Raw genomic sequence first — 112,075 nt, 5'->3', positions numbered from 1 at the left:
ATCATGCCGCTCGTCCTGGCCGGCCATCTGCGGCAGGTGCAGCAACAGCGGGTGCCGTTCGAACGCCCGCCAGGCAAGGTCGACGAGCCGCAGCACCTGGTCGAGCGCAGGCCCTTGGTCGAGGCCGAGGGCGTCGATCGCAGTCAGCGTCTCGGCGGTGAGCTCGTCGAGTACGGCGTTCAGGAGCGCATCCCGGGACGGGAAGTGCGCGTACACGGTCTGCCTGGTGACGTGGGCCGCCTCGGCGATCCGTTCGATCCCCGCATCGGGCTGGACGTCGAGCAGCGCGACCGCCGCGGCCAGGATCGCGGTCCGGCTGCGATCCGCGTCCGATCGGCGCCGACGTCGTACCGGCTTGTTCTCTGACACCTTGTCAAGGTTAGCGGAGCTGCTTATCTTTGACGGTATGTCAGATTTAAGCGCGCAAGAGTTCGTCGCGAACTTCTTTGAGTCGTTCACCCGGGAGGTCGTCGCGGGCGATGACGCCGGGGCGGTCGTGGACCGGTACTACACGCCCGACATCGAGCAGATCGCCGACGGCATCAGGCTCGACCGGCAGCGGCTGATCGACCACCTGCGGCCGGTCCGGAAGAACGTCGTCTCCTGCTCGTACGACGTCCACGAGGCGATCCGTACCGCGGACCGGGTGGCCGCGCGGTTCACGATCCACGCGGAGTTGCGGCGCGGGCGGTCGATCGCGACCGAGGTGTACCTGTTCGGTGAGCTGGCCCCGGACGGCCGGATGCGCCGTACGACGCAGGCGACGCGGGACGTGAGCACCCGATGACGAAGCTCCACGTGCTCGGCATGACCTGCTCGCACTGCGTCGGCTTCGTCACCGAGGAACTCGAGTCCGTCCCCGGCGTCGAGGCTGTCGTTGTCGATCTCCCAACCGGCACCGTCACCCTGACCACCACCCGCCAGATCCCCTCGTCGGAGCTCCGCACCGCAGTCGAGGCCGCCGGCTACGAGGTCGCCGATCTCAGCGGACAGTGAAGCCTGCTTTGCGGAAGGCGTCGGCGAGGGAGGTCTCGTCCATGGGGGTCTCGGGCTGGTTGCCTCGGTTGCCGGAGCCTCGGTTGCCGCCGCGGGCGCCGGAACCGCCGTTGCCGCGACTTTGGCCGTCGGAGCCGCCCTGTCCGCGACCTTGACCACCTGAGCCGCCTGGTCCACGGCCCTGGCCGCCGGGTCCACGCCCGCCTTGGCCGCCGCCCTGACCGCCGGGACCGCGTCCGCCTTGGCCGCCGCCTTGGCCGCGGGCGCCGCGTCCGCCTTGACCGGCTTCCTGGTTGCGGTTCTGGCCGCCGCGTCCACCTTGGCCGCCGGAGCCGACCTCGTCGTCGAGGCGCAGCGTCAGCGAGATCCGCTGCCGCGGGATGTCGACCTCCAGGACCTTGACCGTGACGATGTCCCCGACCTTGACGACCTCGCTCGGGTCTTTCACGAAGTTCTTCGACAGTGCCGACACGTGCGCGAGCCCGTCCTGGTGCACACCGATGTCGATGAACGCACCGAACGCGGCCACGTTCGTGACCTGACCCTCGAGCCGCATCCCCGGCTTCAGGTCGGCGATCTTGTCCACACCTTCGGCGAACACCGCGGTCTTGAACGCCGGTCGCGGGTCGCGGCCAGGCTTCTCCAGCTCGGCCAGGATGTCGGTCACGGTCGGCAGCCCGAACATGTCGTCGACGAAGTCCGCCGCCCGCAGCCGCTTCAGGTCCGCCGATCCGATCAGCGCCTTCACGTCGGATCCGGTCGCGTCCAGGATCCGCCGTACGACGGGATAGGACTCCGGGTGCACGCTCGATGCGTCGAGCGGGTCGTCGCCGTCAGGGATCCGGAGGAATCCGGCCGCCTGCTCGAACGCCTTCGGTCCGAGTCGCGCGACCTCGCGCAGCGCCGTACGGGACGCGAACGGGCCGTTGACGTCGCGGTGCTGCACGATGTTGTCGGCCAGACCAGGCGTGATGCCGGAGACCCGGGTGAGCAGCGGCGCGGACGCGGTGTTCAGGTCGACGCCGACCGCGTTCACACAGTCCTCCACGACCGCGTCGAGCGAGCGGGACAGCGAGTTCTCCGGGAGGTCGTGCTGGTACTGGCCGACGCCGATCGACTTCGGGTCGATCTTCACCAGCTCGGCGAGCGGGTCCTGCAGGCGGCGGGCGATCGAGACCGCGCCGCGCAGCGAGACGTCCATCCCGGGCAACTCCTGGGAGGCGAACGCCGACGCCGAGTAGACCGAGGCGCCGGCCTCGCTGACCACAGCCTTGGTGAGCTTCAGTTCCGGGTGCTTGGCGATCAGCTCCGCGGCCAGCTTGTCGGTCTCGCGCGACGCCGTACCGTTGCCGATGGCAATCAGCTCGACGTTGTGTGCGGCGGCCAGCTGGGCCAGCGTGGCGATCGACTTGTCCCACTGGTTCTGTGGCACGTGCGGGTAGATCACGCCGGTGTTGACGACCTTGCCGGTCGCATCCACGACGGCGACCTTCACGCCGGTACGGAAGCCCGGGTCGAGGCCCATGGTGGCGCGGGTGCCGGCCGGGGCGGCCAGCAACAGGTCGCGCAGGTTCGACGCGAACACCCGGATCGCCTCGTCCTCGGCGACCTGCCGCAGCCGCATCCGCAGGTCGATGCCGAGATGCACGAGGATCTTCGTCCGCCAGGCCCAGCGGACGGTCTCCACCAGCCACTTGTCGGCAGGGCGGCCCTGGTTCTCCACACCGACCTTGCGGGCGATCGTCGTCTCGTACTCCGTCGGACCGTCGACCTCGACGCCGGCGGGCAGCGGCTCGATGGAGACCGTGAGCACGTCCTCCTTCTCGCCGCGGAACAGCGCGAGGATCCGGTGCGACGGCATCTTCGTGAACGGCTCGTCGAAGTCGAAGTAGTCCGAGAACTTCGCGCCGTCGGTCTCCTTGCCCTCGCGGACCGCGGACGCCAGCCGGCCCTGCGTCCAGAGCCGCTCGCGGAGCTCACCGATCAGGTCGGCGTCCTCGGCGAACCGCTCGACGAGGATCGCCCGGGCGCCGTCCAGCGCGGCCTGCGGGTCCGGGACCTCGGCGTTCACGAACACGGCCGCGGCCGCGATCGGCTCGACGTCCGGGTCGGCCATCAGGCCGTCGGCGAGCGGCTCCAGGCCGTTCTCGCGGGCGATCATCGCCTTGGTCCGGCGCTTCGGCTTGAACGGGAGGTAGATGTCCTCCAGCCGGGACTTGGTGTCCGCGGCGAGGATCGAGGCCTTCAGCGCGTCGTCCAGTTTGCCCTGGCTCTCGATCGACTCGAGAACGGTCTGCCGGCGTTCCTCCAGCTCGCGGAGATACCGCAGGCGTTCCTCGAGGGTACGCAGCTGGGCATCGTCCAGCATGCCGGTGACCTCTTTGCGGTACCGCGCGATGAACGGGACCGTCGAGCCCTCGTCCAGCAGCGCCACCGCCGCCCGCACCTGATTCTCACCGACCTCCAGCTCCTCGGCGATCCGCTGCTCGATCGACTGCACCACCACTGTGTCCGTTCCCCTCTACGACCGACAACCGCCGAGCATTCTGCCCCGGCCAGGCCCCACATCCTTCCCCATCCCACCCCCCACCCCGAAACCCGTCCCATTCCCCCCCCCGCGTACAACCGTGCGATCATCCCCGCTGGGGAGGGGGACACATGGCGCAGTTCGACAGATTCATCGACCGCAGCTTCGCGGCACCGCCGACACTGGCGAGGATGTTCGGCGCGCTGGTCACGATCGCCTGGATCATCAAGGCGGCCGACAGCGGCCGCTTGGAGGACATCCTGATCGCCGTCTTCTTCGTTGTCATGCTGCTGCCTTCCGTCATCGGCCCAAAGCCGGGGCGCGCCTGGCTCGCGGTTCTGGAGCGGTATCCGATCCTCAACGCTGCCCTCACGTTCCTGCTCATGACCGGCATGCTGTTCGCGATGCTCGCCGAGTTCCTCGGTCTCGGCCGCCCGACCAGCATCCTCATCGCAACACCGGTGGGTCTGGTCCTCACCTTCATCGGCGCCCTCCGCCAACGAGCTCGCCTCCGGGCGGGCTGACACCGGACTGGACCTGTGGGTTCTCTGCTGGTATTAGAAGCGAGAACCGCTCGTCTCGTGCGTTCTCCGTTGTCATACGAGCAGAGAACCCTCAACGAGCGCGGATAACCCACCCAAGCCGCGCGGGAAGGTGTGCGGGAACGCGTTGGGGAGGATTTCCTGCCCGATCCGGGAAGTTTTCCTCCCCAACCCCAACCCCAACCCCAACCCCAACCTCGGCGTTGGCGCTCGCCCCCGGCCAGCCTGTCCACGTACTGCATCCCGTTCGGCGATCCACGACTCGACGATCTGAGGTCAGGCGGCTTCGAGTGCCAGTTCCGCCGGCTCGTCCGCGACCTGCTCCTTCGCGGGCCGCATCATGGTGACGGCGATCGCGACCGAGACGGCGACGATCACGGCGGCGATCCCGAAGGACAGGTGGTAGCCGTCGGTCAGAGCGTCCAGCGCGGGCTTCGCGCCGGCCACTGAGGCGGTACGCGTCGCGGACAGGGTTGCCAGGACGGCCAGGCCCAGTGCGGCCCCGACCTCGCCCATGGTGCCGATCAGCCCGGACGCCAGGCCCGCGTCCTCGGGCTTCACGTCCGACATCGACAGACCCATCAGCGCGGGGAAGCAGACGCCGCCACCCAGACCGAGCAGCGCCAGCACCGGCAGTACGTGGATGAAGTAGTTGCCACCCACAGGCGCCTGCGTGAACAGCGCCAGCCCGACGACGATCAGCGACAGTCCGGCGATCAGCGGGCGCCGCGGACCGAAGCGCATCACCAGCTTCTCGGAGTACTTCACCGACAGCAGCCCCATGACCAGCGTGGTCGGCAGGAACGCCAGCCCGATCTCGAGAGCGTCGTACCCGAGCACCCGCTGCAGGTAGAGCGACCCGAGGAAGAAGATGCCGAACATCCCGGAGCTGGACAGTGCCTGGATCAGGTTCGCACCGGTCAGTGTGCGGGAGCGGAAGATCCGCAGCGGGACCAGCGGGTTCGCAGCGGTCGCCTCACGGGCGACGAAGCCGGCCAGCAGCACCAGCGTCACCGCGGCCAGCACCAGCGTGCGCGGTGCGGTCCAGCCCAGCTCGGCGGCCGGCTTCACGATCGTGAACACGCCGACCATCAGCGCGCCGGTGATCAGGACGGCACCCGGTACGTCGGTTCCACGGCCGAGCCCGAGGCCCTTGTCCTTCTCGATGAGCTTCACGGCGAACGTGGTCGTCAGTACGCCGATGGGCAGGTTCACGAAGAAGATCCAGTGCCAGCTGATCGCCTGCGTCAGGACGCCACCGGCCAGCAGGCCGATCGACCCGCCGGCGGACGCGACGAACGCGTACATGCCGATCGCCTTCGCCTGCTCACGCGGCTCGGGGAACAGCGTGACGATCATGCCCAGGATCACGGCGGAGGTCAGTGCACCGCCGACGCCCTGGATGAAGCGTGCGATCACCAGTACCTCCTGCGAGCGGGCCAGCCCGCACAGCACGGAGGCGATGGTGAAGACGACCAGGCCGGCTGTGAAGACGTTCCGGCGTCCCAGGAGGTCGCCTAGTCGACCAGCCAGCAGCAGGAGGCCACCGAACGCGATCAGGTACGCGTTCACCACCCACGCGAGCGAGGAGTTGGTGAAGCCGAGGTCGTCCTGGATTGCCGGGAGCGCCACGTTCACCACGGTCACGTCGAGCACGATCATCAACATGCCCGCGCAGAGGGTGTAGAGGGCCAGCCAGCGCGAGCGGCCGCCCAGCGCGGCCGGCGTCGTCGCCAGGGTGTCGGTCGTCGCGTACATTCCGGTGCTCCTTGCAGTTCGTCGTAGTGGCCTTACACCTCTACGTCGAACTGGGAGCGCTCAGATTGACACGTCTTCAGAAGTTTTTTCGCGACGCGGGCGCGAGAGCCGGTACGCCGTGAGTGCCGGGACCAGACCGCTCCCTACAACGAGCAGTGTCGGCACCTGTGACGCCAGGGCGAACCAGGTGAGCAGTACGACGACACCGCCGGCCACGGGGAGCGGGCGGCGCAGCAGGAACAGGTTGGCGGACCGGAAGAGCGTCTTCATCGGGGCGGTCGGCGACGACTCGGGGAGGATCGCGAGCCCGCTCAAGTAGAGCCCGAGGATCATGCCGGTGAGCGGGATCAGGATCGCGAGCGCGAAGATCCGTACCGGTCCGGAGGCGTACGCCCAGAAGGAGATGCCGAACGCGAGCAGCAGCCCGCCCGTCCACAGGCCGAACCCGGGCAGCCAGTACTGCTTCATGGCCTGCCGGAACTCGGCGAAGAACCGGCGCAGCAACTTCGGCCGCTCCTGGCTGATCGCGTCCGGCAGTACGCGCTGCATCGCGAACGCGGCCGGGAAGAGCGTCAGGATGCCCAGGCTGATCACCAGGAACACCAGTTGCAGCATCAGCAGGTCACCGACCACGGCCAGCTTCGCCAGCACGGTGCTCGTCCGGTTCGCCTTCTGCACCGTGACCTCCTCGTTCCGTCGGGGCGGGTCCTGATCGTATGATCACGAACAATCACTGAGAGATCAGGGGGCCGCATGCTTGCACAGGAGCGCCACGAGCTGATCCTGCGCAGCCTGCGCCGGCACGGCCGGCTCCGGGTCGCGGACCTGGTCGCCGAGCTGGGCGTCTCCGCGATCACAGTACGCCGGGACCTGGCCGAACTGGACTCCGCAGGCCTGCTGCGCCGCGTGCACGGTGGCGCGATCGGCACCTCCACCGCCGACCGGTCGAGCCCCGGCAGCCGGCTCACGATCGGCATCGTGGTGCCCAGCGCCGCCTCGTACTACTCCGACGTGATCCGCGGCGCCGAGGCGGTGGCCGACCGGTACGGCGCCCGGCTGGTGCTCGGCACCTCCGGGTACGACGTGACGACCGAGCGGGAGCGCCTCGACAAGGTGCTCGGGATCGGGGTCGCCGGGCTGCTGCTCAGTACCGCGCTCGGCGACGGCGATGCGGAGCGGCTGGACTCGCGGCTCGACGACATCGACGTGCCGGTGGTGCTGATGGAGCGGGCGTTCGGCTTCCCGCACGTACGCCGCGAGCTCGACCACGTCCGGACCGATCATGCGTACGGTGCGATGCTCGCGCTGCGGCACTTCGTCGCGCTCGGGCACCGGCGGATCGCGATCAACCTGCAGGCCACGGTCACGGCGTACTGGCTGCGCCTCGGGATCGAGACCGCGGCGAAGGCGCTCGGCGTCGAGGTGTTCCTGTCGCCGGTCGACCTCCCGATGCGCGGCGACGACCCGGGCGCGGTCGCCCAGCTGGACGCGTTCCTGGCCGAATGCGAGTCGTTCGGCAGCCGCGCCGTCCTCGTGCACTCCGACGAACACGGCGCCAGCCTGGTCGAACGCGCGATGGAGCTCGGCCTGCGCGTACCCGAGGACCTGGCCGTGATCGCCTACAACGACGTCACCGCCTCACTGGCCGTCGTACCGCTCACCGCCATCGCCCCACCCCGCCGCGGCCTCGGCGAAACCGCCTGCGACCTCCTGCTCCGCAAACTCCAGTACCCCAACACCCCCACCCAGCACCTGAGCCTCCTCCCCACCCTCAACATCCGAACCTCCTGCGGCGCCGCCGAGGTGGAACAGCACGCCTCGACGCCCCGGGCTTGATCGAATGTGATCGTTCGAGCGCTGAGGTATTGACGAGGAAAGCCCTTTCCCATACTTTCGCTGCACTTGGGTGGGGTCGCGGACCCCGGCTGAAAATGTCAGCGAAGGAGTACCCCCTGTGAGACGTGGAGTGGGACTGACCCTGCTGGCCGCTGCGCTCAGCGTGGTCGTCAGCAGTTGTGGCAACGGGGTGATCGACAAGAGCACGGACGGCGTGCCCCCGGCCGAGGCGACCGGGACGTTGCGGGTACTGATCCCGTCGTTCCCGCCCAGTACCAAGGGGCGCGACGCGTTCCAGAAGGTCGTCGACGACTTCCACAAGACCTATCCGAAGATGAAGGTCGAGCCGGACTTCGCGACGTACAAGAACCTGAACGAGAAGCTGTCCACCTCGATCGCGGCCGGCATCCCGTACGACGTGATGGTCACCGGCGTCGGGTGGGTGCAGCCGTTCGCGTCGAAGAACATCTTCGAGGATCTCGGCAAGTACGGCGTGACGCCGGACGTGATCAAGGAGAAGTCGACGCCGGCGCTGATCCCGGCGGTGACGTACGACAAGAAGCTGTACGCGTACCCCCTGATCGCCGACGCCCGCGCGGTCGCGCTCCGCAAGAGCGCGTTCCGGGAGGCGGGCCTCGACCCGGACAAGCCGCCGCAGTCGCTGGCCGAGATCAAGGCCGCGGCCGAGAAGCTGACCAAGCGGGACAAGAACGGCAACATCACCCGGAGCGGTTTCGACCTCGCGTCGGCGACCGGGTTCCGGCAGTCGTTCGTGACCTTCCTGGCCGCGACCGGTACGCCGCTGTACGTCGGCGGCGAGCCGAACTTCGACAACAAGGCCGGCCTGGACACGCTGCTGTGGATCAAGTCGATGATCAACAACGTCCAGCCGTACGGGCAGACGAACGCGGCGGGACAGCCGCTCGTACTCACCGGCGAGGCCGCGATGGGCATCGTCAACGGCGGCGTGGACTGCTCCGCGGACGGCATCGGCCAGAAGAACTGTGACGACCTGAAGTTCTTCCGCTTCAACAGCGGCAAGGAGATCGAGTACGTCGGCGGCGACCTGGCGTCGATCGGGTCGCGCAGCCGGCACAAGGACGCGGCGTGGTCGTTCATCCAGACGCTCACCACGAACCCGAACCTGGACATGCTCGCCCAGCTGAACAAGAAGGTCCCCGCGTACAAAGACGCCAGCAACTCCCCGGCGGCGAAGTCGAACCCGCTGAGCAAGTTCGTCGCCGACGGCCTGGTGTACGCGGTCAACGAGAACGAAGTACCGGGCAACTGGCTCGAGATGCGCGGCAACTTCGACGTCCAGCTCACCCAGGCGGTCCTCGGACAGAAGGATCCCGCGAAGGTGCTCCACAACCTGGCAGGACAGTCCAGATGAGTACAACTCTTGAACGTCCCGCGGTGGCGACGCCCCGCAACACGCCCTCGTCCAAGGAAAGCCGCGCGCTGATCCGCAGTCAGGTCCGGGCCGGCTGGACGCTGCTCGCTCCGGCCCTGCTGCACTCCGGCATCTTCATCGTGATCCCGGTGATCGCGGTGCTGGTGCTGAGCCTGACCGACTACAGCTTCGGCGACAGCTTCAAATGGGTCGGATTCACCAACTACACCGACCTGTTCCGGGATCCGAACTTCCTGGCGTCGCTGTGGCACACGGTGCTGTACGCGATCGTGGTGATCCCGATCTCGATGGCGATCGCGCTCGCGGTGGCGATCGGCCTGAACCAGAAGATCCGCGGTCTCGGCTTCTTCCGGACGGCGTTCTACATCCCGACCGTGACCGCGACGGTCGCGGTGGCCACGATCTGGCTGTGGATCTACAACCCGGGCTCCGGCCTGGCGAACGGGTTCCTGAGCCTGTTCGGGTTCGCCCCGAACCGCTGGCTGGCCGACCCCGGGACCGCGCTGCCGTCGCTGATGGTGGTCGGGATCTGGCAGGGCCTCGGGACCAAGATCATCATCTACCTGGCCGCGCTGCAGGGCGTGTCCCGCGACCTGCTCGAGTCGGCCCAGCTGGACGGCGCGGGGCGCTGGCAGAAGTTCGCCAACGTCACCTGGCCGGCTATCGGCCCGGTGCAGTTCTTCGTCCTGATCACGTCGATCGTCGGTACGTTCCAGGTGTTCGACCTGGTGTACGTGATGACGCAGGGCGGCCCGGGTTCCTCGACCCGGGTGCTGGTGATGGACATCTACCAGAACGCTTTCCAGAACCTGAAACTCGGCTACGCGTCCGCGGAGACGGTGATCATGATGATCGTGATCGCGATCTTCATCGCCCTCGGACGCCTGCTCCAGAAGGCGGATACCAATGACTAGCGTTTCGTTGCCGACGGTCGGCGCCGCGAAGCCGTCGACGCTCCGGGCCGGGCGGATCGTGCTGTACGTCGTCCTCACGGTCGGCGCGCTGCTGATGATCGTGCCGTTCCTGTGGATGCTGCTGACCGCGTTCAAGAGCAATCTGGAGATCGCGAAGTTCAACTGGCTGCCGGCGGAGCTGCGCTGGCACAACTTCGTCGAGGCGATGCGGACCGCGCCGTTCCTGCGGTACTTCCGCAACAGCCTGTTCATCGCGGTCGGCGAGACGGCGTTCACGCTGGCGGTCTGTACGACGGCCGGGTACGCGCTGGCGAAGCTCCCGATCCGCGGCGGCAAGACGCTGCTGAACTACTTCATCGTGCTGCTGATGGTGCCGTTCCAGATCATCTTGGTGCCGCTGTTCCTGATCGTGAAGTCGATCCCGTTGTTCGGCGGGAACAACATCCTCGGCCAGGGCGGCATCGGCTGGCTGAACTCGTGGTGGGGCCTGATCATCCCGCTCGGCGCGGCGCCGCTGTTCACGTTCCTGGCGCGGCAGTTCTACGTGTCGCTGCCGGACCAGCTCGCGCAGGCCGCGCGGGTGGACGGGCTCGGCGAGTTCGGCATCTTCTGGCGGATCATGACCCCGCTGATCAAGCCGGCGCTGATCACGATCGCGGTCTTCCAGATCGAGGCTGCCTGGAACGGGTTCCTCTGGCCGCTGATGATCACCACGTCGGACGAGATGCGGCCGCTGCAGCTGGGGCTGGCGATCTTCTCCCAGAACCCGGCCGAGATCCAGTGGCCGTACCTGATGGCCGGAACGGCGCTGGCGACGCTGCCGATGATCGTGCTGTTCGTGTTCGCCCAGAAACGCTTCGTCGAAGGCATGGCGAACGTGGGAATCAAGGGCTAGATCCTCGAACAGGTGCTCACCCCGCCCCGGGTGAGCACCTGCGAGGCCCCCCTCCACACGCGGTGGTCCCGAAGAAACACCGGAGCATCCCCATGGCCCCCCACTGGGACGCTCACTCGTCATATCGGTCCGCTGTGCCGCTTGTTACAGCATTTGTGGGGATTTTTCGGTGGATTTCCCGCAGTACGACGTTTCGCACGCAATCGGCGACGTTCGGTAGGCAAATTAGTGCAGATGGCTGTGGACGACGTACCGGACGATCGGCTCGAGGTCTTTCGTACCGAGCAGCTCCAGCGCATTGGTGGCGCGGAGCACGGCGAGGCCGTGCAGATTGGTCCACAGCGCGGTGGCGCGGAGTTCGGCGTCGTCGGGCCCGAGTTGCCCGATCAGGCAGACGAAGGTCCGGAACAGCGGGAGTGAGGTCGCGCGGAGGTTGCCCCCGGCACCGGCGAGCAGGTCGTGCCGGAAGATCAGGTCGAACATGCCGGGGCGGTCGGCGGCGAACTCCAGGTAGTGCGTCGCGGCCTCGACCAGCTGGTCCTCGGGCGGTCCGTCGGTGCGCGGCTCGAGCCGCGCAGCCAGGTCCTGCAGGCCGGTCGCGGCGATCGCGGCCAGCAGCGCGTTGTGAGTACGGAAGTAGCGCCGCGGCGCCCCGTGTGAGACGCCGGCCCGGCGGGCGATCGCGCGCAGCGTGAGGTCGGCGAGGCCGTCCTCCTCGAGGAGTTCGACCCCGGCCTGGACCAAGCGCTCGGGCAGCGACACCGGAACTGACACCTGAACATTGTCTCCTGACCGGGTCGGTGGGTACTATCGCGGACGTGACTGCCGGGTCGGCCTTGGGCCATTCACGAGTTGGGTGCCCGGCTGCGTTCTGAGCGCCGCGCGGGCGCCGCCCGCTTCTCTGATGTCTGCACATTTCCTGTTCTGACACCAGAAAGAAGCGAATCCTGAACGATTTCACCGCACAACTGATCGACGAGTTCCGGGCGAACGGCGGCCGCGTCGGCGCACCGTTCGAGAACGCCCGGCTGTTGCTCCTGACAACCACCGGAGCGCGGACCGGGCAACCGCGGACCGCGATTCTCGGCTATTACCCGGACGGCGACCGGATCCTGATTGTCGGCTCGGCCGGCGGCAGTCCGAAGCACCCGGCCTGGTACCACAACCTGCTGGCCGATCCTGGGGTCAGCGTAGATCTCGGGGTGTACAGCTATCCGGCCAAGGCCGTTGTACTGCAAGGAGCGGAGCGCGACGAAGTGTTCGCGCGTCTGGTCGAGGCGGATCCGGGATGGGGCAAGTACCAAGCCGGCGTCACGCGGACGATCCCGGTCGTCGCGCTGATCGCGGGCGCGCCGCCCGGGGCAAGCCGAGGGTCCTTCGCCGAAGCGTGGAAGAGCATCCACGTGGCGTTCCGGCGGGAGCTGGCACTGATCCGGCACGAGGTGGCGACGTCCGGTACCGGTGGGCTGGGCGCCCAGCTGCGCATCAACTGCCTCACAGTCTGCCAAGGCCTGCACTATCACCACACGGGCGAGTCGACCATGCTCTTCCCGGGGCTGGAGGAGCAGCACCCGGAGTTGGCCGACGTGATCGCCGGTCTGCAGCAGGAGCACGATCAGATCGCCGTACTGATCGGCAGGCTGGAAAAGGCCGTCACTCTGGACCAGGTGGACGAGCTGATCGCCCAGCTCAACGCCCACCTGGACCGCGAGGAGGCAGAGCTCCTGCCTTATCTATAAGGGTCTTCGGGCCAGCAGTGCGTAGGAGTTGGGGAGTCTGCCGGACCAGGCGGCCGCGTTCGTGTCGTCCTGCGGCCGCCAGAACGGCTCGGCGTACTCCTCGAGCACCTTGAGGTGGAGGCCGGCGGCGGTGATCGCGGTGACGATCTCGCCGAGCGTCCACTGCCACTCCTGCGCGCCGTTGGCCGGGAACGTGTCGTTGATGTGTGACTCGGCGAAATAGCTGCGGTCCGGACGGATCCGCGGCTCGTCGGCGTCCCACGTCCACAACGGGACGGCCGGGTGAGCCTCGTACACGAACACGTGTCCACCCGGCCGCAGCACCCGCGCCACATCCTGCGCCCACGCGTCGATGTCCCGCATCCAGATCAGTGCGCCCTTGCCGGTGTACACGAGGTCCGCGCACGCATCTGCGAGCGGTACGCCGGGGACCTCTGCGACGACGTACCGGCAACTCACCTGGAGCTCGGTGGCGCGTCGCTGCGCAGCGGTCGCGGCCACCGAGCTGTAGTCGACCCCCACCACCCGCTGCGCGCCGGCCCGCACCAGGCTCACGTCATCCAACCCGTGCCCGCTCTGGAGATGCACCACCACCGGACGCTCGGCCAGCACCCGCGCCAGCAACTCATGTTCACGCTCGAACAACGAGTCACCCGACCGAGCCTGCTCCAGCAGGTCGTCGTACTCCCGAACATGCTTGGAGGAAGCCTGCTCCCAAGCCACCCGATTACCCGCCACCACCTCGTCCATGCTCCAAGTCAGCCCGATGCGGCGGCGCAGGGCAACCATATATTCACTCGTTGTGGAGAACTTGGGCGATCGTGGTGCGGGCGGCGGTGCGGGCGGGGAAGTACGCGCCGGCGGCGGCGATCGCGATACCGGCGAGGATCAGCAGCGCGAGCAGGCCGGCGGGATAAACGTGCAGCATGAAGTCGGGGAGGTCGATCTGGGCACCGTTCGCCATCGCCGGTACGACCAGGCGGTGGGCGATGATCCCGAGTGGGATGCCCAGCAGGCCGCCGATCGCGCCCAGTGCACTCATCGACGTCACGACCATCACGGTGACCTGGGTGGGAGTCATCCCGATCGACTTGAGCATGCCCAGGTCGCGGCGCCGCTCACGGGTGTTGAGTACGACCGTGTTGAACACGCCGAGCGCGGCAACGGTCCCCAGCATCAGCGTGAGCAGTACGACGGTTGCGAGTACGACTGCAACGAACGTACCGGCGTCCTGCCCCTCGCCCTCCTCCAGTCCGGAGTCCTTCGCCTGCACCGCCTGCACCACGCCGTTCAGGTTCGTTCCTGGCTTCACGTTGATCTCATAGAAGTTCGCCCGCAGGTCGGGCGCGACCTGCGCGAGCGTCGACCAGTTGGAGAGCACCTCGTCGCCCGAGTTGTACATCGCCTTGCCGACGATCTTGGCGCGCACGCTCTTGCCACGCGACTCCAGCGTGATCGTGTCGCCGAGGGCCCGACCGTGCTGCCGCAGGAAGCGCTCCGAGACGACCACCTGCCCCGGGCCGTCGAACCAGCGTCCTTCCAGCATGCGGAACCCGAGCTGCTCGAAGTCGCCGCGGTAGAACGACACTCTGACGTCCGACTGCGTTCCAGTCAGCCGCATCCCGAGTACCGTGCTCGCCGCGACGGACCTGACACCCGGTGCGGATCGCACTGCCGCTTCGTCCTCGGCATCGGTCAGTTTGGCCCCTGCCGGTGCCCCCGGTTCGTTGGGGTCCGCGCCGGTTGGCCCGGCGAAGATCGTCAGGTCCACAGCACCCACACGGCTCGCCGCGGTCTGGTAGGTCATCAGGGACTTCCCCAGACCCACCGCCAACGTCACGCTGGTGACGCCGAGTACTACAGCCGCCAGGGTCAACGCAGTACGACCAGGACGGGCGAACGGCATCCCCAAGCCCAGACTGATCGGCCGCGGCAGCCGGGTACCACTCAGCCACCGCTGCACCCGTAGCCCTCTACCAGCTCGCGGTGCGCTGCCAGCACTGATCGCTTGCGCTGCTGACAGACTCCGTGCCCGCAGCGCCGGCAGGAGCGCGGACAGGGCCACCAGAGCAGGTACGCCGAGCAGAGCGGCCACGTCCACCCAGACGGGTGCGTGCGTCCCGCCGGTGCCGTAGTTCTCAAAAGCCCGTGTGAGCAGGGATGTGGCGAGTACGTTGCCCAGGACAACGCCGATGGCGCATCCCACGACAGCAGGGATCGACACCATTCCGATGTACACAGTCATGACCTGTGTAGGTGTGAACCCCAGTGATTTCAGTACGCCGATGTGTTTGAACCCTGCGACGACAGCACCGCTCACGACGTTGGCCACGATCAGTACGGCGACGGCGAGCCCTAGCCATCCGAAGACCATCAGGAACGGTACGAAGGTGTTCGGTTGACCGGCAGCCTGTGCTCGCAGAGCCAGGTAGGACTGCGTACCCAGCAAGGCGGTGGCCGGTACGGCTGAGGTGACCGCCTGCTGTCCTGCCGTCACCTCAGCGTTGGTCGCGGCGTGGGTGAACCGGTAGAGCATCTGTGTCGCCGTCGGATGCAGTACGTTCATCTGCTCGGGGGTGATCCACGCGTCGGCCGACTGGCTCACGCTGTACGCGAACCCGACGATGGTGAACGTCTGGCCGCCCGCCGACAGGGGCCCGTTCAGCTTGGGCGCACCGCGACCGCCGGAGTCGGTCGGGTTCCGGTTGAGGACAATCTCGCCCGTCTTGGTTGCCCAGCGCCCCTGCCACACGTTGAGCCGGTCTACCGAGCCACCCGGATCAGCCCGGCCCACTGTCAGCAGTGAGTCCGCCATCTGGTTCGGGCTGAGCTCCAGCGCCGCCGTCGCGAACGGTCCGGCAACAGCGGCCGCACTCCGCGCCGCCTCCGTCAGCTGCGCGTCGCTGACCTTGCTGCGGTCGTACGACGCAGTCAGCTGCGCACCGCTCTGCTTCGCGTAGGCCTGGTCGAACGGGCCGCTCGACGCGGCCAGCAGGCCCAGGGCGACGACGATCATCGTCGTAGAGAGCAGGACGACCACCCCGATCACCAGGGTCTGCACACGCCGTCGCCGTACGGCTGCCCTTGCAACGGGCCAGACGGCGCTCACGACGTACGCTCCAGACTCCGCTCGCCGGCGATCTGCCCGTCGACGAAGTCGATGACCCTGCTGGCGCAGCGGGTTGCCAGCTGCTGGTCATGTGTCACCAGCAGCAATGTCTGGCCGATCTGGTTGAGGTCGAGCAGCAGGTCCATCACCTGTTCGCCGGCCCGGGTGTCGAGTGCGCCTGTCGGCTCGTCGGCGAGGAGTACAGCGGGCCGGTTCATCAGGGCACGGGCGACGGCGACACGTTGCCGTTCACCACCGCTCAGCTGTGCCGGGTACGTGTTGCGACGACCCGCGATGCCCAGCTCGTCGAACAGCTCGAGGGCACGCTTTCGTGCGTGCGCGGCCGACGTACCGGTGAGCTGCGCGGCCAGTGCGACGTTGTCGAGCGCGGACAGGTCGTCCAGCAGGTTGAAGAACTGGAAGATCATTCCGATCCGGCGCCGGCGGAACAGGGCGAGCCCCTTCTCGTCCAGCGTTCCCAGGTCGTCGCCGTGCACCACGACCGAGCCCGAGGTCGGCCGGTCCAGGCCGGCGACCATGCTGAGCAGCGTCGACTTGCCGCTGCCGGACGGTCCCATCACGGCGACCGCCTCACCGGCGTGGATCTCCAGCGACACTCCGTCGAGTGCTACCGATTCGCCGTACTCCTTGCGTACTGCGGTGAGCTGTACGACCGCGTTGTCCTCCGTCATGCTGCTCACGCTAGGGCTGCTTCTTGGGTGCTGGCGTCAGCCTGGCGGGGTAATGTGCGCGGACTGTCATCCTGGAGATGTACGGCCTGAACCTGGCGGGTGATGCGGTGTGTGGACCGCGTTTGGGACAGTGGATCTCGTGATGTGGTTGCTAGTCGCTGCGCTGGCCGTTGTGGCCGTGGTGCTGACGTTTGCCTACGTACGGGGGCGGCGTGCGCACACGCGGGCGCTGGAAGAGCGCGGGTGGTTGCTGGAGCGTGAACGCGAGACAGCCGCTCGCAACGCGGTGGACGCGGAGCGAGCTCGGATCGCGCACGACCTGCACGACATCGTGAGTCACAACGTCAGCGTGATGGTCATCCAGACCGGGGCGGCCCGGCAGGTGCTGGCAACGGACCCGTCCCAGGCTGAGGCGGCTCTACTCGCCGTCGAGGCTGCCGGCCGCGACACGATGGCTGAGCTGCGCCACCTGCTCGGCGTACTCGCACCGAAGGCCGACGGCGATCCGGACGAGGACCTGTCCCCGCAGCCGAGTCTGACACGGCTCAGCGAGCTCATCGACCGGATCGCGTTCGCCGGGCTGCCTGTCGACGTAAGGATCTCCGGGGACCCCTGCGCACTGCCGACGGGCGTGGACGTCACGGCGTACCGCATCATCCAGGAGGCACTGACCAACGCCTTGAAGCACGGCGACGGGGTGAAGGCCGAGGTGACGGTCCGCTACGCACCACACGCCCTGCGGGTGGAGGTGCTCAACTCGGGTCCCAGTGTGCTGACGGGTGGTCGTGCGCCGGCACCGGACGGAGACGGGCGCGGTCTGCTCGGCCTCAAACAGCGAGTGGGTGTGTACGGCGGCCAGCTCGACGCACGTCGCCGCCTTGGTGGGGGCTTCCGCGTCCGCGCCAAGCTCCCGCTGGGGCGTCCATGACTCGTGTGGTGATCGCGGACGACCAGGCTCTGGTACGTACCGGCTTCCGGATGATCCTCACCGCCCGCGGCATCGAGGTCGTCGGCGAGGCCGGGGACGGTGCCGAGGCAGTGGACGCCGTACGGCGCCTGCACCCGGACGTGGTTCTGATGGACATCCGGATGCCGACGATGGACGGGCTGGAAGCCACCCGCCGGATCCTCGCGACCCCGACCGAGTGCCGGGTGCTCATCCTCACGACGTTCGACCTGGACCGGTACGTGTACGCCGCGCTGGCGGCCGGCGCCAGCGGCTTCCTGTTGAAGGACGTCACCCCGGAGCACCTGGCCGCTGCCGTACGCCTGGTCACCACAGGCGACGCCCTCCTGGCGCCGTCCATCACCCGCCGTCTGGTGGAACGCTTCGCCACCCCCGCGGCCGCCCAGCCTGCGCTCCACCGCGACCTGTCCACGCTCACTCCACGCGAACTGGAAGTCCTCACTCTGATGGGCCAGGGCCTGTCCAACGCCGAGATCGCTGTTGCGCTCACTCTCAGCGAAGCCACCGTCAAGACCCACGCAGCCAGGATCTTCGCGAAGCTGTCCCTCCGAGACCGCTCTCAGGCCGTGGTCCTTGCGTACGAAACCGGGCTGATCACACCGGGGACGTAGACTCGACCATGAGGGAAAACGATCAGCTCAGGACCTGGGCCGCGGCCGTGATCGGCTGCGACGTCTTCGACATCCAGCCACTGCACGAGGACCAAGGCCCGTGGCGTGTGGCCGACCGGTACGTACTGCGCGCGCCGACTCCACGCATCGGCCCTCGGATGGTTGCGACCGGTGTCGCGGCGCTGCAGGTCGCCGCGGAGTATGAACTGCCTGCGCCGCGGCTCATCGACGCGGACCTCACCGGTGAACGTGCGGGCGTACCGGCCTCTCTGGAGACGCTGGTGCCAGGCACCACGTCCTGGCCTGTGGGAACTCCCGCCACACTCCGGGCCGCCGGCGCCGCGCTGACCCGTCTCCACGCTCTCTCCCTGCGCCCGGCCGAGCATCTGCCGTTCCGGCCGCGCCCCATCGCCGTCGACGACTTCGCCGCAGATCGACGGAGCGGCCTGATGCCAACCACGCCACTCCTGCAACAAGCCGACGACCTGGTCACCGCCCACGGCCTCCCATCCGACCCCGCCGTCTTCCTCCACGGAGACGTCTGGCCGGGCAACCTCCTGTGGTCTGCCAACCAGGTCACAGCCTTCATCGACTGGAAAACCGCCGGCGTAGGCGCCCCCGGAGTAGACCTGTCCGAACTCCGCAAACAAGCGGCCATCACCTTCGGCCTCCAAGCCCCCATCCACGTCCTAACCGGCTGGGAACAAGCGAGTGGCCTCACGGCCTCCCACGTCGCCTACTGGGACGCAGTAGCCGCCCTGAACACCCGCACCACACTCGACGACTGGGGCATCCCCAACGCCACCACCCGCCGCAACAACTTCCTAGAAGCCGCTCTCACCCACCTCTGACAACCCGGTAAGCAGTTGCGTTGACGGACAGGGCAGTGACAGCCTCACCGGAATGAGCGCCGCCGATTCAGCGATCGAGTTCCACGAGTACTCCGACGGCGACCTGCCCGAACCGTTGCGGCTCCAAGCCCTGTGCTTTCTGCGCATCCTCTGGCCCGAAGGATTCACCGGCGCCAACCGGTTCCGGGATCAGATCACCGACCCAGGTCTGCGACCCCACCACCTGCTCTACGCCGCGGGCACGCAACTCGTGAGCCATTTGGAAGTCATCACCACCACGGTGTCCGTCAACGAAATCGAGTACCGGGTGCAGAGTCCGACGTCCGTGCTGACGTACCCGGCGTTCCGCGGCGAGGGGTGGAGCGGCCGCCTCAACACCAAGGCAGCCAAACGGATCGACACCGGCGGGGCCGACATCGGCGTCCTCATGTGCGCGCCCGACTTGATCAAGTTCTACAGTCGAGCCGGTTGGACCCACGCGTCAGCTGCAACGGTCGTGGCGGGGCCGGATGGCGGTACGTGGACATCAGACGACGTCCTCCTCACCCGACCGACCAGCCCGAAGAGCAAACCCTTCCTCGAAGACCTCAGACACCATCCCATGCGAATCGCCGACGAGTGGTGAACCGACCTAGCGCCCCGACAAGCAACTATGCCGTCATGGCTCCGAGCCCCTTGGTACCCATCCGACGGTTCGGGGAGGATCTTCTACCCGATTCGGGACAGGATCTTCCCCGGATGCGAGGGCTGTTGAGACCCGGGCAGCCGCGTGCGTTCGGATGTTGAGCGTGTGACCGCACCGCTGTCGGGCCTTGGAAAGACGAGAACCGCGCTCTGACCTGCAGATGCGCGGTTCCGTTGTCTCCAGGAGACTGGCGGAGGATACGAGATTCGAACTCGTGAGGGGTTGCCCCCAACACGCTTTCCAAGCGTGCGCCCTAGGCCACTAGGCGAATCCTCCAAGCGGAGAGGATACCGGGCGGTGGTGGGGAATCTGAAATCGGGGCGGGGCACTACGGTCGGGTGGGTGGAGGACTTGGTGTTGCGGGCGATCGGGCCTGGGGACGTGGATGCGGTGCAGGAGCTGATCGAGTCGGATCCGGGGTACACGGAGCGGATCACCGGTTATCCGCCGGGGCCGTCGGATGCGCAGAGGCTGCTGATGATGCGGCCGGAGGGGCTCGCCGAGGAGGCGAAGGTTGTGCTGGGGGCGTTCGCCGCGGAGCAACTCGTCGCGGTCGTCGACCTGATCAGAGGGTTCCCGAACGAGGCGACCGCGTTCATCGGCCTGCTCGAGGTTCACGCGAGCTACCAGGGCAGCGGCTGCGGCAGGGTGACGTACGACCTCGTCCAGCGGTACGTCGAGAGCACGTGGCCCGAGGTCCGTACCATGCGCCTGGCCGTGGTGGATACGAATGCACAGGTCGCCACCACGTTCTGGCAGCGGCAGGGGTTCGAGGCGACCGGTGAGGTAGGCCCGTACCAGTACGACAAACTTGAGTCGACCGCCCGCCTCTACGAGAAGCAGCTACTCGAGCAGGGCCGGCGTTAACGCACGCCACTGTTCTATGGGCTGCGGTCCGGTCACCCCGGTGATGACGTTGACCGCGACGTGGTCGGCCCCGGCGTCCAGGTGCTCGGTCAGCTTCGACCTGATGTCGGCCGGACTGCCCCACGCGGCGAGTGAATCGACCATGTGGTCCGGCAGTTCGGACAGGTCGCGCTGACTGAACCCCTGTCGCTTCAGCGACGCCGCGTACCCAGGGATTGTCGGGAAGAAGCTGATTGTGTCCCTGGCGATCGCACGGGCCCGGTCTGCATCTGTCTCCAACACGGCGAGATGGCTGACGGCCAGGAGCTTGTCCGGGCCCAGGACCTTCCGTGCCTCGGCCGAGTACGCCGCCGTGGTCAGGAACGGGTACGCGCCCGCAGTACGTTCGCCTGCCAGCTTGAGCATCCGCGGGCCGAGTGCAGCAAGCAGCCGCCGCTCCACAGGTACGTCCAGCTCGTCCAGGTACGTGGCGAGCGTGGCAAGCGGCTTCGTCCCGTGCGCTCCACCCAGACCAGCGGTGAACCGTCCGGGTGCAGTCGCCTCCAGTTCGGCGTACGTCCTACCTACGTCGGCGGCGCTGTACTTGTCCACGGCCAGGATCCCGCTGACGAACTTGATCGTCTTCGTCGCGCCCAGCAGGTCGCTGATGGTCTGCAGCCCAGGGAGCGGCCCGCCGGACAGCCAGATCGCCGGCCACCCGAGCGCCTCTACCGCATGCGCCGCGGCAACCGACTCCGCGCTGCTGTCCAGCCCTGTCGTGATCCCGAACCGCCCGAATTGATGATCCGTCACCCAACAAGCTTGGACCCGGAGCGGCCGATCCGGCACCCTTGTTCGCTCAGAGCGGGATCACCACCCCGACCGGTGGGGGATTTCGGACGTGGTGATCCGATCCCGTACACTCGTGGCTGGTTCCCCGCGTGGCGGTATCTCGCCCAAACCCCCCAGGGCCGGAAGGCAGCAAGGGTAAGTGAGCTCTTCCGGGTGCGCGGGGAATCCTTATGTCCAGGAGGAGCCGGATTGAACCCCGAGAGCCGTTACCTGCAGGAACTGATCATCGCTGAGCTCGGCGTCCCCGCGACGTTCGACGCGGACGGCGAGATCGAGAACCGGGTCGAGTTCCTCGCTGACCGGCTCCGGCAGACCGGCGCCGCCGGCTACGTGCTCGCGATCAGCGGCGGGGTCGACTCCGCGGTCGGCGGGCGTCTGGGTCAGCTCGCGGTCGAGCGGATCCGGTCCGAGGGTGGTCAGGCGACGTTCGTCGCGATGCGGCTGCCGTACGGTGTCCAGGCCGACGAGGACGATGCGCAGCGCGCGCTGGCGTTCATCAAGCCCGACGAGACGCTCGACGTCAACGTGAAGCCGTCCACGGACGCGATGATCGATGAGGTCCGGCACGCCGGGCTGGGCGACCGTGAGGACTTCCACGCCGGCAACGTGAAGGCTCGTCAGCGGATGGTCGCGCAGTACCTGGTGGCCGGTGCCCGCGGTCTGCTCGTGATCGGGACGGACCACGCGGCCGAGGCGGTGATGGGTTTCTTCACCAAGTACGGCGACGGCGCCTGCGACCTGACGCCGCTGTCCGGCTTGAACAAGCGCCGCGTCCGCGCGGTGGGTGAGCGCCTCGGCGCGGCGCCGGAGATCACCGGGAAGGTGCCGACGGCGGACCTGGAGACGAACAACCCCGGCGTTCCGGACGAGGCCGTGCTCGGCGTGACCTACGACCAGATCGACGACTTCCTCGAAGGCCTCGAGATCGACGAGAAGGCTGCGGGCACGATCATCGCGACCCATCGCCGGACGACGCACAAGCGCGCCGTACCGCTCGCCTTCAGCTGAGGAAGTCCGACACCAGCCGGGTGAACAGGTCGGCCTGCTCCGCGTGCATGAAGTGTCCTACGCCGGCGGCGTAGTAATAGGTGCCATCCGGTACGTCGGAACGAAACAGCTCGATCTCCTCCGCACTGGTGACCGGGTCGTACTCGCCCTTGATCAGCAGGGCCGGCATCGCGAGCTCAGCGAGGTACTGCAGAACAGGCTCGGCAAAGCTGGCTGACTGGGTGATCTGGTCGGCGAACTGGCCGGACCGCCCGTGGTACTCCGCAGCGATCTCTGTGTCGCCCGGGAGCTGCAGGTCCCGGTTGTCCGGGCCCAGGTAGATCTCCATGCGGCGCTCGCCCAGCTGGCCGACTACCGCAACTCGTGCGTCCCACAGTTGCTTCGTCATCGGACCGGTGTGCGGCGGGAGCTCGACTCCTGGCAGCAGGGGGAGTGCGGCGCCGACCAGGGTGTCCGTAGCGAGGACCATGTCCCAGGCCGGATTCTCGAAGACGGCCTTGCTGATTGCGGCTGGGTGCGTAGTCGCGTACCGCAGAGCTATCCGTCCGCCGTACGAGTGGCCGAGGATCGCCCACTGTTCTATGCCGAGGTGCTCGCGCAGGGCCTCGTAGTCAGCGATCAGGTCCTGCTCACTGACCGGCCCGGTGAGCGGGGCGGACTGCTGGACGCCGCGCTGGTCCACGCCAATCACACGGAACCGTTCGGCGAGCCGGTCGCCCTGGAACGCCATGAAGTCGTACGAACCCGCACCCGGGCCGCCGTGGACGAAGAGCAGCGGCGGGGCGTCCGCGGCACCACGCTCGTCGACGTGCAGCTTGGTGTCGCGGATCTCCGTCAGCATGCAGGGATCGTAGCCGCCTAGGCGGTGTGGGCCAGCTGGACCTGGCGGACCCGGTTGGCGAGGCGGGCCAGGCGGATGGTCGCGATGTTCCGGTAGGCGGGGCGGAGGACCGTTGCGAGCGGGCCGGACTGCTCGAACGTGTGCGTGACGCGGCCGTCGGCGCTGAACGTCCAGGTGCCCACCTCGCGGAAGCCCGGGACGTGCCAGACGATCTCCACCCGGTCCTGCTCGACCACTGTGTACTGCAGCTCGCCGGAGAAGCCGGGGCGCACGCGGAGCGCGTACCGCGTGCCGGGGTTGGTCTCACGGGGACCGTCGATGGCGATGAACGCCTCGTTCCACTCGGGGAGGCCGAGGGCGTCGAGCAGCACCTGCCGGATCGCCGACTGCGGGGCGTGGATGGTCTCGGTGGCGTGTTCCATGACTAGTTCTCCTGGTGGGCGAGTGCGGGCCCCCGGCGCCGGGCCAGCGCGGCCCCGGTCGGAAAAGCGTCGGCGAGCGAACGGAGGGTGGTGATGGTCTCGTCGAGCGCCTGGCCGGCGAGACGGTCGTGCAGGGTGCGGTGCAACCGGTTCTCCGCGGTGACGATGCGGCGGTGCAGTGCGCGGCCCTCAGCGGTCAGGCTGAGCGTCAGGTAGCGCCGGTCGACCGTGTCGATGCCGCGCTTCACCAGCCCCTGCGCGACCAGTCGATCGACCAGCCGGCTCGGGCTGTTGCCGGTCTCGCAGACGAGCAATCCACCGAGAGCGTTCAGCGTCATCGGGCCGTGGTCGCGCAGGACGCGCAGAACCTCTGCCTGGGAAGGCGTGATGCCCAGCGGGCGCAGCTCGGCCGCGAGCAGCCGGTTGCCCTCGCGCTGGATCGCCAGCACGAGATAGCGAAACTCCTCGACGACCTTCATGGCAGACATATTACACGACACGCATGTCGTGTCATCTATCGGTCGTGGGTGTCGCCGCCGATCGGTCGGAAGTTGTTGCCTGCGGCTCCGGTTCCGGAAGAGTTCCGGAGAAAGTCCGGTCGAGGTCATGGTCAAGGTGACACCGCGGCTGGCACAGTGTCTGCATGAAGGGTCTGATGCAGAGTTACCCGCTGTCGCTGGACACGATCTTCCGCCGGGCCGAGCAGTTCTACCCGGACAAGACCGTCCACACCGGTGGTCCGGCGCCGACCACCTTGACCTACGGAGAGTGGGCCGACCGCTCCAGACGGCTGGGCGGTGTGCTCGACACGCTCGGCGTCAGCCCGGACGGCCGCGTCGCCACCTTCGCGTGGAACTCGGGCCGCCACCTCGAGCTGTACTTCGCGGCGCCCTGCACCGGCCGGGTGCTGCACACGCTCAACATCAGGCTCTTCCCGGACCAGATCGTCTACATCGCGAACCATGCCGAGGACGAGGTCGTGTTCGTCGACCGCTCACTGCTCGGGCTGTTCCTGCCGCTGCTCGAGCGGCTCTCGCAGATTCGGCACGTCGTCGTGATGGACGACCTGCCGGCGGGCGCTCCTGCAGCGGAGGTCCCGGACGACCCGCGGTTCCACGACTACGAGGAGCTGCTGGCTGCGGCGTCACCGGTCGAGTTCCACGTCGAGGACGAGAACCAGGCCGCCGCGATGTGTTATACGAGCGGCACGACGGGCAACCCGAAGGGCGTCGTCTACTCGCATCGCTCGACGTGGCTGCACTCGGTCGGTGTCCTCACCAACGCCGGGATCGGGCTGGCCGAGACCGACACCGTCATGCCGGTCGTGCCGATGTTCCATGCGAACGCGTGGGGTCTGGCGCACGCGGCGCCGATGGCCGGCGCCTCGCTGGTGTTCCCGGGGCCGGACATGACTCCTAAGGGCATCCTCAAGCTGCTCCAGGAGCAGGAGGTGACGCTCTCCGCCGGTGTACCGACGATCTGGCAGGGGCTGCTGCCGCTGCTCGACGGGGTCGAGTTGCCGAAGCTGCGACGCATCCCGTGCGGTGGTTCTGCCGTGCCGGAGGCGCTGTCGGAGGCCTTCCGGAAGAAGCTCGGCCGGCCGATCCTGCAGGCGTGGGGGATGACCGAGACGAGCCCGGTCGCGACCGCTTCCCACGTCCCGGCGCGGAGCAAGGATCTTCCGGAGGAGGAGCAGGCGCATCTGCGCGCGCGGGCCGGTCTGCCGTTGCCCGGCGTCGAGGTCCGGATCGTCGAGCCCGGTTCGATCACACCGCTGCCCTGGGACGACGAAGCCACCGGCGAGTTGCAGGTGCGCGGCCCGTGGATCGCCGCGGAGTACTACCGTCCGGACGACGGCGCCCAGCTGAACACCGAGGACGGCTGGATGAAGACGGGAGACGTCGCCGCCATCGATCGGTACGGATCGGTCCGGATCGTTGACCGGACCAAGGACCTGGTGAAGTCCGGCGGCGAGTGGATCAGCTCCGTCGAGCTGGAGAACCTGTTGATGGCCCATCCCGCGGTGAAGGAGGCCGCGGTCATCGGCGTCCCGCATCCGAAGTGGGACGAGCGGCCGCTCGCGTGCATCGTTCCGCAGGAGGGGTCGACCGTCACCGGCGAGGAGATCCTCGACTACCTGCGTCCACTCGTCGCGAAGTGGTGGCTCCCGGACGCGGTCGAGTTCATCGACGAGGTTCCGAAGACGTCGGTCGGCAAGTTCTCGAAGAAGGATCTGCGCACTCGCTTCGCCAACTACCACCTGCAGTGAGCGGAGGTCTCCTCAGTCGAAGTCGGTCCCGAAGTAGTTCTTCAGGTGGTGCAGGGTTGCGTCGACGAAGGAGGTGGGCCAGGCGCTGCCGGTGACGTCCGCGAGCGCGGTGCCGCGGGTGATGAACTGACGGCACAGGTACTGATTGGCCGCGATGACGTCGGCCGGATCGGTGCCGGCCGCGGGGATCGCCTCGAGCGTGGCGCGCTGTTCGTCGGAGAGCAGGGCGTTCAGGCGCTTGGCTCCGCTGGTCCGGCGTACGCCGCGCTCGGCGAGCATGAGCGCGACGAGCTGGTCGCGGAGGGCGCCGACGCCCTGGTTCGCGACGATCCGCTCGTCGCGTCCGAGGACCGTGACCAGATTCCCCAGGAAGTAGAAGAAGAGGTGCACGGCGCCGGCCGGCCAGTACGGATCGCCCGGCCGACCGCCCTTCCGCACGATGTCGCCGTCCGGGAACAACGTCCCGTCCCGGTCGAACAGCACCCGCGCCCCGTCGTACTGGAGCCGGTCGAACGCCGCCAGCGGATGAATGATCAGGTCCACGTGCAACCAGTCCGCCGTGATCCCGAGCCCACCGATCAGCCCGGGCAGCCGGTCGGCCCAAACGGTCGGACCGGTGAGCTCTCTCAGTACGTCGTCCCAGTGCTCCCGGTACCACTCGGTGCTGTCGTCGGTGACCACCAGATGTACGTCGACGTCGCTGAACCGGTCCGCCGCGCCGGTCGCGTAGCTGCCGATCAGGTACACACCCAGCACCCGCTCGTCCCGCGGTAGCAGCTCGGTCGCCCGGGAGATCACCGCCTGCTGCCGCTCGTCCCCAGTCGTCACCCGATCCACCCTAGGCCGCGAGCTTCATCGGCGCTCTCGAGTTCTCCGGCCGTGCCTCCTGTGGATGGGCGGCGGGGAATTGTCCGCGGGCGGCGCTAGGGTTGCCGGGTGGAAGCGCCCCTTGCCTTGTATCGCCGGTACCGCCCGGAGACGTTCGCGGAGGTGATCGGGCAGGAACACGTCACCGCACCGCTGCGGAACGCGCTGAGCAACAACAGGGTGAATCACGCCTACCTGTTCTCCGGACCACGCGGCTGCGGAAAGACCACCAGTGCGCGGATCCTCGCCCGGGCGATCAACTGTGAGAAGGGACCGATCGCCGAGCCGTGCGGGGTGTGCAAGTCCTGCACCGACCTCGCCCGCGGCGGGCCCGGCAGCATCGACGTCATCGAGATCGACGCGGCGTCGCACGGTGGTGTGGACGACGCCCGTGATCTGCGCGAGCGGGCGTTCTTCGCGCCGGTCGAGAGCCGCTACAAGATCTACATCATCGACGAGGCGCACATGGTGACCACGCAGGGCTTCAACGCCCTGCTGAAGCTGGTCGAGGAGCCGCCGCCGCACCTCAAGTTCATCTTCGCCACCACCGAGCCCGACAAGGTGATCGGGACGATCCGGTCCCGTACGCATCACTACCCGTTCCGCCTGGTGCCGCCGAAGGTGCTCGCCGACTACATGGCGACCCTCTGCACGGCCGAGGGCGTGGCGATCGAGTCGGCCGCGCTGCCGCTCGTCGTGCGGGCCGGCGCCGGGTCGGTGCGTGACTCGCTGAGCGTTCTCGACCAGCTCATCGGTGGTGCGGGTCCGGCCGGCGTGACGTACGAGCTAGCCGTCGCGCTGCTCGGGTTCACGCCTGATTCGCTGCTCGATGCGTGTGTGGACGGGTTCGCGGCGCACGACAGCGCGGCGGTGTTCGAGACGATCGAGAAGGTCATCGAGACCGGGCAGGACCCGAAGCGATTCGCGGAGGACCTCCTGCGCCGGCTGCGCGACCTGGTCGTGCTGTCTGCCGTACCGACCGCTGTCACCTCGGGCCTGATCGAGGCCGCGGAGGACCAGGGCGAACGGCTGCAGACCCAAGCCGCCGGGATCGGCCCGGCCGAGCTGACGCGCGCGGCCGACATCGTTGCCGCCGGTCTGCTGGAGATGCGTGGAGCCACGGCGCCGCGCCTCCAACTGGAGCTGATCTGCGCCAAGGTGCTCCTGCCCGGTGCCGACGACTCCACGAACGGCATCCAGGCCCGCCTGGACCGCATGGAGCGCCGCCTGGCGATCGGCGTCCCTGGTGGTCCGCCGGACTCGGCGCCCGTCAATACGGCGGGACAGGCGCAACCGGCCGCATCGGCTGCGGGTCCTGCAGCCGACTCGGCAACAAGCAGAGCAGCCGCCCGCGCGGCCGCATCTGGCACCCGAGCCGACGACCCCACTGCCACACCCCCAGCCAACCCAGCCGCCGGACCGACCGCAAGCCCCGCCCAAGGCGACGGATCGACCGCGGGTCGTGCTCAAGGTGACGGGTCGGCTGTGGGCCATGGCCAAGGTGACGGGTCGGTCGAGAGTGGTGGTCAAGGTGACGGATCGGCCACGAGTCGTGGCCAAGGTGACGGGTCGGCCGCGGGTCATGGGCAGGCGGATGGTGGCCAGACGGCGGGGCAGGTCGATGGTCGGGCTGCGGGCACGACCATTGGCGAACCCGGCGTAGGCGCTCCCGGCTCGAGTGACGGACCAGCTGCAGCTGCCTCGGCTGGTGTTGCCCACAACGCACCAGGCAGCTCGTCTGCAGGCAGCCCTGTCGCCAGCGGCGCATCCGACGCCGGCGGTTCCGCATCTAGCGCGGGTGGTCCCACGGCCAGCGCGAGTAGTGCTGCATCCAGTGCGGGTGGTCCCGGGTCCAGTGCGGATGGTGCCGGGTCCAGTGCGGATGGTGTCGGGTCCAGTGCGGATGGTGTCGGGTCCAGCGTGGGTGGTACCGGATCCAGTGCGGGTGGTGCCGGGTTGAACGCTGGTGGTGGTGTGGCGGCGAGCGGGGTGTCTGGCGGTGGGGCGCGTACGGGAGCTTGGGGTGACGAGTCGGCCGCCTCCTCCAGTCCAGCTGTACCGCCCACGCACGTACAGCCCGCTGCGGTGCAGTCCGCTCAGGGCGGCCACGCCACCGAGGACGGGCAGAGCGGCCAGGGCGGGCAAGCAGGTAGTGGTGGGGTTGTTGGGCTGGCGGATGTTCGGCGGTTGTGGCCGGAAGTGCTTGATGCCGTCAAGGCGAAGCGGCGGTTCGCCTGGATCATGTTGAGCCAGAACGCGCAGGTTATTGCGATCGACGACCAGACCCTGACGCTCGGGCTGGTGAACGCGGGGGCTCGTGAGAGCTTCGCGCGTTCGGGGAGTGACGAGATCCTGCGTCAGGCGATGATCGACACGATCGGCATCAACCGCCGGGTAGAAGCTGTCGTAGACCCATCCACCGACCCAGGCGCGGGAGGCGGCTCCGCCACCCGCCCCGGCCCACAACCAGGCAGCCCACAAGCAGGCAGCCCACAAGCAGGCAGCCCACAAGCAGGTGGCCCGCAGCCGGGCGGCCCACAAGCAGGCGGTGCGCAGCCGGGCGGCCCACAGGCTGGTGGTCCGCAAGCAGGTGGTCCGCAGCCGGGTGGCGCGCAGCCCGGCGGTCCGCACGCCGGAGGTCCGCAGCCAGGTGGTCCGCAGTCAGGCGGATCCGGGTCAGGTGGGCCGCAGGCAGGTGGGCCACAGGGCGGTGGTGCGCAGCCGGGTGGTGCGCAGGGCGGTCAGGTGCAGTCGGGTGGTCCGCAGGGCGGTGGGTTCGGAGCCGGACAGGGTGGCGCTGCAGGCGGCGGGTCTGGTGTGGGCGGGCACGGGGTCGCTGGCTCCGATCCGGGAGGGTTGGGAGTTGGCGGTCCGGGTAGTTCCGCCTCCGGTGCTGACGGATGGGGCGGTGGAGACCAGGCTGGAGGTGTGGGCGGCGGAGCATCCCCCGACCTCGTTGGCGCCACAGGTGGTATCGGCGGTGTGGCTGGTGCGGGCGCTCGCGGTGCGGGGGCGGGTGCTGCTGCGGTTGCGTTGCAGGAGCCTCCGGATTCTGAGTACGACGATGTGCCGCCGGGGATGGACCCGTGGGAGTCCGCGGGCGGCTCTGAACCTGTTCGGCGGCAGCCCTCCCGGGATCTGGGAGGTCAGCAGACAGGTCAGCAGGCGGGTGGGGATCGTCGGCAGCAGGCGGCTAGTAAGCGGCGGGCGGCGGAGGCGGCTGTTGCGGCTGAGCAGGCTCGGGCGGCTGCGGCGCAGGCTGCGGCGGTTCCCGATGTACCGCTGACGCCTGAGGAAGAGGCAGATGCGATCGGGGAGGACGACCAGGTTCTCGAGGAGGACTCGCGGTCGCACACGGATCTGCTGCGGGAGACGCTCGGCGCCCAGATCATCACCGAAGAGCCGAACTGAGTTCACCCCAGGGTCGTCCACATGTCCGGCGGCGTCATCACGCTGCGTGTCCACATAATCCACAGGCCTGTGGATAACGATGTCCACAAGGTTGTGGATAACTAGGCGGGAACCGGGTGGTTCCGGGTCTGGCTGGGCTTGTCAGGGGGACCGGCTAGTGTTGAGTCTCCGGCTGTCGGCGGCGTGTCGGGGGCCTGGCCAAGGAAGAGCGGTTCGGACGAGGAGATCGCAGTGTTCGACGGTGGCGGTGCTGGGGGCTTCGACATGTCCAACCTGCTCGCGCAGGCGCAGGCGATGCAGAGCCAACTGATGGAAGCGCAGGCTGACCTGGAGGGTCAGGAGATCGAGGGATCGGCCGGTGGCGGTCTGGTGACCGCGCTGGTGTCCGGTACGGGCGAGCTGCTCAGCCTGGATATCAAGAAGGAAGCCGTCGACCCGGACGACACCGAGACCCTGGCCGACCTGATCGTCGCCGCGGTGCGTGATGCCTCGGAGAACGCGAAGCAGGCTGCGGCCGCCGCGATGGGTCCGCTCGCGGGTGGCCTGGGCGGTGCGTTCGGCGGTGACAGTGGCTTCCCCGGTGGCGGCTTCCCGGGTGGTGGCGGTGCGCCGGCCGGTTTCGGCCTGCCTGGGACGCCGCCCGCGGTCGAGGCAGCAGACCCCGACGACGAGCCCGGCAGCGCAACCCCGGGCAGCGCGACCCCCGGCAGCGCAACTCCCGGCGGGGCAACCCCGGGTGGGCAGGACGGCAGCGGGCAGGGCAATCGTGGCGGCGTCGGGTTCGTGAACCCGGGGAGCACGGCCGGCGAGTCCGGCCAGAACCCGGTCTGACGTGTACGAAGGGGCCGTTCAGGATCTCATCGACGAGCTGGGGCGGTTGCCCGGTGTGGGTCCGAAGTCCGCACAGCGGATCGCGTTCCACCTGCTCGCCGCGGACGAGACCGACGTACGGCGGCTCGCGCACGTGCTCGTACAGGTCAAGGAGAAGGTCAAGTTCTGCGAGATCTGCGGCAACGTCTCGGAGGAGGTGCAGTGCCGGATCTGCCGGGACCCGCGCCGCGACCTGAGCCTGATCTGTGTGGTCGAGGAGGCCAAGGACGTGGTGGCCATCGAGCGCACCCGCGAGTTCCGCGGCCGGTACCACGTGCTCGGCGGCGCGATCTCGCCGATCGAGGGCATCGGTCCGGACGAGCTCCGGATCAAGGAGCTGCTCCAGCGGCTGGCCGGCGGAGAGGTGACCGAGATCATCCTGGCCACCGACCCGAACCTCGAAGGCGAGGCGACCGCGACGTATCTGAGCCGCATGCTGCGGCCCATGGGCTTGCGCGTCACCCGATTGGCTAGTGGACTTCCTGTAGGCGGTGACCTCGAGTACGCCGACGAGGTCACACTCGGACGGGCTTTTGAAGGGCGACGATCGATCGATGACTGAACCGACTGATATTGCGGAACGCGCTTTGCAGACCGACAACGAGGACCTGACCGAGTTCGCCGAGCAGATCGCCGACCAGGTCCGGAGCTTCCTGATCTCGGTGCGCGACATTGCCGCGCAGCCGGACGAGGACGGAATCGACGAGGGCCTCGCCTCGCTGCCGTACCTGCTGCTCGAGGTGAGCCAGTTGCTGCTCGCCGGCGGCCGGCTCGGTGCGTTCGAGGACTTCGTGCCGGAGGAGCGCTTCGAGAGCGACGCCGGCCCGGACCCGGATCTGGACGCGATGCGGGACCGGCTCGCGGCGCTGTTCGAGGGCCTGGACGAGTACGCCGAGGTCTTCGACCCGTACGCCGCGCCGCCGGAGATCACCGTCAACCGGCTCTCCGACGACCTGACCGCGATCGCGACAGATCTCGTGCACGGCCTCGCACACTACGAGGACGGCCGGGTTGTCGAGGCGCTGTGGTGGTGGCAGTTCTCGTACGTCTCCACCTGGGGTGCGGCCGCGAGCGCCGTACTGCGGGCCATCCAGTCGCTGATCGCGCACGACCGCCTGGAGCCGGCCCACGACGCGGAGACCGAGGCGACGGATCGCGAGCTCGTCGAGGTCGCCGAAGAGGCCGTTCAGCGCCGCTGACGAAGTTATCCACAGCCTGCTCCTGACCGCCCCACGAGGGCGTCCGAGACCTCTAGGGTGAGGACTCGACCACAGTCAGGAGCATGCCGTGCAGCTACCGATGTGCGCGACGTTCAGCACGTCGCGTCGGCGTCCGGTGATCATCGCGTCGATCACGACCCTGTTGGCGGTCGCGTTCGTGCCGCAGGAGTTCGACTTCAGTCGCGATCTGCTCTGGAAGGTGGGCTTCGACCTGTTGTTCGTCTGGTTCCTGGTCGTCGCGGTGCGGGCGTGGATTGCCGCGTTCCGGCCGCAGGCCGAGCTGCGCATGACGGCGGAGGGGCTGGCGATGAAGTACGGGCGCCGGGAGCTGACGGTGCCGTGGGCCGTGGTCGGCCAGTTCCGGATCGACGAGCAGAAGAAGACGCGATGGGTCGTGGTCTGGCTGAATCCGTCCGTCCCGGTCGAGCAGGTACCGGTTCCGCGGCAGCCGAACGGTGGCTTTCGGGTGCTTCCGATCGGGCGAGGCAGATCGACCACCCAGGGCACGCAGGACCTCGGGCGGTTCCGCTCCGCGGCCATGGGGTTCTCGGGCCACTACCTCTACCCGGCCTGACGGGTCGATCGCCAGGTCTGTTGAATAGCGGGATGTCTGTTCACGAGGTTGTGGGGCGGTTGCCGGGGGTGGGGGTTGTGCGGCGGGTCAGTCGGGCGTTGGCGGTGCTTGACCTGGTGCTGAACGGCGACGACGACGCGCTCAACTTCTTCTCGTTCGACGGGCGCTGGTCGGACACCGAGGAAGCGGCGCTGATGCGGGACGGCTCCGGGAACGAGTACTCGATGGTGTTCTCGCCGGCGGGCGTGTTCGCGTACGGGTTCGACCACGAGTCGCCGATGTCCCCGTACGCGAACGGGATGCGGCCCTGGCCGGGACTGCTCGACGACGTACCCGAGGTGTTTCACGAGCAGCGGGACGACAAGGCTTTCAGCGATGACGGGGTTCCGCGGGCGACGGTGTGCTTCTGGCGTACGGCGGACGACGACGCCTGGCGGTGTGGACCGGTGCAGGGCAACGACGGCGCCGACCAGTTGTTCGAGTTGGTCGCGGACGGACGTCCCGAGGCGTACCTGACGTTCGCCGAGGAGTACTACGAGCTCGCGCTCGATCTCGAGGCGGTACGGCACGTGTATGCGTTGATGCCGTTGACGGAGTACGTCGTCACATCGCTCAATCCCGAGCGCCGGTTGAGCGACCTGGCCGAATCGATCGCCGAGATCGGCTACCCGAGGTCCTGAAGGGCGTCAGCAGGCACGAGTGGGGGCTGAGCTCGTGTGGCGGGCCCGGTGAACAGGGTATTTCGGGTACACACCCCCCGTTTCCTGTTCACAGCCCCGCGTTGTGGCGGGCGCCGGCGCGGAGCTAATCCGGGAGCATGGGTATCTCCAGGGCTGGGGTTTTGCCGAGGAGGACGCCTCGGGTGATGGCGTTGGTGCCGAACTTGTCCTTGACCTGGTCCAGAGCGCTGTCGAGCTCGTTGTTGGCGGCCTTGTCGAAGGGCAGGGCCAGCTGCAGGGCGGCCTCGTTCTCCAGGTTGCCGACCGAGATGCCGATCATGGTCAGCCCCTGCGTGGTGATCAGAGGTTGTGCGGTCCGCAGCAGGGCGCGCGCGGTGATCAGGATCGCGCGCGTCTGATCCGTTGCCTGCGGCAACGTATGCGAACGGGTCGCGCGGGTGAAGTCGTCGAAGCGCAGCCGCAATGTCACCGTCCGGCCGGAGCGGCCCGCAGAGCGCATCCGGCGACTGACCCGGTCGACGAGCCCGGCGAGCACGGCGTCCAGCGTGGCCGGTGACTTCGGGGAGCGGCCGAGCGCTCGCTGCGATCCGATCGACCGGCGCCGCTTGCCGACCTCGATCGGGCGTGGATCGCGGTTGTGCGCGAGCGCGTGCAGGTGCCGGCCGGACGCCCGCCCGAGCATCGCGACCAGCGCCGCCTCGGGCAGCATCGCGACGTCACCGACCTTGGTCAGTCCGCGGGTGCGCAGCTTCTCCGCGGTGACCTCGCCGACGCCCCACAGCCGCGAGACGTCCAGCGGATGCAGGAAGTCCAGCTCGCGGTCCGGCGCCACCTCGAGCAGACCGTTCGGCTTCGCGACGCCGCTGGCCACCTTCGCCAGGAACTTCGTCCGGGCCACACCGACCGTGATCGGCAGCCCGACCCGGGACAGCACCTCGGCGCGGAGCCGGGTCGCGATCTGCACCGGCGTACCGCGGATCTTCCACAGGCCGGCGACGTCGAGGAAGGCCTCGTCGATCGACAAGCCCTCGACCAGTGGCGTGGTGTCCTCGAAGACCCTGAATACCGCCTTGCTGGCCTCGGAGTACGCCGACATCCGCGGCTCGACGACGATCGCGCCGGGGCAGCGGCTGTGCGCCTGGGCGCCGTTCATCGCCGTACGGACGCCGTAGGCCTTCGCCTCGTAGCTGCAGGCGAGCACCACGCCGGCACCGACGATCACCGGACGGCCGCGCAGGCGCGGGTCGTCGCGCTGCTCGACCGACGCGTAGAAGGCGTCGAGATCGGCATGCAGGATGGTCGCCGCCCGTTGCTCGGACACGAACACATGTTCGCATAACCGACAGACAAAATGAGAGATAGGGAGAATTCCCGAAGCGGTGGACAGCGTTGTCAGGAAACAATGGCGGTTATGGACCTGTCGGCGTACCGCGACCTCTGGAAGACCCGTGGCGTCACCGCCTTGCTCGCCTCGGCGCTGGTCGCGCGGCTGCCGGTGCTGGCGACGATGGTTCCGTTGGCGTTCCTGGCCAAAGACGCGGCCGGCAACTTCGGCTGGGCCGGTGTGGTCGCCGGGGCCTACTCCGTCGGTACGGCGGTCGCCAGCGTGGTCTGGTCGCGCATGGCCGACCGGCGGGGCGCCCGCAAGGTCGTCATCGGCACCGGCATGGCGTGGGGTCTCTGGATGGCAGTGCTCGCCCTCCTGCCGTACAGCTGGTACCGGCTGCTCCCGGTCGCGGCCGCGCTGGCTGGTGTGTTCGTCGCTCCCGTGACATCCGCGCTGCGCGCCAACTGGCCGCGACTGGTGCACGGCTCCCGGCTCCGCGCGGTCTACTCACTGGATGCCACAGCGCAGGAGCTGCTGTTCGTCTTCGGGCCGATGACCGGCGCGATCATGGTCAGCTTCGCCAGCCCCCGCATCGGGCTGCTGGCCTGTGCGGCCACGGCAGCGGCCGCCATCTGGTGGTTCGGTCTGAACCAGCGTGCCGACGTACACCACGACGAGAACGCGGGTCCGCGTCCGACGGCCTGGCAGCTCGTCTTCCATCCGCACCGGACGCCGATCCTGTTCGCCTGGGCGTGTCTGGTAATGGGGTTCGCTTCGATGTCGCTCGGCATGGTGGCGGTCGCGGACGAGCACGGGAACCGGCTGATCGCGGGCGTACTCGAGACCGTTGCGGCGGTCGGCAGCGTGACCGGAGGCGTCATCAACGGCGCCCTGCCCGGCGGTCGTACCTCGGCCGTGTGGCGGCGGATGCTGTTGTTCGCCGGACTCGTCACGGCGTGCATCTTCGTCACCTCGTCCGTGGTCGCGCTGGCGATCGGGATGTTCGCGGCCGGCTGCATGATCGCGCCGACGGTCGCGGCGCTCTACGAACGCATCGGCGCGCTCACCCCGACGTCCGCGCACACCGAGATCTTCGGCTGGACACAGAGCGGCGGCATGGTCGGCTCCGCCGTCGGATCAGCCGTGGCCGGTGCAGTGGTCGAAGCCGCAGGTGTCCGCTACGCGTGGGTCCTGACCGCGGCCCTCACCGTACTGGCGACCCTGTCCCTGCTGCGGGTCCCGCCCCACCGGCCGCTCGACATGAGTGCCGTCGACGGGGCTGCGGTGGTGGCGTAGCGCACGCGGTAGTTCGCCTCCAGTACGCCGCCGTCGCGGGCGCACATAGAGATCAGCCGGAGCTGTCGCCGGTCCAGCAACGTGCCACGTCCGGCAGCGACAGGGTGGATGAGCAGCGACACCTCGTCGACCAGACGCCACCTGAGTAGCGAGCGGATCAGGGTCAGGCTGCCGATCACCTGCAGGTCCTCACCCGGTACGGACTTCAGGGCGGTCAGTACGCGACGCGTCTCGCCCTGCAGCATCTCGGTACTGGCGTGCGTCATCACCGGCCGCGAGCCGACCACGAGGTTCCGGGTGTACTCGAGTCCGCCGAGCGCACCGGCGTACCGCTCGAACGTACGGCGACCGAACAGCAGCGTCCCGTCGGCCGGCATCAGACGGCCGAGCGCGGCGCGCGGTAGCCACTGCTCCGGGCGCTCGACGATGCCGTCCTCCGACATGCACAGCCGGGCCACGATGTTGCGCATCCATCACTCCTCTGGGTCGCTCTACCAACCCAGATGCAGGCAAAGGCGCAAATGTTACTTCCGGCGGCCGCGCTGCAGTTCGGTCTCGAGGGCGTCCAGCCGGTTGGTCCAGAACTTGCGGTACCGGTCCAGCCAGGTATCGATCTCGCGCAGCGGCTCCGGGTCGACCGCGTACAGCCGCCGGGTGCCGTCGATCGTGACGGTCGCGAAGCCGTTGTCGCGGAGCACCTTCAGGTGCTGGGAGACGGCCGGCTGGCTGATGCCGAACTCGGCGCCGATCGTGCCGGCGATCCGCCCGGCCGGCAGCTCGCCCTCGGCGAGCAGCTCCAGGATCCGGCGCCGGACCGGGTCGCCGAGGATGTCGAACGCATGCACCCAGCCAGTATTTCAGTGATGGCTTATATGAACAAGGACCTTTTCCGGCTTGAGATGCGCCCCGAGGGGGAACCTTCGGTGCAGAGGGCGATCCGCCGGACGGGCCCGACCGGGTCCTGGTCAGGCGGTGGGCAACGGTCAGGTCACGGCTAGAATGAGCGCGAGACTACGCCTGGTGCAACGCCGCACGGCGTACCGCAACCAGTGGTTTGAGGAGACACAGCTGTGGGACGCGTCGTACACAAGTACGGCGGTTCTTCGGTCGCCGACGCCGATTGCATCAAGCGCGTGGCCCAACGGATCGTCGCGACTAAGAAGGCCGGCAACGACGTCGTGGTCGTCATCTCAGCAATGGGAGACACCACCGACGAATTGATGGACCTGGCCCAGCAGGTTTCACCGCTGCCGCCACCGCGCGAGCTCGACATGCTGCTCACCTCGGGTGAGCGGATCTCGGCCGCGCTGCTGGCGATGGCGATCGCGAACCTGGGATACGAGGCCCGGAGCTTCACCGGCTCGCAGGCCGGCGTGATCACCACCTCCGCGCACGGCAACGCCCGGATCATCGACATCACGCCGGGCCGGATCGAAGAAGCGTTGACCGAGGGGCACGTCGCGATCGTGGCCGGGTTCCAGGGCGTCGCCCAGGACACCAAGGACATCACCACGATGGGCCGCGGCGCCTCCGACACCACCGCGGTCGCCCTGGCCGCCGCGCTGGACGCGGAGTACTGCGAGATCTACACCGATGTGGACGGCATCTTCACCGCGGACCCGCGGATCGTGCCGGCCGCGCAGCAGATCCCGAAGATCTCCTACGAGGAGATGCTCGAGATGGCTGCCTGCGGCGCCAAGGTGCTGCACCTGCGCTGCGTCGAGTACGCGCGGCGCTACAACGTCCCCGTCCATGTGCGTTCCTCCTTCTCGCAGAAGGAAGGCACCTGGGTCGTCGATGCGAAGGAACTGGATCAGATGGAACAGGCGATCATCTCCGGCGTCGTGCAGGACCGCGGCGAGGCCAAGATCACAGTGGTCGGCGTGCCGGACAAGCCCGGCGAGGCGGCCCGGATCTTCGAGACCGTCGCCGGTGCCGACACCAACATCGACATGATCGTGCAGAACGTGTCGGCGGTGGCCACCAACCGTACGGACATCTCCTTCACGCTGCCGCGTGCCGACGGAGCCCGGGCAATGTCCGCGCTGGCGAGGATGAAGGACGAGGTCGGCTACGAACAACTGCTGTACGACGACCAGATCGGCAAGGTCTCGGTCGTGGGCGTCGGAATGCGCTCGCACCCGGGCGTTTCCGCGAGGTTCTTCTCCGCGCTGGCCGACGCCGGCGTGAACATCGAGATGATCTCCACGTCGGAGATCCGGATCTCGGTGGTCGTGGACGAGAACCTGGTGGACGCTGCCGTGACCGCGGCGCACACCGCATTCGATCTGGACGACGAGCACACCCAGGCTGTCGTGTACGGAGGAACTGGACGGTGACCCCTGTGAGCGCTGTGGAGAACACGATCGAGGACCGGACGGGTCTGCCCTCCCTGGCGGTGGTCGGTGCGACCGGCGCCGTCGGGACGGTGATGCTGACCCTGCTCTCGACCAGGCAGAACGTCTGGGGCGAGATCCGGCTGATCGCCTCCGAGCGCTCCGCGGGCAAGCAACTGGTCGTCCGCGGCGAAGAGGTCGAGGTGATCGCGCTCAGCGAGGACGCCTTCGACGGGATCGACGTCGCGATGTTCGACGTACCGGACGAGGTGTCGGCGCACTGGGCGCCGATCGCGGCCGCCAAGGGCGCGGTCGTGGTGGACAACTCGGGGGCGTTCCGGATGGATCCGGACGTCCCGCTGGTGGTGCCCGAGGTGAACGCCGAGGCGGCCCGGAACCGCCCGAAGGGCATCATCTCGAACCCGAACTGCACGACGCTGTCGATGATCGTGGCGATGGGGGCGCTGCATCACCGCTACGAGCTCGAGCAGCTTGTTGTCGCGTCGTACCAGGCTGCGTCCGGGGCTGGGCAGTCCGGGATCGATGCGCTGTACGACCAGTTGGCGAAGGTGGCCGGCAATCGTGAGCTGGGCAGCTCGCCCGGTGACGTACGGCGGGTGGTCGGGAACGACCTTGGGCCGTTTGCGGCCCCGCTGGCGCTGAACGTGGTGCCGTGGGCCGGCTCGCTGAAGGAGGACGGGTGGTCCTCGGAGGAGCTGAAGGTCCGGAACGAGTCGCGGAAGATTCTCGGGCTGCCGGATCTGAAGGTGTCGGCGACCTGTGTACGGGTTCCGGTGGTCACCACGCACTCGTTGTCGGTGCATGCGCGGTTCGTGCAGGAGGTCGACGCCGACGGTGCTCGGGAGGTGCTTCGGGACGCTCCTGGCGTGCTGCTGTTCGACAACCCGGCGGAGGGTGAGTTCCCGACGCCGGCGGATGTGGTTGGTACCGACCCGACCTGGGTCGGGCGGATCCGCAAGTCCCTCGACGACCCGAACGCGCTGGAGCTGTTCGTCTGCGGCGACAACCTCCGCAAGGGCGCAGCCCTCAACACAGCCCAGATCGCCGAGGTAGTAGCCAAAGAATTCATCCCCGCACAAGCCTAAAAGCAAAAGCACCCCGCCCCCTCGCTCCGCTCGGGGGCGGGGTTGTGTCAGGGCCCAACCGGCGGACGGAGCGACCGGGCCGGAGGTCCGTGCCCACCCGCGGGGCGGGGGTTGGGGTTAGAGCCAGTTTTCGCGGGCGGCGTGTAGGGCTAGCTGGAAGCGGGTGCTGGCGCCGGTGCGGTTCATCAGGCGTTCTAGGTAGCGGAAGAACGTGCGGCGGCTGATGCCTAGGGTGCGGGCGATGGTGTCGTCCGCGGCGCCCGTTGCGAGGAGTGCGAGGAGGCGGCGCTCGATGGGCTCCAGGCGGTCGTCCTCGGCTCCTACGGACGCGTGCAGCGGCAGCGCGTTGCGCCAGCACAGCTCGAACATCCCGATCAGTGCGGTCAGCAGCGAGCTCGGCCGGATGATCAGCAGCGAGCGGTTCACCTCGGTGTCGCGCACCGACATCGAGACGTAGGCGATGGACCCGTCGATGATGGTCAGCTTCGCCGGTACGTCGGGCAGTACGCGGGCCTGCTCGCCGGCCTCGACGCACGGCAGGATGTTCTCGGTCAGGTACCCGGGCACCTCGACGGACTCCGGTGAGTACACGACGCGGTAGGCGACGCCCCGCTTCAGGTGGTCGATCTCCTCCTGATTCGGGCCGCCGATGTAGTACGGCGGGGAGTCGATGGCGAGGATCTCGCGCTGCGCGCCACCCTTGATCTGGTGGATCCGCTCGACGATCGCGCTGCCGGTGACGACCTCGATCAGGTGCGTGGTGGACTCGTTGTGCACGGTCCGCCGGAACTCGTCGTACGCGTTCAGCACGTCGATCCGCGCCTGCTTGAGCTCCGACTCACGGCGCAGCGTGAGCGCCTCCAGCCCGGCGTCCGGCGGCACCGGCAGGTAGCGGGAGCGGTCCGATCCGGATCGTCTGGCCAGCCCTGCCTGCACCAGACCGCCGAGGGTGGTGTCGATCGACTGCTCGCGATCCGGGACCGCCTCGTCCAGTTCGGTGATCGAGGTCGGTCCGGTCCGCAGCAGCTGCTGGTAGACCTTGATCTCGTCGGCGTTGAGCCCGAGCACCTTCAAATGGTCGGAACGCTCCGTGTCCGCTGTGCTCACAACTCTTCCGTCCCGTCCGAGTGCTGTCACCGTCCGCTGCCGTCCCTCCAGGTTAGAGGGGCCGATCCAATACCCCTGGCACTGTCCGTGTCAGTGCAGCTGCACGCAGCGATATTTGTTGTCCTGTCAGCATTCTTGTGCCGTGTCACCATCTGGCCACCACTTCTGCGCAGTCGTGAGCGAGAATTGAGGTCCAGCAGCCCGGCGACGGACCACCTGAGCGCCGCCGGGCTGCTGTTCCAATTCTGGCCCGTGTTGGCTGTCTCGTCAGCGGAGCCTGTTTCGGTTGGGTCTCGATCCCGGCGCATCGGTGCCCTCGCACTTCCGTGCCATCACCCGCTGTGCTGAAGGGTGTACAAACTGTGGCATCTCCAATCGTGAGGCCGATGAGGAGGAGTGCCCGATGCGACCGGTTCCGCCCTGTGCCGCCGTTCGCGCCGGTGTCGCCGTCCCCAGCGCGAAGGCATCTTTGCAGGGATCCCGCGTAGCGCTGTCCTCCACACCCGGTCTCCGGTCCGTCCCCACACCTGCTGCGCGCACCTGCCGGCGTCCGCAGCCGCTCTGGGGACGGATTGATGGTGCGATGACCGCCGCCCTGGTCATCGTGCCGGCCGATCCGGCGTGGCCGACCGCCTCCGCCCGTCGCGGACGGGTACCCGGATCGACGGTGGGACCCCGGGAGGTGCCGGCGGGTGCTCCGTGGATGGTGAGGCTGTCCATGGGGAGTTCGGACGTGCTGTTGCGTGTCACGTCCGCCCCGCTCCCGCACCTCCCGGGCCCACCCACTCAGGCGTGAGAAGGGCAGCAAAGCCCCAGGGCCGCGCCGAGCCGGAGGCGAGGCCAAAGACTCAGTGTGCCGCGTCACGTCAACCTGGTGGCGGCGCGTAGCGTCGTACCTGATGAATTGGCGGCGATTTGACCTGCCTGACAGGCGTTTTGGCCGTGGCTGGCTGTCAAATGTATATTCCGGATAACGATCGGCGAAGGACGATGCAGGTGTTGTGGACGCAGCGGAGAACGATGTTCGGTAGCCGTCCGTACGTCGTTGCTCACTAAGGAGGACCGCTGTGTCGTCGGCCTCGAGGCCGATCCGCTACTCTGCTTCCCGGTCTGCGTGGCACGCCGCCTTACCCCGGGCGGCTACCGCCGAAACCCAGGTGAACGGCCATTGTGGATCCAACGTCCGGCAGAGAGAGGCATTGCCTGAATGAACGCGACTAGCGTCGACGAGGAGTTCAACCCGTCGGTGCACGTGTACGAACCGCACAAGGTCGGTCTGCCGGCACTGCGCCCGTACTTCAAGGCGTTGTGGCAGCGGCGGGAGTTCGCGGCCGAGATGTCCCGGACGAACATCCGGGGTGCTCACACGAACACCTTCTTCGGCCAGGTGTGGCTGGTGCTGAACCCGCTGCTGCTCGCCTTGGTGTACTACCTGCTGACAGACATCATCGCCGGCGGTGGCGGCAAGATCGGCGCCGCTGAACGGTTCGCGCACATGTGCGGCGGTCTCTTCGCCTTTTACTACTTCTCCGGTGCCATGACGGCCGGTGCGGCCAGCGTGGTCGGCGGCGGCAAGCTGCTGATGAACCAGTCGTTCCCGCGGATGCTGCTGCCCCTGTCGGCGGTGCGGACGGCGTTCTTCCGCTTCCTGCCGACCCTCGTGGTGTACTTCGCGATCCACCTGATCATGCGTCAGCCGCTGCACTGGGCGATGCTGCTCGCGCCGGCGTTCCTGATCATGCTGACCGTCTTCGCGGCCGGCATGGGCATGATCTTCGCCGCCCTGCAGGTGTACTTCCGCGACACGACGAGCTTCCTGCCGTACTTCGTGCGGATCTGGCTGTACATGTCGCCCGTGCTGTGGTTCGCCGAGCAGGCGCCGCCGAAGTTCAAGGGCTTCATCCAGTACAACCCGCTCTACTCGCTGCTCGGCGGTTGGACCGACCTGCTGGTCAAGGGACACATCCCGGTCGCCAAGATGTGGCTCGGGGCCGGGTTCTGGGCGCTGCTGGCCTTCGTGGTGGGCACCCTGTTCTTCATGTCGAGGGAGCGTGAGTTCGTTGTCCGTCTCTGAGACCGAGAAGAAGCCGATGCAGAAGACTCAGTCAGAGGTGCCGGCCGTCAAGGTGCAGGACGTGTCGATCACCTACCGGACCACGTTCGAGCGGGTGCCGACCTTCAAGAGCGCGATCGTCCGGCTCGGCCGCGGCGAGCGCGCGGTGCGCGAGGTCAAGGCCGTCCAGAACGTGTCCTTCGACGTCAACCACGGCACGACGATCGGCATCATCGGGGCGAACGGCGCCGGCAAGTCGACGCTGATGCGTGCGGTGGCCGGCATCCTGCCGCCGACCTCGGGGCGGATCGAGGTGCACGGCCGGGTCTCCACGCTGCTGTCGCTGGGCGTCGGTTTCAATGCCGCACTGTCCGGCAAGGAGAACGTCGTCCTCGGTGGGCTGGCCGCGGGCCTGAGCCGCAAGGAGATCGAGGCGCGGTACGAGGAGATCGCCGAGTTCGCCGAGCTCGGTGACTTCATGGAGATGCCGATGCGGACGTACTCGTCCGGCATGTTCAGCCGGCTGGCGTTCTCGGTCGCGGTGCACATGGACCCGGACATCCTGCTGATCGACGAGGCGCTGTCCGCCGGTGACGCGTCGTTCAAGACCAAGGCCGCGGCGAAGATGGGCGAGCTGGTCTCGAACAGCCGCACGATGTTCCTGGTCAGCCACGCGATGAGCAGCGTCCGCGAGATGTGCAACGACGCGATCTGGCTGCACAAGGGCAAGCTGATGATGCGCGGCGAGCCCAACGAGGTCATCCAGGCCTACACCAAGTTCCTGCAGGTCGGGGAAGAAGAAGCCGTCTCACTCGAGGACCTCTGACCGATGTCTCGCAGCACGGCGCCGGACGTGGGGATCATCACGACCGGCCACGACGTGGCCGATGCGCGCCTGCACAAGATCACCGCGGCCCTGCAGCATCGCGACCTCAGGGTCGAGCTGTGGGGCCTCGGTGATGCCGAGGGCGGTCCCGCGGGCGCGGTCGTGCACGCCGGGCCGCGCGGCAACCTCGCGCAGCGGCTGGCGCGGACCGCCGTGCTGCCGTGGCGGACCAAGGCCAAGGTGGTGATGACGGTCGACCCGGACATGATCCCGGTCACCCGGCTGGTCACCGTCCTGCGCCGGCGCAAGCTCGTCGTCGACGTGCACGAGGACTACGAACGGTTGCTGGCCGACCGGGCCTGGGCGAAAGGGCCGGTCGGACTGCCGGCCCGGCTGCTCGTCCGCGCGGGCTCGAAGCTGGCCGCGGGGGCCGACCTGACCGTGGTCGCGGACTCGCACCTCGCACCGCACCAGGCCAAGAACCGCCTGGTGGTACAGAACCTTCCCGACCACGGCTTCCTGGCCCCGTCCCCGCCGTCCGGCGCGCCGCGCGCGGTGTACGTCGGGGACCTGCGCACGAGCCGTGGCCTGTTCGACATGGTCGAGACCGTCGCCGCGGCGCCGGAGTGGTCCCTCGACCTGGTCGGCCCGGTCGCACCGTCGGACCGGGACGGGATCGAGGCCCGGATCGCCCGGCCCGACCTGAACGGGCGAGTCCGGCTGCACGGGCGCCAGCCACCCGCCGACGCCTGGCGGATCGCGCAGGGCGCCTGGGCGAGCCTCGCCATGCTGCAGCCGACGCCGGCCTTCGTGGAGGCGATGCCGTCGAAGATCTACGAGTACCTCGCCAGCGGCCTTCCCGTACTGTCCACCCGGCTGCCCCGGCAGACCCGGGTGATCGAGGAGTCCGGTGGCGGAGTCCTGGTGGACTCGGTGGCGGAGGCGTCCGAGACGCTGCGGCGCTGGTCCGCGGATCCGGGTGAGCTGGAGAAGCTGCGCAACCACGCGCTGCAGTGGGCGGCCGATCACCTGCCCACGAACACGCCGTACGACGAACTGGCCGACGCAATTCTCAAGATCTTAAGAGGAACTGCATGACCGACCGCCCACACCTGCTGTACGTCGCCTGGGGCTTCCCGCCCTGCCGGGGCGGCGGTGTCTACCGGGCACTGGCCACGGCCAACCGGTTCGCCGCGCTCGGCTGGAAGGTGACCGTGCTGACGGCCGACCGCGACACGTTCTTCCGGTTCACCGGTGCGGACCTGACCCTTGAGGAACGGGTCGATCCCTCCGTCGAGGTGGTCCGGGTCCCCTTCGAGTGGCCGATCCTGGAGGCCGACCTGCGCAAGTGGTCCAAGCGCCGGGCCGCGAACCCGAAGCTCTGGAGCAAGTGGCGTACCAAGCAGGACCAGATCCCGTTCCCGGAGAGCGGCTACGGGCCCTGGCGTTCGGTGATCGAGAAGGCCGCGGAGCGCATCCACAAGGAGCACAAGGTCGACCTCACGGTCGCCACCGCGAACCCGCACGTCGCCTTCACCGCGGCGTACCACCTGCACAAGAAGTTCCAGGTGCCGTACGTCATGGACTACCGCGACGCCTGGCTGCTGGACGTGTTCACCGGTGACCGGCTGCACGAGCCGAACAGCCGCGCCGCCAAGTGGGAGAAGAAGCTGGTCGAGTCCGCTCGCGAGGTCTGGTTCGTGAACGACCCGATCAAGGAGTGGCACGAGAAGCTCTACCCGGCGCAGGCCTCGAAGATGCACACGGTCGCCAACGGGTTCGACCCGGATCTGGTGCCGGACACCCAGGACCGTGGCGCCGTCACCGACCGCCCGCTGGTTTTCGGGTACGTCGGCACTGTGTCGCCGAAGGTGCCGCTCAAGGAGTTCGTCGAGGGCTGGCAGCTCGCGAAGGAGCAGTCCCCGGAGCTCGCGGACGCCAAGGCCAAGATCTACGGCTACCTGGGGTACTACGCGCAGCCGCGGGCGGACATGCTGGCGACGATCAACGCTGCTGCGGACGCCGGGGTCAGCTACGAGGGTCCGGTCGGCAAGGCCGAGATCGCCAAGGCGTACGACGAGTTCGACGCGCAGCTGCTGATGCTGGGCAAGGGGCGGTACGTGACGAGCGGGAAGGTGTTCGAGTACCTCGCGACCGGGTTGCCGGTGGTGTCGGTGCACGACCCGGAGAACGCGGCGTCCGACGTACTGCGTGGTCATCCGTTGTGGTTCCCGGTGAGTGACGTGACGCCGGAGGCGATCGCGGCGGCGCTGGTCGAGGCGGCGCATGCGGCGCGGACCGCGGACGAGGGGATCCGGGCGAAGGCGCGCGAGTTCGGCGCGTCGTACCGGCGGGACCTGCAGCTGGATCCGCGGATCGAGTCGCTGGCCGCGAGCGTGCAGAAGGTGGCGGCCGCATGAGCAACGTCGTACTGCTGTCGACGCGGCGGTTGCCGCCGACGTACTTCGACCAGGTCCGTGAGGATCTCGGCGACCAGACCATCACCATCGACGTTGTCGGCTGGGTGGCGCCGTCCGCCTGGGTGGCCGACAAGGTCAACAGCTTCACCCTGATCGGCCCCGGCCGCATGCCGTCCGAACCGGAGCCCGAGCCGGAGCCGGTCGCCGAGTCGACCGACGAAGCCCCGGACGCCGTCATCGCGCCGGAGGCAGTAGCCGACCCGGCGGCAGTCGTCGCTGACGAGGCGGAGATTGCCCCGGCTGCCGCCGACGTCGGCGCCGCGGGCGACAGCTCCTCCGCAGCGCTACGCGCTGCTGCGGAGGAAAAGGCGGACGGAGTCCAGACCGGCTCGACCGGCGCTACCTCCACCACTGCTGCTGCCGGCACCTCTTCCACTCCTCCTGCTGCGGCGAAGCCGCGGCCTACCGGCGCCAAGCGGGTTGTCAAGGCGGTTGAGTGGCGCGCTCGGCGCGCGAAGAAGGCGGCCGGGCGGATGTTGCCTCCGGCAATCAAAAAGTCGGCGCCGGTCAAGTTCCTGCGTGGCCAGCGGGCCACCAGCGATCTCGGCAAGACGTACTGGGCGCGCGTGCTCACCCGTCGGGACGTGCTGACGACGATCGACCAGGCCGACGTCGTGATCGCCCTCGACGCCGGCGCGATCTGGGCCGGCTGGAACCTCGGTCAGCGGAAGGCGAGCACGCCGGTTGTGCTCGGTCTGCCGGCCGCCCGCCGGGAGCTCGAGATGTTGAAGGCCCCGACCAGGTAATGGGTGACACAGTGACGGTGACGCGTGCGATCCGCGAGCACCTGCCGGCGCCGTTGGCCCGGACCGCGGGTGCGGTCCGGCGGCGCCTGCGCAGCCTCCGGTACTCGTACGCGCAACTGCCGGCGTTCCCGCCGGTAGCGACGACCCCCGTGCGGATGCTGGTCGGACCGACCAACTCCGCCGGGCAGGGGCACGCCTGGGCACAGGCCGCGAAGACCCTGCCGGACGTCGACGCCGTCTCGTTCACCCTGCAACGCAAAGGGCAGTTCGAGTTCAAGAACGACTACGGCGTTCCGCTCGCGTGGTTCGGTCAGCCGCGTTGGCAGCGCGCCCAGCAGCAGTACGTCGTCGAGAACTACACCCACGTAATGGTCGAGTCGCTGCGCCCGCTGTTCGGCGCCCGCGGCTCGTCGGACGCCGGCCCCGACATCGAGGCGATGCTCGCGCAGGGCATCAACGTCTCGCTGCTGTTCCACGGCTCCGACATCCGTCTGCCCAGCAGGCACGCGAAGCGCGAGCGCTGGTCGCCGTTCACCCCGGGTGACGAGCTGACCGAGCGCCTCGAGCCGCAGGCCCGTCGGCACGCGGAGCTCGTCGAGGCGCTGGGCCTGCCGGTCTTCGTCTCCACGGTCGATCTGCTCGACGACGTACCGGATGCCCATTGGTTGCCGGTCGCCATCGACCCAGGCCCGTGGCAGCGCGCCGCACAGCCGCTGTTCGCCGGGCCGAAGCCGGTCGTCGCGCACGTCCCGTCGAACGCGAAACTCAAAGGCACGCAGGAGATCGACGCGGTGCTCACCGATCTTCACGAGCGCGGCCTGGTCGAGTACCGGCGGATCACCGGCGTACCGCACCACGAGATGCCGAACGTCGTCGGCAGCGCAGACATCGTTGTCGACCAACTCCGGATCGGTCTGTACGGCGTGGCGGCCGCGGAGGCCCTTGCCGCCGGGCGGATCGTGGTTTCGTACGTCGGTGAAGGCGTGCGCCGCAGGGTGCGTAGTCTGGCCGGGCGAGAGGTACCGATCGTCGAGGCGGATCCCGGCACCCTGGGTGCGGTCCTGACCGACCTGATCGGCGATCGTGACGCCGCCGCCGAGCGGGCAGCCGCCGGCCCCGGTTTCGTGGCCGAACTGCACGACGGACGCCGCTCCGCCGAAGTACTGAGAAGTTGGCTGATCAAGAAGGAGACCCTGTGACGTCCCGCATCGCGCCCTCCGCCGACGTCGACGACAGCGCCGAGATCGGCGACGGTTCGTCGGTCTGGCACCTGGCCCAGATCCGCGAGAACGCGGTCCTCGGCAAGAACTGCATCGTCGGCCGCGGCGCCTACGTCGGGACCGGGGTCCGGATGGGCGACAACTGCAAGATCCAGAACTACGCGCTGGTGTACGAGCCCGCATCCCTCGAGGACGGCGTGTTCATCGGCCCGGCCGTGGTGCTCACCAACGATTACTTCCCGCGCGCGGTGAACCCGGACGGGACGCCGAAGAGCGGGCACGACTGGGAAGCGGTCGGCGTCACGATGAAGGAAGGCTGCTCGCTCGGTGCGCGCAGCGTCTGCGTGGCCCCGGTCACCATCGGTCGCTGGGCCACCGTCGCCGCCGGCGCAGTGGTGACCAAGGACGTGCCAGACTTCGCGCTGGTCGTCGGGGTTCCGGCCCGCCGCATCAGGTGGGTGGGCAAGGCCGGAGTTCCGCTGCTCGACGTCGGGAACGGCGAGTGGAAGTGCCCGAACACGGGCGAGATGTACATCGAAACCGACGGACGGCTCCGGCCGGCCGGAGAAAATCTGGAGGAGAACTGATGGTGCAGCCGATTCCGGCCGCGAAGCCGATCATCGGTAAGGAGGAGCGCGAGGCCGTCGACCGGGTGATGCAGTCCGGCATGCTCGCGCAGGGCCCCGAGGTGGCGGCGTTCGAGCAGGAGTTCGGCGCAGCGCTGGTCTCCGGCCGGGCGTGCGTCGCGACCAACTCGGGCACGTCGGGTCTCCACCTCGGCCTGCTGGCCGCGGGCGTCGGCCCGGGCGACGAGGTCATCGTCCCGTCGTTCACCTTCGCCGCGACCGCGAACAGCGTCGCGCTGACCGGCGCGACCCCGGTGTTCGTGGACATCGAGCCGACGTACTTCTGCCTGGACCCGAAGGCCGTCGAGGCCGCGATCACCGAGAAGACCAAGGCCGTCATGCCGGTGCACCTGTTCGGGCACCCGGCGAACATGACCGCCCTGCAGGCGATCGCGGACAAGCACGGCATCCAGATCTTCGAGGACGCCGCGCAGGCGCACGGCGCGACCTGGAACGGCGCGCCGGTCGGCACCTTCGGCGACTTCGCGATGTTCAGCCTGTACCCGACCAAGAACATGACGTCCGGTGAGGGCGGCATGAACTCGGTCGCCAACGCCGACCTCGAGCGCCGGATGCGGCTGTTCCGCAACCAGGGCATGCTCAAGCAGTACGAGAACGAGGTCGTCGGCCTGAACAACCGGATGACCGACCTGCACGCCGCGATCGGCCGGGTGCAGCTCACCAAGGTCGGCGGCTGGACCAAGCAGCGGCAGGAGAACGCGGCCTTCCTGGACGCGAACCTGGGCGGCGTCTCCGTGCCGGCCGTGGCCGCCGAGGCGAGCCACGTGTACCACCAGTACACGATCCGGGTGACCGAGGACCGCGACGGCTTCGCGAACGCGCTGCGGACCGAGTACGGCGTCGGCTGCGGCGTGTACTACCCGATCCCGAACCACCGGCTCCCGTCGTTCCAGCGCGAGCTGGACCTGCCGGAGACCGAGAAGGCCGCGGCCGAGGTGCTCTCGCTGCCGGTCCACCCCTCGCTGTCCGAGGATGACCTGAACCGGATCGTGGCCGCGGTGAACACCGTGGCGAAGGCGGGTGCGTGAGCATGGCGAACCTGCGTGCGGGCCTGATCGGCCTGGGCATGATGGGCCGGCACCACGGCCGCGTCCTGGCGTCCCTCGAGGGCGTCGACCTGGTCGCGGTCGCCGACCCGGGTGGTGACAAGTTCGGCGTCGCCGGCGGTCGTCCGGTGCACGAGAACATCGAGCAGCTGATCGCCGAGAAGCTCGACTACTGCATGGTCGCGGTGCCGACGCAGTACCACGCCGAGATCGCGAAGGCGCTGGCCGAGGCCGGCGTGCACGCGATGATCGAGAAGCCGCTGGCCGGCTCCTCGTCCGAGGCGACCGAGATCGCGAAGGCGTTCGAGGCGGCCGGTCTGGTCGGCGCGGTCGGCCACATCGAGCGCTACAACCCGGCCCTGCAGGAGCTGCGCCGCCGGCTGGAGAACGGTGACCTGGGCGACATCTACCAGATCACGACCCGCCGGCAGGGCCCGTTCCCGGCCCGGATCGCGGACGTCGGCGTGGTGCTCGACCTGGCCACCCACGACATCGACCTGACCGCGTGGGTGACGCAGTCGCCGTTCGTCACGGTGGCCGCGCAGAGCGCCCACAAGTCCGGCCGGCAGTACGAGGACCTGATCGCGGTGACCGGCAAGCTGGCCGACGGGACCGTCACCAGCCACCTGGTCAACTGGCTGTCCCCGATGAAGGAGCGGCTCACCGTCGTCACCGGTGAGAAGGGCGCGTTCATCGCCGACACCCTGCTCGCCGACCTGACGTTCCACTCCAACGGGACCGTGCAGACCGCCTGGGACGACGTCGCGCACTTCCGCGGTGTCAGCGAGGGCGACATGATCCGGTACGCGATCAGCAAGCCGGAGCCGCTGAAGACCGAGCACGAGCAGTTCCGCGACGCGGTGCTCGGCAAGGACGCGGACATCGTCACGCTGCAGCAGGGTCTGCAGACCGTGGTGGTCGCCGAGGCCGTCATCCAGTCCGCCGCCGAGGACCGCACCATCAAGGTCGCCGGGGAGCCGACGCACTGATGAAGGTCCTCAGCGTTGTCGGTGCGCGCCCGCAGTTCGTGAAGCTGGCCCCGGTGGCGGAGGCGTTCGCCGCCGCCCAGGCCGAGCACGGGCACCAGCACGTGATCGTGCACACCGGCCAGCACTACGACAAGAACATGTCCGACGTGTTCTTCGCCGACCTGCGGATCCCGGACCCGGACGTCCACCTGGGCGTCGGGTCCGGCAGCCACGGTGTCCAGACCGGTGCCATGCTGGCCGCGATGGACGCCGTGCTCGACGAGCACAAGCCGGACTGGGTGCTCGTCTACGGCGACACCAACTCCACGCTCGCCGGTGCGCTGTCCGCGGTGAAGATGCACCTTCCGGTCGCGCACCTCGAGGCCGGTCTGCGCTCGTTCAACCGGCTGATGCCGGAGGAGCACAACCGGGTGCTCACCGACCACGCGGCGGACCTCCTGCTGGCTCCGACCCAGGTCGCGATGGACCACCTGGCGAACGAGGGCCTCACGGACAAGTCCCGGCTGGTCGGCGACGTGATGACGGACGTCTGCTTCCGGGTCCGCGACGCGGTGCAGGACAAGCCGCTGGACGGTCCGTTCAAGCAGGGCGAGTACGTCGTGTCGACGATCCACCGGGCCGAGAACACCGACGACCCGGAGCGGCTGTCCGCGATCGTCGACGGCCTGGCCAACGCGGGGCAGCCGGTGCTGTTGCTGGCCCACCCGCGACTGGTCGCGAAGTGCGCGGAGCACGGCATCAAGCTCGAGCGTCCGGACGGTTCGCTGCACGTCCGCGAGCCGCTGGCGTACCCGGAGATGGTGGCTGCCGTCCTCGGGTCGGCCGGTGTCGTGACCGACTCCGGCGGTCTCCAGAAGGAGGCCTTCCTGCTCGGCCGGGTCTGCACCACGCTGCGGACCGAGACCGAATGGGTCGAGACGTTGGTGGACGGATGGAACGTGTTGACATCCGACGTGAGTAAGCTGCCCGAGTTGGCTGCACGGCCGGCTCCCACGGGGGGACGCCCAATGCCGTACGGCGACGGGCACGCTGCAGAGCGTGTCGTCGCCACTCTCGCGGAGTAACTACATACATGACGAAGGCCGCCGAAGAGAACCAGACGCCGCCGACCCAGGAACTGCCTGGGTCGGCCGATGTAGGGACCCCAGCTCCCGGCGCGCCTGCCACGGCCTCTCCCGGAACTGCTGTTCCGGCTCAGAGGCTGCCCCGAGTCGAGTCGCTCACCGGCCTTCGCTGGTGGGCGGCCTTCTTCGTGTTCTGCCATCACATGACCCAGCTGGCGCCGCTGCCGATCTTCGACTTCCTGAAGTACGGCACCTCCGGCGTCACGTTCTTCTTCGTACTGTCCGGCTTCGTGCTCACCTGGTCGACCCGGCCGGGGACCAAGATCCGGACCTTCTACCGGCGCCGGTTCGCCCGGATCGTCCCGCTGTACCTGTTGACGCTGGTGGCGGCATTCTTCGTCTTCTACCGCGCAGAGCCGCCGGCCGGGATGCCCTGGATCAAGCCGATCTCGATCAGCGTGCTGGTGCTGTCCGCGTTCCTGCTGCACGGCTGGTCGAACAACCCGACCATCCTGTACGGCGGTAACCCGGCGGGCTGGACGCTGTCGGTGGAGGCCTTCTTCTACGCGTACTTCCCGTTCGTCTGGCGGGCCACGCAGCGGCTGAAGGTGGCCGGCGGCCTGATCCTGTGTATCGCGGTGGTCGTCGTCAGCGGCGCGTACCGGCTGATCCTGTTCCACTACCCGAAGGACGTGCCGATCCTGCCGCAGCCGGTGCTGCACTCGGTCGCGTTCCTGTTCGGGATCGGCCTGGCGATCGCGCTGCGGACCGGCTGGAAGCCGCGGATCCCGGTCTGGTTCGCATTCCTGGTCACCGGTGGTGGCCTGTTCTTCCTCTGGTACTCCGGTGCGCACCCGGCCCAGGTCCCGGGCGCGGTCACGATGGGGTTGTGCCAGAAGGAGGTCCTTACCTTCCTGTACGGCTTCCTGATCCTCGCGGTCGCGGCCCGCGACATGCGCGGTGGCAGGTCACTGCTGCGCAGCAAGCCGCTGGTCGCGCTCGGCCAGTGGTCGTACGCGTTCTACCTGGTCCACGCGACCATCATGTATGCGATCAAGGAACACCACGGCGTGGCCGGCCCGATCGGCTGGTCGAACCTGACCTGGTACGCCGGTGTCCTGGTCGTCGCGGTCTTCGCCTCGTGGCTGCTCTACAAGTTCGTCGAGCACCCGCTGGAACGGAAGCTCCGAGGCCCCCGATGAAGAATCACTACCTAGTGGAGTTGCTGTGCGTGTCAGTGTAGTTGCCTTAGGCAAGATCGGACTGCCGCTGGCGGTCCAGTTCGCGGCCAAGGGTCATCAGGTCGTCGGCGTCGACATCAACGAGAAGTTCGTCGAGCTGGTGAACGCCGGTCAGGAGCCGTTCCCGGGTGAGGCCCACCTGCAGGAGCTGCTGTCGGAGACCGTGGCCGACGGCCGCCTGCGGGCGACCACGGACTACGCGGACGCCATTCCGAACAGCGACGCCGTGGTCGTCGTCGTCCCGCTGTTCGTGGACGAGAAGACCGGGCAGCCCGAGTTCGGCTGGATGGAGAACGCGACCCGTTCGCTGGCCGAGCACCTCACCCCCGGCACCCTGGTCAGCTACGAGACCACCCTCCCGGTCGGCACCACCCGGAACCGGTGGAAGCCGATGATCGAGGAGATCTCCGGCCTGACCGAGGGCACCGACTTCCACCTGGTGTTCTCACCGGAGCGGGTGCTCACGGGCCGCGTCTTCGCAGACCTGCGCAAGTACCCGAAGCTGGTCGGCGGCCTGTCCGAGGAGGGCGCCAAGCGCGCCACCGCGTTCTACGAGGCCGTGCTGGACTTCGACGAGCGTCCGGACCTGGACCGCGCGAACGGCGTCTGGGACCTGGGTTCCGCCGAGGCCGCCGAGCTCGCGAAGCTCGCCGAGACCACCTACCGGGACGTCAACATCGGCCTGGCGAACCAGTTCGCCCGGTTCGCCGGCCAGAACGGCATCGACGTGCACGCCGTCATCGAGGCGTCGAACTCGCAGCCGTACAGCCACATCCACCGGCCGGGCATCGCGGTCGGCGGGCACTGCATCCCCGTCTACCCGCGGCTGTACCTCTACACCGACCCCGACGCGACCGTCGTCCGGGCCGCGCGGGAGGCCAACGCCGGGATGCCCGACTACACGATCGGCCTGCTCGAGGGCGCGTTCGGCGACCTCAAGGGCGCCAAGGTCGTGGTGCTCGGTGCGTCGTACCGTGGTGGTGTGAAGGAGACCGCGTTCTCCGGGGTGTTCCCTGCCGTGGAGGCGTTGACGGCGCGCGGAGCCGAGGTGTCCGTGCACGACCCGATGTACACCGACGAGGAACTCCAGGGCCTCGGCTTCACGCCGTACGCGCTGGGCACGCCGGTGGACGCGGCGGTCCTGCAGGCGGACCACGCGGAGTACGCGCAGCTCGGCCCGGCGGACCTGCCGGGTGTGCAGGTGCTCGTCGACGGTCGTGACCGTACCGACCCGGCCAAGTGGGCGGGCGTTCGCCGGATTGTGATCGGAAGGTCGAGTAGCCAGTGACACATGCCGACCTGCGGGTCGTGATGATGGTCGCCAACGACGTCACCAACGACAGCCGGGTCCGCAAAGAGGCCGCAGCCTTGGCCGAGACCGGAGCAGAGGTCACTGTGCTCGGTGTCTCGGCCAGCGGCCTTCCGTCGAGGGAGATGCTCGACGGTGCGCTGATCGTCCGGGTGGCGGTGCCCTTCGCACTGCGTGAGGAACGGAAACGAAGCCGTACGGCCCGCCGTAACTGGCGGCCGCCGCTGGTGGGCTATCGGTACCGCACGACCTATGTGGCGCGCAGCCAGCGGATCGCGGCCGAGATCAAGGAGCTCAAGGCCGACTCCGGGCACGCGATCGCGCGGGCCAAGGAAGGCCAGGGAAATCCGCTCAAGTTCAAGGCCGGTGTGGCGACCCGGCTGCTCCGCCGTGCGCGCTGGAAGGCGGCCGAGCGGGCCACCTGGGTGCGCAAGGGTGTGGGCAACAAGGCCGACGTCCCGTTCAAGTTCAGCTGGCGGGCGTACGACGGTGTGCTGCACCGGATGCCGTGGCCGGCGCCGTGGCGCAAGCTGCACCCGGAGGCGCTGGATCTCGAGATCGCGTTCGGGGACCTGATCGACCGGCTCGAGCCGGACGTGGTGCACGCGCACGACATGCACGTGATCGGTGTCGCTACCCGGGCCGCCGGCCGGGCGAAGCTGCGCGGCCGCAAGCTCAAGGTCGTGTACGACGCGCACGAGTACGTCGCCGGGCTCTCGCAGTACGGCGCCCGTACCCGGCGCTCGATCGCGGCCTGGGCGAACCATGAGAGCGAGTACATCGGCGACGCGGACCGGGTGATCACGGTCAGCCCGGCGATCGCGACCCGGCTGCAGCGCGAGCACAACCTCGACCACACGCCGACCGTCGTGATGAACACTCCGAACCCTGCTGACGTGTCGGTCGAGGTGTCCGACATTCGCAGCCGGATCGGGCTCGCCTCCGACGTACCCCTGCTGGTCTACAGCGGTGGTGTCACCCGGGCGCGTGGCATCGAGACTGCCGTGCAGGCGCTGGTGGACCTGCCGGACGCACACCTGGCGGTCGTGTGTGTGCCGGGTGTCGCGACCGACGCGGTTCGCGAGCTGCAGGCGCAGGCCGTGCAACTGGAGGTGCAGGACCGTCTGCACTGCCTGGACCCGGTGAAGCCGGACGAGGTGGTCGCGTTCCTGCGCACCGCCGACGTCGGCCTGATCCCGATCCTGCGCTACCCGAGCCACGAGATGGCCCTGCCGAACAAGCTCTTCGAGTACGCGTTCGCAGGGCTGCCGGTGGTGGTCAGCGACATGCCGAGCATGAAGGAGTTCGTCGACCGCACCAAGATCGGCGAGGTCTTCACAGCGGCGGACGCGCACGACCTGGCGGCCAAGGTCCGTACGGTCCTCAGCGGCCTGGACAGCTACCGCGAGCGGGTCGCCGATCCGGCGTACCAGCAAGAGGTGTCCTGGTCCGGGCAGGCGGCCAAGCTGCGCGAGCTGTACGGCGACCTGGTCGGACGGCAGCTCGAGATCACCCGTCCGGGCGGCAAGATCACGAAGACCGGGCGGCACCTGCTGCTCGGTCCGGTGAACAGTGCCGGCCAGGCGTGGTTGTGGGCGACCGCGCTGGAGCGCGAGGTGCCGGACGTCAAGGCCGAGTCGCTGACCACGGGCAGCGGCGCGTTCGACTTCCGGGTGCACCGTACGGGCACCTACCGGCAGTATCGGTCGGACCTGCGCTGGCAGTTGGAGCTCACGGCGTACGCGTTGCGCGAGGTCACCCACGTGCTGTTCGAGGCGGGCCGGCCGATGTTCGGTCAGCAGCGCGGACAGATGTGGACGACCGACGTACCGATGCTCGACCAGGCCGGGATCAGGCACGGGCTGGTGTTCCACGGATCCGAGATCCGCGACCCCGAGCAGCACCGCCGGCAGTACAAGTACTCGCCGTTCCGCAACCCGGACGACGAGCTGACCGTGCGCCTGCAGGCGGCGAACAACCTGATGCGCCGGCACCTGGACGGGTACCGCGGTCCGGTCTTCGTGACCACGCCCGACCTGCTCGAGTTCGTCGACAACGGCATCTGGCTGCCGCTGGCGGTCGACGTCGAGTCGTTCGCGTCGACGCAGCCGGTGCTCGAACGCGAGGTCCCGGTGGTGCTGCACGCACCGTCGGCCTCGGCGTTGAAGGGATCGGCGTACGTCGACCCGGTGCTGACCGATCTGGATGCGCGCGGCCTGATCAAGTACAACCGCGTCCAGGGCGTGCCGCATGCGGAGCTCGCCGAGATGGTGAAGAGCGCCGACATCGTGGTCGACCAGTTGCTGCTCGGTTCGTACGGCGTCTTCGCCTGCGAGGCGATGGCGGCCGGCCGGGTCACCGTCGGGCACATCGCGGACCCGGTCCGGGACCTGTTGCCGGCCGACCTGCCGATCGCCGAGGCGACTCCGGACGACCTGTCCGAGGTGATCGAGCGGCTGGTCGCCGAGCGCGACACGGCCCGCAAGATCGCCGACGCGGGACCGGGCTTCGTCCGCGACCTGCACGACGGGCGGAAGTCGGTCGCGGAGCTGCTGCCCTTCTTGAACAACGAGCTGTCGCACGACGACTCCGAGGACGAGAGCGAGTAAGTGCGGATTCTGATGATCGCGCAGTCCCCGATCGCCGGGGACTCGCGGATCCTGCGGGAGGCGACGGCGCTCGCCGCGGCCGGTCACACGCTGCACGTGATCGGCCGCGACGTCCCTGAGGACTTCGAGATCGGTCCTGGGATCACGGTGGAGTCGGTCTCCCGCTCGTCCGGCTTGCGCGCCGGGAACGGCGGGCTCACCGTCGGGCACGGGCACACCGGGCCGAAGGTGCTGGCGAAGCGGTTCGGCCGGTGGCTGCTGCTGCCGGAGCACCGGTCGCGTACCGAGAAGCAGTGGCGGATCGCGGCGGCGCCGCGGGTCGCCGCGGCCGGGTCGGTCGACGTAGTGCATGCGCACGACTTCAACACGCTGGAGCTCGCCGCCGAGTACGCCGCGAAATGGTCTGCGGCGCTCGTGTACGACAGTCACGAGCTGTGGTTCGACCGGGCGCTTCCGGGCCGGCCGACGCCGCTGTGGCGGGCGCGTGGCCGCCGGTACGAGATCTCGCTGGCGTCGCGTGCGCGGGTCGTCTTCACGGTGTCGGACGGGATCGCCGCACGGTTGCGATCGCGCGGGCTGACCGATGTGCGCGTCGTACGGAACACGTTCCCGCGCGCCGATGACGTACCGCCGGCGCCCGCGCAGCCCGAGGGCCTGCTGTACGCCGGGCGGATCGGGGCCGGGCGGGACCTGCCGACCGTTGTCGCGGCGGCTCGGCAGCTGGCGCCGTTCCGGACCGTACTGATGGGGTCGGTGGATCCCAACTATCGCTTGGATCTGGGACCGGTGGAGACGGTTCCGGAGCGTTCGCTCGACGAGGTCGACGACACGCTCCGCACGTACGGCATCTCGCTGGTCACCCTCACCAACACCTGCGAGAACCACCGGCTCGCCCTTCCGAACAAGCTCTTCCACGCGGTGCGCGCCGGCGTACCGGTGATCGCCGCCGACCTGCCCGAGCTGCGTGCCGTCGTCACCCAGCACAAACTCGGCGGCCTCTACGAACCGGGCAACGCGGACTCGCTGGCGACCGCGGTCCGTACGGTGATCGAGAGCTACACCACCTACACCGACGGCGTCCGCACCGCAGCGGCAACCCTCAACTGGGAGGCCGACGCCGCCACCCTGGTCACCGCCTACTCTGACCTCTGATTCCCGCAACTTTCTGTGTCCGCCTCGTATCAAGTTCTGTGGGAACGACTTCACGAGGCTTAGGGGACTGGGGACTATGAAGCGGAAGATCATGGCGCTGGCCGGCGGCGCCGCGCTGGCAATCAGCGCGCTGGCACCGGCTACAGCTGGTGCGGCAGGTACGGCGGGTGTGGCGAAGCCGCCGAAGCCGACGGTGCGGGCCGGTACGACCGCGGCCTGCGAGATGCCGCTCGGGTCGGTGGACGCCAACGGGGCACACGTGTCGACCGGGATCACGGCGAACACTCCGCCGACGGCGACCAACCCGTTCAAGACGACCGGTGTGTACGCGCCCGGCGCGGTCCGACTCAGCAGCCGGTTCTCGAGCGTGCCGAACATCGCGGGCGCCGACGAGTACGGCACCGTCGTGATCGGGGACAGCCTCTACTGGAGTAGCTACGCGATCGACGGCACCGGGCAGATCGACCCGACCTACCCGCATTCGCTCACCAGGATCGGCGGCGGCTGGACCCCGTTCACGTTCCTGGAGGTCTCCGGGTTCAGTACGGTGAGCGAGCCCACCGTCGGGCGGACGACCGCGTACGCCCTGCGCAACGACGGCGTGCTGTACCGCTGGAACGTCGGCAAGACCTGGAGCAGCACCGGTTCGTACCCGGGGTTCTCGGCGGTCAAGACGATGGCGCTGATCGCCAAGACCAAGACGTACGACACCTTCCTGGCCACCACCAAGGGCGGCGCGCTCTACACGATCCACATCCCGACGACGTCGCCGATGAAGCCGGTCGTCAAGCAGGTGCGGAGCCGTACGTGGCAGGGCTTCGAGTCCCTGGTCGCGTCGCGGTGCGGCCAGTACGGCACGTTGCTGCTCGGCATCGACAAGGACACCAAGACCAGCTACCTGTACGCCGTTGGGCACGCCAACGGTGCAGCGACCGTGATCAACGGCCTGGGTGCGGTTCCGGGAACGCGGGCGGACAACGTCTACTTCCCGTGGGTCCCGATCGACTTCTACGACGAGCTCTACGGCGAATGAGCACATGATGATGCGTAAGGTGATCAGCGTCGCCGGCGCGGCCGGGCTGGTCTTGACTCTCGGGACGGCGATCCAGCCCGCACAGGCTGCCGGGGCCGCGGCTTGTGCGCTTGGGCTCGGGTCGATGGACAGGTCCAACAACGGCGTCAACAGTCGCGTCCTCACCGCGAGCTCCGTCGGCACGGTCGTCAGTACGCCGGCCGTGTACGACACGCCGTACGCGGTGAACAACCCGACGTCCTTCACTGCGGTGCCGGGCGGGAACGGGCAGACGAGGCGGAGCGGCAAGGTGCTCTGGGGATCCGGGTACCTGATGCAGAGCACGTACACCGTCGGGCCGGACGGCAAGCTCGTCGGTACGCCGGTGTTCCAGCGGATCGGGAACGGGTGGGGCGGGCGGTTCCTGATTCAGTCGCAGTACAAGGCGTCCGCGACCAGCAAGCCAACTCGTACGATGCTGTACCAGCAGGATCAGTACGGGCTGTTCGGGCGCTGGACCGATGTCGGCAAGGGCCTCCGGAACACCGGGTACGTGGGCGGGATGAGCACGATGAAGTCGTTCGCGCTGATCGCCACCACGCCGACGTACGACATGTTCCTGGCGAACAACCGGGCCGGCGCGCTGTACACGGTCAAGATCCCGACCAGTGTGCCGCTGAAGCCGATCATCATTGCGGTGCGCACGTCGACCTGGCAGGGCTTCGAGCAGTTGGTGGCCACGCCATGCGGCAAGAACGGCACCATGCTGCTCGGCATCGACGCGGACACCCACACCGGTCACCTGTACGCCGTCGGCCACGCGGCCGGCGCTGCCACCGTCATCAAGGGTCTCGGCAAGGTCGCCATGACCTTCGACGACTACGACTACTTCCGGTTCACCCCGGCCTACGACCCGCTCAACGGCGGCTGACGGGAATGTTCAAGGCGTCGCCGGTGGCCGTTCACCGGAGCTTCGTAGGGTTCGCACATGGTGATGTTGCGACGGACCGTACTGAAGGCTGGGGCTCTGGGGATCGGGCTGGCGGCGACGCCCGGGCTCGCGTTGGCGGCTCGGCCCCGGCGCACCCGGGTGCTGGTGGCGACGAACGAGCCGTGGGGGACGTACCACGCGCAGCCGTTGCTGGCCGAGGCTGCGCGGCGCGGGTGGGAGCTGGTGCAGGTCGTACCGGATCTCACCCAGATCAAGCCGGATGACCCGGTGACGGTCGCGACGTTGAACGACGTACCGCAGGCTGATCTACTCGTGGTGAACGGTGCGTCGGACTGGCCGGCCGACGTGGCGGCGGCGCTCCGGCGGCTGCCGTTGGCGGCGAGTTCGCTGGCGTATCTGACGCCGGTGGAGGCCCCGCGGGCCAAGGAGCTCCGGTCGCGGCTCGAGCTGGTGACGGCGGCTTCGCCGGCCGAGTCCGATGTGTTCGCGAAGTACCTCGGGTGGCGGCGGCACGTGCGGATGGTCGGGTCGGCGCAGACCGACAACCTGCCGAAGTACGCACCGGAGCAGGACCGCGTACTGGTGCTGACGAGCGTGACGCACCCCGACCAGACCGGGAACGCGGCGCCCGGTACCCAACTGCTCCTCGACGCGGCCGCGAAACTCGAGGCCGCGGGCAAGCACATAGTCGTCGGGCTGCACCCGCGCGAGGACCGGACGCTCTGGGAGCAGTACGAGATCAGTGCGCTCGGATCCGTGCCGGAGTCGGCGAGTGTGGAGTGCGCGGTCGGGATCCCCGGGACCGTGTTTCCGATCGTCGCGGCGATGGGCGTTCCGCTGGTCGGCTGCGTGGATCCGAAGCTCAACGTGCCGGCGTACATCCTGAGCGTCTGCTCCTCGACGATCGATGCGCCCGAGGATGCGGTGCCGGCGATCGCGAGTGCGAAGCCGGCCAGCCGGGGCGCGGTGTTCGACGCGGTCGGTCCGATCGGCGGGTCGGCACGGCGCCTGTACTCGGCCTGGCACGCGACGATTCAGACCACCAGGTGCAACTTGACCGCGGCGACGGTGACCTCGACCCGCTGACCCCAGCCGATGCTCAAGGTGTCGGATTCCATCCCGTCACCGAACACGACCAGATCCGACTCGGCCGTGATGGTCAGCGAATCCGGTGCCTTGAGCAACCCTTCGGTGTTGTCGGTCCCGGTCGCCGGCGACGGCCACGCCTCGCGGACGAACCAGCACAGCGCCGGATCGGTCGGGCCCGGCAGGGCGAGCGGGCTGCGGCGTTCCTGCCAGGCCGACCGGCACCAGCCGGTGGATCCGGTGCCGGTCCCGATCAGGATGCCGGACGACGACTGCCGCTCGGCCAGTCCGTCGGGGGACGTCAGCCGGTAGCGCGCGGACTGGTGCGTACGGTGGCCGACGTACACCTCGTTCAGCGCCAGCAGGTGCTGGCCGTCATCGGTGCTTGCGGCAACCATCGTCCGTTCGGCGACCTGCCTTGTGGTCAGTAGGTCTGCGATCGCGGCGGGTTCGTGCGGTACGAGTATGCCGGGGTTGCGGGCCGGCTCGGGGTTGATCCCGATCACCGGCTGGCCGTCGAGGTACTTCGCGACGTTCGCCACCAGCCCGTCCTGCCCGACCGCGATCACCACGTCCTCGGGGCCGAATCCGAACCGGTCCAGGTCGTTGCGCTCGGCAACCGTACGGCGCCAGTCCAGCGGGATCGCCGCGGACACGGTCGCCAGCGCGTCCTGCTGGGCCTGGTGCCGCGCGTCCAGCTCGGCCAGGTCACGGCCGCGACCGGACAGGAAGAACCCTGCCTGCTGGCGCGTGCCGTGCCGCGCGATCAACTCGGTGAGCTCGGTCGCCCGATGGACGATGACGGCTCTGGGCGTCAAGGTCATCGTTGCTCGGCCAGCTTGGACAGCAGCGGGGTGATCAGGTCCGGGGTGAGGTTCAGGGTGCCGATCTCCGGGAGGGCGCCCTGCTTGATCGCCAGCGCGAGGATCGTTGCCTGGTCCAACTCGGCGTACGCCTCCAGCAACGCCTTCTCGGCGGCGGCCTCCGCCGCGCCGATCACGCGCTTCGCATCCGCCTCGGCCTCGGCCAGCGCGCGCTGACGTCCGGCGGCGGCGTGCGTCTCGATCTGGCCGGCCGCCGCGGCCTCGGTGGCGCGGGTCCGTTCGTTCTGGCCGCGCTGGTTGACGAGCTGCTCCTCACGGCGGGAGAGCTCGATCTGGTTCTGTAGTTCGTTCTCCGCGATCGACCGCTCCCGCTCGACCGCGAGTGCACGGCGTTCGTACGTCGCCTTGTCCGCGGCCTGCTGCACCATCTCGCGGGTGGGAGTCTGCAACGCCTTCTCCACGTCCCGCTCGGCCCGTACGGCGACCACGCGGACGTCCTCGACACCGATGCCGAGGCCGGTCAGCCGCTGGTCCTCGCGCAGCCCGGTGCCGACTGCGCCGCGGAGCGCCGGCATGCCCTCGGACAGCGCCGCGGTCAGTGTCATCCGCGCGAGCAGGTCGAGTGCGGTCTGCTGCGCGAGCTCGGTGAGCAACCCTCCCAACTGCTCGAGCGGGGTCGCCCGCCACAGGCCGGTGGTCGGGTCGATCCCGAAGTCGAGGCGGCTGGACGCCAGCGCCGGGTCGGTCACGCGGTACGTGACGGTCGCCTGAACCGCGACGTCCTGGAAGTCCTGCGTACGCCCGTGGAACAGCAGCGGCTGCTCGCGGTCGTCGATCGGCACCTCGCTCAGCGACGAGTTCAGTGCGCGGAACCAGAACGCCTGGCCGGCGCCGTCGTGCGCGACCTTGCCGTTGCGCAGGTGCCGTACGTGGGTGGTCGGGTTGGCCCGTAGGTGGCTGATGAAGCCGAACCGGGTGATGTCTGCCATCTCTTCCGTCTCCTTGTCGTCAGTTTGACGATAAGGGAGTGAGTGGCTTTTCGTCAAGATGACGATTATGGTTCGGGGATGGACTTCGTGCCGCTCGGCCTGGCCGCCGACCTGGTGATCCTGACCGTCCGCGACGGGCGGCTGCAGGTGTTGCTGATCCGCCGGGGCATCCCGCCGTACGAGGGGCGGTGGGCGCTGCCTGGTGGATTCGTACGGCCGGGGGAGGACCTCGAGGCGGCTGCACTGCGTGAGCTTGCCGAGGAGACCGGGCTTGAGGCGGATCGCATCCACCTCGAACAGGTCGCAACGTACGGCGCCCCCGACCGCGATCCGCGGGGCCGCGTCGTCAGCGTTGCCTACCTCGCCCTGGTCCCCAACCTCCCCAGTCCCGTCGCCGGCTCAGACGCCGCCGCAGCCAACTGGATCAGCGTGGCCGACCTACTCAGCTCACCGGACGGTAGCTCTGAGGTCATGGGCCTGGCGTTCGATCATCGGCGGATTCTTGCGGACGCGGTGGAGCGGGCGCGGGCGAAGCTCGAGTACTCGCCGCTGGCGACCGCGTTCTGCCCGCCGGAGTTCACCATCTCCGAACTGCGCGGCATCTACGAAGCGGTCTGGGGCATCTCCCTCGACCCCCGCAACTTCCACCGCAAGGTCACCAAGACCCCACACTTCGTCACCCCCACCGGCGACACCACCACCCGCGACGGCGGCCGCCCAGCCCAACTCTTCCACCGAGGCACCGCCACCACCCTCCACCCCCCGATGCCCCGCACCTGACCCCCCAGTTGCCTCGCCCGCCGAGTCGTGGCGTTTGGTCCTCGACCCCATCGCCGAGTCGTGGATTCAGGCTCGATTCCCCAACCGTTTTCCACGACTCGGCGGCGGGGGGGTGGGTCAGGGGAGGGATCGGGTGTGGAGGGCTAGTTGTTCGGCGGTGATCAGGTTGGTGTGGGTGCCTGGGGTGGTGCAGGCCCAGGAGGCGGCGATGGTGGCGGCTCGGGCGGATTCTTGCCAGGGGGCGCCGTCGAGGTAGCGGGCCAGGAAGGCTGCGACGTACGCGTCGCCGGCGCCGTTGGTGTCGACGATCGGGCGGCCAGGGAGGTCGACCGCGGGGAAGTGCTCGACCGGTTCGCCGCGGACGTGCAGGTAGCTGCCGTCCGCGCCGGCCAGCGCGACCACGACGTCGGCGCGGCCGTTCGCGAGGATCCAGTCGACGCCGTCCGGCGGGAGTGCGGCGGCCGAGACGAACACGATGTCCGACGCGGTCGCGAAGTCCTTGTGGTGGTCGTTGCGGCCGTCCCAGTCGTGCAGGTCGGTCGAGATCGAGCGGTCGGCGGCGATCGCGTCGCCGAGCGCGTCGCGGGCGAAGTCCATGATCGAGACATGTACGTGCTGCGCGCGGCGGATCAGCGGGCGCCACAGGTTCGGGTCGACGCGTAGACCGGCCGGATGCCGGCCGTCGTACATCGAGAGCCGGCGACCGTCCGGCGCGACCAGGTTGACCGATCGGCGGGTCCCGCTCGGGTGCAGCACGACCCGCAGCGGGATGCCGAGTTCGTCGTACGTACGGCGGATCCGCGCGCCCTCCGGGTCGTCGCCGATCACGTCCACCAGGCCCGCGTTCAGCCCGAGCAGGTGGCATCCGAGCACGACGCCGTGCCCGGTGTGCGCCAAGTACGTCTCGATCGGTTCGACCGGGACCGTGTCCACGTCCGCCAGCGGCAGGCTCGGCACCCGCACGATCGTGTCGATGCCAACTCCGCCGATCACCAGCACATCCAACTCCACGCGTCCCGTCATACCCGACTTTCGCCGGGGATCACAGGTGTCTTTTGCCTGCTGAACACACAGTTCGTGTCCGTGCACAGTCAGTTCATGCTCAACCGACGAACAGTCATCACCTCCGCCCTCCTCGCGCCCATGCCCGTACTGATGAATGCACCGCTCGCATCGGCGGCCGAACCTCGAGTCGTACCGCTCCGACTGCCGCGGCCGACCGGACCGTTTGCCGTCGGTACGACCGAGCTGCACCTGGTCGACCAGCGGCGCGACGACCCGTACGTCCCCGGCCGTCCGCGCGAGCTGATGATCAGCATCTGGTACCCGGCGAGCCGATCCACCCAGCCCGCGCCGTACCTCCCGCCGCTGACCGCCGAGGTGTACGCCGCAGGCGCCGCGATCGCCCTGGAGCAGCCGCTCGGCACCATCGACTGGGCCGGCGCCAAGAGCCACGGCAACCTGCTCGCCCCGGTCCTGCCCGGTCGCCGGCCGGTCGTCCTGTTCTCGCCCGGGTTCGGGGTCCCGCGCGGGCTCGCCTCGATCAGCGTGGCGGAGCTGGCCAGCCGTGGGTACGTCGTCGTCACGGTCGACCACACGTACGAGGTCGCCGGCGTCGAGTTCCCCGGCGGCCGGCTCGAAGTACAGACCCTCCCGTCCACGCCGTACGCGCTGCTCGCCCGCTCGACCCGGTCCGCGGACCTGCGCTTCGTACTCGACTGCCTCGAGCAGCTCGCCCGTGGTCAGAATCCGGACGCGGAGCACCGCCACCTCCCGGCCGGCCTCGGCAGGCTGCTCGACCTGGACAGGATCGGCGCGTACGGGCACTCGGCCGGCGGCATCAGCTCGATCGACCTGCTCGTCGCCGACCCGCGGATCCGCGCGGCGATCGACCTGGACGGCGAGCTCGCCTACGGCTACGACGACCCGGCCGGCTGCCCGACCGTCGCGCGCGGAACCGGCCGCCCGTTCCTGTTGATGGGCTCAGGCGACATCGGCCCGGGCCCGCACAATCACCGAACCGATCCGTCGTGGGGCTTGTTCTGGGACCGCTCGTCCGGCTGGCGCCGCGACCTGAACCTCCCGAACGGCCGCCACTACAGCTTCATCGACCACCAGGCCCTGATCCCGTGGTTCCAGCGGTTCTTCACCGTGCCGCCGGTACTGATCGGGGACACCGTCGGTACGGCGGACGCAAGCAAGGTCCTGCGCGCCCTCCGTACCTACATCCCGGCGTTCTTCGACCAGCACCTCCGGCACCGCCCGCATCCGGCCCTGTGGCGAACCGCGCTGCCGGAGACCGCCTTCATTGCTTGATCGGGGCGCCGGTCTTCTCCTGGAGCTCGTCGAAGGTGACGCCGTCGGCGAGCTCGACCAGTTGCAGGCCGTCGTCGGTGACGTCGAGGACGGCGAGGTCGGTGATGATCCGGTTGACCACACCGCGGCCCGTGTACGGCAGGTCGCACTCGGCGAGGATCTTGTGCGAGCCGTCCTTGGCGACGTGCTCCATCAGCACGATCACCTTCTTCGCGCCGTGCACCAGGTCCATCGCGCCGCCCATCCCCTTGACCATCTTGCCGGGGATCATCCAGTTCGACAGGTCGCCGGTGGCCGAGACCTGCATCGCGCCCAGGATCGCGGCGTCGATCGCGCCGCCGCGGATCATCCCGAAGGACAGCGACGAGTCGAAGAACGAGGCCCCGGGCAGCGTCGTGACGGTCTCCTTGCCGGCGTTGATCAGGTCCGGGTCCTCGGCGCCCTCGACCGGGTACGGCCCGACGCCGAGGATGCCGTTCTCCGACTGCAGGACGACGGTGACGCCGTCCGGGATGTAGTTCGGCACCATGGTCGGCAGGCCGATGCCGAGGTTCACGTACTGGCCGTCCTCGAGTTCGGCCGCGGCCCGGGCCGCCATCTGCTCACGCGTCAACGGCATCTCAGGCTTCCTTCCGAGGCTGAACGGTGCGCTTCTCGATGCGCTTCTCGATGTCCTTGCCGACGGCAACAACACGCTGCACGTAGACGCCCGGCAGGTGGATCGAGTCCGGGTCCAGCTCACCAGGCTGGACCAGCTCCTCCACCTGGGCGATCGTCACCCGGCCGGCCATCGCGGCCAGCGGGTTGAAGTTCCGCGCGCTGCGGTCGAAGACCAGGTTCCCGTGGGTGTCGCCCTTGAGCGCGTGCACCAGCCCGAAGTCGGTGGTGATCGACTCCTCCAGCACGTACGTCGTGCCGTTGATGTCCCGGGTCTCCTTGGCCTCGGACGCCAGCGCCACCGACCCGTCGGCGTTGTACTTCTGCGGGAGCCCGCCCTCGGCGACCTGGGTCCCGACGCCGGCCAAGGTGTAGAAGGCCGCGATCCCGCAGCCGCCCGCCCGGAGCTTCTCGGCGAGCGTGCCTTGTGGGGTCAGCTCGACCTCCAGCTCGCCGTGCAGGAACTGCCGGGCGAACTCCTTGTTCTCCCCGACGTACGACGAGGTCATCTTGGCGATCCGCTTGTCGGCGAGCAGCAGACCGAGGCCCCAGTCGTCGACGCCGCAGTTGTTCGACACGACGCTGAGCCCGGACACCCCCTTGTCGTGCAGCGCGCTGATCAGCTGCATCGGGTTGCCGCACAACCCGAAGCCGCCGACCGCGAGGCTCGCTCCGTCCTCGATGTCCGCCACCGCTTCCTGCGGCGATCCGTACGTCTTGTCCATCAGCTGCTCCGTTGCAGGTCGATGCCAGGTGATCCCGACTCTAACCAGCCGTGCACCCACCCGCGATGTGGCTGACCCCACAGTTCTACCGGGGGCCCGCGGTCGCGTCAGGCGGTGGCCTCGGAGGCGTTCAGCGCGGCGAGCTCGTGGTGCGCCTCGAAATGCGCATCCTCCAGCCCGTGCAGCGTCAGGACGGCGGACAGGTGCGACCGCGCCGCCGGGAGATTGCCGGAGCGCCGGGCGGTCCGTGCCAGACCGAGCCGGGCGGCCGCAACAGTCTCCTGGAGCTCGGCGTGCTCACCGATGGAAAGGGCCCGGCTGTAGTCCGCGTGGGCGTCCTCCAGCTTCCCTGCTCGCCGGTACAGCTCAGCACGCTCGCACAGCAGCAGGCCGGTCTCCTCAGGCAGGCACAGCTGCTCTGCCAGCTCCAGCGCCTCGGTAGTGATGTCCAGGGGCTCGCCCACAACGTGCCGTAGGGCGCTCAGGGCGAGGAACAGGCCCCAGCGGTCCTCCAGCATCCGGAAGCGGCCCAGCGCCGTACGGAGCGCCTGCGCCGCGTCGTCCGGCGCCGCCTTCGTCAAACCGGGGTACCCACGGCACAGCTCCACAGCTGCCCGTGTCCACGCGTCACCGCTCTCGTTCCGTTCGAGGACCTCCTCGATCACCGCGGTCGACTCGAACGGCCCGAAGACCAGGGCCCACAGCAGCACGGTCGCCGAGTACCGGAAAGGACCTGTGGTCGTCAGGACGATCTGCTGGGCCAGCTCGATCTGCTCCTGCTCCGCTGAGGCGGCCCCGTTGATGACTGCGAGCAGGTACTCCTCGTCGAGCCCGACCGGCACGGTCCGGCCGAGCATGCTGAGCACCCGCTCGGCCGCCGCGGCAGCCTCGTCCTGGAGCCCGTTCGACCACCAGTACGCCGAATAGCGCGCAACGAGCCGCAGGGCGGTTCGCAGGTCGCTCTCACATGCGCGCTCGATCGCGCTGACGACCTGGTCCGCCTCCAGACCGTGTGGTTCGGAGCCCCCCAAGTTCACGTACCTCATTCTCTCGCGCCGGTGTCAACGCCGTGTCACGGGGGGCTCAGAACCGCAGGACGCCCCACGTCGACGGGCGGTGCATGTCCTCGATTCCTTGCGGCGACCAGACCCAGAACTCGAGCTGCTCACCCTTCACGTACGCCCCGTCGACCACCTCGTGCGGCCACTCGCAGCGCATCAGGTTCATCCGCCACTCGTCGCCCGGGTTCGGCGGCGTGGCGCGGCCCTTGTTGTACGCGGCCAGGTCGGCCCACGGTACGGCGAGCTCCACCGACCACCCGGTGTCGGTGTCGGACGGGTCGTTCACCGTGCCGTCGACGTGTACCGCGGTCCGCAGGCCGGGCAGGTTCGTCGGGTCGATCGGTACGCCGCCGTCGACGTACGGCTTGGGCAGCGTGAGCTCCCAGATCGTCCCGAGCGGGTTGATCTCGAACTCGTAGTAGTTCTGCCCGTCGCCGTCCGGGTCCAGGAACAGCTCGTAGTTGTTCTCGTGGAACAGCTTGCTGTTGTGCTCGGTCATCGTCGACCACACGTGCGGCTCCTCGAGCAGGCCGCCGAGGTACAGGTACCGGTCGTCGTACATCAGCTTCGACCGGGTCCGGAAGCGCGGCGCGGGGCCGTCGTGGATCGGGACGAAGTCGGTGGTCCACGGCGCGACGTCCCAGGCCGGGTCGGTCAGGGTGCCGTCGAGATTCGGCGCGGTGGTGGTCCGCGGGCACTCGTAGACGGGCAGGTCAGGCATCGGCACGCTCCAGCAGTCGGGCGACGAGATCGGCGATCAGGAAAGTGATGGCGGTCAGGGCCGGTACGACGGCCAGGATCCACGGCGAGTCGAACCGGCCGGTCAGGAACGCGACGACGAACGCGACCATGAAGGCGACGCCGAGGAACGGGATCAGTCGCGGGTGCGGCATCGCCAGCCGGCTCAGCGCGAGCCCGCCGAGCACCATCGTGACCACCACGATCACGATCAGCAGCGGCAGCCCGAAGGCGCCGCAGTTGCTGGTGTCGCGGAACCGCTCGCAGCTGCGTTCACTCAGCCACACGCCGGCGATCGTCACGAACCCGCAGAGCAGCCCGACCACGACCAGGATCAGTGCCGCCGGCAACGGCGGGGCGTCGTACCGCCCCGGGCGGTCCGCCTCCGCTTCCTCGTCGGCGGCCTCCAGCACGGCTTCCAGATCGTCAGGCATCCGGTCGCCGTCGTCCTCCTGGCTCATGGCCGCAGGCTATCGGGCTCCCAGTGACTTAGCGATGGCATCGCGCACGTCGGATTCGCTCGGCGCGGGCTTACCCTGCTCGGCCGCCAGTTCGGCGAGCGAGACCATCGTCACGTCGTGCAGCCCACAGCTCGTGAACGTGTGAAACACCGTCATGTCCGGAGCGACGTTCACCGAGAACCCGTGGCTCGTCACACCGCGCCGGATCCGCATGCCGATCGAGCACAGCTTCCGGCCGTCCTCGGTCCACACCCCGACCAGGCTGCTCGCACCCTTCGGGGTCTCCCGGCGTACGAGCGGGAACCCGAGCGCGCCGAGTGCCTCGATCAGTCCGTTCTCGACCCAGTGCACGATGTCGACGGGACCGCGCTGGTGCAGGTCGATGACCAGGTACCCGACCAGCTGACCGGGGCCGTGGTAGGTCGCGAAGCCCCCGCGATCCACCGGGACCGTGGGAATCCCGGCTGCCTCCACAGGCAGATCGTCGAGCACCGTCCGCGGCCCGTACGTGATGACCGGCGGATGGCTCAGCAGGAACAGCCGGTCGTCCGCGCTGCCCTGTACGCGCTCCTCGACCCACTCCCGCATGTCCTTGGCCGCGACCTCGTACTCAACCTCACCAAGATCAACCCGCTGCATACGTTCAGATTAGGCCGTACGGTGCGCGGTGCAGGATGTCGTACAGGAGTTTGCGGTCGAGCTTGCTGCCCTCGGGCTGGAGCCAGTCGTGCAGCTCGCGCGCAGCGGACCGTACGGACAGGCAGGTGACTGCGGCGTCGGGCTGTGACTGGGTGCGGGCCTCACCTGAGCTCGCGTGGATCACCAGGAAGCCGCGTACGTCAGCCTGCCGGAGGCGGCCGCGCCACGCCTGTACCGCGCCCTCCAGGGCGGGCGCAGGGCTCTCCAGGGGCTGCCCGTTGAGCTGGAGCGCCCCGTACGAGTCCAGTGAGTACGTGCCTGGTGGACCGATCAGGGAGATGATCAGCGCGACCCGCTGGCCGTTGAGCAACAGGTGGTCGATGGTCATCGCCCCGAGCTGTGCACCGTGCACGAGCTTCGCCGCGGGCAGTGCGGTGAGCACGGGGTCCAGGAGGTTGGCCGTACGGCGTTGGAGCAACGCGTCGTGCGAGGTGATGGGCGCGGCCAGCGCGTCGTCCACCAGCGGCTCGCCAGGACGCCCCCACAGGTTGAACTCGTACGACGCCTCGCGGTTGATGGCGCGGTCCACCACGTAGTTCTTGGACCACCGCCCGGTGATGAAGCGCACAACCACGACACCGGCGACCAGCGCGATGATGCCGGCCCGGGCGAGGCCTGTCGCGGTGCCGTTCACGAACGGCAGCAGGGTCAGCACGAAGCCGATCGTGGTCAGGACACCGAGGGCCTTGAGCACGCGTCGGAGCGGTATCCGGTTGCTCCAGTGCGGCGGCATCACCACGACGATCATCGCCACGGTACCGACGGCGAAGAAGTAGTCCAAGAAGCCGTGGTAATTGCTGGTGACCAGGAGAGCGACGGCCAGCGCGGTGAAGAGCACGAGGCCGATCAGCGCGGGGGTCTGCCAGCGGCCGAAGGTCGGGTAGATCAGGACCGGGCCGACCGGCTTCGACTGCAGGGGCTCCTGCGCGGGCTCCTCGGCCGGCGGCTGGGTGTCGCTGGACCAGGGCTGGTCGGTTGACCAGGTCCACTCGTAGTCGGGCTCCGGAGCCGGCGGCTGCGTCGGCGGGGGTGGCGGTGACGGGGGCGGGGTCGAGTGGCTGTCGAGACCGCGGTCGTACGCGGCTCGCTTGGCCGGGTCAGAGAGGGTGTTCCACGCCTCCTGCACGAGCCGGAAGAGCGCCGCGTTGCCGCCCTGGTCCGGGTGCACCTGCAGGGCCAGCTTCCGGTACGCGGACTTGATCTCCGCGGCACTGGCCGTCCGCTCGACGTTCAGCACCTCGTAGTGATCGGTCCCGCGCACCCCAGCTCCTCCGACGGACCTGCCCTGAACGCATTGAGGGTCAGTCACCGCAGTGACTGACCCTCAATGGTGGTCGGGCTGACAGGATTTGAACCTGCGACCTCTTCGTCCCGAACGAAGCGCGCTACCAAGCTGCGCCACAGCCCGAAGTCGCGAGTAGCTTACATGGGCTCAGCGTCCGGACGAAATCGGGTTTATCCGGGGGACGAGAGTGAGCAATGTCGCCTCCGGCCGGCACGCGAATCGGACCGGTGCGTACGGCGACGTACCGAGGCCGGCGGAGACGTGCAGAGCCGCCTGGCGGCCGTCGTGGCCCCAGGTCGACAGGCCCTTGACCCGTGAGGTGTCGAGGTCGCAGTTCGTCACGAGAGCGCCGTACAGCGGGACTGCGAGCTGGCCGCCGTGCGTGTGGCCGGCGAGCACCAAGGGATACCCGTCGCCGACGAAACCGTTCAGGACGCGCTGGTACGGCGCGTGCGTGACGCCGATCGAGAGGTCCGCGGCCGGATCGATCTCGCCGGCCACCTCGTCGTACCGGTCACGCTTGATGTGCGGGTCGTCCGTACCGGCGAAGTCCAGGCGCAGACCGTTCACCTTGAGGGTCGCCTTCGCATTGTTCAGGTCGGTCCAGCCGGCGCCGGTGAACGCGCGGCGCATCTCCTCGTACGGCAGGTCAGGCCCGTGGGGCTTGTGACGCTGCTTGTTCGCGGGCAGCAGGTACTTGCCGGGGTTCTTGAAGTGCGGCTTCCAGTAGTCGTTGGAGCCGAACACGAACACGCCGGGCAGATCCAGCAGATCCCCGTACGCCCGCAGCAGCGGACGGACCGAGTTCTCGTTCGCGAGGTTGTCGCCGGTGTTGACGATCAGGTCGGGCTCGAGCGCGGCGAGGTCGTTCACCCACGCGATCTTCCGCTCCTGGGTGGGCATCAGGTGCAGGTCCGACAGGTGCAGCACCTTGAGCGGCGCGGTGCCCTCCGGCAGCACCGGCACCGTGAACCGGCGCAACGTGAACCAACGCACCTCGATACCGGCCGCGTACGCAACACAGGCTGCGCCGACGGCCGTGACCACGGCAGTGGTCTTCAGGGCGGTCCTCGCGATACTCATTTCATAAGCCTGCCACAATCTCAGGTATGTCCAACTCCGGAATGAAGCAGCGCCTGCACGACGACATGACCGCCGCCCTGAAGGCGCGCGACGAGATCCGCAAGTCGACCCTGCGGATGGCGCTCACCGCGGTCACCAAGGCGGAGGTGTCCGGCAAGGAGGCACGCGAGCTCAGCGACACCGAGATCGTCGACGTGCTCAGCTCCGAGGCGAAGAAGCGCCGCGAGTCCGTGGTCGCCTACCGCGACGCCGGCCGCACCGAGCTCGCCGAGAAGGAGCAGGCCGAGGCGGACATCCTGGCCGAGTACCTGCCCGAGCAGCTCACCGAGGACGAGATCAAGGCCCTGGTCACCGAAGCCATCGCCAGCACCGGCGCCGCCGAGCTCGGCCCCCGCGGCATCGGCAAGGTGATGGGCGCCCTCCAACCCAAGGTCAAGGGCAAGGCTGACGGCGCAGTCGTCTCCGGCGAGGTCAAACGCCAACTCGGCGCCTGAGTCAGATCAGCGTCCCGTCGCCTTCGTAGGCGAGGAAGAAGGACGCACCGGCGACCGGCCGATACCCGGCCCGCATTGCGACCCGCCGCAGCGCCTCACCCTCGAGGGGATAGGCGCCGTGCCGGATGTCCTCCTGCTCCGGGAGGTTCAGCATCTCCCGAACCTCCCGGGCCAGCAGGCCGTCGACCTGAATCCGGTCGATCAGCCACTCGGTCTCATCCGAGAAGACCTCGATGATCCAATCGCTGCTGTCGGGTTTCACAGCCCGCTATCTGTGGCCGCGGCCGGTGCAGTTTGGGTATTTGGGGTTCCAGGGTGGGCAGTTGGGGTTGATCGTGGTGGTGGTGCCGGGCGGTTTCGGGGTGTTGGGCGGTTTCGTGGTGTTCTGATTGCCCGGGTTGTTCGCCTTGCTGCCGTTGGAGACGTAGATCGTCACCAGCGAGCCGGCCGGGGCCCCGTCGCGCTGCCGCGGGTCGGTGTAGGCGACCGTGCCGGCGTTCTCCTCGGAGTTCACCGTGCCGCCGGCGATCGTGACCTGGAAGCCGGCCTGCTTGAGCTTGTTGGACGCGTCCTGCGGGTTCATGCCGTTCACGAACGGGAGATCCTTCACGTCGCCGCGCTGCGTCTTGTCCGACGCCGCGACGAAGTGCGTGGTCGGCAATCCCTGCAGGGCGGCCTTCATCGCCGCCTCCCAGATCGGCCCGGCAGTACCGGAACCGGTCGGGTCGTCGATGTGATGCCCGTTGAGCGTCTGGCCCTGCAGTTTGTCGTACGGCAGGGAGGCGTCGGCCACCGTCGCCGCGGCAGCCAGCTTGGACGAGTACCCGGCGTACCAGACGGCCTTGGCGTCGTTGATGGTTCCGGTCTTGCCGGCCAGGTCGCTCTTGCCGAACTTCAGGTGCTGGCCGGTGCCGCCCTTTTCCATGACCTGGTGCAGGACGGCGTTGACGCCGTCGGCAACCTCCTGCGCGATTGCCTGCTTGCAGTTCGCGCCAGGGATGTTGACCGGCTTTCCGGCCGAGTCCTTGACCGAGGTGACCACCCACGGCGCGCAGTACATGCCGCGCGCGGCGAAGGCGGCGTACGCACCGGCCAGTTGCACCGGCGCGATGTTGTCGATCCCCAGTGTCATCGACGGCACTTGCTGGAGCGGACCGAGGTCCTGGGCGTCGTACATCCCCAGCGCCTGCGCGATCTTGGCGATCGGGCAGAGGCCGGTCCGCTGCGAGAGCTGCAGGAAGTAGGTGTTGGTCGACTTCTGCGCCGCCTCGATCATCGTCGGGTCCGGCACGTTCGTCGTCGAGTTCTGCGGGTCGTAGTTGCCGTTGATCTTGTACGGCCCGTTGCAGGTGCTGAACGTCTGGCCGCCCAGGTGGATCGGGCTCGGCGAGTTGATCTTGTAGTTGAGGGGGATGCCCTTCTGGATGGCGGCGGCGATCGTGAACGCCTTCATGGTCGAGCCGTTCTGCCAGCCGCCGTACCCGCCCGGATAGCTCTTGGGCGCGTTGTAGTTGTACGCGGTCTGGCCGCGTTTGTTGCCGTACGCACGGCTCTGCGCCATGGCCTTCACCAGGCCGGTGCCCGGCTCGACGATCGTCACCGCCGCGATCGCCTGGTCGGTGGTCTTCGAGTGGGTGTCGATGGAGCGTTGCGCATCGGCCTGGATCTTCGGGTCCAGGGAGGTCTTGATCGTCAGGCCGGCGGTCTTGATGTAGTTCGAGCGGTCGGTCTTGGTCTTGCCGAAGGCGGGGTTGTTCTCCAGCTCACCGAGCACGTACTCGCAGTAGAACGGGTACGGGCCGTTGGCGCAGCCGAGCTTGTTCGGCTGGACCTTGTTCGGGTCGATGACCGGGGTCTTCAGCGCCGAGTTCGCCTGGCTGACCGAGATGACGTGCAGCTGCAGCATCCGCTTGATGACGACGTCGCGGCGGTCCTTGGCGCGCTTGGCGTTGTTGGTCGGGTCGTAGCCGGTCGGGTTCTTCACCAGGCCGGCCAGCATCGCGGCCTGCGGCAGCGTCAGGTCCTTCGCGTTCACCGAGAAGTAGTGCTGGGCGGCGGCCTGGATGCCCCACGCGCCGTCGCCGAAGTTCGCCAGGTTCAGGTACTTCTCGAGGATCTCGCTCTTCGAGTACTGCTTCTCGACGGCGATCGCGTACCGCAGCTCGGCGACCTTGCGCTGGTACGTGTCGGCGGTCGCCGCGGCGACCTCCTCCGGGGTCTTGGCCTTCTCGACCAGGCTGACCTTCACGTACTGCTGGGTGATGCTCGAACCGCCCTGCTGGATGCCGCCCGACGACTGGTTCTCCAGCAGCGCACGCAGCGTGCCCTTGAGGTCCAGCGCACCGTGCTCGTAGAACCGGTCGTCCTCGATCGCGACGATCGCCTTCTGCATGATCGGCGCGACCTCCGTGAGCTTCACCGGCTTCCGGTTCTGCTCGGCCAGTGTGGCGATCAGCGAGCCGTCCGCGGCGAGCATCGTGCTCTTCTGCTTCAGCGGCACCTCGTCGAACTGCTGCGGCAGGTCCTGCAGGGTCGTGGAGGTCTTCTCCGTGGTGAATCCGGCAAGGCCGGCGAACGGGATGGCGAGACCGGCAGCCAACGCCCCCGACAGCACGCTCACCCCTAGGAACAGAACTACAGATTGGACGACTCCCCGGTCGCCCTTTTCCCTGACGCGCATGGTTATAGAGACTACGGGATCGCCGATTTGGGTTACGCCTGCGACTGTGAGTTCGGTCACCGTCGCTGGACAGGTTCGCCGAAAGTTCATCCAAAAGAAGGAGGGCCCGGGTCGACGACCCGGGCCCTCCATATCCGTACTGCGTTATGCGGCGAACTGATGCATGCCGACCTCGGCCGGCTCCAGCGCCAGCTCCAGCACCTCGCGGACGTCGCTCACCGGGTGCACGGTCAGCTCCGCGAGCACGGCCTCCGGTACGTCCTCGAGGTCCGGCTCGTTCCGCTTCGGGATCAGGATCGTGGTCAGCCCGGCCCGGTGTGCGGCGAGCAGCTTCTGCTTGACGCCACCGATCGGGAGCACCCGTCCGGTCAACGACACCTCACCGGTCATCGCGACCTCCGAACGGACCGGCCGTCCGGACAGCAGCGACGCCAGCGCCGTCGTCATCGTCACACCCGCCGACGGTCCGTCCTTCGGGACCGCACCCGCCGGTACGTGGATGTGAGTGTTGCGCTCGGCCAGGTCGCCTACCGGCAGGCCCAGCTCCGCACCGTGCGAGCGCAGGTACGACAGGGCGATCTGCGCCGACTCCTTCATCACGTCACCGAGCTGTCCGGTCAGCGTGACCCCGGTCGGGCCGGTCTCCTTGTCGGCCAGCGACGCCTCGATGAAGAGCACGTCACCGCCCGCACCGGTCACAGCCAGTCCGGTCGCCACACCCGGAAGCGCGGTCCGCTCAGCCGACTCCGGAGTGAACTTCGGCGAACCGAGGTACCCCTTCAGGTTGTCCGCACCGATCGTCAGGTTGCCGTCCTCCTCGCCCAGGGCGAGCTTGGACGTCACCTTCCGCAGCACCCGCGAGATCGACCGCTCGAGCTGCCGTACGCCGGCCTCTCGCGTGTACTCACCCGCAAGCACCCGCAGCGCCGAGTCCTCGATCGCCACCTCGTCCGCCGTCAGGCCCGCCCGCTCCAGCTGACGCGGGAGCAGGTGGTCACGAGCGATGATGACCTTCTCGTCCTCGGTGTACCCGTCCAGCTGCACCAGTTCCATCCGGTCCAGCAGCGGCGCCGGGATGGAGTCCAGCACGTTCGCCGTGGCCAGGAAGACCACGTCGGACAGATCCAGCTCGACCTCCAGGTAGTGATCCCGGAAGGTGTGGTTCTGCGCCGGGTCGAGGACCTCCAGCAGAGCGGCCGTCGGGTCGCCCCGGTAGTCCGCACCCACCTTGTCGATCTCGTCCAGCAGGACGACGGGGTTCATCGAGCCGGCCTCGGTGATTGCACGGACCACGCGGCCCGGCAGGGCACCGACGTACGTCCGGCGGTGGCCACGGATCTCGGCCTCGTCGCGGACGCCACCCAGGGCGACCCGGACGAACTTGCGGCCCATCGCCCGCGCCACGGACTCACCCAGCGAGGTCTTACCCACACCAGGAGGACCGACCAGGGCCAGTACGGCGCCACTGCGACGTCCACCAACCACGCCAAGACCACGGTCCGCACGACGACGCCGTACGGCCAGGTATTCGGTGATGCGCTGCTTCACGTCGTCCAGACCGGCGTGGTCCGCGTCCAGCACGGCCCGCGCCTCGCGGATGTCGTAGCTGTCCTCGGTCCGCTCGTTCCACGGCAGCTCGAGAACGGTGTCCAGCCACGTACGGATCCAGCCGACCTCGGGGGACTGCTCGGCGGTCCGCTCGAGCTTGTCGACCTCGGAGAGCGCGGCCTTGCGCACGTGCTCCGGCAGGTCGGCCGCCTCGACGCGGGCCCGGTAGTCCTCTTCCTCGGACTCGGCCTTGCCGTCCAGCTCGGCCAGCTCCTTGCGGATCGCGGCCATCTGCTGGCGCAGCAGGAACTCGCGCTGCTGCTTCTCCATGCCCTCCTGGACGTCCTTCTGGATCGTCTCGGAGACCTCGAGCTCGGCGAGGTGGTCCTTCACCCAGCCGATCAGCTTCTCCAGCCGCTCGGAGACGTTCGCGTTCTCCAGCAGCTCCGACTTCTGCTCGTCGCTCAGGTACGACGCGTAGCCGGCCAGGTCGGACAGCTCCGCGGGGTCGTTGACCTGCTTCACGGAGTCGATGACCTGCCACGCACCGCGACGCTCGAGCACCGAGGTCGTCAGGCTCTTGTACTCGCGGGCCAGCTCGGCCGACCGCGCGTCGGTGATCTCGTGCAGCACCGTCGCGCTCACCCAGAGGGCAGCACCCGGACCGGTGGTCCCGGCGCCGATCAGGACCCGCTGGGTCCCGCGGATCACGGCCGCCTGGGCACCGCCCGGCAGCCGGCCGATCTGCTCGATCTCACCGAGCGTCCCGGCCTTGGCATATTTTCCGTCCAGTCGCGGGACGAGCAGGACCTTGTCCTCGCCCGAGGCCTGCGCGGCGTCGATCGCCGCCCGGGCCTCGCTGTCGGCGAGCCGGACCGGCACGACCATCCCGGGCAGGACCACGACGTCGTCCAGCGGCAGTACCGGAAGATTCAACGTATCGGTCACGCTGTCACACCCTTATCCAAAGATTGAGTCTGACAGGCTCAACCACAGGTGTAAGAAAGTAATTCCCGGCCCGAAAGGGCGTTCGCTCACGGTGAACCCGTGCGGCGCCGGCCGTCGGGAGGGCGCAATCAGCGGCGGTCGTGTCGGATCGGTGCTGTGCTGTTCGTGGAGCTGTCGACGGGCAACGAGTCCGCCACCGAGACAACGTACGGAGCAGACATGAGCCAGTACATCATCTACTTCAACCAGCAGTGGGTGGGCGATCACAGTGAGGAGTGGTTCACCGCGCGCGGCCCGCTCGCGAACGCGGTCGTGGAGGAGATGAAGGAGGCCGGCGTCTACGTGTTCGCCGGTGGGGTGGACGAGGACCTCGCGAACGGCTTCAGCGCCGACGCGACGAGCGGCAAGGTCGAGATCGCCGACGGACTGTTCGGCGACGGCAAGGAGTACCTGGGCGGCTTGACGGTCATCGACGTGCCCGACGACGACACCGCGAAGGTCTGGGCAGGCAAGATCGCCGTGGCGTGTGGCTGGCCTCAGCAGGTCCGCCAGGTCGGGTGAGGCTGAGCACCGGTCCGCCTTACCCGGTGAGCAGCTCCCCGATCGTCCGCAGCCCGGCGACGTCGTGCACGTCGTCGGGCAGCGCGGGGACCTCGACGGTCTTGATCGCGCGGTGCCCGCGGCGGAAACGGTCGGCTCGCTTGTGGTCGCCGACGACCTGCTGCATCTTGTCCGCGTGCAGCCGCAGGACGGCGGCCGACAGCGGCGACTTGTCCGCTTCTTCGAGCTTCTCGGCTGCCGCGAGTGAGCGCTCGGCCGACAGTTCCGAGGCCTGGGTGTTCGTCACGCGGTTCAGTACGACGCCGGCCAGCGGCATGCCCTCGGCCCGCAGCCGCTCGGCGAAGTACGACGCCTCCCGGAGCGCGTCGTTCTGTGGAGCGGCCACCACGAGGAATGCGGTGTGCGGCTCCCGCAGCAGCGCTACGGTCTGCTCGGCCCGCTGCCGGAACCCGCCGAACAGGGTGTCGAAGGCGGCGACGAACGTCTGTACGTCGGTCAGCACCTGGGCGCCGAGGACCTTGTTGAGCACCGACATCGCCATGTTCACGCCGGCCGACATCAACTTGAAGGGTCCTCGAGCGGGCGCCAGGAGGAGACGCAGGAAGCGTCCCTCCAGCAGCGAGGCCAGCCGCTCCGGGGCGTCCAGGAAGTCCAGCGCGGAGCGGGACGGCGGGGTGTCGACGATGATCAGATCCCAGTCGCCGGTCCGCTCGGCCTGCTTGTGCAACTGGCCGAGCTTCTCCATCGCCATGTACTCCTGCGTGCCCGCGAACGACGACGACAGCGCGACGTAGAACGGGTTCGCGAGGATCTGCTCGGCCTTCTCCGGCGTCGCGTGCTGCAGGACGACGTCGTCGAACGTCCGCTTCATGTCCAGCATCATCGCGTCCAGCCGGCCGCCGTTCTTCGGGTTCGCGCCGGCCACCGCGCGGGGGGTGTTGTCGAGCTCGGTCAGCCCGAGCGACTGCGCCAGCCGCCGCGCCGGGTCGATCGTCAGTACGACGACCTTCCGCCCCCGCTCCGCCGCCCGCAGCCCGAGCGCGGCCGCCGTCGTGGTCTTACCGACACCACCCGCGCCACAGGTGACGACGATCCGCGTCTTCGGGTCGTCGATCAGCGCGTCCAGATCGAGAGCTGTCATCCGCGGAACTCCTCGGCGAGGTCCAGCAGGGCGCCTTGGTCGATTCCGTCCGGCTGCAGGGTCAGCTCCGTCACCTGCTTGCCGAGGGCATCGATTCGGTCGCGGTTCTCGCGTTCCAGGCCGACCCGGATGGCGTGGTCGTGGGCCTCGGCCGCGAGCGTTCGGACCAGGTCGTCGCCGGGCGTGATGCCGGCCGCCCTGAGTCCTCTGGTCAGCTCGGCGGTGGGCAGTTTCTCCTTCACCGCAAGGGCGAGTGCGTCGTCGTCGAGCGGGCTGTTGCGGACCATGTTCACCACGATCGACCCGATCCGCAGGTCCAGCTTCTCCAGCTGCTCGACCGCGTCCAGCGTCTCCTGGACCGGCATCTCCTCGAGCAGCGTGACCAGATGGATCCGGGTCACGTCCGAGCGCAGCATGCCCATGATCGCGTCCGCCTGGTTGCGGATCGGGCCCACCTTGGCGAGCCCGGCGACCTCGTGGTTCACGTTCAGGAAGCGTCCGATCCGCCCGGTCGGCGGCGCGTCCAGCACCACGGCGTCGTACGCGAGCCTCCCGTGTGCCTTCCGGCGGGTCGCCTCGTACACCTTGCCGGTCAGCAGTACGTCACGCAGCCCCGGGGCGATCGTGGTGACGAAGTCGATGGCGCCGACCTTCTCGAGCGCCTTCCCGGCGCGGCCGAGGTGGTAGTACATGTCGAGGTACTCCAGCAGGGCGGCCTCGGCGTCCACGGCCAGTGCGAACACCTCACCTCCACCGGGCCCGTGCGCGATCCGGCGTTCGACGTACGGCAGCGGCGGTACGTCGAAGAGTTGGGCCAGCCCCTGGCGCCCCTCCACCTCGCAGAGCAGCACCCGCTGACCCTGCTCGGCCAGCGCGAGCGCCATGGCAGCCGCAACAGTCGTCTTCCCGGTGCCCCCCTTACCGGTGACCACGTGCAGTCGCGCCATAGGTCCCAGGGTAGGACGTGTGCCAGGACACACCGTTAGAGTCCCCTGCATGAAGAAGTTCGAGTACTTCACCGCGCCGCTGCTGGTCCACTCGACCAAGGAGATCCTGGACAACTTCGGCCAGGACGGCTGGGAGCTGGTCCAGGTCGTCCCGGGGCTGAACCCGGAGAACCTGGTCGCCTACTTCAAGCGGGAGATCGAGGACAAATGAGCCACCCCGAGGAGAAGCTCGCCGAGCTCGGTCTGAAGCTGCCCGACGTGGCCAAGCCGGTTGCCGCGTACGTGCCGGCCGTCCGGACCGGTGACCTCGTCTACACGTCCGGCCAGCTGCCGCTGCGCGAGGGAACGTTGATCGCCACCGGCAAGGTCGGCGACGCGGTCACGCCCGAGGTCGCAAGCGAGTGCGCCCAGCAGTGCGCGCTGAACGCACTGGCCGCGGTCAAGGCCGAGATCGGCGACCTGGCGAACGTGAAGCGGATCGTCAAGGCGGTCGCGTTCATCGCCTCCACGGCGGACTTCACCGGTCAGCCGCAGGTCGCGAACGGCGCCTCCGAGCTGTTCGGTCAGGTCTTCGGCGACGGCGGCCAGCACGCCCGCAGCGCCGTCGGCGTACCGGTCCTGCCGCTCGACGCCCCCGTCGAGGTCGAGCTGATCGTCGAGGTCGGCTGATCCGTGTCCCGCGGAGGTCCGATCGTTGATGCGTGATCTGAAGTCACAGCTGCTGACCGGCCGGATGGCCGAGACCGCCCGCGAGTACCTCCAGGGCACTCGGACACCGGCCGAGCCACGTCCCGCCTCCACCGTCATCCTCCTCCGCAACCCACTCCCGCACGCCCCGAATGTGGTGGGCGCCGCGGATGGGGTCCGCGCGGCGGGCTCTGCTGGTGGGCCGGAGGTTTATCTGCTGCGGCGGCAGCGGACGATGGCGTTTGCCGCCGGGATGACGGTCTTCCCCGGCGGCCGCGTCGACGCCACCGACTCGACCGTGGCCGACTCGTGGTCCGGGCCGACGCCGGCGTGGTTCGGGGAGCGGTTCGGGTGTTCCGCCGACACTGCGGCGGCGTACGTCGCGGCGGCGGTGCGCGAGACGTTCGAGGAGTCCGGCGTACTGCTGGCCGGTCCGTCGGCCGACGCCGTGGTGGAGGACACCACCGGTGACGACTGGGAGGCGGACCGGGTCGCGCTGGAGTCGCGCGAGCTGGGGTTCTCGGAGTTCCTGCACCGGCGCGGGCTGGTGCTGCGCGCCGACCTGCTCGGGCCGTGGACGCACTGGATCACGCCGGAGTTCGAGCCGAAGCGGTACGACACCGCGTTCTTCGTCGCCGCTCTCCCCGCTGGACAGGTCACGCGGGACGTGACCAGCGAGTCCGACCAGGTCACCTGGATCCGCCCCGCGGACGCGGTCGGCGCCGTCGACGCGGGCGACGTACTGATGCTGCCGCCGACTTACGTGAGCTGCCGCGAGCTCTCGCAGTACGCCGACGTGGCAGCGATCCTGGACGCCGCGGGCGATCGTGAGATCCGGGCGATCATGCCCACCGTGCGCCTCGACGGCGACCAGGCCTATCTGGAGACGACATGAGAGTCACCGACCACGCCACCCTGGTCCGGGCCGACAATCCCGGCCCGATGACGCTGGACGGCACCAACACCTGGATCCTCCGCGCACCGGACGCCGAACAGTCCGTGGTCGTCGACCCCGGGCCGCTGCTCGAGGACCACCTCCGCGCGGTGCTGGAGCAGGCCGGCAAGGTCGCCGTCGTACTGCTCACTCACAAACACCCCGACCACTCCGAGGGCGCGGCGTGGTTCGCCAACCAGGCGGGCTGCGGCGTACGGGCGGTTGACCCCGCGTTCCGGATCCCCACCGACCACGCACACGGGCTGTCCGAGGGGGACGTGATCACCGCCGACGGGCTGCGCATCGAGGTCCTGCCCACTCCGGGCCACACACTCGACTCGGTCTGTTTCTGGCTCCCACAGGATGGCTCGCTCCTCACGGGCGACACCGTCCTCGGCCGCGGTACGTCGGTGGTGGCGCACCCGGACGGTGCCCTCGGCCCGTACTTGGACTCCCTGGAGCGCCTCCGCGCCTTCGCCAACTCCCCGGCCGGCGTACTCCGCCTGCTCCCCGGCCACGGCCCCGTCATCGACGACCCCGGCGCAGTCCTCACGTACTACCTCAACCACCGCCACGAGCGCCTAGACCAGGTCCGAGCCGCCATCGCCGAGGGCCACACCACCCCCGAAGCAGTAGTCGCCCACGTCTACACCGACGTACCACCCGCCCTCCGCCCCGCCGCCGAACGCTCAGCGCAGGCCCAACTCGACTACCTGACCAACTAACCCCCACCCACCCCCCATTTGCCTGGCAGACCCACCAATTTGCCTGGCAGACCCACGAAATGAGGGGTTCTTGACCGTGAATCAGGGTCAAGAACCCCTCACTTGGTGGGTCTGCCAGGCAAATGTGGGCCGGTCGGCGCCGGACAGATGAGGGTTGAGGGCGTCGGCGGATCGGCCGCGCGGGCCGCGGGTTATCCACAGATGTGCCACGAAGGCCCCCGCGACTCTCCGTAGCGGTTGATCCTGAAGGTATGAATCCGACGCTCAAAGCCCTGGCTGACAGGCAAGGTGGCGTGTTCAGCCGTCGGCAGGCCCTGGTGGCCGGCTACACGCCCGAACAGGTGCACGAGCGCCTGCGCGACCGCCGATGGGAGCGCGTTCGCCACGGCCAGTACGTCGAACGCACCGATCTGGATCACCTCCCACCCTGGGAACGCGCGCTGCTGCGCCACCGTCGGCTCGCGCATGCGGCCGTCAACTCGATGCGCCCGGGGACCGCAGTCGTCAGCCATCATTCGGCGCTGGTCCTTCACGACGTACCGGTCTGGGGCGTCGATCTCGACGAAGTGCAGCTGACCAGGTCGAGTACGGCGCGTACAGGCTCAACTGCCGGCGTCAGGCACCACCACGGCGTGCTGACCAGTGCCGACCTGGACCACGTCGACCACCTTCCCGTGACCGGTGTTCCCCGCGCGCTGGTAGAGACTGCGGCCGGATCGTCTTTCGAGGCCGCGGTGGTGAGCGCCGACGCAGTGTTGCGGGCTGGGAAGCTGCCCGAGGCCGAGCTACGCAGAGTGCTTGCGCTGACCGACTTCTGGCCGGGCGGGCCGACGGTCCGGTCCGCTTTCGGTTTCGCGAACGGGGCGTCGGAATCGGTCGGCGAGTCACGGCTCCGGGTGCTGATGCATTCCGAAGGGCTCCCGGCGCCAGTGTTGCAAGCGGTCTTCACCGATGCGGGCGGCTTCATCGGGCGCGTCGACTTCTACTTCCCCGAGTACCGCACGATTGTCGAGTTCGACGGTCTGTCGAAGTACGCCGACGGCTCGAGTCTGGTGTTGATCCGGGAGAAGGATCGTGAGGATCGGCTCCGCGCTCTGAACCTGCAGGTCATCCGAATCACCTGGGCGGATCTCGCCCATCCGCGCCGTACGGCGATGCGCATCCGGGAGGCCTTCGCCGCCGCGCACCGGTCGCACCTCGCTGGCTGACCCACGAAGTCGTGGGTTCCGCACCCTGGTTAACGGTGTGGAACCCATCATTCAGTGGGTTTGCCAGGCAAATTGGTGGGTCTGCCAGGCAAATGGGGCGGGCTGGGGTGCCGTGACGTGCCGTGCCGTGGGGTGGGCCCGGTGCGGGGTGCGGGGGGAGGGTTAGCGGGCTCGGCGTTGGAGGCGGTCTACGTCGAGGAGGACTACGGAGCGGGGCTCCAGGCGGACCCAGCCTCGGGAGGCGAAGTCGGCGAGGGCCTTGTTGACGGTCTCGCGGGAGGCGCCGACCAGTTGGGCGAGCTCCTCCTGGGTGAGGTCGTGGTGGACGTGGACGCCGTCGTCGGCGGTCCGGCCGAAGCGGCTGGCGAGGTCCAGGAGGGCCTTGGCGACCCGGCCCGGTACGTCGGAGAAGACCAGGTCGGCGACCACGTCGGAGACCTTGCGGAGCCGGCCGGCCAGCTGCAGCAGCAGGCCGCGGGCCACCGCCGGGCGCCCGTCGAGCCAGCGGAGCAGCTCGTCGTGGGTCAGCGACATCAGCGAGGCGTCGGTGACCGCGGTGACGGTCGCGGACCGGGGTCCCGGGTCGAACAGGGACAGCTCACCGAACATCTGGCCCGGCCCGAGGACCGCGATCAGGTTCTCCCGGCCGTCGGCGGAGGTCCGGCCGAGCTTGACCTTGCCCTCGACCACGACGAAGAGCCGGTCACCGGAGTCGCCCTCGTGGAACAGCACCTGGCCGCGGCGCAGCCGGCTCTCGGTCATCGAGGCTGCCAGGGCGTCGGCCGCCTCGTCGTCGAGCTGACTGAACAGCGGTGCCTGTCGGAGCACTGCGGCATCCACTTTTGGGCCTCCTAGGACCTTCGACCACGACTACGGACGTGGGATCCGCCACGTCCGTCGACCGATATGTGTACACCCGGTCGCCACAAAACCGTAGCCCCTCGGGTGTCGGGACCGCCACGTAGGCTTGCCTCCATGCCATCCCCGCGTGTCGCGGACCCCCTCGCGGTGGTCCCGCTGAAGCTCCCCCGCAAGGCTCCTGTGTACGTCGACGAGACGCACACCCAGCTGGTCCGCCGGGCCCGCAAGATGCACAAGGTGCTGACCGAGACCTACCCCGACGCGCACTGCGAGCTGGACTTCACCACCCCGCTCGAGCTACTGGTGGCGACCATCCTGTCCGCCCAGACGACGGACGTCACGGTGAACAAGGTGACGCCGACCCTGTTCGTGAAGTACCCGACCGCGGAGGCGTACGCCGAGGCCGACCGGGACGAGATGGAGGCGATCCTCAAGCCGACCGGGTTCTTCCGGGCGAAGACGAACAGCGTGATCAAGCTCGGTCAGGCGCTCGTCGACGACTACGACGGCGTCGTCCCGGGCAAGCTCGAGGAGCTCGTCAAGCTCCCCGGTACCGGCCGGAAGACGGCGAACGTGGTGCTCGGCAACGCGTTCGGCGTCCCGGGGATCACGGTCGACACGCACTTCGGGCGGCTGGCCCGCCGGTTCGGCTGGACCGCGGAGGAGGACCCGGTCAAGGTCGAGCACGCGATCGGTGAGCTGTTCCCGAAGAAGGACTGGACCATGCTGTCGCACCGGCTGATCTTCCACGGGCGGCGGCGCTGCCACGCGAAGAAGCCGGCCTGCGGCGCTTGCCCGATCGCCCAGTGGTGCCCGTCGTACGGCGCCGGCCCGATCGACCCCGAGGCGGCGGCGAAACTGGTGAAGGCCCCCGCGTGACCCGCACCCCAGCCCTCGCCCACCGCGCACCCCGAGACCCCGCGCCCCCGTCCCAGGACGAGCGGCTGTCGGGTCCGTGGGCCCGCGTGGGGCGTGTCAGCCGGGGCAGACAGGCGCCCAGTACGCCGTCACGCGGCGCCGGTGTGCTGTCGTGGCGCCGAGGGGTGCCCAGTACGCCCCTACGCGGCGCCGTTGTGCGGTCGTGGGGCGGGTGGGGGTCCCGGGTGTTGGGCGGTCTGGTGGCGGTCGTGGTTGGGCTGACGGCGGCCGGCTGTGGCGAGGAGTCGGCTGGTGGGGTGGGTACGCCCTCCGGCAGCGCGAGCGTGGTGCCAGGAGCCGAGCGGTTGGCTGCCTGCCCGGCGACGGTGTCGAAGCCGCCTGTCAGCAACGGGCTGCCCGAGCTGAGCCTGCCGTGCCTCGGGAACGGTCCCGATGTGCGGCTCGCGGATCTGCGCGGCCCGCTCGTGATCAACGTCTGGGCGCAGTGGTGCGGCCCCTGCCGCGAGGAGGCGCCGTACCTGGCGGCCCTCGCCAAGTCCGGCAAGGTGCCGATGCTGGGGATCGACTACGACGACCCGCGGCCTGAGCTCGCGGTCAAGTTCGCCGGCGCCGAGGGTCTGACGTACGCCCACGTCGTTGACCGGGACAAGGCGGTCCAGCGGTCGCTGAAGGTCGGTGGTCCGCCGCTGACCGCGTTCGTCGACGCGAACGGTACGGTCGCGTACGTGCACCACGGAGTACTGACGTCCCAGCAGCAGCTCAACCAGCTGGTCAAGGACAAGCTCGGGGTGACCCTGTGACCGGCCAGCAGATCCCCGCGTGGCTGCATCCGCTGGCGAAGGCCTCCGAGGACGTGGATCCGAACGAGCTGTCCCGGTTCCTGCCGCCGGACGACCCGTCCGTACGGAAGTCCGCCGTCCTGATCTTGCTTGCTGGCGGCAACGACGGACCCGAGGTACTGCTCACCGAGCGCGCCTGGACGCTGCGCAAGCACGCCGGTCAGATGGCGTTCCCGGGCGGCGGCGCCGACCCCGAGGACGGTACGGGTGACAGCGGACTGATCCGGACGGCGCTCCGCGAGGCCGAGGAGGAGACCGGTCTGGACCCGGCCGGCGTGGTCCCGTTCGCGATCTGGCCGGCGCTCTGGGTGCCGGTGAGCAACTTCGGCGTGTCGCCGGTGCTGGCCTGGTGGCGGGAGCCGTCGCCGGTCGCGGTTGTCGACCCGGCCGAGGTGGCGTCCGTGCACGAGGTCCCGCTGAGCGCGCTGGCCGACCCGGCGAACCGGATCAGCTGTCTGCACCCGAGCGGCTTCACCGGCCCGGCGTTCACCGTCGGTGACCTCTACATCTGGGGTTTCACCGCCGGTCTGCTCGACAAATTGCTGCTGCTCGGCGGTTGGTACCGCGACTGGGACCCCTCGAACGTCGTACCTTTACCCGACCGGCTGGTCGAGGCGGCCTGGCGAAGCGAGGGTCGCCGGTCCGAGGACGTACGCCGGATGACGGCGATCGAGCACGACCTCGGCCGAGCGCAGGGGCCGAGTGTCCCGTAAGCGATGTAGCTCGACGCTATCGGTGGTCAGGCACGCACCTCGCGGCACTTGCCCAGCGCCCACGATGCTCCGCATCGAGGCCACTGACCAAGCACCACGATGCACGCACCTGACCACCGCTATCGTTCAAGCTACATCGCATACGGGACACTGGCCGGAAGGTGTGGAGTGAGCAAGCTCGACTGGGCGTTGCTGATCGTCACCGCGCTGGTGGCGATCTCGGGGTACATCGAAGGCTTCGTGCTGGGCGCGTGCGCGACCGTCGGGCTGCTCGCCGGTGCGGCGCTCGGCGTCTGGGGCGTCCCGAAGGTCCTGGACAACTTCTCGCCGAGCGTGTCGGTGTCGTTCGCGGCGCTGGTGCTCGTCGTGGTGCTGGCCGCGATCGGGCGAACCCTCGGGGCGATGGTCGGCACCAGAGTGCGCAATCGTTTGTCCTGGAAGCCGATCCGCTTCCTGGACGCGCTCGGTGGCGCCGCGCTGGCGGCCGCGTCGGTGCTGATCGTCGCCTGGGTGCTCGGCGTCGCGGTGAGCGGCGCGCGGATCCCGAGCGTGACGTCGGCGGTCCGCGGTTCGCAGGTCCTGGCGAAGACCGACGAGGTCCTGCCGGCCAGCGCCGACCGGGCGCTGCAGTCGTTCAACGACGTCGTCAACACCGACCTGTTCCCGCGCTTCCTGGACCCGTTCGTGCCGGAGCGGATCCGCGAGACGCAGCCGCCGGACAGCGCGATCGCCCGCCAGCAGCCCGTCCGCGACGCGTACAGCCGGATCGCCAAGGTCACCGGGGTCGCGAGTTGCTCGCGCGGACTCGAGGGCAGCGGTTTCGTGTACGCCCCGCAGCGAGTGATGACGAACGCGCACGTGGTCGCGGGCGTCACCTCGCCGCAGGTCGAGGTGAACGGCCAGAAGCACGACGCGAAGGTCGTCGTGTTCGACCCGGAGACCGACATCGCGGTGCTGTACGTGAAGGACCTGAGGGCGACGCCGCTGCCGTTCGACCTGGCCGGCAAGGCGGATGCGTCGGCGGTCGTGCTCGGTTACCCGGAGAACGGCCCCTTCGACGCTGAGCCGGCGCGGATCCGCTCCGAGGAGCGCCTGCGCGGCCCCGACATCTACGGCGACAAGACCGTCACCCGCGACGCGTTCTCGATCTGGGCGTCCGTCCGCCCAGGCAACTCCGGCGGCCCGCTGCTGTCGAACAAGGGCACGGTGTACGGCGTGGTGTTCGCCGCCTCCGTTGAGGACAACCGCACCGGCTACGTGCTCACCGCCCAGCAAGTGGCCGCCGACGCCCGCACCGGCACGACCGCCACCCAAGAGGTCTCCACACAATCCTGTACGTGATGCAGCAGCCTGCCGTGGCCGCCGCGTTGACGTGGTGTGACGGTGCTGATGATGGGTGATCTAGAGCCGGCGCTCTCGTACGTCGATGTCGTGCGTACGACCGAGCGCCGGTTGCTGCGACTGGGCGTGATGCTGACCGGGAACGAACACACCGCGGAGGACCTGGTCCAGACCGTGCTGGCCCGCGCACACCGCAAGTGGGAGCGGATCAGCAGCGTCGAACGCCCGGAGGCCTACCTGCGGACGATGGTGGTCAACGAGTTCCTCAGCTGGCGCCGGCTGCTGAAGAACAGCGAAGTACTGCTGGCCGAGCCGATCGAGCTGGCGACCCACGACGACCTCGGCCTGCGGCAGGCGCAGCGGGACGCGACCTGGCGGTTGCTCGCCAAGCTGCCGCGCAAACAACGCGCCGTTCTGGTGCTGCGGTACTACGAGGACCTCCCGGACGCGGAGATCGCCGAACTGCTCGGCGTCGCGGCCTCGACCGTCCGATCGAACGCCACCCGCGCGCTGGCGACCCTGCGCGAACATCTGAGCGCCGAGGAGGCGAGCTGACATGCCCGATCCGACCGACGAAGAGCTCGGCACCTTGCTCCGGGAGACCTTCGCGGACCGCGAGGCCCTGGTCGGCCGCGCGGAACATCACGTGCCAACGGCAACAAAACACCGCCGGGTGCTGCCGGTACTGCTCGCAGCGGCAATGGTCCTGGTGGTGCTCGGCGGAGTCCTGTACGGCGTCCAGCGCCTGCACCCGGCCGACACCGCCCAACCGGCCGCCACCGTGACCGCGTCAGCCACCCCGACAGTCTCACCTGCCGTCTACAACACCAGGGACGCCGATATCTGGGGTCTGGCGATCGGATTGACGATCCGGAACTATGAGAACTTGCGGCCGGGTCCGAAAGCGATCGAACCCTTCGTGAAGGCCGTGCTGGTGGACAGCCCCAGTACTGGACCGGGGCGGGTACGTCCAGGGCAGCAGTTCTCGTCGAACCAGCGCGTGATCATCCAGTCCCATCTGATCCGGATCGTTCCCCTGACGATTCTCAGGGGGGCGCCGAACGTCGGCTGCTGGACGTACCCCAAGGCCGCCCTCCTCCAGGTCAGCGATGTGCTCGACCAGGGCGATCATCTGGAAGTCGACGTAGCGATGAAGCTCCCCAACACGTGTGTCGACACTGTCTCGGCCAGGTATCGGGTGGAGCCGAGGGGTGCGCATTGGGTCATCACGCAGAACCTGGGTCCGTGGAAGCGCTGATCAGCGGGTAGCGGCCAGCCAGTCCAGGAGCAGGGTGTTGAACACGGCCGGCGCTTCCTCGTGCGGGAAGTGGCCGGCCGTGGCGATGAGCTCGTGCCGCAGTGGTGCCGTGACCAGGCTTGGGGGAGTGGTCGCGGTGGGCGACACTGCGGAGTCCTGCGCTCCTTGGAGTTGCAGTACGGGTACGGCGACCGGTGTCCGCATCCGGGCCGAGTACTTCCGCCCGTCCGGTCGCAGGCGGGACCGAGCGAACCAGCGGTGGTACTCGAGTGCGCAGTGTGGTGCCGGCCAGACCTGGAGCGCCGCGCGGTACCGCCGGGACGCCTCCGCGTCCGGGAACGTTCCGCCCGGCGCGGCCCAGGCGCGCAGCAGGCGCTCGATGTGGATGCCGTCGTGGGCGAGCAGCCGGCGTTCGGGCAGGATCGGCAGCTGGAACCACGCCGTCCGCGTGACCGCCTTCGGCTGCCCGGAGCGGGTCAGCAGCAGCGGGTGCGGCGCGGACACCGCCGCCAGCCCACGGACCTGCCGCGGCGTCAGTACGGCGGCGGACCAGCCGATGAATCCGCCCCAGCCGTGTCCGACCACCACCGCGTCGGTCGCACCGAGCGAGCGGATCACGCCGGACACGTCAGCGGCCGCCGTGTACGGGTCGTAACCACGGGGCGTCTTGTCGCTGGCGCCGTACCCACGCAGGTCCATCGCGACCGCGCGGTACCCGGCCGCGGCGACCACCGGCAGCTGATGCCGCCACGCCCACCAGAACTCGGGAAAGCCGTGCAGGAACAGGACGAGTGGATCGTCCGCGGCGCCGCACTCAGCGACGTGGAACCGGGCCCCGTTGGCCGCGACCAATGAGTGCGACCAGGGGCCGTCGACCAGCAGGTCGACGACTCCTGCCGGGCTCAGCGTCGGACGCCCGGCTCGGGCAGCGCGTACGTCGTGTCCTCGTCGTCGCCCTTGCCGATCGCCTTCAGCGCCTCGACCGACTCCTTGGAGGTCTCGATCGTCCGCGTCGGGCCCTTCGCGCTCTTCAGCGCCCGCAACCCGATGAACACCAGGATCGCGCCGATCAGCAGGAAGGCACCGGCGACGATCAGGAACGCGATGGCCGGGTGCAGACCGGCCGCGGTCAGTCCGTACGCTGCGGCGATGCACAGCAGGATGACCGCGAGCAGCGCCAGGAACCCGGCCGCCGCGAACATCCCGGCTCCGGTCCCGGCCGCGATCGCGGTCTTCTTCAGCTCGGTCTTCGCGAGCTCGAGCTCACTGCGGACCAGGCTGGACAGGTCCTTGCTGGCGTTCGCGACCAGCTGACCGACCGTGGGCTCGTCCCCGTTCTGCCCCATCGACATCGCAACTCCTTCCAGTCCGTCCTCTGACACTACCGTCAGTGCCCGCCGGTCAATCGGCGTACGCGCGGTTCCGGCGAGCCAGAAGCAACGTGGCGAGCAGCGCGGCCACGACCGACGCGATCAGTACGGCCGCCTTGGCGCGCTCGACCTGGGCGGCGTCGGTCCCGAAAGCTAGCTGTGCGATCAGCAGGGCGACGGTGAAGCCGATCCCGGCCAGTACCGAGACCGCGCCGACGTCCCGCCAGGCCAGGTCCGAGTTCAGCTCGGCGCGGGTGAAGCGTGCGGTCAGCCAGGACCCGCCGAACACCCCGATCGCCTTCCCGAACACGAGCCCGGCCGCGACACCGATCGCCACCGGGTCGGTGAGCATCTGGCGTACGGCGCTGCCGCTCAGCGTCACGCCGGCGGCGAAGAGCGCGAAGAGCGGTACCGCGACGCCCGCGGACCACGGCCGCAGCCGGTGCTCGATCCGCTCCGCCGGGGCGTGTTGCTCGTCCGGATCCGCGACCACCCGGGTGACGAGGCCGAGCGCGACGCCGGCGATGGTGGCGTGGATCCCGGACTCGTGCATGAACCACCAGGCCGCGATCGCGATCGGGACGTAGAGCAGCGGCGTACGGACGCGGCGGCGCTGGAGGACGTACCAGACGGCGATCAGCGCGACGGCCACGAGCAGCGACAGCAGGTGGAAGCCGTGCGAGAAGAACACCGCGATGATCAGGATCGCGCCGAAGTCGTCGACCACCGCGAGCGTCAGCAGGAATGCCCGCAGCGCGCTCGGCAGCGACGAGCCGACGATCGCCAGGACCGCCAGCGCGAACGCGATGTCGGTTGCCGTCGGCACCGCCCAGCCGTGCGGCTTTCCGTCTGCGGCGATCAGGTTCGTGATCAGGTAGATGATTGCCGGAAGCACCATTCCGGCGAGCGCCGCGACCACGGGTACGACGGCTTCACTGAGCTTCGACAGGGTGCCGACGACCATTTCGCGCTTCAGCTCGACCCCGGCCAGGTAGAAGAACAGGGTCAGCGCACCGTCCGAGGCCCAGCCCTCGACCGTGAGCGGGCCGAGCTGGGCGTCGCGCAGGTGGTGATACCCGTCCTGCCAGGGCGAGTTCGCCCAGACCAGTGCGACCACAGCCGCCGCGAGCAGCAACAGCCCACCCGTCGTCTCGGCGCGCAGTGTGTCGGCAAGGAACGCGCGTTCGCGCCCGAGAATCCGGGGGAACGCGCGCTTCTTCGGCCGGATCCGGGGGTGCTGGCTCATGAGCGGCCCTTCATTTTGGGGTCGGTCGGACGGAGCCGACCAGACTTCCCGGCGCACCGCTGCCCATTCTACCGGTTGGTGTTTGCTCTGGGCAGCGTCTTTGCGGCAGGGTGGGGCGCGGTGCGCCGGGAAGTCTGGTCGGCAAACTCGTGCCCCCGCTGGGGTTCGAGCCGGTTTGTCGATCCCCGGGAGGTGCCGTGCCGCGTCAGAGTGCTGTGAGAGACCTCACCGCTCCCGTCGGACCCGGCGTACGCTCGCAGCGTGCACGGAGAGCAGATGGCCGAGGAGTTCCCGGTCGTGAGCCTGGACGACGACGCGCTGGAAGCGGTCCGGCTGCTGGCTACGCGACGCCTGCCGGGTCTGATCGTGACGCGGCCGGACGGCTCGCCGTACGCGGTGCTGCCCGCGTCGCAGGTGGTGCGGTTCCTGGTCCCGAGCTACGTCCAGGACGATCCGTCGCTGGCCCGGGTGATCGACGAGCCGCTGGCCGACCGGGTGGCGGACAAGCTGGACGGCCTGTCGGTCCGCAAGCTGCTGCCGGACGAACCGCGGGAGATCCCGGTCGTCGCGTACGACGACACGCTGCTCGAGATCGCCGCGATCATGGCTCGGCTGCGGTGCCCGTTGGTGGCTGTGGTCCGCGACCAGAAGATCATCGGCGCGATCACGGCGTCCCGCCTGCTGGAGCTGGCGGTCACCACGCACTGACCGCGGAGGCGGCCGCATGACGGTCGTCGCGGTAGCGGTCTTCGTCGTCGCGTACGTACTGATCGCGACCGAGTGGACCCACAAACTGCTCGCGACCCTCGGCGGCGCGGGCATTCTGCTGGCACTCGGCGTGACAGACTCCGAGCACGCCTTCTACTCGCCGGACACAGGAATCGACTGGGACGTCGTGTTCCTGCTGTTCGGGATGATGGTCATCGTCGGCGTGCTCCGGCGGACCGGCGTCTTCGAGTACGTCGCGATCTGGGCGGCCAAACGGGCCAAGGGATCGCCGCTGCGGGTGATGATCCTGCTGACGCTGATCACCGCGGTCGCCTCGGCGTTCCTGGACAACGTGACCACGGTGCTGCTGATCGCACCGGTCACGCTGCTGGTCTGCGACCGGCTCGGCATCGACCCGATCCCGTTCCTGATCGCCGAGGTGATGGCGTCGAACATCGGCGGCACCGCGACCCTGATCGGTGACCCGCCGAACATCATCATCGCGAGCCGCTCCGGCCTCACCTTCAACGACTTCATGATCCACCTGACTCCGCTGGTTGCGATCGAGTTGCTGGTGTTCACGCTCGTACTGCCGCGGCTGTTCAAGGGTTCCTTCGCGGTCGACCCCGATCGGGTCGACGACGTACTGCGGCTGAACGAGAAGGAGGCGATCCAGGACCGCGGCCTACTGCTCAAGTGCGGGGTGGTGCTTCTCCTGGTGTTCACCGGTTTCGTCGGCCACGCGGCGTTCCACGTCGCGCCGTCCGTGGTGGCACTGCTCGGTGCCGGCGTCCTGGTCCTGATCTCGAAGGTTCCGACCCGCGACTACATGGCCGCGGTCGAGTGGCAGACGCTGCTGTTCTTCGCGGGGCTGTTCGTGATGGTCGGTGCGCTGGTGAAGACCGGTGTCATCGAGCAGTTGGCCGGCTGGGTCGGGTCACTGACCGGCGGCCGTACGCTGTTGGCGACGATGCTCGTGCTGATCGTGTCCGCGCTGCTGTCCGGTGTCATCGACAACATTCCGTACGTCGCCACGATGAGCCCGGTGGTCCTCGACCTCACCCACGGCATCGCCGATCCGGCGCAGGCGCACGCGCTCTGGTGGGCGCTCGCGATCGGCGCCGACTTCGGCGGCAACGCCACCGCGATCGGCGCCAGCGCGAACGTCGTGGTGATCGGGCTGGCGCTCCGCGCGGGGCATCCGATCAGCTTCTGGACCTTTACCCGCAAGGGCCTCGTGATGACCGCGATCACGATCCTGGTCGCGGTTCCGTACCTCTGGCTGCGCTACTTCGCCTTCGCCTGAAGGGCTTCCGCAAGACCTTCGAAGTCTGGGGCGACGAGATCCGCGGCGAGGAACGACTCCGGGTACGGGGTGTTCCGCCGGTCGATGTAGGCGGTCTGCAGGCCGGCGCGACGGGCCCCGTCGATGTCCCACGGGTGCACCGCGGCGAGCATCATCCGGTCCACGGGCACCGCGCAGACCTCGGCCACGTACCGGTAGGCGTCGACGTGCGGCTTCCAGCGCTGCGGCGTCGCCACGTCGAGCCGGTGCTCGAGCAGCCCGAGGATGCCGCCGTCGCGGAACACGTTCTCGGACATTTCCGCCCGGCCGTTGGTCAGCGAGACGATCCGGAGGCCGGCGTCGCGGATCCTCTGCAGCCCCGGCGCGACGTCGGGGTGCAGCGGCAGCCGGGTGAATCCGGAAAGTACTTTCTGGACCGTTTCCGCGGTGGGCTCGATGCCGGCCGCGGCGAGCTGCGCCTCGAGGAGCTCGGCGGCCAGTTCGCCGAAGTTGGCATAGGCACCGGCGGCGGTCAGTGCCAGCCCGTCCCGCAGCGTCGCCGCGAACCAGGCCTCGAGGCTGTGCCGGGGCAGGCCGACCGCCTCGAACCCGTCCCGGAGCGGCTCCATGTCGGTCAGCGTCTCGTTGACGTCGAGCACCAGTACGTCGATCATCACGGCTCCCTCGCTATCTTGGATCGGTCGTTCCAAGATATGATGCTGAGCATGGCGGATGTCAAACATTTCGACGAGGCGGAGGCGCTGGCCGCCGTCGAGCAGCTGTTCTGGCGCCGCGGGAGTGCGGCGACCGGGATCCAGGACGTGGTCGCGGCCACCGGGCTGAGCCGGTCGAGCCTGTACAACGCGTTCGGCGGCAAGGACGAGCTGTACGCGGCGGCCGCCCGGCGGTACCTGGAGCACCGGTCCCGGCCGATGTTCGACCAGCTCGCCGCGGACGGCCGGGGGCTTGCGGCCGTCCGGACGTTCTTCGACAGACTGCTGCGGATGCGGCTGTCCGGTGAGTACGCCGGCTGGGGATGCATGATGTCAAACGCGAACGCCGAGACCCCGCCGGAGTCCGTGCGGGCAGTGCTGTCCGAGCATCACGCCGTACTCCGGAATTCGCTGGCCGCCGCCCTGAAGGTTGCTCAGGGCAACGGGGAGTTGCGGTCCGGGGTCGAGGTCGAGGATGCGGCGGAGTTGCTGACGTTGCTGGCGTACGCGATCAACCTGCGCTCGCGGTCCGGGGCAACCAGGGCGCAGCTCAAGGCCGCGGTGACCGCAGCGATGGCCGGGCTTGTGGCCTAGCTGGTCCAGACGCGCGGGTCGGGGCCCTTGGGGACGATGCCGGTCGGGTTGATGTTCTCGTGCGTCACGTAGTAGTGCCGCTTGATCTGGTCGAAGTCGACGGTCTCGCCGAAGCCGGGCAGTTGGTACAGGCGGCGCGCGTACGCCCAGAGGTTCGCGAACTCGGTCAGCTTCTGCCGGTTGCACTTGAAGTGGCCGTGGTACACCGCGTCGAAGCGGACGAGCGTGGTGAACAGCCTGACGTCCACCTCGCGGAGGCTGTCGCCGAGCAGATACGTACGGTCCTTCAGCCTGTCCTCGAGCACGTCGAGCCGCGCGAACAGGGTGTCGTACGCCGCCTCGTACGCCTCCTGGCTGGTCGCGAAGCCGCACCGGTAGACGCCGTTGTTGACGTCCTGGTAGATCTCCTCGATCAGCTGATCCATCTCGGCCTTGAGGGCACTGTCGTCCGGGATCAGCCGCGGCGCGTCCGTACGGTGGAAGTCGGTCCACTCCGTGGAGAGATCGAGCGTGATCTGCGGGTAGTCGTTCGTGACGACGTCAGCGGACAAGGTGTCGACGATCGCGGGCACCGTCACGCGGCCGTCGTACGACGGGTCGGTGCGCAGGTAGGCCTCGGAGAGGAACGCGATGCCCAGCACCGGGTCGCGGTCGTCCGGGTCGAGAGTGAACCGCCAGCCGCGTTCGTCGCGGACCGGGTCGACGATCGCGAGGCCGATCGCGTCCTCCAGGCCGAGTAGCCGGCGGACGATGACCGAGCGGTGCGCCCACGGGCACGCGAGGCTGACCACGAGCCGGTACCTGCCGGGCTCGACCGGCCAGCGACCCTGGTCGTCCGGACCCTCGCCGGGCGCGGACGTCGACTCCCGGCTGATCCGGCCGGTGAATCTGTTGCCCTGCCGCTTCCACTCACCGGTCGACGACGTCTCCTGTACGAACTGTGCCGGGGTCATAGCGTTAAAACTACCCCCGCTGGCAATTGCCTGAGGGTGTGGACGGTCACTGGCCGTTAGGTCCCGCCGGACGTTACAGTCGAGCTGACAAGGTGGTTCGGGACAGCATCGTCGCGGCCACCTGCGCGGTACGACACGCCGCGGCCCGCGTTCCCCGGCAACCGGTTTGCCGGGCAGAGTCCCAGGGATACTTGACCTCATGGCCCGCCCACGGAACAACCCCGGCGATCTCGCCGAGCTCCCCACCGAGCTCCGCACCGATCGCCCGAAGGGTGACCAGATCCGCGAGATTCTGGAGAACCTCACCCGCTCGCTGGCCGTCGGTACCGTGCTGCCGTCCGAGCGCGTCCTCGCCGAACGCTTCGGCGTGGCCCGGATGACCGTCCGGCAGGAGGTCGACCGCATCGTGGCCGAGGGCCTGGCCAACCGGCGCCCCGGCGGCGGCACCTTCGTCGCCGAGCCGCGCCCGTCCCGGATGCTCGCCTCGTCGTTCACCCAGGACATGGTGAACCGTGGCATCCAGCCTGGCGCCAAGGTCATCGAGCACCGCGTCGGTGCCGCCGACGAGCACCTCGCCCGCGAGCTCGAGGAGCCGATCGGTACGCCGGTCCTGCACCTGGTCCGGCTGCGTACCGCCGACGGCGACCCGATGGCGATCGAGCGCACCACGCTCTCCCTGCAGCGCTACCCGCGCCTGGACGAGATCGACTTCGCCGAGAAGTCCCTCTACACCGAGCTCTCCACCCGGTACGGCGTGACGCTCGGCATGGTCTCCGCCTCCATCGTCGCCGCCCCACCCGAGCCGGCCGACGCGAAGCTCCTCGAGATCGACAGCACCACCCCCTGCCTGATCATCACCTCGGCCCCCCGCACCGCCACCGACCAGGTCATCGAGTTCGGCATCTCCACCTACCGCTCAGACCGCTACGACATAACCGTCGCCTACCGAGCCACCTGAGACACGCCCTAGACGTTCAGGCTGCGGAGGACGTTGGGGGGTTGGCCTCGGTCCGTGAGGCGGGTTACTACCTCAACCGTCAGGGCCTGGAGGAGTAGGGCGCCGATCATGGTGGAGGTCGGGCCGGTGGGTTCGGGCGTACCGGGGACTGTGATGAGGGCGTCGCCGGGGACGCCACAGTTGTCCAGGACGACGTCGGCGGTTTCGAAGAGGCGTTGGCCGCCGGGGGCGCGGGAAGTGGTCGCGTTCGAGTGCGCCAGAGACGTCAGGGCGATCACCTGAACGCCGCGGGCACGGGCGCCCAGTGCGAACTCGACCGGTACGGCGTTGCGCCCGGAGTTGGAGGCGATCAGTAGGACGTCGCCGGACTCGAGCGGGTTGATCTCCAGCAGTACGTCCGCGAGGCCGGGGAGGCGTTCGAGGAGGGAGCTCTTCTGCAGGCCCTCGTGGAGCATCAGGCCGGGTTCGAGGATCGCCCGTACGTCGGCGAGCCCGCCGGCGCGTCCGTACAGCTCCTCGGCCAGCGCATGACTGTGCCCCGTACCGAACACCCAGAACGTCCGCCCGTCGGCCACCGCGTTCGCGACCAGCTCGGCCGCCACCCGGATCGCGCCCAGCTGCGTCTCGGCCGCCTGCTGCGCGATCGCCAACGCCTTCCCCAGGTACTCCTCAGCCCCAGCCATGCCCCGAACCTATCGTCCGTACGCCGACCGCCGCGAGCCCCCCGTCTAGACCACTACGCCGGGAACTCATTTGCTCACCGCAACCTCCCGCCCGGAGACGACCCGGAGTGGTGCTCCGAGTCACCTTCGAGCTCCTGAATGCCCAGGAATCGTAGGTGCTGCCAACGCTCCGATTCCGGCGACGAACCGTTGACGACCTAGACTGCGGCGGGTGGATGAGCAGACGCCGAGTGCCCTGACCCAAATGCCGAGCTGGTTGCTGACGCAGAGTGCGGCCCAGGCGCACCGGATCGTCACCGAGTCGTTCGCGACCGGTGGTGCGCGGGCGTACCACTTCCGCCTGCTCGCGACGCTGGTGGAGTTCGGCCCGGCCAGTCAGGCGGAGCTCGGGCGGCGCAGCTCGATCGACCGCAGCGATGTGGTTGCCGCGCTCAACGAGCTCGAGGCCGAGGGGTACGTCGAGCGCAGCCCGGACCCGGCCGACGGCCGCCGCAACATCATCACGATCACCACAGCCGGCAAGCGGCACCAGCGACGGCTGACGAACCTGGTCGGCAAGGCGCAGGAAGAGATCTTCGCGCCGCTGTCCGCGACCGACCGGACCCGCCTGACCACGATCCTCGGCAAACTCCTGGCGTACCACCAGTAGTAGAGGTCTGCTCAGCCCGCCGCGAGGCGGGCGGGACGCCGGGTCAGGCCGTTGGAACCTGAGCGGGGCAGCCGGAGGAAGTCAGGCTGCCGGGAGTTGGGCGCGGAGCGCTGCCTGGGTGCGGCGGACGCGGTGCTCGCGGGCGTGAACGCGACGCCGTGCGGCCCGGGAGATCTTGCGCTGTTCCTCGGCGACGATCGGCGACTGCGGCTGCATCGGGTTCACATCAACTCCGATGCACGGCCGGCCCGTTTGGTTCCGTACCGGCCAGAAATCCTCGTGCCGGGGGTTGTTCGGCGCGGAAATGGGGCGGCTGGGCGATACCGCGGTTCCGTGCGGCGCTGCGCGTTGGTAGAAAGGTAACCGGGCGCGCCGGGCGCGCCGAAGCCAGCGAGGAGGAGTCGTCGACGTGACGAATGCAGAGTCATCGCAGTCCGGAGCCCCGTCTGAGGCACTGTCGAACCTGATGCACGAGGAGCGCCGGTTCGAGCCGCCCGCCGATCTGGCCGCGAACGCGAACCTGAAGGCCGACGCGTACGAGCAGGCCGCGGCCGACTTCGACGGGTTCTGGGCGGAGCAGGCCAAGCGCCTGACCTGGGCGCAGGAGCCGACCGAGACGCTGGACTGGAGCAACCCGCCGTTCGCGAAGTGGTACGCCGACGGCAAGCTGAACGCCGCGTACAACTGTGTCGACCGGCACGTCGAGAACGGTCTCGGTGACAAGGTCGCGTACTACTTCGAGGGTGAGCCCGGTGACACCCGCGAGATCACCTACGCGCAGCTCAAGGACGAGGTCTCCAAGGCCGCGAACGCGCTGCTCGAGCTGAACGTGAAGGCCGGCGACATCGTCGCGATCTACATGCCGATGATTCCCGAGACCGTGGTCGCGATGCTCGCCTGCGCCCGGATCGGGGCCCCGCACACGGTGATCTTCGGCGGCTTCTCGTCCGAGGCGCTGAAGGACCGCATCCTGGACTGCGACGCGCGCGTCGTGATCACCTCGGACGGTGGCTACCGCCGCGGCGCACCGGCGGCGCTGAAGCCGGCCGTGGACGCCGCGCTCGAGGACTGCCCGGACGTACGCAACGTGCTCGTGGTGAAGCGCACCGGCCAGGAGACCGCGATGGCCGACGGCCGCGACCTCTGGTGGGAGGACTTCGTCGGCAAGCAGTCGGCCGAGCACACGCCGGAGGCGTTCGACGCCGAGCATCCGCTGTACGTGATGTACACCTCGGGCAGTACCGGCAAGCCGAAGGGCATCCTGCACACGACCGGCGGCTACCTGGTCGGTACGGCGTACACACAATGGGGTGTGTTCGACCTCAAGCCGGACACCGACGTCTACTGGACGGCCGCCGACATCGGGTGGGTCACCGGGCACAGCTACATCGTGTACGGCGCGCTGGCGAACGCGACCACCTCCGTGCTGTACGAAGGCACTCCGGACACCCCGCACCAGGGCCGCTGGTGGGAGATCGTCCAGAAGTACAAGGTCTCGATCCTGTACTGCGCCCCGACCGCGATCCGGACCTTCATGAAGTGGGGCTCGGACGTCCCGGCGAAGTTCGACCTGTCGACGCTGCGGGTGATCGGGTCGGTCGGCGAGCCGATCAACCCGGAGGCGTACGTCTGGTACCGCGAGCACATCGGCGGCAACAAGGCGCCGGTCGTCGACACCTGGTGGCAGACCGAGACCGGGATGCACATGATCTCGCCGCTGCCGGGCGTGACGGCGGGCAAGCCGGGCGCCGCGATGAAGGCGATCCCGGGTGTGTCGGTCGACGTCGTGGACGACGCGGGCAAGTCGGTGCCGGACGGATCGGGCGGCTACCTGGTCATCACGAAGCCGTGGCCGGCGATGCTGCGGACCCTGTGGGGCGACGACCAGCGGTTCGTCGACACGTACTGGTCGCGCTGGCCGGGTGTGTACTTCGCGGGTGACGGCGCGAAGAAGGACGAGGACGGCGACCTGTGGCTGCTCGGCCGCGTCGACGACGTGATGAACGTGTCCGGGCACCGGCTGTCGACGACCGAGATCGAGTCCGCGCTGGTCTCGCACCCGAAGGTCGCCGAGGCGGCGGTCGTCGGCGCGTCCGACCCGACCACCGGTCAGGCGATCGCCGCGTTCGTGATCCTGCGCTCGGAGGCCGGCGACGGCGGTCCGGACGTTGTGCAGGAGCTGCGCAACCACGTCGCCAAGGAGATCGGCCCGATCGCGAAGCCGCGCCAGATCATGGTCGTCTCGGAGCTCCCGAAGACCCGCTCCGGCAAGATCATGCGCCGCCTGCTCCGCGACGTCGCCGAGAACCGCGAGGTCGGCGACGTCACCACCCTCGCCGACTCCACCGTGATGGACCTGATCAAGTCCAACCTCGAATCCGGCAAATCCGACGAGGACTGATCCGTCTCGACAGCGAAACAACCCTCGGCCTGCAGTTCAGCAGGCCGGGGGTTGTTTTGCGCCGCGCTCAGTTGCAGGGCTTGACGTAGTAGATCGAGCGCGTCATGACATCGTCGATCAGAGTGTCGTACGACGGTGCGCCGGGGGTGTAGTAGATCGGCAAATGCGCGTTGTGCCGGAACATGTGCATCGTGCCGGCGAAGCGAGCACCGGTATAGACGCACATGTACTGGTAGGGGCACCGGTACAGCGATCCGCGAGTCGCTGACAGGCTACGGACGGACGACTCGCCCGGTACCGGAAAGACTGTCTTGCCGCCGTCCCATTCGCTTGTTCGGCGAAACGTACCGCTGGCTTCTGGTCTGCTTGAGCCGCTCCGCCGCCGGTCACCGCCACCACGGTCAGCGCTGCGGCTGCTCGCGGTGATTTCGGGGCGGCTCGAATTGAGTGCGTTGGTCAGAATGCCGGAAGGTTCTCCAGGGCAACTACTTCGGGTGGTGGGAACGGTGCAGACGGGCCGTTCGGGCCTTCTTCGGGGCCGCGGAGGTAGCGGTGTACGAAGTGCTGTGTGGCGGTGAGGGCATCGGCGCATTGGGCGGTCGTGATCTTTCCGGCGGTGAGGGCTTCGGCCAACTCCTCCAGGTCCAGGACCTGGTACCGGTTCAGCGCAGGTGGAAAGAGCAGGTCGACGTACATGTCATGCACCACCAGTCCGTCGGCGGTCTCGTCGATCTCCACCAGATCGACGTACCACCACCCCTCCACAGCCCCCTCGAACACGGCCGGCTTGGTCAGCTGCACCCGTTCACCAAGCAGCAGATAAGACCGATCCACGGTAGGCCGCCCAGCAACCTGGTACTGCGGCAGGATCTGCACGTCGTACGCAACAACATCTCCCACCTGCCGCCCGGCACACCACTGCCCACTCCGATGAAACACCCGAACGTCCTTCATGGCGTGAGGTTACAAGGGGTGGACCTCGGAGGTTCTACTGTCGGGGCGTGACCATCGCGACGACAGCGGTTCTGGCGATCGTGCATGCTGGGCTGGCGGCCGCTTGGGTGGGTGGGATGGCGTACTCGCTGTTCGTGGTGCAGCCGAAGCTGAAGAAGTACTTCGCGGCCGACCAGGACAGCCGTGAGGCGCTGACCACTGTGATTGCCTCCGGCAACCGGTGGAAGGTCGTCGGTCTGATCGGTGTGATCGCCCTCAGCGGCGTGATCCTGCTGCTGCTGAATCACGACCACTGGCAGCTCCACGCCGTCAAGGGCCTGCTGCTCCTGATCGCGACCGGCATCTTCTGGTACGTCTCCTGGCGCCACTGGCCGCAGCGCGTCTTCGCCACCGCAGCCGAGCTTCCCGTCCTGCAACGCCGGCTCATCCTGCTGGCGACCACGATGCTCGGACTGGCCGGAACAGCCTTCGCGCTAGGCGTACTCGCCGAGCACCTCTAGCGTCGCGTCAGCGGACACTGGTGTCCTGAGTCGGAGGTTCGACTCCGGACACCAGCGGCGTGATCGGTTCGGGGCTAGCTCGAGCATCCCGACCACAGCACCGCGCGCGACCAGCCGTAGTCACGGTCCCCGGCGGCGTCGTACTTCGAACCTCGCTCGAACAGGTGGTACGCGGTGTTGTACCCGACCGCGTCGATCAGGTACGACGTGCCGTCCGGCCGCTCGACCGCAGCCGTCCCCTCGTCGGTGGTGTAGGCGACGTCGCCCGAACCGTTCACCGAGTCGAGAATGTGCGGGAACGACGTGGGCGCCGGGTCGCCGAGGTGCCAACGGACGCCGGTGACGCTGCCGTCGCTGTTGGAGCGGACGCCTACGGTCCAGTCACCGGTGATGTGTGTCAGCGCGACACCCGCATCGCCCACCACCTTGCCGTTGCGGTCCCAACGCGTCCACACGATCCCGCGAGTGCCCGCCTCGGTCGAGAGTTCACCGATGACAACACCGTTGTCGTTGATGTCCGATGCGATCGCGGAATCGCCGGCGCGCAGGCGGATCGGCGTACTGCCGTGACCGGGCCAGACGATCACGACCGATCTACGAGCGGCGTTGTCGTACCCGTAGCCGACCACGTCGCCCCGCTCGTTCATCGCCCGGACGATGATGCTGCTCACGTCCTTCGGTTGCGGGAGATTCCGGAAGGTGCCGTTCGAGTACAGCCACGCCTGCGAGTCGCCGTACGGTCCGGTCGTACCGAGGACGGTGCCGTGACTGTTCACATCGATCAGCGACGTCTCCGCGGCCGACGACTGCTCAAGTACCTGCGGTTCACCGTCGGTCCAGAACAGCGGGATGTTCCGCGGTGAGTTCTGGATGAATCCGACCTGGTACCGGGCTGTCGGGTCGGAGGCGCCAAGACTGGCGAAGACCTCGGTCGGTGTACCTGCCGGCAACCGAAGCTCGGTGGCCACACAGGTCGACGTCGTGGCAGCTGTGGCCGGGGTGATCCCGGAGAGAACGGATACGGCCAGCGCCGAGGTGAACATCAGTACTGCCGTGCGTTTGATCGCTGTCTGCATCGAGGCTCCCAGGAGTGATGAACGGCTACGTCTTTGACTTCGATGCAGCGATGGCGCCAGTAGTTATCCGATGAGACGTTGCTCACGGAAACAAACCGTTGTGTTACTCACTGCGAGAAATACATTGGAATGGAATGTATCTCGGGAGAGGAGCGGACCGGATGTGTGGCATCACCGGATGGGTGGCGTACCGGCAGGACCTCGAGGCGGAGCGGGCGGTCGTCGATGCGATGACCGAGACGATGTCGTGCCGCGGACCGGATGCGAGAGGCACCTGGTACGCACGCCACGTCGCGCTCGGCCATCGCCGGCTCGCGGTCATCGACCTCCCCGGCGGCGAGCAGCCGATGAGCGTCGACGTCCCGCACGACGGCCGCACGGTCGCGCTCGGGATGGTCTACAGCGGTGAGGTCTACAACTACACCGAGCTGCGCGACGAGCTCCGCCGCCGCGGGCACACCTTCACGACCGACTCGGACACCGAGGTCGTATTGCAGGCGTACGCCGAATGGGGCACCGCGTTCGCCGAACGGCTGAACGGGATGTACGCACTCGCGATCTGGGACCCGCGGATCGAGACCCTGGTGATGGTCCGCGACCGGATGGGCATCAAGCCGTTCTTCTACTACCCGACCGCGGACGGTGTGCTGTTCGGCTCCGAGCCGAAGGCGATTCTCGAGAATCCCGCCGTACCGGCCGTGGTCGAGGTCGACGGACTGCGCGAGCTGCTGACCGTGTCGAAGACGCCAGGAGCCTCGCTCTGGGCCGGGATGCACGAGGTCGAGCCCGGCACCGTCGTCACGGTCGACCGCTCCGGCATTCGCAGCACCGTCTACTGGCGGCTCGAGACCAGGCAGCACACCGACGACCAGGAGACCTCGGTCGCCCATGTCCGCGAGTTGCTCGACGACATCACGCGCCGCCAGCTCGTCGCCGACGTACCGAAGTGTGTGCTGCTGTCCGGTGGCCTCGACTCCAGTGCGCTGACCGCGCTCGCGGCCGGCCAGCTCGCCGAGGAGGGGCGCAAGGTGCGCAGCTTCGCGGTCGACTTCGTCGGGCAGGAGGAGAACTTCCAGCCGGACGAGCTTCGCGGTACGCCGGACACCCCGTACGTGCACGACGTCGCGGATCTCGTCCAGTCGCAGCACTCGGACATCGTCCTGGACAACACGGCGCTGACCGATCCGGAGATCCGCCGGAAGGTGGTCCGCGCGAACGATGCGCCGCTCAGCGGCGACATCTTCGGGTCGCTCTATCTGTTGTTCTCCGCGATCCGGGAGCAGTCGACCGTCGCGCTGTCGGGCGAGTCGGCCGATGAGGTGTTCGGCGGATATCTGTGGTTCCACGACCCGGCGGTCCGGACGATGCCGATCTTCCCGTGGATCGGGTACATGCTCACCCGCCGGCCGCGTGATCGCGTTCAGGTGTTGCGGCAGGAGGTGCGCGAGCAGCTCGATCTCGCCGGTCACCTGCGCGACCGGTACAGCGAAGCCGTCAGTGAGGTCGAGCGCCTCGAAGGCGAGTCCGACGACGAGTGGGCGATGCGGAAGGTCTGCTACCTGCACCTGACCCGGATGGTGCGGATCCTGCTGGACCGCAAGGACCGGATGAGCATGGCGGTCGGGCTGGAGGTGCGCGTCCCGTTCTGCGACCACCGGCTCGTTGAATACGTATACAACACCCCGTGGTCGCTGAAGACGTTCGACGGGTATGAGAAGAGTCTGCTGCGCGCGGCGACCCAGGACGTGCTGCCGCGCTCGGTGGTGGATCGGCGCAAGTCGCCGTACCCGCAGACGCAGGATCCGGCGTACGTCCAGACCCTGGCCGGCCAGGTCCACGAGCTGCTCGCGCAGAACCACCAGGTGTTCGAGCTGGCCGACCGCGACGGCGTACGCCAGCTGGCCGACTCGGCCGACGCCACCGCACGCCGCCAGCTGGAACAGACGCTGTCCCTGGCAACCTGGATGGACCTCTACCAGCCGGACATCAAGCTGCAGCGATAAGACAAGTTTGGAGGACTGTGCCAGGATGGCGCTCCCCGACGGAGGTGATCACGATGGCGCAGGAAGCATTGCAGCTGCTGGTCAGCATGCACCGCATCGTCCGGCATCTGCGCCGGAACCGGACCACCGCGCAGCTGCACCCGACCCAGTTCCTGGCGTTGATGCTGATCGCCGACGAGCAGCCGATCCGGATCGGTGAGATCGCCGCCCGGGTCCCGTGCTCCCAGCCGACCGCGACCACCACGGTCGCGGCGCTGGAGGAGGCGGGACTCGTCCGGCGCGAGCCCGACCCGGTCGACGGCCGGGCGACCGCGGTCGTGCTGACCGAGGCCGGCGTCGCGACCGTCGAGGCCTCCGGCCGCTCGGCCGCCGACGAGCTCGCGAAGCTCCTCGACCGACTCGACGAGGCCGATCGCGCCCTCGTCCTGCAGGCCGGCGCAGTCCTCACCCGAGTCACCGACGACCTTTAGGGCGTGTCTCCTGATCCCACGCCCTAGTGCAAGCCCGGTACGACCGTGACCGTGTACGGCGGCGTGCCGGGTGCTACGTCGAGCTGACTGTTGACCCACAGCAGCCGATCGCGGTCGCGGGCGATGGTCGTCGGTGTCGCACCGGCCGCGCCCGGGCTCGAGTCCGCAAGCAGGGTCGCTGCGGTGAGATCGCGGTTCAGGATCGCCAGCCTGGTCACGTACTTCCCGCCACCGGCGTTGTAGACCGCGTACAACCGGCGCCCTTCGAGCAGGTAGCCGTCGCCGGACAGGACGCCGTTCGGGACGTCCAGAACGCTGACCTGCTTGGTCTGCAGGTCGATCCGGTACGTGACGTTCTGACCCTGCTCGCCGACCAGCAGAACTTTGCCGTCGGTGACGATACCGTTCAGGTAGTACGGCGTCGGCTGGATCTGGTCGCGGGTGATCCACGGCTCGAGCTTGCCGAGACCGTACCGGCTGAGCGGCGCGCGCCAGATCTGGTTGTGCGTCGAGTCGGTCACGTACACCGCGTCGCCGGCGATCGTGAAATCGTTCAGGAACGAGCCTTCCGTGGCCTGCTGTACGTCGAGCAGTCGGCCGCGTGCGTCGTACAGGAAGAGCTTGGACGTACTCGCTCCGGCGATCAGTACGCGGCCCCAACGATCCACGTGGACGCCGGTTGCCGACGTACGCCCGTCGCTGCCGGCTGGGAGGAACAGGCCGAGCCGGGACGAGTGCGTGCTGCCGCGGTATACCGCGCCGGTGCCGACGCTGGTCACATACATCATGCCGCCGCGCGTCACGGCGATGCCTTCGAGGGTGTCACCGGGCGTGGTGGAGACGACATACTCGGTCGGGCGGCGGACCTCGCTCGCGTTGGCGGTCATGATGGTTGCTGTCGTGGCGGTTGCGGTCGTGGTGGTTGCGCAGAGGATGAGGATGCTGAGCAGTGCCAGACGTTTCATCCGGCCAGGGTCAGAGGGTGAGCGCCGATGCCGCGACCGGATTCGGTCAGGGCCGAAGAGGTCTGTGCGGAAGGGCTCGCGGCGGCCACAATCGGGGGATGATCCGGGTCCACTTCACCGCGGCGGACCTCGGCCGGGTCACGTTCCCGGTCGAGCCGCATCCGCTGTGGGAGGCGACACTCGCCGCGCGGGCGCTGAGCGTGCGGCCGATCACGCCTGCAGTACGGCGATGGCGTCGTACTGCAGCGCCCCGCGTGCGGGAGTCGATGCGCCCGCTGTTCAAGCTGATCTCGCCCGGAGGGTTGTTCCCGGACTTCCTCACGCCCCAGGCGCCCGTGGTGCTCACGCCCGCGGCCTCCGCGGCCGGTCTGGGCCCGGCGGTCGAGGCGCTGATGAACACGCCTGCCGACGTCATCCGCGACGAGCTCGCACCGTGGTTGCCGCCGGAGATCGACCAGTACATGCGCGGGCTGCTGGCCGGACGCGCCGGGTCGCGCCGGGCGCTCGGGATCGCGGTCCGGGAGTTCCATCAGCAGGTACTCATGCCGACGTCAGGGGAGCTGCAGCGACGGTACGGCGCCGACCTGGGGATCCGGTCGCGCGCAGTCCTGCACGGCGGGATCGATGCACTGCTGTCGTCGTTGCATCCCGACGTCGAGTGGTCGAGCCCGGTACTGACGACGTACGGACCGGACGACAGGTGGGACGTGGACGTTCAAGACGCGGACGTTCGAGCCGTGGACGTTCAACTGGGCGGCCGGGGGCTGGAGCTGTACCCGTCGCCGCTGGTCACGAACTGCCTGACGATGGACGCGCCCGGCCGCCGTCCCGTTCTCATCTACCCGTGCGCCGACCTCCCGGACGTACTGGACCCCACCACCGCAGACGCCCTCGCAGACCTCCTCGGCCGCACACGCGCCGCCGTACTCCGATCGTTGGTCCACCCCGCGACCACAACCCAACTGTCCCGCCGCCTCGGAATCTCCCTGCCCTCCACCTCCGACCACACCCGCATCCTCCGAGCCGCCGGCCTCATCACCACCCACCGAACCCAAGGCACCGCCCTCCACACCCTGACCCCCACCGCCCACTCCCTCCTGACCGGAACCGAAGAGTGGTTGCCTACAGCAAAACGGGTGGGTCTCGACAGGTGATTTTGGATCTGTGGATAACTGGATCCCTTGTAAATAAGGGGTTCTGGCTTTGAAAAGTGTCGTTGGGGGTGTCTAGAGTTCGGGGTATGGAACTTCTGGACGAGCGGGCGCCTGAGATGATGAGCGACGAGGAGCTCGTGCGCGCCATCGACCAGGAAGACCTCGCCCTCGCCCAGCACGAGACCCGCCGCCTGCGCCTGATCGCCGACCTGGACCAACGCGGCTATGCCGAACGCGTCGGTGCCCGCGACACGATCCAGTTCATCGAGTACCGCTACCGCCTGGACCACCACCGAGCCCGCCGCGACGTCCTGCTGGCCCGCGCCCTCCCCAAATACCCCCTCATCTCAGCCGCCCTCCCGAACCGCCCCACCAGCGCCGACCCCACCGCCGAGGGCGCCAGCGCCGACCCCACCGACGAGGGCGGCGACCCGACCGCCAGCGGCGACGGTGCCGAGCCCGCCGCTGAGGCCAGTGCGGGCGTCGATGGTGCTGACTCCGCGTCCGGTTCCAGCGACTCCGCGGACCGGCCCGACGGCAGCGGATCGGACGGTGGATCGGACGGCAGCGGCTCGGCCGGTGGCTCGGGCGGTGGTGGTGTGCCGGGCCTGCGGTTCCGTCCCGCGCAGGCCGAGGCGATCGTCTTCCCGCTGGAGAAGCTCCCGTCCACGGTCCCGGTCGAGGACCTCGAGGTCGCCGAACGCGAATTGCTCCGCCTGGCCCGCCACCTTGCGCCGTCCGACCTGCGCAAGTCCGCGCAAGAGGCCTGCAACATCCTTGACACCGACGGCCCCGAACCGGCCGAGGAGAAGGCCGCCGCCCGCGAGTCCCTCACCCTGACCAACGCTGACCACGGCGTGAAGTTCAAGGGCTATCTCGCCAACGACAACGCCGAACTCCTCCGCACCCTGATCACCGCTGGAGCCCGCCCCCACAAAACCCTCGACGGCGACCTAGACCCGCGCCCCCGCGAAAAGCGCCAAGCCGACGCGTTGTCAACCACCCTCACCCTCGCCGCCACCGCCCTGGACGCCGGCACCCCCAGCCCCACCATCCCCCGCCCCACTACCCCCAACCCGACCACCCCCAACCCGACCACCTCCAACCCGACCACCTCCAACCCGACCACCTCCAACCCGACCACCTCCAACCCGACCACCTCCAACCCGACCCCGCCGAACCCGACTGCACCGAACCCGACTGCACCGAACCCGACTGCACCGAACCCGACTGCACTGAGCCCGGCCGCGCCGGACCCAGGCGCGTCGGACCCGACCGCGTCGAGCCACATCGCGTCGAACCTGGCTGCGCCTGGCCCCACCGCGCCGCTGCCGTTCGCGTCGGGCCGGGTCTGGTCGGGTGGTGTTGCGGCGGGTCTGGGTGGGTTGGGTGGTGTCGGCGTGGGTGGTTTGGGGAAGGGGCAGGGGTGTGGTGTTGCTGGTGATGTGGTGCCTGGGTTCGGGGCGAAGGCGAACCTGACGGTGACGATTGACCTGGAAGACCTCAAGGCCGCGACCGCGGACGCGATTGGTGACACCGTCTACGGCAACGGGCTGTCAGCCGCGACGATCAGACGCCTGGCGTGCGACGCCAACGTCATCCCCATCGTGCTCGGCTCGAACTCCGAACCCCTCGATGTGGGCCGCCGAGAACGCCTGGTCACCCGGGCGATGCGCCGTGCCCTGAACACCCGCGACCGAGGCTGCGTCGTCTGCGGAGCCCCGCCCGTGATGTGCGATGCCCATCACCTGATCTCCTGGGTCGACGGAGGCGAGACCAAACTCAACAACCTCGCCCTGCTCTGCCGCAGACACCACGCAGACCTCCACAACGGCCACTGGACCATCACCATCACCAACGGCACAGTCCACGTCACCCGCCCGCACTGGGCCGACCCACCACCCCACGCCGATCTGCCACAAACACCAGCATCACCTGCCAGCAGACCCCACCCACCTCACGACTCCTACGAGGATGATTCACGCGCACACGATTCACGCGCACACGATTCACGCGCACACGACTCAGGCGTGCGGGACTCAGGCGTGCGGGACTCACGCGTAGACGACTCAGGCGTGCGGGACTCACGCGTGCGGGACTCACGCGTAGACGACTCAGGCGTGCAGGACTCACGCGTGCAGGTGTCACACCCGTACGAACCCGGCGTACACGACCCACGTTCGACGGTGGGACGTCTGGCGGACGCTGACCTGTTGGACTCTCCTCCGGGCGAGCGCCGACTAGGTGGGCTGCCCCCGGACGAGCCGCCTCCGGACGGGCGCCGATCAGATGAGCCGCCTTCGGATGGACCGCCTTCGGATGGACCGCCTTCGGATGGGCGCCGATCGGATGGACCGCCTTCGGATGGATCGTCTTCGGGTGGGCGCCGATCGGTTGCGCTCTGGCGGGGCGATGCGGGCTCGCGTGAGGTGTCGGCGGGTGCTACTCAGCAACCGGAGGCGCCATCACGGCAAGCTACGTCGGCGCAGGTGTCGCCGGAGGGTCTCGTCGAGGGCGCGGAGGCTACGGAGTTCTGGGCTGGGCGTCTAGGACGTGTGGACGATCTGTGGCCGGTGGTTGATCGACGCTGGCTGTTGGACACTGCGCTGGGACGAAAGGTGATGAGGCGGCTGCGCGAGGAGAACCAACGAGAGGAATTCACCGAGGCGGAGTTGCAAGCAGCAATCGCCGCAGAAGTCTGGGGCGAGGCAACCAAACCGCCCGGCCCGCGCACGGTACGCGCTGTTGCCCGCGATCATCCGAGCGACGCCGTCGGCCCAACAGCTGAACCGCCATCGAATGCACTCCGTTCAGCTCGAAGCCCTGCAGTAGATCCACATGATCATCCAGACCAAGGCTCGGCCGGTCGCGTCGCCTAGGTGCCTCCTGCACCCCGGCGTCCGGCTGCTACCTCCGACCAAGGCTCGGCCGGTCGCGTCGCCTAGGTGCCTCCTGCACCCCGGCGTCCGGCTGCTACCTCCGACCAAGGCTCGGCCGGTCGCGTCGCCTAG

The 112,075-nt window shown here is 68.7% G+C and carries 112 protein-coding genes, 2 tRNA genes and 1 other RNA gene (1 of these 115 running past the window's edge); 68 read left to right on the top strand and 47 right to left on the bottom strand.

Features of this window, described 5'->3' with window-relative positions:
- Positions 1-369: the 5' portion of a TetR/AcrR family transcriptional regulator gene (locus tag ACGFI6_RS08220; protein ID WP_393116250.1), read on the bottom strand. The gene continues 207 nt to the left of window position 1, outside the view; only the first 369 of its 576 coding nucleotides appear in the window; the start codon lies at positions 367-369; the stop codon falls past the left edge of the window.
- 37 nt (positions 370-406) lie between these two features.
- On the opposite strand from ACGFI6_RS08220, the gene ACGFI6_RS08215 reads away from it, so the two are divergent.
- Both ACGFI6_RS08215 and ACGFI6_RS08210 read left to right on the top strand, forming a co-directional pair.
- On the top strand, positions 407-787 hold the full coding sequence (locus tag ACGFI6_RS08215; protein WP_393116248.1) for a nuclear transport factor 2 family protein: 381 nt from the start codon (positions 407-409) through the stop codon (positions 785-787).
- Positions 784-996 carry a heavy-metal-associated domain-containing protein gene (locus ACGFI6_RS08210; protein WP_393116247.1) on the top strand — a complete coding sequence of 71 codons (213 nt, stop codon included), beginning with the start codon at positions 784-786 and terminating at the stop codon, positions 994-996. Before ACGFI6_RS08215 ends, ACGFI6_RS08210 begins: the two co-directional genes overlap by 4 nt.
- On the opposite strand, the gene ACGFI6_RS08205 is transcribed toward ACGFI6_RS08210, so the two are convergent.
- Complete coding sequence (locus ACGFI6_RS08205) at positions 983-3,499, bottom strand: Tex family protein (protein WP_393116245.1); 2,517 nt, start codon at positions 3,497-3,499, stop codon at positions 983-985. The genes ACGFI6_RS08210 and ACGFI6_RS08205 overlap by 14 nt on opposite strands.
- Before the next feature lie 155 nt (positions 3,500-3,654).
- Between ACGFI6_RS08205 and ACGFI6_RS08200 the strand changes: the two genes are divergently transcribed.
- Positions 3,655-4,047, top strand: a complete 393-nt coding sequence (locus ACGFI6_RS08200) for a hypothetical protein (protein ID WP_393116243.1) — start codon at positions 3,655-3,657, stop codon at positions 4,045-4,047.
- 294 nt (positions 4,048-4,341) lie between these two features.
- Here the strand turns inward: ACGFI6_RS08200 and ACGFI6_RS08195 are convergent, their stop codons facing one another.
- Entirely contained in the window at positions 4,342-5,823 is a 1,482-nt protein-coding gene (locus tag ACGFI6_RS08195) for a DHA2 family efflux MFS transporter permease subunit (RefSeq protein ID WP_393116241.1), read from the bottom strand.
- Between the two features lie 60 nt (positions 5,824-5,883).
- Positions 5,884-6,501, bottom strand: a complete 618-nt coding sequence (locus ACGFI6_RS08190; protein WP_393116239.1) for a YesL family protein — start codon at positions 6,499-6,501, stop codon at positions 5,884-5,886.
- Between the two features lie 75 nt (positions 6,502-6,576).
- Here ACGFI6_RS08190 and ACGFI6_RS08185 point away from each other — a divergent pair, with 75 nt between their 5' ends.
- From ACGFI6_RS08185 to ACGFI6_RS08170, 4 genes are all read left to right on the top strand, one after another.
- A complete protein-coding gene (locus ACGFI6_RS08185) occupies positions 6,577-7,659 on the top strand; it encodes a substrate-binding domain-containing protein (protein WP_393116237.1) in 1,083 nt (360 codons plus the stop codon).
- A gap of 118 nt (positions 7,660-7,777) precedes the next feature.
- Entirely contained in the window at positions 7,778-9,052 is a 1,275-nt protein-coding gene (locus ACGFI6_RS08180) for an extracellular solute-binding protein (RefSeq protein WP_393116235.1), read from the top strand.
- Positions 9,049-9,987 (top strand): carbohydrate ABC transporter permease, encoded by a 939-nt coding sequence (locus ACGFI6_RS08175; protein ID WP_393116233.1) that lies wholly within the window; start codon positions 9,049-9,051, stop codon positions 9,985-9,987. Before ACGFI6_RS08180 ends, ACGFI6_RS08175 begins: the two co-directional genes overlap by 4 nt.
- A complete protein-coding gene (locus ACGFI6_RS08170) occupies positions 9,980-10,882 on the top strand; it encodes a carbohydrate ABC transporter permease (RefSeq protein ID WP_393116231.1) in 903 nt (300 codons plus the stop codon). The genes ACGFI6_RS08175 and ACGFI6_RS08170 overlap by 8 nt, the downstream gene beginning before the upstream one ends.
- A 225-nt stretch (positions 10,883-11,107) precedes the next feature.
- Here the strand turns inward: ACGFI6_RS08170 and ACGFI6_RS08165 are convergent, their stop codons facing one another.
- Positions 11,108-11,656 carry a TetR/AcrR family transcriptional regulator gene (locus tag ACGFI6_RS08165; protein WP_393116229.1) on the bottom strand — a complete coding sequence of 183 codons (549 nt, stop codon included), beginning with the start codon at positions 11,654-11,656 and terminating at the stop codon, positions 11,108-11,110.
- A gap of 134 nt (positions 11,657-11,790) precedes the next feature.
- Between ACGFI6_RS08165 and ACGFI6_RS08160 the strand changes: the two genes are divergently transcribed.
- Entirely contained in the window at positions 11,791-12,621 is an 831-nt protein-coding gene (locus ACGFI6_RS08160; RefSeq protein WP_393118084.1) for a nitroreductase/quinone reductase family protein, read from the top strand.
- Here the strand turns inward: ACGFI6_RS08160 and ACGFI6_RS08155 are convergent.
- Genes ACGFI6_RS08155 through ACGFI6_RS08145 form a run of 3 tightly spaced genes read right to left on the bottom strand, consistent with a single transcriptional unit; the run spans position 12,616 to position 16,422 of the window.
- Complete coding sequence (locus ACGFI6_RS08155) at positions 12,616-13,410, bottom strand: class I SAM-dependent methyltransferase (RefSeq protein WP_393116227.1); 795 nt, start codon at positions 13,408-13,410, stop codon at positions 12,616-12,618. The genes ACGFI6_RS08160 and ACGFI6_RS08155 overlap by 6 nt on opposite strands.
- A gap of 4 nt (positions 13,411-13,414) precedes the next feature.
- A complete protein-coding gene (locus tag ACGFI6_RS08150) occupies positions 13,415-15,730 on the bottom strand; it encodes an FtsX-like permease family protein (protein WP_393116225.1) in 2,316 nt (771 codons plus the stop codon).
- On the bottom strand, positions 15,727-16,422 hold the full coding sequence (locus ACGFI6_RS08145; RefSeq protein ID WP_393116223.1) for an ABC transporter ATP-binding protein: 696 nt from the start codon (positions 16,420-16,422) through the stop codon (positions 15,727-15,729). The genes ACGFI6_RS08150 and ACGFI6_RS08145 overlap by 4 nt, the downstream gene beginning before the upstream one ends.
- 142 nt (positions 16,423-16,564) lie before the next feature.
- Here ACGFI6_RS08145 and ACGFI6_RS08140 point away from each other — a divergent pair, with 142 nt between their 5' ends.
- From ACGFI6_RS08140 to ACGFI6_RS08125, 4 genes are read left to right on the top strand one after another with little or no spacing between them, the layout of a single operon-like run.
- On the top strand, positions 16,565-17,350 hold the full coding sequence (locus ACGFI6_RS08140) for a sensor histidine kinase (protein WP_393118082.1): 786 nt from the start codon (positions 16,565-16,567) through the stop codon (positions 17,348-17,350).
- A complete protein-coding gene (locus ACGFI6_RS08135) occupies positions 17,347-18,000 on the top strand; it encodes a response regulator (protein WP_393116221.1) in 654 nt (217 codons plus the stop codon). Before ACGFI6_RS08140 ends, ACGFI6_RS08135 begins: the two co-directional genes overlap by 4 nt.
- Positions 18,001-18,008: 8 nt before the next feature.
- Positions 18,009-18,851, top strand: a complete 843-nt coding sequence (locus ACGFI6_RS08130) for an aminoglycoside phosphotransferase family protein (protein ID WP_393116219.1) — start codon at positions 18,009-18,011, stop codon at positions 18,849-18,851.
- Positions 18,852-18,903: 52 nt separating this feature from the next.
- Entirely contained in the window at positions 18,904-19,476 is a 573-nt protein-coding gene (locus ACGFI6_RS08125) for a GNAT family N-acetyltransferase (protein WP_393116217.1), read from the top strand.
- A 248-nt stretch (positions 19,477-19,724) separates the two neighbouring features.
- On the opposite strand, the gene ACGFI6_RS08120 is transcribed toward ACGFI6_RS08125, so the two are convergent.
- Positions 19,725-19,812: transfer RNA gene (locus ACGFI6_RS08120), tRNA-Ser, on the bottom strand.
- Between the two features lie 66 nt (positions 19,813-19,878).
- Between ACGFI6_RS08120 and ACGFI6_RS08115 the strand changes: the two genes are divergently transcribed.
- Positions 19,879-20,403: a GNAT family N-acetyltransferase gene (locus ACGFI6_RS08115; RefSeq protein ID WP_393116215.1), complete on the top strand. Its 525-nt coding sequence runs from the start codon at positions 19,879-19,881 to the stop codon at positions 20,401-20,403.
- Here the strand turns inward: ACGFI6_RS08115 and ACGFI6_RS08110 are convergent.
- Positions 20,380-21,195 (bottom strand): TIGR03620 family F420-dependent LLM class oxidoreductase, encoded by an 816-nt coding sequence (locus tag ACGFI6_RS08110; protein WP_393116213.1) that lies wholly within the window; start codon positions 21,193-21,195, stop codon positions 20,380-20,382. The two genes, ACGFI6_RS08115 and ACGFI6_RS08110, sit on opposite strands and share 24 nt — an antisense overlap.
- A 115-nt stretch (positions 21,196-21,310) precedes the next feature.
- Between ACGFI6_RS08110 and ffs the strand changes: the two genes are divergently transcribed.
- Positions 21,311-21,407: signal recognition particle sRNA small type (gene ffs / locus ACGFI6_RS08105), an RNA gene on the top strand.
- A 16-nt stretch (positions 21,408-21,423) separates the two neighbouring features.
- On the top strand, positions 21,424-22,242 hold the full coding sequence (gene nadE, locus ACGFI6_RS08100; RefSeq protein ID WP_393116211.1) for an ammonia-dependent NAD(+) synthetase: 819 nt from the start codon (positions 21,424-21,426) through the stop codon (positions 22,240-22,242).
- Here the strand turns inward: nadE and ACGFI6_RS08095 are convergent.
- The 3 genes from ACGFI6_RS08095 to ACGFI6_RS08085 are packed head-to-tail and all read right to left on the bottom strand — an operon-like array spanning position 22,235 to position 23,984.
- A complete protein-coding gene (locus tag ACGFI6_RS08095) occupies positions 22,235-23,083 on the bottom strand; it encodes an alpha/beta fold hydrolase (protein WP_393116209.1) in 849 nt (282 codons plus the stop codon). The two genes, nadE and ACGFI6_RS08095, sit on opposite strands and share 8 nt — an antisense overlap.
- 17 nt (positions 23,084-23,100) lie before the next feature.
- The gene (locus ACGFI6_RS08090; protein WP_393116207.1) at positions 23,101-23,505 is read right to left on the bottom strand and encodes an SRPBCC family protein; all 405 of its coding nucleotides are present in this window, start codon (positions 23,503-23,505) and stop codon (positions 23,101-23,103) included.
- A gap of 2 nt (positions 23,506-23,507) precedes the next feature.
- Positions 23,508-23,984, bottom strand: coding sequence for a MarR family winged helix-turn-helix transcriptional regulator (locus ACGFI6_RS08085; protein ID WP_393116205.1), 477 nt, complete (start codon positions 23,982-23,984; stop codon positions 23,508-23,510).
- A 164-nt stretch (positions 23,985-24,148) separates the two neighbouring features.
- Between ACGFI6_RS08085 and ACGFI6_RS08080 the strand changes: the two genes are divergently transcribed.
- On the top strand, positions 24,149-25,774 hold the full coding sequence (locus ACGFI6_RS08080) for a long-chain fatty acid--CoA ligase (RefSeq protein WP_393116203.1): 1,626 nt from the start codon (positions 24,149-24,151) through the stop codon (positions 25,772-25,774).
- A gap of 12 nt (positions 25,775-25,786) precedes the next feature.
- Here ACGFI6_RS08080 and ACGFI6_RS08075 read toward each other — a convergent pair whose 3' ends face one another.
- Positions 25,787-26,602, bottom strand: coding sequence for a nucleotidyltransferase domain-containing protein (locus tag ACGFI6_RS08075; RefSeq protein WP_393116201.1), 816 nt, complete (start codon positions 26,600-26,602; stop codon positions 25,787-25,789).
- 108 nt (positions 26,603-26,710) lie between these two features.
- Between ACGFI6_RS08075 and ACGFI6_RS08070 the strand changes: the two genes are divergently transcribed.
- The 6 genes from ACGFI6_RS08070 (at position 26,711) to ACGFI6_RS08045 (ending at position 33,396) form a co-directional block, all read left to right on the top strand.
- Positions 26,711-30,052: a DNA polymerase III subunit gamma and tau gene (locus tag ACGFI6_RS08070; RefSeq protein WP_393116199.1), complete on the top strand. Its 3,342-nt coding sequence runs from the start codon at positions 26,711-26,713 to the stop codon at positions 30,050-30,052.
- Between the two features lie 231 nt (positions 30,053-30,283).
- Positions 30,284-30,883 carry a YbaB/EbfC family nucleoid-associated protein gene (locus tag ACGFI6_RS08065; RefSeq protein ID WP_393116197.1) on the top strand — a complete coding sequence of 200 codons (600 nt, stop codon included), beginning with the start codon at positions 30,284-30,286 and terminating at the stop codon, positions 30,881-30,883.
- A 1-nt stretch (position 30,884) separates the two neighbouring features.
- The gene (gene recR, locus ACGFI6_RS08060; protein ID WP_393116195.1) at positions 30,885-31,484 is read left to right on the top strand and encodes a recombination mediator RecR; all 600 of its coding nucleotides are present in this window, start codon (positions 30,885-30,887) and stop codon (positions 31,482-31,484) included.
- Positions 31,477-32,121 (top strand): DUF5063 domain-containing protein, encoded by a 645-nt coding sequence (locus tag ACGFI6_RS08055; RefSeq protein ID WP_393116194.1) that lies wholly within the window; start codon positions 31,477-31,479, stop codon positions 32,119-32,121. Before recR ends, ACGFI6_RS08055 begins: the two co-directional genes overlap by 8 nt.
- Before the next feature lie 88 nt (positions 32,122-32,209).
- Positions 32,210-32,716: a hypothetical protein gene (locus ACGFI6_RS08050; protein WP_393116192.1), complete on the top strand. Its 507-nt coding sequence runs from the start codon at positions 32,210-32,212 to the stop codon at positions 32,714-32,716.
- A 77-nt stretch (positions 32,717-32,793) separates the two neighbouring features.
- Entirely contained in the window at positions 32,794-33,396 is a 603-nt protein-coding gene (locus ACGFI6_RS08045) for a hypothetical protein (protein WP_393116190.1), read from the top strand.
- Between the two features lie 124 nt (positions 33,397-33,520).
- On the opposite strand, the gene dinB is transcribed toward ACGFI6_RS08045, so the two are convergent.
- Positions 33,521-34,717, bottom strand: a complete 1,197-nt coding sequence (gene dinB, locus ACGFI6_RS08040; protein WP_393116188.1) for a DNA polymerase IV — start codon at positions 34,715-34,717, stop codon at positions 33,521-33,523.
- Between the two features lie 90 nt (positions 34,718-34,807).
- Here dinB and ACGFI6_RS08035 point away from each other — a divergent pair, with 90 nt between their 5' ends.
- Positions 34,808-36,019: an MFS transporter gene (locus ACGFI6_RS08035; protein WP_393116186.1), complete on the top strand. Its 1,212-nt coding sequence runs from the start codon at positions 34,808-34,810 to the stop codon at positions 36,017-36,019.
- Here ACGFI6_RS08035 and ACGFI6_RS08030 read toward each other — a convergent pair.
- Together ACGFI6_RS08030 and ACGFI6_RS08025 are read right to left on the bottom strand one after the other, a co-directional pair.
- Positions 35,902-36,489 carry a dihydrofolate reductase family protein gene (locus ACGFI6_RS08030; protein ID WP_393116184.1) on the bottom strand — a complete coding sequence of 196 codons (588 nt, stop codon included), beginning with the start codon at positions 36,487-36,489 and terminating at the stop codon, positions 35,902-35,904. The genes ACGFI6_RS08035 and ACGFI6_RS08030 overlap by 118 nt on opposite strands.
- Positions 36,490-36,543: 54 nt before the next feature.
- Positions 36,544-36,864 (bottom strand): ArsR/SmtB family transcription factor, encoded by a 321-nt coding sequence (locus ACGFI6_RS08025; RefSeq protein ID WP_393116182.1) that lies wholly within the window; start codon positions 36,862-36,864, stop codon positions 36,544-36,546.
- Between the two features lie 225 nt (positions 36,865-37,089).
- On the opposite strand from ACGFI6_RS08025, the gene ACGFI6_RS08020 reads away from it, so the two are divergent.
- Both ACGFI6_RS08020 and ACGFI6_RS08015 read left to right on the top strand, forming a co-directional pair.
- Positions 37,090-38,358, top strand: coding sequence for an aspartate kinase (locus ACGFI6_RS08020; protein WP_393116180.1), 1,269 nt, complete (start codon positions 37,090-37,092; stop codon positions 38,356-38,358).
- Between the two features lie 5 nt (positions 38,359-38,363).
- Positions 38,364-39,461 (top strand): aspartate-semialdehyde dehydrogenase, encoded by a 1,098-nt coding sequence (locus ACGFI6_RS08015; protein WP_393116178.1) that lies wholly within the window; start codon positions 38,364-38,366, stop codon positions 39,459-39,461.
- 117 nt (positions 39,462-39,578) lie between these two features.
- Here the strand turns inward: ACGFI6_RS08015 and ACGFI6_RS08010 are convergent, their stop codons facing one another.
- The gene (locus ACGFI6_RS08010; protein ID WP_393116176.1) at positions 39,579-40,568 is read right to left on the bottom strand and encodes a helix-turn-helix domain-containing protein; all 990 of its coding nucleotides are present in this window, start codon (positions 40,566-40,568) and stop codon (positions 39,579-39,581) included.
- Positions 40,569-41,775: 1,207 nt separating this feature from the next.
- On the opposite strand from ACGFI6_RS08010, the gene ACGFI6_RS08005 reads away from it, so the two are divergent.
- The 17 genes from ACGFI6_RS08005 to ACGFI6_RS07925 all read left to right on the top strand — a co-directional run bounded on the left by ACGFI6_RS08005 (position 41,776) and on the right by ACGFI6_RS07925 (position 61,000).
- Entirely contained in the window at positions 41,776-42,642 is an 867-nt protein-coding gene (locus ACGFI6_RS08005; protein ID WP_393116174.1) for an ABC transporter permease, read from the top strand.
- A 16-nt stretch (positions 42,643-42,658) separates the two neighbouring features.
- On the top strand, positions 42,659-43,447 hold the full coding sequence (locus tag ACGFI6_RS08000; RefSeq protein ID WP_393116172.1) for an ABC transporter ATP-binding protein: 789 nt from the start codon (positions 42,659-42,661) through the stop codon (positions 43,445-43,447).
- A gap of 3 nt (positions 43,448-43,450) precedes the next feature.
- The gene (locus ACGFI6_RS07995) at positions 43,451-44,545 is read left to right on the top strand and encodes a glycosyltransferase (protein WP_393116170.1); all 1,095 of its coding nucleotides are present in this window, start codon (positions 43,451-43,453) and stop codon (positions 44,543-44,545) included.
- Positions 44,542-45,867 (top strand): glycosyltransferase, encoded by a 1,326-nt coding sequence (locus ACGFI6_RS07990; RefSeq protein WP_393116168.1) that lies wholly within the window; start codon positions 44,542-44,544, stop codon positions 45,865-45,867. The genes ACGFI6_RS07995 and ACGFI6_RS07990 overlap by 4 nt, the downstream gene beginning before the upstream one ends.
- On the top strand, positions 45,864-46,673 hold the full coding sequence (locus ACGFI6_RS07985; RefSeq protein WP_393116166.1) for a hypothetical protein: 810 nt from the start codon (positions 45,864-45,866) through the stop codon (positions 46,671-46,673). The genes ACGFI6_RS07990 and ACGFI6_RS07985 overlap by 4 nt, the downstream gene beginning before the upstream one ends.
- 11 nt (positions 46,674-46,684) lie before the next feature.
- Positions 46,685-47,872 (top strand): hypothetical protein, encoded by a 1,188-nt coding sequence (locus ACGFI6_RS07980; protein WP_393116164.1) that lies wholly within the window; start codon positions 46,685-46,687, stop codon positions 47,870-47,872.
- Entirely contained in the window at positions 47,869-48,480 is a 612-nt protein-coding gene (locus ACGFI6_RS07975; protein ID WP_393116162.1) for an acyltransferase, read from the top strand. Before ACGFI6_RS07980 ends, ACGFI6_RS07975 begins: the two co-directional genes overlap by 4 nt.
- Positions 48,477-49,568 carry a DegT/DnrJ/EryC1/StrS family aminotransferase gene (locus ACGFI6_RS07970; protein WP_393118080.1) on the top strand — a complete coding sequence of 364 codons (1,092 nt, stop codon included), beginning with the start codon at positions 48,477-48,479 and terminating at the stop codon, positions 49,566-49,568. The genes ACGFI6_RS07975 and ACGFI6_RS07970 overlap by 4 nt, the downstream gene beginning before the upstream one ends.
- A 2-nt stretch (positions 49,569-49,570) precedes the next feature.
- Positions 49,571-50,575 carry a Gfo/Idh/MocA family protein gene (locus ACGFI6_RS07965; RefSeq protein WP_393118078.1) on the top strand — a complete coding sequence of 335 codons (1,005 nt, stop codon included), beginning with the start codon at positions 49,571-49,573 and terminating at the stop codon, positions 50,573-50,575.
- Positions 50,575-51,639: a non-hydrolyzing UDP-N-acetylglucosamine 2-epimerase gene (gene wecB, locus ACGFI6_RS07960; RefSeq protein ID WP_393116160.1), complete on the top strand. Its 1,065-nt coding sequence runs from the start codon at positions 50,575-50,577 to the stop codon at positions 51,637-51,639. Before ACGFI6_RS07965 ends, wecB begins: the two co-directional genes overlap by 1 nt.
- Positions 51,640-51,647: 8 nt before the next feature.
- Positions 51,648-52,841 (top strand): acyltransferase family protein, encoded by a 1,194-nt coding sequence (locus tag ACGFI6_RS07955; RefSeq protein ID WP_393116158.1) that lies wholly within the window; start codon positions 51,648-51,650, stop codon positions 52,839-52,841.
- 25 nt (positions 52,842-52,866) lie between these two features.
- Positions 52,867-54,168, top strand: a complete 1,302-nt coding sequence (locus ACGFI6_RS07950) for a nucleotide sugar dehydrogenase (RefSeq protein ID WP_393116156.1) — start codon at positions 52,867-52,869, stop codon at positions 54,166-54,168.
- A complete protein-coding gene (locus ACGFI6_RS07945) occupies positions 54,165-56,798 on the top strand; it encodes a glycosyltransferase family 4 protein (protein ID WP_393116154.1) in 2,634 nt (877 codons plus the stop codon). The genes ACGFI6_RS07950 and ACGFI6_RS07945 overlap by 4 nt, the downstream gene beginning before the upstream one ends.
- Entirely contained in the window at positions 56,799-57,950 is a 1,152-nt protein-coding gene (locus ACGFI6_RS07940; protein WP_393116152.1) for a glycosyltransferase, read from the top strand. It abuts the gene before it with no gap.
- Between the two features lie 76 nt (positions 57,951-58,026).
- Positions 58,027-58,983, top strand: a complete 957-nt coding sequence (locus tag ACGFI6_RS07935; protein WP_393116150.1) for a hypothetical protein — start codon at positions 58,027-58,029, stop codon at positions 58,981-58,983.
- Between the two features lie 7 nt (positions 58,984-58,990).
- Entirely contained in the window at positions 58,991-59,893 is a 903-nt protein-coding gene (locus ACGFI6_RS07930; RefSeq protein ID WP_393116148.1) for a hypothetical protein, read from the top strand.
- A gap of 57 nt (positions 59,894-59,950) precedes the next feature.
- Positions 59,951-61,000, top strand: coding sequence for a hypothetical protein (locus ACGFI6_RS07925; RefSeq protein ID WP_393116147.1), 1,050 nt, complete (start codon positions 59,951-59,953; stop codon positions 60,998-61,000).
- Here ACGFI6_RS07925 and ACGFI6_RS07920 read toward each other — a convergent pair.
- Both ACGFI6_RS07920 and ACGFI6_RS07915 read right to left on the bottom strand, forming a co-directional pair.
- Complete coding sequence (locus tag ACGFI6_RS07920) at positions 60,949-61,824, bottom strand: hypothetical protein (RefSeq protein ID WP_393116145.1); 876 nt, start codon at positions 61,822-61,824, stop codon at positions 60,949-60,951. The two genes, ACGFI6_RS07925 and ACGFI6_RS07920, sit on opposite strands and share 52 nt — an antisense overlap.
- A complete protein-coding gene (locus ACGFI6_RS07915; protein ID WP_393116143.1) occupies positions 61,821-62,813 on the bottom strand; it encodes an SPFH domain-containing protein in 993 nt (330 codons plus the stop codon). Before ACGFI6_RS07915 ends, ACGFI6_RS07920 begins: the two co-directional genes overlap by 4 nt.
- Positions 62,814-62,891: 78 nt before the next feature.
- Here ACGFI6_RS07915 and ACGFI6_RS07910 point away from each other — a divergent pair, with 78 nt between their 5' ends.
- Positions 62,892-63,593 carry an NUDIX domain-containing protein gene (locus ACGFI6_RS07910; protein ID WP_393116141.1) on the top strand — a complete coding sequence of 234 codons (702 nt, stop codon included), beginning with the start codon at positions 62,892-62,894 and terminating at the stop codon, positions 63,591-63,593.
- A gap of 117 nt (positions 63,594-63,710) precedes the next feature.
- Here the strand turns inward: ACGFI6_RS07910 and ACGFI6_RS07905 are convergent, their stop codons facing one another.
- Positions 63,711-64,604 (bottom strand): carbohydrate kinase family protein, encoded by an 894-nt coding sequence (locus ACGFI6_RS07905; RefSeq protein ID WP_393116139.1) that lies wholly within the window; start codon positions 64,602-64,604, stop codon positions 63,711-63,713.
- Between the two features lie 87 nt (positions 64,605-64,691).
- Between ACGFI6_RS07905 and ACGFI6_RS07900 the strand changes: the two genes are divergently transcribed.
- Positions 64,692-65,909, top strand: coding sequence for an alpha/beta hydrolase family protein (locus ACGFI6_RS07900; protein WP_393116137.1), 1,218 nt, complete (start codon positions 64,692-64,694; stop codon positions 65,907-65,909).
- On the opposite strand, the gene ACGFI6_RS07895 is transcribed toward ACGFI6_RS07900, so the two are convergent.
- The 9 genes from ACGFI6_RS07895 to ACGFI6_RS07855 form a co-directional block, all read right to left on the bottom strand.
- Positions 65,899-66,528, bottom strand: a complete 630-nt coding sequence (locus ACGFI6_RS07895; RefSeq protein ID WP_393116135.1) for a CoA transferase subunit B — start codon at positions 66,526-66,528, stop codon at positions 65,899-65,901. The two genes, ACGFI6_RS07900 and ACGFI6_RS07895, sit on opposite strands and share 11 nt — an antisense overlap.
- Before the next feature lies 1 nt (position 66,529).
- A complete protein-coding gene (locus ACGFI6_RS07890) occupies positions 66,530-67,291 on the bottom strand; it encodes a CoA transferase subunit A (RefSeq protein ID WP_393116133.1) in 762 nt (253 codons plus the stop codon).
- Positions 67,292-67,398: 107 nt separating this feature from the next.
- Complete coding sequence (locus ACGFI6_RS07885; protein ID WP_393116131.1) at positions 67,399-68,328, bottom strand: hypothetical protein; 930 nt, start codon at positions 68,326-68,328, stop codon at positions 67,399-67,401.
- A 46-nt stretch (positions 68,329-68,374) separates the two neighbouring features.
- On the bottom strand, positions 68,375-69,073 hold the full coding sequence (locus ACGFI6_RS07880; RefSeq protein ID WP_393116129.1) for a carbohydrate-binding family 9-like protein: 699 nt from the start codon (positions 69,071-69,073) through the stop codon (positions 68,375-68,377).
- Complete coding sequence (locus ACGFI6_RS07875) at positions 69,066-69,551, bottom strand: hypothetical protein (protein ID WP_393116127.1); 486 nt, start codon at positions 69,549-69,551, stop codon at positions 69,066-69,068. Before ACGFI6_RS07875 ends, ACGFI6_RS07880 begins: the two co-directional genes overlap by 8 nt.
- Positions 69,552-69,560: 9 nt before the next feature.
- On the bottom strand, positions 69,561-70,190 hold the full coding sequence (lipB, locus tag ACGFI6_RS07870) for a lipoyl(octanoyl) transferase LipB (RefSeq protein WP_393116125.1): 630 nt from the start codon (positions 70,188-70,190) through the stop codon (positions 69,561-69,563).
- Positions 70,191-70,194: 4 nt separating this feature from the next.
- Positions 70,195-71,511, bottom strand: a complete 1,317-nt coding sequence (locus ACGFI6_RS07865; protein ID WP_393116123.1) for a J domain-containing protein — start codon at positions 71,509-71,511, stop codon at positions 70,195-70,197.
- A gap of 70 nt (positions 71,512-71,581) precedes the next feature.
- Positions 71,582-71,658 (bottom strand) — tRNA-Pro (locus ACGFI6_RS07860).
- A 24-nt stretch (positions 71,659-71,682) separates the two neighbouring features.
- Positions 71,683-72,618 carry a metallophosphoesterase gene (locus ACGFI6_RS07855; protein ID WP_393116121.1) on the bottom strand — a complete coding sequence of 312 codons (936 nt, stop codon included), beginning with the start codon at positions 72,616-72,618 and terminating at the stop codon, positions 71,683-71,685.
- Positions 72,619-72,644: 26 nt separating this feature from the next.
- On the opposite strand from ACGFI6_RS07855, the gene ACGFI6_RS07850 reads away from it, so the two are divergent.
- Positions 72,645-73,112, top strand: coding sequence for a GatB/YqeY domain-containing protein (locus tag ACGFI6_RS07850; RefSeq protein ID WP_393116119.1), 468 nt, complete (start codon positions 72,645-72,647; stop codon positions 73,110-73,112).
- Between the two features lies 1 nt (position 73,113).
- Here the strand turns inward: ACGFI6_RS07850 and ACGFI6_RS07845 are convergent, their stop codons facing one another.
- The 3 genes from ACGFI6_RS07845 to lon form a co-directional block, all read right to left on the bottom strand.
- A complete protein-coding gene (locus ACGFI6_RS07845) occupies positions 73,114-73,374 on the bottom strand; it encodes a hypothetical protein (RefSeq protein WP_393116117.1) in 261 nt (86 codons plus the stop codon).
- 6 nt (positions 73,375-73,380) lie between these two features.
- Positions 73,381-75,732, bottom strand: coding sequence for a penicillin-binding protein (locus ACGFI6_RS07840; RefSeq protein WP_393116115.1), 2,352 nt, complete (start codon positions 75,730-75,732; stop codon positions 73,381-73,383).
- Positions 75,733-75,936: 204 nt separating this feature from the next.
- Positions 75,937-78,288, bottom strand: a complete 2,352-nt coding sequence (lon, locus tag ACGFI6_RS07835; RefSeq protein WP_393116113.1) for an endopeptidase La — start codon at positions 78,286-78,288, stop codon at positions 75,937-75,939.
- 156 nt (positions 78,289-78,444) lie between these two features.
- On the opposite strand from lon, the gene ACGFI6_RS07830 reads away from it, so the two are divergent.
- Positions 78,445-78,849, top strand: coding sequence for a YciI family protein (locus ACGFI6_RS07830; protein WP_393116111.1), 405 nt, complete (start codon positions 78,445-78,447; stop codon positions 78,847-78,849).
- Positions 78,850-78,868: 19 nt separating this feature from the next.
- On the opposite strand, the gene ACGFI6_RS07825 is transcribed toward ACGFI6_RS07830, so the two are convergent.
- Positions 78,869-79,990: an ArsA family ATPase gene (locus tag ACGFI6_RS07825; protein WP_393116109.1), complete on the bottom strand. Its 1,122-nt coding sequence runs from the start codon at positions 79,988-79,990 to the stop codon at positions 78,869-78,871.
- A complete protein-coding gene (locus ACGFI6_RS07820; RefSeq protein ID WP_393116107.1) occupies positions 79,987-80,937 on the bottom strand; it encodes an ArsA-related P-loop ATPase in 951 nt (316 codons plus the stop codon). The genes ACGFI6_RS07825 and ACGFI6_RS07820 overlap by 4 nt, the downstream gene beginning before the upstream one ends.
- A gap of 49 nt (positions 80,938-80,986) precedes the next feature.
- Here ACGFI6_RS07820 and ACGFI6_RS07815 point away from each other — a divergent pair, with 49 nt between their 5' ends.
- The 5 genes from ACGFI6_RS07815 to ACGFI6_RS07795 all read left to right on the top strand — a co-directional run bounded on the left by ACGFI6_RS07815 (position 80,987) and on the right by ACGFI6_RS07795 (position 84,491).
- The gene (locus ACGFI6_RS07815; protein WP_165553378.1) at positions 80,987-81,148 is read left to right on the top strand and encodes a DUF4177 domain-containing protein; all 162 of its coding nucleotides are present in this window, start codon (positions 80,987-80,989) and stop codon (positions 81,146-81,148) included.
- Positions 81,145-81,606 (top strand): RidA family protein, encoded by a 462-nt coding sequence (locus ACGFI6_RS07810; RefSeq protein ID WP_393116105.1) that lies wholly within the window; start codon positions 81,145-81,147, stop codon positions 81,604-81,606. Before ACGFI6_RS07815 ends, ACGFI6_RS07810 begins: the two co-directional genes overlap by 4 nt.
- 28 nt (positions 81,607-81,634) lie before the next feature.
- On the top strand, positions 81,635-82,519 hold the full coding sequence (locus ACGFI6_RS07805) for an NUDIX hydrolase (RefSeq protein ID WP_393116103.1): 885 nt from the start codon (positions 81,635-81,637) through the stop codon (positions 82,517-82,519).
- Positions 82,516-83,283, top strand: coding sequence for an MBL fold metallo-hydrolase (locus tag ACGFI6_RS07800; RefSeq protein WP_393116101.1), 768 nt, complete (start codon positions 82,516-82,518; stop codon positions 83,281-83,283). Before ACGFI6_RS07805 ends, ACGFI6_RS07800 begins: the two co-directional genes overlap by 4 nt.
- Before the next feature lie 251 nt (positions 83,284-83,534).
- Positions 83,535-84,491 (top strand): type IV toxin-antitoxin system AbiEi family antitoxin domain-containing protein, encoded by a 957-nt coding sequence (locus ACGFI6_RS07795; protein WP_393116099.1) that lies wholly within the window; start codon positions 83,535-83,537, stop codon positions 84,489-84,491.
- Positions 84,492-84,653: 162 nt separating this feature from the next.
- Here ACGFI6_RS07795 and ACGFI6_RS07790 read toward each other — a convergent pair whose 3' ends face one another.
- Positions 84,654-85,331 carry a Crp/Fnr family transcriptional regulator gene (locus ACGFI6_RS07790; RefSeq protein WP_141857382.1) on the bottom strand — a complete coding sequence of 226 codons (678 nt, stop codon included), beginning with the start codon at positions 85,329-85,331 and terminating at the stop codon, positions 84,654-84,656.
- A gap of 135 nt (positions 85,332-85,466) precedes the next feature.
- On the opposite strand from ACGFI6_RS07790, the gene nth reads away from it, so the two are divergent.
- From nth to ACGFI6_RS07760, 6 genes are all read left to right on the top strand, one after another.
- Complete coding sequence (gene nth, locus ACGFI6_RS07785; RefSeq protein ID WP_393116097.1) at positions 85,467-86,231, top strand: endonuclease III; 765 nt, start codon at positions 85,467-85,469, stop codon at positions 86,229-86,231.
- A gap of 239 nt (positions 86,232-86,470) precedes the next feature.
- Positions 86,471-87,031 (top strand): TlpA family protein disulfide reductase, encoded by a 561-nt coding sequence (locus ACGFI6_RS07780; protein ID WP_393116095.1) that lies wholly within the window; start codon positions 86,471-86,473, stop codon positions 87,029-87,031.
- A complete protein-coding gene (locus tag ACGFI6_RS07775) occupies positions 87,028-87,783 on the top strand; it encodes an NUDIX hydrolase (RefSeq protein WP_393116093.1) in 756 nt (251 codons plus the stop codon). The genes ACGFI6_RS07780 and ACGFI6_RS07775 overlap by 4 nt, the downstream gene beginning before the upstream one ends.
- Before the next feature lie 168 nt (positions 87,784-87,951).
- Positions 87,952-89,124 carry a MarP family serine protease gene (locus ACGFI6_RS07770; protein WP_393116091.1) on the top strand — a complete coding sequence of 391 codons (1,173 nt, stop codon included), beginning with the start codon at positions 87,952-87,954 and terminating at the stop codon, positions 89,122-89,124.
- A gap of 51 nt (positions 89,125-89,175) precedes the next feature.
- Positions 89,176-89,679, top strand: coding sequence for a SigE family RNA polymerase sigma factor (locus tag ACGFI6_RS07765; RefSeq protein ID WP_393116089.1), 504 nt, complete (start codon positions 89,176-89,178; stop codon positions 89,677-89,679).
- 1 nt (position 89,680) lies between these two features.
- Entirely contained in the window at positions 89,681-90,382 is a 702-nt protein-coding gene (locus ACGFI6_RS07760) for a hypothetical protein (protein ID WP_393116087.1), read from the top strand.
- Here the strand turns inward: ACGFI6_RS07760 and ACGFI6_RS07755 are convergent, their stop codons facing one another.
- The 3 genes from ACGFI6_RS07755 to nhaA are packed head-to-tail and all read right to left on the bottom strand — an operon-like array spanning position 90,383 to position 92,998.
- On the bottom strand, positions 90,383-91,234 hold the full coding sequence (locus tag ACGFI6_RS07755; protein WP_393116085.1) for an alpha/beta fold hydrolase: 852 nt from the start codon (positions 91,232-91,234) through the stop codon (positions 90,383-90,385).
- A 50-nt stretch (positions 91,235-91,284) separates the two neighbouring features.
- Positions 91,285-91,734, bottom strand: coding sequence for a phage holin family protein (locus ACGFI6_RS07750; protein WP_393116083.1), 450 nt, complete (start codon positions 91,732-91,734; stop codon positions 91,285-91,287).
- A gap of 49 nt (positions 91,735-91,783) precedes the next feature.
- Positions 91,784-92,998, bottom strand: coding sequence for a Na+/H+ antiporter NhaA (gene nhaA, locus ACGFI6_RS07745; protein WP_393116081.1), 1,215 nt, complete (start codon positions 92,996-92,998; stop codon positions 91,784-91,786).
- A gap of 261 nt (positions 92,999-93,259) precedes the next feature.
- Between nhaA and ACGFI6_RS07740 the strand changes: the two genes are divergently transcribed.
- Together ACGFI6_RS07740 and ACGFI6_RS07735 are read left to right on the top strand one after the other, a co-directional pair.
- Entirely contained in the window at positions 93,260-93,706 is a 447-nt protein-coding gene (locus ACGFI6_RS07740; protein WP_393116079.1) for a CBS domain-containing protein, read from the top strand.
- A 16-nt stretch (positions 93,707-93,722) separates the two neighbouring features.
- Complete coding sequence (locus tag ACGFI6_RS07735) at positions 93,723-95,012, top strand: SLC13 family permease (RefSeq protein WP_393116077.1); 1,290 nt, start codon at positions 93,723-93,725, stop codon at positions 95,010-95,012.
- On the opposite strand, the gene ACGFI6_RS07730 is transcribed toward ACGFI6_RS07735, so the two are convergent.
- Positions 94,994-95,665 (bottom strand): haloacid dehalogenase type II, encoded by a 672-nt coding sequence (locus ACGFI6_RS07730; RefSeq protein WP_393116075.1) that lies wholly within the window; start codon positions 95,663-95,665, stop codon positions 94,994-94,996. The genes ACGFI6_RS07735 and ACGFI6_RS07730 overlap by 19 nt on opposite strands.
- A gap of 51 nt (positions 95,666-95,716) precedes the next feature.
- Here ACGFI6_RS07730 and ACGFI6_RS07725 point away from each other — a divergent pair, with 51 nt between their 5' ends.
- Complete coding sequence (locus tag ACGFI6_RS07725; protein ID WP_393116073.1) at positions 95,717-96,298, top strand: TetR/AcrR family transcriptional regulator; 582 nt, start codon at positions 95,717-95,719, stop codon at positions 96,296-96,298.
- Here ACGFI6_RS07725 and ACGFI6_RS07720 read toward each other — a convergent pair.
- Positions 96,295-97,251, bottom strand: a complete 957-nt coding sequence (locus ACGFI6_RS07720) for a glutathione S-transferase family protein (RefSeq protein WP_393116071.1) — start codon at positions 97,249-97,251, stop codon at positions 96,295-96,297. The genes ACGFI6_RS07725 and ACGFI6_RS07720 overlap by 4 nt on opposite strands.
- 199 nt (positions 97,252-97,450) lie before the next feature.
- Between ACGFI6_RS07720 and ACGFI6_RS07715 the strand changes: the two genes are divergently transcribed.
- Entirely contained in the window at positions 97,451-98,209 is a 759-nt protein-coding gene (locus ACGFI6_RS07715; protein ID WP_393116069.1) for a GntR family transcriptional regulator, read from the top strand.
- 8 nt (positions 98,210-98,217) lie between these two features.
- Here ACGFI6_RS07715 and ACGFI6_RS07710 read toward each other — a convergent pair whose 3' ends face one another.
- Positions 98,218-98,892, bottom strand: coding sequence for a sugar isomerase domain-containing protein (locus ACGFI6_RS07710; protein WP_393116067.1), 675 nt, complete (start codon positions 98,890-98,892; stop codon positions 98,218-98,220).
- A gap of 211 nt (positions 98,893-99,103) precedes the next feature.
- On the opposite strand from ACGFI6_RS07710, the gene ACGFI6_RS07705 reads away from it, so the two are divergent.
- Positions 99,104-99,541: a MarR family winged helix-turn-helix transcriptional regulator gene (locus tag ACGFI6_RS07705; protein ID WP_393116065.1), complete on the top strand. Its 438-nt coding sequence runs from the start codon at positions 99,104-99,106 to the stop codon at positions 99,539-99,541.
- Between the two features lie 81 nt (positions 99,542-99,622).
- Here the strand turns inward: ACGFI6_RS07705 and ACGFI6_RS07700 are convergent, their stop codons facing one another.
- Positions 99,623-99,757, bottom strand: a complete 135-nt coding sequence (locus ACGFI6_RS07700; RefSeq protein WP_393116064.1) for a hypothetical protein — start codon at positions 99,755-99,757, stop codon at positions 99,623-99,625.
- A 250-nt stretch (positions 99,758-100,007) separates the two neighbouring features.
- Between ACGFI6_RS07700 and acs the strand changes: the two genes are divergently transcribed.
- Entirely contained in the window at positions 100,008-101,942 is a 1,935-nt protein-coding gene (gene acs, locus ACGFI6_RS07695) for an acetate--CoA ligase (RefSeq protein ID WP_393118076.1), read from the top strand.
- A gap of 67 nt (positions 101,943-102,009) precedes the next feature.
- On the opposite strand, the gene ACGFI6_RS07690 is transcribed toward acs, so the two are convergent.
- Together ACGFI6_RS07690 and ACGFI6_RS07685 are read right to left on the bottom strand one after the other, a co-directional pair.
- Positions 102,010-102,168, bottom strand: a complete 159-nt coding sequence (locus ACGFI6_RS07690) for a hypothetical protein (RefSeq protein WP_393116062.1) — start codon at positions 102,166-102,168, stop codon at positions 102,010-102,012.
- A gap of 230 nt (positions 102,169-102,398) precedes the next feature.
- Positions 102,399-102,896: a hypothetical protein gene (locus ACGFI6_RS07685; RefSeq protein ID WP_393116060.1), complete on the bottom strand. Its 498-nt coding sequence runs from the start codon at positions 102,894-102,896 to the stop codon at positions 102,399-102,401.
- 47 nt (positions 102,897-102,943) lie between these two features.
- Between ACGFI6_RS07685 and ACGFI6_RS07680 the strand changes: the two genes are divergently transcribed.
- On the top strand, positions 102,944-103,396 hold the full coding sequence (locus ACGFI6_RS07680; protein ID WP_393116058.1) for a hypothetical protein: 453 nt from the start codon (positions 102,944-102,946) through the stop codon (positions 103,394-103,396).
- Between the two features lie 74 nt (positions 103,397-103,470).
- Here ACGFI6_RS07680 and ACGFI6_RS07675 read toward each other — a convergent pair whose 3' ends face one another.
- Positions 103,471-104,472 carry a hypothetical protein gene (locus ACGFI6_RS07675; protein ID WP_393116056.1) on the bottom strand — a complete coding sequence of 334 codons (1,002 nt, stop codon included), beginning with the start codon at positions 104,470-104,472 and terminating at the stop codon, positions 103,471-103,473.
- Between the two features lie 161 nt (positions 104,473-104,633).
- On the opposite strand from ACGFI6_RS07675, the gene asnB reads away from it, so the two are divergent.
- Complete coding sequence (asnB, locus tag ACGFI6_RS07670; RefSeq protein ID WP_393116054.1) at positions 104,634-106,475, top strand: asparagine synthase (glutamine-hydrolyzing); 1,842 nt, start codon at positions 104,634-104,636, stop codon at positions 106,473-106,475.
- A 53-nt stretch (positions 106,476-106,528) separates the two neighbouring features.
- Entirely contained in the window at positions 106,529-106,945 is a 417-nt protein-coding gene (locus ACGFI6_RS07665) for a MarR family winged helix-turn-helix transcriptional regulator (protein WP_393116052.1), read from the top strand.
- Between the two features lie 23 nt (positions 106,946-106,968).
- Here the strand turns inward: ACGFI6_RS07665 and ACGFI6_RS07660 are convergent, their stop codons facing one another.
- Complete coding sequence (locus ACGFI6_RS07660; protein WP_393116050.1) at positions 106,969-107,910, bottom strand: superoxide dismutase; 942 nt, start codon at positions 107,908-107,910, stop codon at positions 106,969-106,971.
- A 98-nt stretch (positions 107,911-108,008) separates the two neighbouring features.
- Between ACGFI6_RS07660 and ACGFI6_RS07655 the strand changes: the two genes are divergently transcribed.
- Both ACGFI6_RS07655 and ACGFI6_RS07650 read left to right on the top strand, forming a co-directional pair.
- Positions 108,009-109,064 (top strand): ArsR/SmtB family transcription factor, encoded by a 1,056-nt coding sequence (locus ACGFI6_RS07655; protein ID WP_393116048.1) that lies wholly within the window; start codon positions 108,009-108,011, stop codon positions 109,062-109,064.
- Positions 109,065-109,120: 56 nt separating this feature from the next.
- Positions 109,121-111,943, top strand: a complete 2,823-nt coding sequence (locus ACGFI6_RS07650) for a DUF222 domain-containing protein (RefSeq protein ID WP_393116046.1) — start codon at positions 109,121-109,123, stop codon at positions 111,941-111,943.
- Positions 111,944-112,075 lie beyond the last annotated feature (132 nt).

The organism is Kribbella sp. NPDC048928, assembly GCF_043197975.1.
In the GTDB taxonomy this organism is placed as follows: domain Bacteria; phylum Actinomycetota; class Actinomycetes; order Propionibacteriales; family Kribbellaceae; genus Kribbella.
This window is presented reverse-complemented; position numbering and strand designations above follow the sequence as displayed.

Coding starts and splice junctions, on each gene's coding strand:
- ACGFI6_RS08215 (WP_393116248.1), top strand. CDS start 407: ATGTCAGATTTAAGCGCGCAAGAGTTCGTCGCGAACTTCTTTGAGTCG.
- ACGFI6_RS08210 (WP_393116247.1), top strand. CDS start 784: ATGACGAAGCTCCACGTGCTCGGCATGACCTGCTCGCACTGCGTCGGC.
- ACGFI6_RS08200 (WP_393116243.1), top strand. CDS start 3,655: ATGGCGCAGTTCGACAGATTCATCGACCGCAGCTTCGCGGCACCGCCG.
- ACGFI6_RS08195 (WP_393116241.1), bottom strand. CDS start 5,823: ATGTACGCGACGACCGACACCCTGGCGACGACGCCGGCCGCGCTGGGC.
- ACGFI6_RS08185 (WP_393116237.1), top strand. CDS start 6,577: ATGCTTGCACAGGAGCGCCACGAGCTGATCCTGCGCAGCCTGCGCCGG.
- ACGFI6_RS08175 (WP_393116233.1), top strand. CDS start 9,049: ATGAGTACAACTCTTGAACGTCCCGCGGTGGCGACGCCCCGCAACACG.
- ACGFI6_RS08170 (WP_393116231.1), top strand. CDS start 9,980: ATGACTAGCGTTTCGTTGCCGACGGTCGGCGCCGCGAAGCCGTCGACG.
- ACGFI6_RS08155 (WP_393116227.1), bottom strand. CDS start 13,410: ATGGTTGCCCTGCGCCGCCGCATCGGGCTGACTTGGAGCATGGACGAG.
- ACGFI6_RS08145 (WP_393116223.1), bottom strand. CDS start 16,422: ATGACGGAGGACAACGCGGTCGTACAGCTCACCGCAGTACGCAAGGAG.
- ACGFI6_RS08140 (WP_393118082.1), top strand. CDS start 16,565: ATGTGGTTGCTAGTCGCTGCGCTGGCCGTTGTGGCCGTGGTGCTGACG.
- ACGFI6_RS08135 (WP_393116221.1), top strand. CDS start 17,347: ATGACTCGTGTGGTGATCGCGGACGACCAGGCTCTGGTACGTACCGGC.
- ACGFI6_RS08130 (WP_393116219.1), top strand. CDS start 18,009: ATGAGGGAAAACGATCAGCTCAGGACCTGGGCCGCGGCCGTGATCGGC.
- ACGFI6_RS08125 (WP_393116217.1), top strand. CDS start 18,904: ATGAGCGCCGCCGATTCAGCGATCGAGTTCCACGAGTACTCCGACGGC.
- ACGFI6_RS08095 (WP_393116209.1), bottom strand. CDS start 23,083: ATGCTGACGGAGATCCGCGACACCAAGCTGCACGTCGACGAGCGTGGT.
- ACGFI6_RS08090 (WP_393116207.1), bottom strand. CDS start 23,505: ATGGAACACGCCACCGAGACCATCCACGCCCCGCAGTCGGCGATCCGG.
- ACGFI6_RS08085 (WP_393116205.1), bottom strand. CDS start 23,984: ATGAAGGTCGTCGAGGAGTTTCGCTATCTCGTGCTGGCGATCCAGCGC.
- ACGFI6_RS08080 (WP_393116203.1), top strand. CDS start 24,149: ATGAAGGGTCTGATGCAGAGTTACCCGCTGTCGCTGGACACGATCTTC.
- ACGFI6_RS08055 (WP_393116194.1), top strand. CDS start 31,477: ATGACTGAACCGACTGATATTGCGGAACGCGCTTTGCAGACCGACAAC.
- ACGFI6_RS08035 (WP_393116186.1), top strand. CDS start 34,808: ATGGACCTGTCGGCGTACCGCGACCTCTGGAAGACCCGTGGCGTCACC.
- ACGFI6_RS08030 (WP_393116184.1), bottom strand. CDS start 36,489: ATGCGCAACATCGTGGCCCGGCTGTGCATGTCGGAGGACGGCATCGTC.
- ACGFI6_RS08005 (WP_393116174.1), top strand. CDS start 41,776: ATGAACGCGACTAGCGTCGACGAGGAGTTCAACCCGTCGGTGCACGTG.
- ACGFI6_RS08000 (WP_393116172.1), top strand. CDS start 42,659: ATGCAGAAGACTCAGTCAGAGGTGCCGGCCGTCAAGGTGCAGGACGTG.
- ACGFI6_RS07995 (WP_393116170.1), top strand. CDS start 43,451: ATGTCTCGCAGCACGGCGCCGGACGTGGGGATCATCACGACCGGCCAC.
- ACGFI6_RS07990 (WP_393116168.1), top strand. CDS start 44,542: ATGACCGACCGCCCACACCTGCTGTACGTCGCCTGGGGCTTCCCGCCC.
- ACGFI6_RS07985 (WP_393116166.1), top strand. CDS start 45,864: ATGAGCAACGTCGTACTGCTGTCGACGCGGCGGTTGCCGCCGACGTAC.
- ACGFI6_RS07965 (WP_393118078.1), top strand. CDS start 49,571: ATGGCGAACCTGCGTGCGGGCCTGATCGGCCTGGGCATGATGGGCCGG.
- wecB (WP_393116160.1), top strand. CDS start 50,575: ATGAAGGTCCTCAGCGTTGTCGGTGCGCGCCCGCAGTTCGTGAAGCTG.
- ACGFI6_RS07955 (WP_393116158.1), top strand. CDS start 51,648: ATGACGAAGGCCGCCGAAGAGAACCAGACGCCGCCGACCCAGGAACTG.
- ACGFI6_RS07935 (WP_393116150.1), top strand. CDS start 58,027: ATGAAGCGGAAGATCATGGCGCTGGCCGGCGGCGCCGCGCTGGCAATC.
- ACGFI6_RS07930 (WP_393116148.1), top strand. CDS start 58,991: ATGATGCGTAAGGTGATCAGCGTCGCCGGCGCGGCCGGGCTGGTCTTG.
- ACGFI6_RS07925 (WP_393116147.1), top strand. CDS start 59,951: ATGGTGATGTTGCGACGGACCGTACTGAAGGCTGGGGCTCTGGGGATC.
- ACGFI6_RS07920 (WP_393116145.1), bottom strand. CDS start 61,824: ATGACCTTGACGCCCAGAGCCGTCATCGTCCATCGGGCGACCGAGCTC.
- ACGFI6_RS07915 (WP_393116143.1), bottom strand. CDS start 62,813: ATGGCAGACATCACCCGGTTCGGCTTCATCAGCCACCTACGGGCCAAC.
- ACGFI6_RS07910 (WP_393116141.1), top strand. CDS start 62,892: ATGGACTTCGTGCCGCTCGGCCTGGCCGCCGACCTGGTGATCCTGACC.
- ACGFI6_RS07900 (WP_393116137.1), top strand. CDS start 64,692: ATGCTCAACCGACGAACAGTCATCACCTCCGCCCTCCTCGCGCCCATG.
- ACGFI6_RS07895 (WP_393116135.1), bottom strand. CDS start 66,528: ATGCCGTTGACGCGTGAGCAGATGGCGGCCCGGGCCGCGGCCGAACTC.
- ACGFI6_RS07890 (WP_393116133.1), bottom strand. CDS start 67,291: ATGGACAAGACGTACGGATCGCCGCAGGAAGCGGTGGCGGACATCGAG.
- ACGFI6_RS07880 (WP_393116129.1), bottom strand. CDS start 69,073: ATGCCTGACCTGCCCGTCTACGAGTGCCCGCGGACCACCACCGCGCCG.
- ACGFI6_RS07875 (WP_393116127.1), bottom strand. CDS start 69,551: ATGAGCCAGGAGGACGACGGCGACCGGATGCCTGACGATCTGGAAGCC.
- lipB (WP_393116125.1), bottom strand. CDS start 70,190: ATGCAGCGGGTTGATCTTGGTGAGGTTGAGTACGAGGTCGCGGCCAAG.
- ACGFI6_RS07855 (WP_393116121.1), bottom strand. CDS start 72,618: ATGAGTATCGCGAGGACCGCCCTGAAGACCACTGCCGTGGTCACGGCC.
- ACGFI6_RS07850 (WP_393116119.1), top strand. CDS start 72,645: ATGTCCAACTCCGGAATGAAGCAGCGCCTGCACGACGACATGACCGCC.
- ACGFI6_RS07825 (WP_393116109.1), bottom strand. CDS start 79,990: ATGACAGCTCTCGATCTGGACGCGCTGATCGACGACCCGAAGACGCGG.
- ACGFI6_RS07820 (WP_393116107.1), bottom strand. CDS start 80,937: ATGGCGCGACTGCACGTGGTCACCGGTAAGGGGGGCACCGGGAAGACG.
- ACGFI6_RS07815 (WP_165553378.1), top strand. CDS start 80,987: ATGAAGAAGTTCGAGTACTTCACCGCGCCGCTGCTGGTCCACTCGACC.
- ACGFI6_RS07810 (WP_393116105.1), top strand. CDS start 81,145: ATGAGCCACCCCGAGGAGAAGCTCGCCGAGCTCGGTCTGAAGCTGCCC.
- ACGFI6_RS07805 (WP_393116103.1), top strand. CDS start 81,635: ATGCGTGATCTGAAGTCACAGCTGCTGACCGGCCGGATGGCCGAGACC.
- ACGFI6_RS07800 (WP_393116101.1), top strand. CDS start 82,516: ATGAGAGTCACCGACCACGCCACCCTGGTCCGGGCCGACAATCCCGGC.
- ACGFI6_RS07795 (WP_393116099.1), top strand. CDS start 83,535: ATGAATCCGACGCTCAAAGCCCTGGCTGACAGGCAAGGTGGCGTGTTC.
- nth (WP_393116097.1), top strand. CDS start 85,467: ATGCCATCCCCGCGTGTCGCGGACCCCCTCGCGGTGGTCCCGCTGAAG.
- ACGFI6_RS07765 (WP_393116089.1), top strand. CDS start 89,176: ATGGGTGATCTAGAGCCGGCGCTCTCGTACGTCGATGTCGTGCGTACG.
- ACGFI6_RS07760 (WP_393116087.1), top strand. CDS start 89,681: ATGCCCGATCCGACCGACGAAGAGCTCGGCACCTTGCTCCGGGAGACC.
- ACGFI6_RS07750 (WP_393116083.1), bottom strand. CDS start 91,734: ATGTCGATGGGGCAGAACGGGGACGAGCCCACGGTCGGTCAGCTGGTC.
- nhaA (WP_393116081.1), bottom strand. CDS start 92,998: ATGAGCCAGCACCCCCGGATCCGGCCGAAGAAGCGCGCGTTCCCCCGG.
- ACGFI6_RS07735 (WP_393116077.1), top strand. CDS start 93,723: ATGACGGTCGTCGCGGTAGCGGTCTTCGTCGTCGCGTACGTACTGATC.
- ACGFI6_RS07730 (WP_393116075.1), bottom strand. CDS start 95,665: ATGATCGACGTACTGGTGCTCGACGTCAACGAGACGCTGACCGACATG.
- ACGFI6_RS07725 (WP_393116073.1), top strand. CDS start 95,717: ATGGCGGATGTCAAACATTTCGACGAGGCGGAGGCGCTGGCCGCCGTC.
- ACGFI6_RS07720 (WP_393116071.1), bottom strand. CDS start 97,251: ATGACCCCGGCACAGTTCGTACAGGAGACGTCGTCGACCGGTGAGTGG.
- ACGFI6_RS07715 (WP_393116069.1), top strand. CDS start 97,451: ATGGCCCGCCCACGGAACAACCCCGGCGATCTCGCCGAGCTCCCCACC.
- ACGFI6_RS07710 (WP_393116067.1), bottom strand. CDS start 98,892: ATGGCTGGGGCTGAGGAGTACCTGGGGAAGGCGTTGGCGATCGCGCAG.
- ACGFI6_RS07700 (WP_393116064.1), bottom strand. CDS start 99,757: ATGCAGCCGCAGTCGCCGATCGTCGCCGAGGAACAGCGCAAGATCTCC.
- acs (WP_393118076.1), top strand. CDS start 100,008: ATGCACGAGGAGCGCCGGTTCGAGCCGCCCGCCGATCTGGCCGCGAAC.
- ACGFI6_RS07690 (WP_393116062.1), bottom strand. CDS start 102,168: ATGTGCGTCTATACCGGTGCTCGCTTCGCCGGCACGATGCACATGTTC.
- ACGFI6_RS07685 (WP_393116060.1), bottom strand. CDS start 102,896: ATGAAGGACGTTCGGGTGTTTCATCGGAGTGGGCAGTGGTGTGCCGGG.
- ACGFI6_RS07675 (WP_393116056.1), bottom strand. CDS start 104,472: ATGCAGACAGCGATCAAACGCACGGCAGTACTGATGTTCACCTCGGCG.
- asnB (WP_393116054.1), top strand. CDS start 104,634: ATGTGTGGCATCACCGGATGGGTGGCGTACCGGCAGGACCTCGAGGCG.
- ACGFI6_RS07665 (WP_393116052.1), top strand. CDS start 106,529: ATGGCGCAGGAAGCATTGCAGCTGCTGGTCAGCATGCACCGCATCGTC.
- ACGFI6_RS07660 (WP_393116050.1), bottom strand. CDS start 107,910: ATGAAACGTCTGGCACTGCTCAGCATCCTCATCCTCTGCGCAACCACC.
- ACGFI6_RS07655 (WP_393116048.1), top strand. CDS start 108,009: ATGATCCGGGTCCACTTCACCGCGGCGGACCTCGGCCGGGTCACGTTC.